This is a genomic window from Streptomyces platensis, assembly GCF_008704855.1.
In the GTDB taxonomy this organism is placed as follows: Bacteria; Actinomycetota; Actinomycetes; order Streptomycetales; family Streptomycetaceae; genus Streptomyces; species Streptomyces platensis.
In genome coordinates this window covers 3,723,599-3,836,341 of record NZ_CP023691.1, presented here as the reverse complement: position 1 = coordinate 3,836,341, position 112,743 = coordinate 3,723,599, and the positions used below count along the sequence as shown (strand labels likewise).

The following is a 112,743-nucleotide window of genomic DNA, read 5'->3' as shown; positions in this document are numbered from 1 at the left end:
TCGAGGTGATCCTGCGGCTGTCCGGCGGCCTTCCGGTGCTGGTCTCCACCCTCGCCGAGAACCGCCCGCGCGCCGTCGAGGCCGTCGACGACCCCAGTGACACCGCCGTCGAGCGCTTTTTGAAATGGGAGACGGACCCGGTGCGCAGGGAGGCCGCATTGGCGGCCGCCCTGCCGCGCCATGTGGACGAGGACATCTTCCGGGCCGTCGTGGATGCGGCCGCCGCCGAACAGTTCGGCTGGCTGTGCGGGCTGCCGTTCGTCGCCGACCGGGGCGGGCGCTGGCAGTACCACGAGGTGGTGCGGACGGCGATGCTGCGCCTCCAGCGCCGTAGATCACCGCAGACCTGGACGGCCCGGCACCGCCGTCTCGCCGAGGCCGCCCGGCGCCACCGCACGGACCACGCGCCCGACGAGAGCCCCGCGGACTCCTGGTCCGACGAACGCCAACTGGAGTACCGGCTGCGGGAGATCTACCACTCCCTCTGTGCGGACCCACAGCCGTCCCTCACCCCGGCGCTGTCCGACACCCTGGACGCCGCCGAACACGCGCCGACCGCCGTGCGCAGAGTCGCCGAGACCATCCGCCAGGCCGGTGAGGACGCCGGCGACCCGGAGGTCCGCGACTGGGGCGACCGTATGACCACCGCGCTCACCGAGGACGGCGGCGGCCTGATCGTGCTCCTCACCGCGCTGCTCGGCCACCCCGGCCTCGACGTGCACGGACAGGCCCGCATCCACCACGTCCGAGGTCGCGAACACCGCAAGGCCGAGGCCTGGCAACCGGCTTTCGCCGACTTCGACCGCTGCCTGGAACTCGATCCGCGCAACGCCTCCGCCCTGCTCGGCCGCGGTCTGACCCACCGCTATATGCGCTGCTTCGAGCGCGCCGCCGAGGACTACACCCGCGCCCTGGAGATCACCCCGGACTCCTTGGAAGCCGCCTCCCAACTCGGCGAGGCCTACCGCCTCCTGGGCCGCTACGAGCAGGCCATCACCGAGTTCGACCGGGCTCTTGCCCGGCAACCCCGTCACGCCTTCAGCATCGGCAGCCGCGCCGTCTGTCTGCGCCGCCTCGGCCGCCACGAGGAAGCACTGGCGGGCCTGGAGCGCGCCATCGAGATCAACGCGAACTACGCCTGGGCAATGGCCGAACGGGGCGCCACTTACCGCGACACGGGACAGTACGACCTGGCCCTGGCCGAGTTCGACCGCGCCCTCGCCGTCAACCCCACCTACGTCTGGGCCCACGCCCGCCGGGGGATCACCCTGCGAGTGATGGGCCGCCACGACGAAGCCCTCGACGCCCTCGGGCGCGCGGCCGAACTCCAGCCGAACGACCCCTGGGTATGGGCGGAGCGCTGCCACACCTGCCTGGAGAGCGGGCGGCATGAGCAAGCAATCCTGGAGGCCGACCGGGCCCTTGCCGCCGACCCCGGCTACGCCTGGGCCCACCGGGCCCGCGGCACCGCACTGCACGCCCTGGACCGCCACGACGAGGCACTGGCAGCACTTGACCGCTCCCTGGAACCTGACGCGGACGACGCCAGGGTGTGGGGATTGCGGGGCGCGGTGTGCGGCCACCTGGGCCGCTACGAACAGGCCCTCGCAGACCTCGACCGGTCGATCGCCCTGGACCCCGTGGACGGCCACGCCCATTGGCAGCGTGCCCTGGCGCTGACGGCTCTGGACCGCATCGAGGAAGCCCGCTCCGAACTCTCCACCGCCGTACGCCTCACCCCCGATTCGAGCCGGTTCACGGCCACCCGCGGAACGATCAACCTCCTCACCGGCCGACTGACCGAAGCCCTGGCGGACTTCGACCGAGCCCTCGAACTCGGCGACGCCCCCACCCACACCCTCGCCCGCCGCGGCAAAACCCACCTCCTACGAGGCGATACCCCCCAAGCCCTCACCGACTTCAACCAAGCCCTCGCCGACGCCGACGCCGACGCCGACCCGTCCGCCACCGCCACCCTCCTGTCCCTCACGGCGGGCTCCCTGCGCCGGACCGGTCACCTGGACGCGGCTCGGGAGGCGATCGAGGCTGCCCGGGACGCGATGAATTCCGGCTCGGGCGGTGATTCGGACGCGGGGCTGATTGTTCGCTACGAGGGGGCGCTGCTTGCCGCCATGCTCGGCGGAAGCGCGACTGAGCCAGGGGCCGGGGCCATGGCTGCGCCCGTGGACGGCACCGTGAATGCCGCCGCGTCCGCGTTCACGGCCGGAGGGCCCGGGGCGGCGCTGAGAGCCGACGAGCGCTTTGCCCGGGCCTTCGGCGACGGCCCCTCGGGCCATGACAGGAACAACAGCACCATCACCAACCTCGACCGTGCGTCCGCTCTGCACGGCAGCAACGCCCGTTCCGCCCCAACCCCTCTCCTGGAGACGGCTCTCATATCGATGGAGTCCGTCGCCGTCTTGGTTCGATGTGCCCTCGGCGACTGGTCGGGGGCCGAGGCCCTCATCGCGGAACTGCTGGATGGCGGCTTATGGGAAGCCGTTGCCGAGACCGAACTGGGGCTGCGGGATCTCGTGCGTCTGCCGGGCACGGATACCGAGCGGTTGGAGGCGATACGCAGCGGGCTGATACGCCACCTGCGGATGACGGCTGCCGTGCCGGAGTGACGCCGGCCCGGGGTGACCGCGGCCCGGGTGACGGTCGGTCCAGGGCGAGCAGGGGCCCGGGTGGGCGCTGCTACCCCCAGCGCCCACTGAGCCGGACCCATCCGGGGCCCTGCCACCGACCGGCCCCTGCCACCGACCGGCCCCTGCCACCGACCGGCCCCTGCCACCGACCGGCATCGTGCCACCAGCCGCGACCATGCCACCCGCCAGGACCGGCTCAGCGTCCGCGACCATGCCCCCGGCCAAGACGGCCTCAGCGACCGCGGCTGCGGCCCCCGGCACTCACTCCCCCACGCCGCCCTCGTACTCCGCCTCGTGCTGAAGGATGCACTGCTGCCACTGCGACAGGGCCTCCTCACGGTCCCCTCCGCTGTCCTGGGCGGCGACGATCAGGGCGTCGGCGGCCATGGCGGCGAGCCGTACGGCGATATGGCACACATCGCTCTGGGGGAGCGGCCGGAGGAGTTCCACCGCGCCGTCGCTGTCGCCGGAGAGGGCGGAGGCGACGACAGCCATGGTGGTGCGATCCCACTCGTACTCGGACATGGGGAGAGCATGCCCAACGGGCGCCGCCGCCATCATCGAACGGATGCGCGCGCAGGTGGGGGCGGTAGGGGAAGGCGGGACAGGGGTGGTGCCGGACGTCTCGTGGGACGAGGGCGCGGACGCGCACGGGGGCGGCTGCGCGTCCCGCCCGAGGGGTGGGCCGCCCGAGCAGCCGGGAGCGAGGGCGTCGGCCGAGGCCCGCAGGACCGTGCGGGGTGGCCACTTCCGCGCGACCGCGGGCGGCAGGTCAGGCCGGCCGGGACCGTCAGCCCGTGGGGGCGGGTCCCACGTCCGGATGACCGGCCCCCACCCAGCCCGGTTGACGGCTCGGCCTGCCCACCAGGAAGGCCGTGATGTCTTCGACCGCTTGCTGGAAACAGCCCTCACCCCGACCCGTACCCATCGGACGCCACCGACCAAAAGCCTCCTTACGAATGACTATTCGCAATACACTCCTGGCCAAAATTTGATCATTCTCGGTCGATTACAGTGCTGCGCCAGGGGCCCCGCAAGGCCCCGGGACGTAGTGAGCTTCAGGAGGGCGCAGTGAGCGAGCGCAGCGAGCGTGCCGTTCAGAGGTGCGCGCCGGGCGGATGCGAGGCCGAGTGGAGCGAGGTTTCGGCATGAGCGCAGCGGGCGGCGGCGCCATCTGGGGGCGCGCGGAGCAGCAGGATTTCCGCAGCCGGGTACGCGGCTGCCTGCTCGGCGGCGCCATCGGCGACGCGCTCGGCGCCGGTATCGAGTTCGACTCGCTCGACGCGATCCGCAAGGCGCACGGCCAAGAGGGCGTGACCGATCTGGTACCCGCCTACGGGCGGCGCGGCGCGGTCACCGATGACACCCAGATGACGCTGTTCACCGTGGACGGCCTGATCCGGGCCCAGGTACGCCGCGACACCGGCGCCTGGCATCCGCCCACCGACGTCCACCGCGCCTATCTGCGTTGGTCCGCCACCCAACGCGACTGGGGCCCGGACGAGCGCAGGAAGGACGACGGCTGGCTCGCCCGCGAGGAGTGGCTGTACTCCCGGCGGGCACCGGGCCGGGCCTGTCTGAGCGGTCTCGGCGACGAGGTGATGGGCACGCTCAGCAGCCCCAAGAACCCGGACTCGAAGGGCTGCGGCGCGGTGATGCGCTCCGCGCCGTTCGGTCTGCTGGTCGGCTGGGAGCCGCAGCTGGTCTTCCAGCTCGCCGTCGAGTGCGCGGCGCAGACGCACGGCCACCCCACCGGCTATCTGGCGGCCGGCGCGTTCGCAGTGATCAGCCATTCGCTGGCCCGTGGCGACGACCTCGACAGCGCCGTACAGAAGTCGCTGGCCCACCTGGCCACCCGCCCCGGCCACGAGGAGACCACCGACGCCCTCAAGCGTGCGCTCGGCGCCGTACGGCAGGGCATGCCGACGCCCGCCCGGGTGGAGTCCCTGGGCGAGGGCTGGACGGCCGAGGAGGCGCTGTCGATCGGCGTGTACTGCGCACTGGTCGCCGAGGACATCCGGCACGGCCTCCTGCTGGCCGTCAACCACGGCGGGGACAGCGATTCCACCGGCGCGATCTGCGGCAATCTGCTGGGCACCCTGTACGGCGAGACAGCACTGCCGCCGAACTGGCTGGTCGAGCTGGAGGGCCGGGACACGATCCTTCAGCTGGCCGATGACTTCTCGATGGAGATGACGCAGGGCGCCGCACTGCACGGCCCGGCCGGATCATCGCCGGGCTGGCTCGTCCGTTACCCGCGGGCGTAGGACGGCCGCAAAGGCAGCGGCTCAGGCGCCGCCCGGCGACGTGCACCTCATGCCACGACGGCCGGGAGGGGCACCGGGCCCGTCCGTCGTACGCCTGCCACCGGCCCACCGGCCGCCGGGGCACCCGCCACCCGCCCACACCGGCCTGCGGAACACCCTCCCCCCGCCTGACACCCCACCGGCCGACGGAACACCGGCCACCCGGCGCCCACGGCCCACCGCCCGCCGGACGCCAGACGCCCGCCCGAACAGGCCCCCCGCCCGAAGAGGCCCCGCCTGAAAAGCCCCCGCCCGACGAGGCCCCTACCGCATCACCTCCCCCGCATTGACCAACAGCGACTGCCCCGTGATGGCGCGCGCCCGGTCGGAGGCCAGAAAGACCACGGTCTCGGCCACATCCGCGTCCGTCGCCAGCTCGGGCAGTGCCATCCGTTCGGTGAGCCGGGCCAGCACCTCGGACTCCGGGACGCCCTCACTCCGCGCCTGGAACCGTACGTACGCCTCCACCGGCGGGCCCCACATCCAGCCGGGCTGCACGGTGTTGACCCGTATCCGGTCCGGCCCCAGCTCGCGCGCCAGTGAGTACATCGCCGAGACCAGCCCGCCCTTGGACGCCGCATACGCCGCCTGCTGCACCTGTGACGGCGCGGCGACCGACGACTGGGTGCCGATCAGCACCACCGAGCCGCCGCCGCGCGCCGTGAGCGACGGCAGACAGGCGCGGGTCATCCGCAGCGTGCCGAAGAGATTGACGTCCACGACACGGTGCCAGGAGTCGAAGTCGGCCTCCCGCAGGCCCCCGAACAGCGAGTCCAGGGCGGCGACATGGACCACCGCGTCGATCCCGCCGAACTGCTCCACGGCCAGCGCGGCCAGCGCCGCGCACTGCGCCTCGTCGCCGATATCGGTCACCCGCCAGGCCGTACGCGCGCCGGAAGGATCCAGCTGCGCAGCCGACTTGGCGAGATGCGCCTCCGTACGGGCCCCCAGCGCCACCGAGGCGCCTTCCCGCACACAGGCCGCCGCGACCTGATGGCCGAGCCCGGCGCCTACGCCTGAGATGACGACGGTCTTGTTCCGCAGCAGCATGTGTGCCTCCCGGCCGGGCCGCTCCGCGCACGCCTGATGGGGCGTCAGATTAGGCCCGGCGCCCCGGGAAGGCCAGAGCCGTTCGCCAAGACGGAGCCGCGCAGAGGCAGCCGCCCCCAGGGCACGTAACCATCGGCCATGCCGCCCCCGCGCGCTCAGCCGTGCCGCCACCGCGCCCCCGCCGGCGCCTCCCTCAGCCGTGCCGCCGCCCCGCCCCGTCCAGCGCCTTCCTCAGCCGGTCGAGCCCCTCGCGGATCTCCTCCGGGGAATGCGTCACGAACGACAGCCGGACGGCCGTGGGGTCCGGCGGCCCGGCGAAGAACGGCGCGCCGGGGACGTACGCGACGTCATGCCGCACCACCTCGGGCAGCAGCGCCGTCGCGTCATACCCCTCCGGCAGCGTCGCCCACACGAACATGCCGCCCGCCGGACGGTTCCACCGCGAGCCCTCGGGGAGTGCCGCGGCCAGTCCGTCGACCAGCGCGTTCCGCCGCTCACGGTAGGCGTCGCGCACCCGCCCCAGATGCGCGTCCAGATCCGAGACCGCCAAATACCGCGCCGCCGCGGCCTGATCGACGGTCGAGGTGTGCAGATCGGCGGCCTGCTTGGCGATGACACAGGCGCGCCGCAGCGCGGCCGGCGCACGCAGCGAACCCAGCCGCAGACCCGGCGCCATCACCTTGGAGAACGAGCCGAGCAGCGCCGTACGGTCCTCGGCCCCGGGGAACGACGCGACCCACGGCACCGGCTCACCCTCGAAGCGCAGCTCCCCGTACGGGTCGTCCTCGGCGATCCACAGCCCGCGCCGGGCGGCGACCTCGGCGACCGCGGCCCGGCGCTCGGCGGACAGCGTGCGGCCGGTCGGGTTCTGGAAGGTCGGCACGACATAGAGCAGCTTGGGCCGCTCCCGCGCGGTGATCTCGTCCAGCGCGACCGGGTCCAGCCCCTCGTCGTCGGTCGGCACCGGCACCACCCGGGCACCGGCGAAGGAGAAGATCTGGAGCGCCGCGAGGTAACAGGGGTCCTCGACCAGCACCACGTCCCCCGGCTCCAGCAGGGCCGTGGCCAGCAGCGTCAGCCCCTGCTGGGAGCCGGTGGTCACCAGCAGGTCGTCGGCGTCGGTGGCCAGCCCGCGCACGGTGGTGCGCGCCGCGACGGCCGCACGCAGCGCCGGACTGCCCTCGCTGGTGGAGTACTGAAGCGCCCGCAGCGGATCCTCCGCCAGCACATGCTGAAACGCGGCCGCCAGCCCCTCCGTATCGAACAGCTCGGGCGCAGGCAGCCCACCCGCGAACGAAATGACCTCCGGCCGCGCGGTAAGCGCCAGGATGTCCCGCACCGGCGAACTCCCGGTCCGCGCCGCCCGGGCAGCCAGCCCGGGGACGGGGGCGGTGGCACGGCCAACTATCGCGTCCGGCATGACGACTCCCCTCGCTCGTGTTCTGCGCCCGACCATCGCCGGCCACAGATGCCCAGCAGCTTAAGCGGCCGGGGGGTGGGGCGCAGGGGTGACCGGATGATGAGCCGGGGCGGACAAGGGCAAGGGCAAGGACGAGGATGCGGGGCGGGTGCGGACGGGGCTCCGGGGGCAGGGCCGGGAGCCGCGTAAGGGCCGGGGCGGCCCCGCGCGCTCGATGCCTGACGATTCGCGCACCGATCCGCGCTCCGCCCCTCCCCATCTGATGACACGTCAGCTACACCTGTCTGTCATGACCGCAGACAGCGAACGAACGCCAGAGGTCACCACCGCCGCAGCCGTCGGCACCGGGCCCGCCGCCTACGCCGAGCTGGCCGCCGTCGGCCCGTACGGCGTGCACCCCGGACATGCGCTGATCACCATGGTCGAACCGCATCCCGGCCATGAATACGCCTACAACCGCTGGTACGAGGACGACCACTACATCGCGGGCGCGATGGCGATGCCATGGATCTTCGCCGGCCGCCGCTGGGTCGCCACCCGCGAGCTGCAACTGCTGCGCCGCCCCGAGAAGTCCGCCGTCGCCCAGCCGGTCACGGCGGGCTGCTATCTCTCCACGTACTGGATCACCGCGGGCCGCTACGACGAGCACATGAAGTGGACCGTCGGCATCAACAAGCGCCTCAACCGGGACGGCCGGGTCTACCGGGACCGTACTCATGTCTTTACGGCCTTCCAGGACCACCTGGCGACGGTGTACCGGGACGGTGCGGCGGGCCCCCGCGACCTCCACGCACTGGACCACCCGTACGCCGGGCTGGTGTTGGAGGTGATCGACGCGGACGGTCCGGAGCGGCGGGACCAGCTGCTGGAGTGGCTCTGTGCCCGGCATCTGCCGCGGCGGCTGGCGGGCTCCCCGGCCGCGATGGTCACGGTCTTCCGCCCGACGCCGCTGCCGGGCGACCGGATGTCGTATGTGCGGCAGGTCGAGGGCGTCGACACCCGGCTGACCCTGCTGTGGTTCCTCCAGCAGGACCCGCGCGACGGCTGGCCGGAGCCGTTCGCCGGTCTGGAGGAGGAGGTCGCGGAGTCGGGGCTGGGGCGGGTGGAGCTGGTGGCACCGTTCCTGCCGACCGTACCCGGGACGGACCGCTATGTGTCCGAGCTGCGCTGACGGACGCCGGCGGCGGTCGTACGCGGACGGCCGCCGGCCCGCCGGAACGGGGGCCCGGGCATGGCCGAGCCCCCTCGGCCGGGACGGCGATCCAGTCGAGAGGGCTCACAACTGCGAACTGCGGAGGGCGATAGCTCAGGTCACGCCGCGTCGAACGCGCCACCGGCGACGTCCGACACAAAGTGGCGCCAGGAGGAGTTGTCGAAGGTGAGGCGGGGACCCTCGGGGTCCTTGGAGTCGCGCACAGCGATGGCTGCCGCGGTCGGCACGGCGATTTCCACGCAAGCGCCGTTGCCACCGGAGTACGAGGACTTGGTCCAGGAGAATGCGGAATTGGGCTGCACGGCCATGTTCACTCCAGCTCACTCTGAGTTACCGGGGATTCGGTACTGACGACGCTACGCGCCAACATCACGAGCCGCAGAGGCCGTTCACCCGTACGAAGGGCATATTTCTTGATCTCTTTTCATGGGGGCGACGGCAGGTGTACCGTGCGATCCCTTTCCCCGGAATCCTGGATTCCGCGCCATTGACTTCCTGGTGGATGTCATCCCATGGCGTCCGCATGGGATTTCGCCGCAGCGGCGATGAACTCCCGGCTGTGCTCCGCGCTCAACGCCTGCGCGCGCAAATGCTCATACATGATCGTGTATTTGTGCACATCGTTGGTCTTCTCCAGATAGAGGTCACTGGTGACGCCCTCGATGTACACCACGCTGGAATCGGCGGCATCGTCGAATTCCAGGATGGAGAACGTTCCAGACATTCCGGCATGCGCACCGGTGTTGTACGGCAGGACTTGCACCGTCACATGCGGCAATTGGCTCATCTCGACGAGATGGTCCAGCTGCTCGCGCATGATCAGATGGCTGCCGACCACCCGCCGCAGCGCGCTCTCGTCCAGCACCACCCACAGCCGCAGCGGGCGCTCGGTGTCGGTGACCCGCTCCTGGCGGCGCATCCGCACCTGGATGCGCTTCTCCAGATGGTCGGGCGCCAGTTCGGGGACCGTGCCGGGGATGACCGCCTCGGCGTAACCGGCGGTCTGGAGCAGACCGGGCACCAGCAGGGACTCGTAAATCCGCAGCGAGGCCGCCTCGGTCTCCAGGCCGATGTAGACGCTGTAGGGGATGTCGCCGAAGGCGTGCCACCAACCTTGCTGGCGCGAATCCTTGGCCATCTGCATCAGTGAATCCACAATGCGGTGGTCCTCGACCTCGTAGACCCCGCACAGATCGCGGACATCGCGCTGACTGATGCTGCGGCGGCCGTTTTCCAGTCTGCTGATCTTCGACTGGGAGACCAGCAGCCGCTCGGCCACCTCTTCCGCCGTCATGCCTTTGAGCTCACGGAGCCTTCGTAGCTCCTGGCCCAACCGGCGTCGCCTGACGGTGGGATTGACATTGGACGCCACGGGACGTGCACCTCCGGCTCCGTACTGCTGTCGTTTTCTTTTCAGCAGACTGCCACTCCGGGGTGACGCCGCGCAGTGAAACGCACACAGAAGGCGAGCGAGCAGAGGCGCGGGGTGGCGGGCCGGCCGTTGTCTGGAACGGTCGGTCCGCCACCCCGCGCTTGGTGCTGCGGCTCCCGTACGGGAATTTGGGGACGGTGGTGCGGGTGACGCGTGGTACGAGTGCTGCGCTGGGTGGTGCGAGAGGGCGTACGCGTTCTACGGCGTCAGCGGGCGCCTACCCGGGCCATCCGGCCGTGGCCGTGCCGCGACTGGACCGGTGCGCCGGCCGGGTCCGCCGTGGCCCGTGCCGCCGGTTGCCGGACCGGTCCCGCGACGGCCGCCTGCTGCCGCCGGGGCTGTGCCGCGACACCGTTCTGCACATCCATGACGGCGTGTGCGACCAGTCCGCCCATCGGGTCGTGCCGGATCAGATCCCGGAGACGGGAGCGCGATGACCGCCCTTCGTTCCCTGGATACAGATGCTTGCCGAGGCCGACCGCATGGGCCAGCGCGGCGAGCGCCGCGGTCCGCGGGTCCGGGGGTACGCCGGTGCGGATCGCGTTGTCCAGCCGGGCCCTGATTTCCCGGCTGATGGCCGTCTCCGTCGCTTGGTAGCGCGTCGTCGGCAGCACCCCGCACATCTGTCCCGCCACGGCATGCACCATGCCGCACCGTTCGAGATGCGTGAGGTAGGTCTGGCGCAGCCCGAGTCGGGGCCCGCCGATCCAGTGGACCGCGCGCACCGGACTGCCGCGTCGGCGCAGCAGTTCGAGCGCGGAGTCCAGAGTTGGATCTCCTGTCGGCCGTGCCATCACCACGGCGATACGATCCCCGTCTGGGGCTATCCGTCCTGCCAGAGCCAGCTCTACTAGCTGTGCCCCGGCCAGGCCGAGGTCGAGCGACTGCGGCTGCGCTGTGGTGCCCGTGGTCGGGTCCAAAGCGAGCAGCAGAAGCTCCTCCGGAATTGTTCTGCGGCTCCTGCCCATCCATGCCTCCCCGCGTGGATGAATGACAGGGTGACCCCTCTCACATTCATCTGTCGAGAGTGCGTGGGGGGTTCGGTATGGAACCGGTAGGTATGTCGTTCTCGTCTTGCACGTCGGCGACATCTTTCTGAGGGGTGCGGCGCCTACCGGTACGCGTGGCGGCGAGATGGGGCCACGTGGACACAGGACACTTGGGAACACTGGGCCAGGCAGCAGTGGGACGTATGAAGGAGACATCGGTGGCGGGCGAGTCCCCCGACAAGTCGGACAAGAAGCAGTCGTCGGGGAAGACGGCGCGGAACGAACGTGATCCGCGGCTGTCGGCCTTCCGCGGGGAGCCGGACGAATCGGCGCAGGCTTCGGATGCCGGGAAGCATCCGAAGCCTGCGGACGACGGGGCGGAGGCCGCGGCGGAGTCGAAGCCCGCGGCGAAGCCGGAACCGGTCGCCGCGGCGAAGTCCGCGTCGGCGGGGAAGTCCGCCACGGCGAGTGACGCGGAGCCCGGGGCCGGGACGGCGCCCGAGGGCGCGTCTGAGGAGCCTCAGGAGGCCGAGGAGGGCGGTGCGGGCGCCGAGGGCGGCGACGCCCGTCTGCGGGCCGCTGTGGCCGCCTGGGTCGCGGGCAGCGGCGATGAGGACGGTGCGGGCGGCGAGGGAGCCGAAGGCGCCGAGGCGGGTGACGATGGCGACGGTGATGCCGGCGCTGCCGCGGCGTCGGCGTCCGAGGTGAAGGCCGAGGCCGAGGCAGAGGCGGAGTCGGCCGCTGGGTCGGATGAAGCCACGGGGGCTGGTGCTGATGCTGCCGCAAAGCCGGAAGCGAAGTCTGGTGCGAAGGCCGATGCAAAGGCCGATACGAAGTCTGGTGCGAAGCGGTCGGTGAAGTCCGGGGCGAAGGCGGAGGAGGGCGCGGACGAGGGCGCTGAGGCCGGGGCGGCGGCGAAGGCCGGGTCCGAGGCCGGGGCGAAGCCTGCCGCGTCCGGGGCGAAGGCCGGCGTCGACGCCGATTCCCGAGCTGACGCCGACGCCGGGACGGACGCCGACAGCGAGACCGGCGCCGACGGGGATGCCGGTCGCGGTGGCTCCAAGGGCGGTGCGAAGTCGCAGTCCGAGGCGAAGTCCCAGCCCAAGGGCAAGAGCGAGGCCAAGGGCAAGAGCGAGCCCAAGGGCAAGAGCGAGCCCAAGGGGAAGGGCGACTCTGCGGGCAAGTCTGAGGCCGAGGGCAAGCCCGCGTCCGGGAGTAAGCCTGAGGCCCAGGGCGAGCCCGACTCCGAGGGCAAGCCCGCGTCGCCGTCCAAGGCCGAGGTTGTCGATCAGCCGACCGCCGTGTTCAAGACCGTCGGGCCGCAGAAGGGCAAGTCCGGCGGGGCGGCCGGTGCGGCGAGTGAAGGCAACGGGGACGGCGCGGGCGGCGGCGAAGCGGCTGAGGCCGAGGAGTCGGCGGTCGATGAGGCGACGCGCGTCTTTGCGTTTGCGAAGCCGAAGAAGGGTGCGGAGGCGGAGGCCGTCGATCAGGCGACCACCGCGTTCAAGATCTCCCCGCCCGCCAAGGACGGCGACGCGGCCAAGAGCAAGGCCAAGGACAAGCCCGAGAGCAAGGCCGACGCCGCGGCCGACGCCAAGGACAAGAACGCCGAGGACAAGAACGCCGACGGCAAGAACGAGGCCAAGGCGGCGAAGGTCGCCGAGCGGGACTCGGAGCGGACCAGCCAGTTCGTGGCGCTGAAGTCGGCGGACGACGGCACGGCGGGCAAGTCGCTGGGCAAGACGGCGCCGAAGACGCCCGCCCGTACGCCCGACAAGGCAGTCGACAAGCCCGCGGACAAGGCAGCCGACAAGCCCGAGGGCAAGGTCGCGGACAAGGCGGCCGACAAGGCCGACAAGGCCGGTGCCAAGCCGGCCGGCAAGGCCACCGGCGCGCTGCCGGCCGCCGAGCCCGCCAAGTCCGCCAAGCCGTCCGCGGCGCCCAAGCCTGCGGACCGGCCGGGCGCCATGCCGCCCGCCACCACGGGCGACAAGGCCGCCGCCCCCGCCGAGCTGCCCGAGGCCGAGCGCACCAAGCAGCAGCCGCTGCCGCCGCTCGACCTCCTGGCGCAGCTCACCAACACCCCGCCGCCGCCCGAGACCCCGCTGCGTTCGGTCGTCCGCCGGTTCAAGATCTGGACCCCGCTGGCGGTGCTGCTGGTGATCGTCTTTGTGGTCGCCCAGGCGGTGCGCCCGCTGCCCAACCCGACGCTCACTGTCGGCGACGCCAAGTCCTCGTTCACCTTCGAGGGCGGCAAGCTCGCCGTCCCGTGGCCCGCGAAGGGGCAGGCCGCGATCAAGGTGGTGGGCTCCGGGGACGTGGGGACGTTCGGCCCGCAGAAGCCGGTGCCCACCGCGAGCGTGGCCAAGATCATGACGGCCTACGTCATCCTCCGGGATCACCCGCTCAAGAAGGACGAGGGGGGCCCGCAGATCGAGGTCGACGCCAAGGCGGTGACCGAGGGCGGTTCCAGGCACGAGTCCCGGATCGAGGGGCTGAAGGCCGGGCAGAAGTTCAGCCAGCAGAACATGATCAAAATGCTGATGATCCCGTCCGGCAACAACATCGCCCGGCTGCTGGCCCGTTGGGACACCAAGTCCGACAACGAGGCGGCGTTCGTCAAGAAGATGAACGCCGCCGCCAAGGACCTGGGCATGAAGAACACCACCTACACCGACCCCAGCGGCCTGGACCCCAAGACCGTGAGCACCGCCGTCGACCAGCTCAAGCTGGCCGAGGCCGTCATGAAGTTCGACGCCTTCCGGCCGATCGTCGCCACGCCCAACACCGACATCCCGGGCCTGCCGAAGCGGATCAACAGCAACATCGACAACCTGCTGCTGGCCGGGCTGAGCATCAAGGGCATCAAGACCGGCTCCAGCACGGCGGCCGGCGGCACGCTGTCCTGGGCGGCCTACAAGACCGTGGACGGCAAGGACCAGCTGATACTGGGCACGATGATGGACCAGCACTTCAAGGGCCTGGACCCCGACGGCTCCAACAGCCTCACCCTGGTCAAGAACAACAGCCAGAAGGTCATCGAGGCCGTACGCAACGCGCTGACCTCGGCCACGGCGGTGAAGAAGGGCCAGGTCGTCGGCTATGTCGACGACGGTCTGAACGGGCGCACGCCGGTCGTCGCCACCAAGGACCTGAAGGCGGTCGGAGTCCCGGGCCAGAAGCTGACGTTGAGCGTCGGTGACGGGGGCAAGACCGTCCCGCACACCGCGAAGGCCGGTACCGAGGTCGGTGTGCTGACCGTCGGCAACAGCGAGAGCAGCCAGAAGGTCCCGGTCGCCCTGCAGAAGGACCTCGTCGAGCCGACCTTCGGCGCGAAGCTGGTCCGCATCACCTGAGCGGACCGGGGGGCTCCGGCGGTCGGCCCGGAGCCCCCCGGCCGTTGGTCATCAAAGGCCCCGGTGGCCTCAGAGGCTCTCGGCACCGGAGTCCGGGGCCTTCCGTCGGCCGCGCAGTAGGCATGTTCCTCCGTCCCGCGCGTGACCGGAGCCCGTCATCGACGTAGCGCAAGCGCAGAAGACGTACGTGTCCGCCGTGCCCGCCCGCGGTTCCCGGGTGGCGCAGTGCGCGGTGGTGCTGATGCCCGCGGGGCTGATGCTGTTCCTGGGGACGTGGGGGATCCGCCGCCAGGACGCCATATGGCGGGACGAGGCGGTCACCTACGACATGGCGCACCGCGGCCTGGCCGATCTGTGGCACACGCTTCAGCACGTCGATGTCGTGCACGGCCTGTACTACCTGCTGATGCACCTCTGGTTCGCCGGATACGACGCCACGCTCCGCGGTGCGTTCGGCGATGCGGTCGGTCTGCGGCTGCCGTCCGTAGTGGCGATGACGGTCGCTGCCGCCGGGGTCGCGCTGCTGGGGCAGCGTCTGGTCGGCCGCCGGGCGGGGCTGCTGGCGGGCCTCACCTTCGCGCTGATCCCGGTCGTCCAGCAGTACGCGCAGGAGGGCCGCTCGTACGCGACGGTCTGCGCGCTGGTCGTCTGGGCCACGTATGTGCTGGTGTCGGCCGCGTCCCGGCCGCGCAAAGGACTGTGGGCCGGCTATACGGCGCTGATGCTGGCCGCCTGCCTGCTGCACGAGTTCGCGTGTCTGGCGCTGCCCGCGCACGGCGCCGCGGTGGTCCTGGCGCGGCTGCCCCGCCGCGTACGGCGCGCCTGGCTGCTCGCCTCGGCCACCGTCCTCGCCGGTCTGGCGCCGCTCGCGGTGTTCAGCACCCGGCAGTCGGCCCAGATCAGCTGGCTCATGTGGCCGGACCCCCTCCAGCTGCTGACGTTCGCCGTGCTCGCCGCCCTCGGCATCGCCTGCGCTCGCGTCCGGATCCGCTCGCGCGGCCCCATCGGGCTGCGGACCCTCGGCATCCCGCTGCTGCTTCTGCCCACCCTCCTCCTGCTGCTGCTCTCCCATGTCGAGCCGGCGTATGTGGACCGCTATGTCCTCTACTACGTCGTCGGGTTCGCGCTGCTCGCGGGCGCCGCCCTGGCGCGGCTGCTGCGGCCGGCCGGCGAACGGGGCCAGACCCGTGGCCGGCGGCTGCGGCGGGCGACGGCGGTGGCGCTGCTGCCGGCGGCGCTGCTGCCGGTCAACGTCCATCTGCGCAGCCCGGACAGCCGGGTCGACGATGTCACCGCGGTCGCGCATGCCGTACGCGCGATGGCCGAGCCCGGCGACGGGCTGCTGTTCATGCCGTCCCGGCGGCGGATCTGGCGCGCGACCCTGCCGCACGAGTTCCGCGGGCTGCACGATCTCGCGCTGGCCAAGAGCCCGTTGGCCTCGCACACCCTCTACGGCACCGAGCGCTCCGGCGACGCGATCCGCGACCGGATGCTGACCGCCCGCCGGATCGTCGTCGCCGGAGACCCGGACGACCAGCCGGCCGACGACAGCGACCAGGAAATCGCCAAGCGGTCCACGTTGCGTGCCGCCTTCGAGATCTGCGGCAGCAGGGAGGTCCGGGGGGCCAGGGTCACGGTGTATGGGCGGGCGGGGGCGTGTGGTGGGAGTGGGGGGCGGTAGGCCGGGGGCTTCCCTGCCGGCCGCTCCCCGTCCGGTCATTCCCCGCCCGGCTTGGCCGCTCGGTCACTCCCTGCCGGCCGCTCCCTGCCTGGTCATTCCCCGTTCTCCGATGACTCCCCCTGCGCCGGCCGGAAGCTGCGGACCAGCTCGATGCGCCCGACGATGTGCCGGTTGAACTCCGCCAGCTCCTCGGCGGGGACCCACAGTTCGAGGATCGTCTCGCCGCCCGCCTGCCGTACCGGATAGCGCGCGGCGAAGTCTGCCTCGATCTCGAAGCGGGTGACATGGCCGACGCCGGAGGCCGGCACATTCCAGTCACGGGCGATCCGTATCGCGTAGTCCTCGTTGAGCACGGGGTAGAAGATCGGCTGGTCGGGCAGGCGCGGCGGCCAGGCACGCCAGCCGGAGGCCTCGACCAGGGCGAGCTCCTCGGGGCCGGTGGGACGCCAGAGGGTGAGGGTGGCGGGCGCGGTCTCGCTCCGGCGGGACGTCTGGATCATGCTCGTACGGTATGGCGCCGGGGTGGGCGGGCGCGCGGTGATTACGGGACGCGGGAGCCGCCGGGCGCGGTGGGGGAGCCGATGGGAGGGGCACGGGGTCGGGCGGCGGTGGGAGAGCCGAGGGCGCGGGCCGCGCCGGGCGGGGGTGAGGGAGCCGAGGGCGCGGGCCGGGCGGCGATGGAGGAGCCGAGGCCACGGGCCGGGCGGTGTGCCGCGGTGCCGGGGGCGGAGGGGCGGTGGCGCACGGTGGCTGTACGCCGGAGTGGTCATGACTCCAACGTCCGCCGCGAGTCTTCGCCCCCTACCGAAGGGACTCCGGCCTACGGTGCCCATATGAGCACCTCCCCGGAGTACGCCACCTTTCACTTCCACGCGCTGCACCACGCCGATCAGCCGCTGCTGCTGCCCAACGCCTGGGACGTCATCTCGGCGGTCGCACTCGCCGGGGCCGGGTACGCGGCAGTCGGCACCACGAGCCTGGGCGTCGCCGCGGCCCACGGCTATCAGGACGGGCGCGGGCTCGCCGAGGTCCGGGACGCCACGGTCGCGCTCGCGCTGCGGCTCAACGGTCGCCTGGCCTGCCCGTACACGGTCGACGTGGAGGGTGGATTCGGCGGCGACGCCGGCCAAGTGGGGGACCTGGCCGCCGAGTTGGCGGAGGCAGGGGCGGCCGGGCTGAACCTGGAGGACGGGCTGCCCGGCGGCGAGGGGCTGAAGGATCCGGTGCAGCAGGCCGAATTGATCAGCGCGGTGAAGGAACGGGCACCGGGCCTGTTCCTCAACGCCCGGATCGACACCCACTGGCTGGCGGACAGCCCGCCGCCCCTCTCGGTCACGCTCTCGCGCGCCGAGACGTATCTGGCCGCGGGCGCGGATGGCGTCTTCGTACCGGGCGTCGTCGCCGACGAGGACATCTCGACCCTGGTCGCCGGGATCCCCGCCCCGCTGAACATCCTCTTCGCTCCCGGCCGGCACACCGTCAGCCGTCTGGCGGAGCTCGGCGTACGCCGCATCAGCACCGGGTCCCTGCTCTTCCGGACCGCCCTCCAGGCCACTCTCACGGCGGCGGACGCCATCCGCACGGGCCGGCAGCCAACGGAAGCGGCCGGGACGGCCGGCGAGGTCCTGGGCTACGCGGAGGTGCAGCGGCTGGTGGGGGAGGAGGAATAGGGGCGCGAGGGCGCTGAAGCCGGGCTCGCGGTGGGGGCCGGGCTGATTGCCGGCCGGGCTCGTCCGTGGGAGCCGTGGGGGCGCCTCGTGTTCGGCCTCAGGCCCGGCGTACGGGTTCAGGCCTGCCGGCCGCGGCTTCCGTGGCGTCGACGGTGGACGGTGAGGGCCGTCGCGGCCACGCCCAGCGCACCGGCGCCGCCGATCAGGCCCGCCTTGGGCAGCTGGCCGGCCTTCTCCGCCAGTCCGGCCAGCCCGTCGTCGGGCAGCATGATCGAGGTCCGGCTCTCCGCGTGCGCGCTCGGCTCGGCCGCGAAGGCGGCGCCCATGGGGAGCAGCAGCACGGCCAGCGCACCGGTCGCGACGGTGGCGGTACGGATGACGGAGCGGCGCTGGGCCCGCATGGGTACTCCTCGTCGTGGGCGGCTCGGGCCGCCGTAGGGATGCGATAAAGAATGCGATGAGAGTCAGCACGCTACGGAGCGTCCTTAACGGAGACCCATCCGTTGTGTAACAGTCACCAAGATCTCTGGGCTCGGTCGTGTGAAGGAACGCCCGCGCAGGCCGGTCCAAATCCACCGAATTTCCCCTCCGGTCGCACTTCATGGACCGACCGTCACCAAGCTCAGCCGTCGCCGTTCACCAGTCAGCCACCTTCATCAGCTCACCGGGCCGAGCCGCCTGTCCTCACCGGGCCGAGCGGCCCACCGGCCCTGACCGGGCCGAGCCCAGCCGTCCGCCCACCCCGGCACGCCGGCCGCTCTCACCCCCGACCGCTACGACACTCTCCCTCCAGCTCACCAGTCGATGTCATCCGGCGGCTCCGGCAGCTCCTCGTCCTCGGGCTCCGGTGCGGCGTGATGCTCCTCGGCCGCCCCAGCCACCTTCGCGGCACCGGCACCGGCGGCTACGCGCACGTCCGCGCCCTCGCCCGCGCCCTCCGGAGTCTCCCGCCCGGCCAGCACATCCAGGATCGGCTGGCCGTACTTCGCGAGCTTGTTCTCGCCGACCCCGCTGACCGTGCCCAGTTCGGCCATCGTCGTCGGCCCGAGCGTGGCGATCTCCCGCAGCGTCGCATCGTGGAAGATCACGTACGCGGGCACGCCCTGCTCCTTGGCCGTGCGGCCTCGCCAGCCGCGCAGCGCCTCGAAGACCGGCAGCGCCGCCTCCGGCAGGTCCGCCGGTACCGCGCGCTTGCCCTTCGCCTTCGTCCGGGCCGCCCGCGCCGCCTTCTCCGGCTCCCGCCGCATCAGCACTTCGCGCCGGCCGCCCAGCACCTCGCCGCTCGCTTCCGTGAGCACCAGCGTGCCGTAATCACCCTCGACGGCGAGTAGCCCCTGCGCCAGCAACTGCCGTACGACGCCCCGCCATTCGGCCTCCCGGACGTCGGCGCCCACGCCGAAGACGCTCAGCCCGTCATGATCGAACTGGATGACCTTGGCGGTCTTCTTCCCCATCAGGATGTCGATGATCTGGCCCGCGCCGAACTTCTGCCCGCGCTCACGCTGGAGCCGTACGACCGTGGACAGCAGCTTCTGCGCGGGCACCGTGCCGTCCCAGGTCTGCGGCGGGGCCAGGCAGGTATCGCAGTTGCCGCAGGCGCTGCTCTCCTGCCCGAAGTAGGCCAGCAGCCGCACCCGCCGGCACTGCACCGTCTCGCACAGCGCCAGCATCGCGTCGAGATGGGCCGACAGCCGCCGCCGGTGCGCCTCGTCGCCCTCCGACCCGTCGATCATCTTCCGCTGCTGCACCACATCCTGGAGCCCGTACGCCAGCCAGGCCGTCGACGGCTGTCCGTCCCGCCCGGCGCGCCCCGTCTCCTGGTAGTAGCCCTCGACGGACTTCGGCAGATCCAGATGGGCCACGAACCGGACATCCGGCTTGTCGATGCCCATGCCGAACGCGATCGTGGCGACCACGATCAGCCCGTCCTCCCGCAGGAACCGGCCCTGGTGCTCGGCACGCGTCCGCGCATCGAGCCCCGCGTGATACGGCACCGCCGCGATGCCGTTGTCCACCAGGAACTGCGCGGTCTTCTCCACCGATGCCCGCGACAGGCAGTAGATGATCCCGGCGTCTCCGGCATGCTCGTTCCGCAGCAGCTCCAGCAACTGCTTCTTCGGCTCGCTCTTCGACGCGATCCGGTACTGAATGTTCGGCCGGTCGAAGCTCGCCACGAAGTGCCGGGCGTCCGCCATCCGCAGCCGCGAGGTGATCTCCGTATGCGTGGCTTCGGTCGCGGTGGCGGTCAGCGCGATCCGCGGCACCTCGGGCCACCGCTCGTGCAGCATCGACAGCGCCAGATAGTCCGGCCGGAAGTCGTGGCCCCACTGGGCGACACAGTGCGCCTCGTCGATCGCGAAGAGGGAGATCTTCCCGCGGTCGAGCAGATTCAGCGTCTGCTCGACCCGCAGCCGCTCGGGCGCCAGATACAGCAGGTCCAGTTCACCGGCGAGGAACTCGGCCTCGACGAGCCGGCGCTCCTCCAGGTCCTGCGTCGAATTCAGGAACCCGGCCCGCACACCGAGCGCCCGCAAGGCGTCGACCTGGTCCTGCATCAACGCGATCAGGGGCGAGATCACCACCCCCACACCGCTTCTGACCAGCGAGGGAATCTGATAACACAGCGACTTGCCGCCACCGGTCGGCATCAGGACGACCGCGTCCCCGCCCCCTATGACGTGCTCGATGATCTCCTGCTGGCTGCCGCGGAACGCGTCATACCCGAACACCCGGCGCAGCACCTGCACCGCCTCGCTTGCGTCCGAAGCGCCTTCCACATCCATGTCCACGACCACTTCCACGTCCGCCAGAGCCATTCCGAAAGCCTACGAGCTCCGCGGGGGTCCTCGTCGACCCTGTGGATAACTCACACCGTCCGGCATGGCCAGCCGGCCCGCGGCCCCGCGGGGTGACGGCGGCAGCACCCAGCGACGCCCAGGCCAGCTGAAACTCCGCAACCGCATCGAAATCGCCGCATGGGCCTGGCAAACAGGCCTCACCCCACCGGCTTCATAACCTCCCCGTCCCCTCCGGCGGGCATCTGCCGATCCCATCGCCCACCCCCAGGTAGCCTTGTCGCACGCGCGTTCGAAGCAAGGCGAGGGAGTCCCGTTGTTCATGGTTTGGTGTGGTGATCGCCGATGACATCGACCGATATCTGCTTCCTGGATGCCACCGATCTGGCCGCTCGGATCCGGACGCGGGAGCTGTCTCCGCTGGAGGTCGTCCAGGCGCACCTCGACCGGATCGAGGAGGTCAATCCGAAGCTCAACGCCGTCGTGACGGTGACCGCCGAACAGGCCCTCGACGCTGCGAAGGCCGCACAGGAGGCGGTCTTGCACGACAGGCCGCTGGGACCGCTGCACGGCGTCCCGTTCACCATCAAGGACTCACTCGATTCGGCCGGCGTCCGCACCATGCGTGGCTCGCACCTGTTTGCCGAACACGTCCCGGACCGGGACGCAACTACGGTGGCCCGCTTCCGGGCGGCAGGCGCGATCCCGATCGGGAAGACCAACCTGCCGGAGTTCTCCTACTGGACGGAGAGCGACAACCTCGTCTCCGGCCGCTCCCTCAACCCCTGGGACCCGGACCGCACCCCTGGTGGGTCGAGCGGCGGGGAGTCGGCGGCCATCGCAGCCGGGCTGTCGCCGATCGGCCTCGGCAGCGACGTCGCGATCTCGATGCGCGGACCGGCCCACTACACCGGCATCGTCGCGCTCAAGGCGACCCACGGCCGGATCCCCTTCACCGGCCACTGGCCGGACATCCTGCGCCGCTACTGGCACGTGGGCCCGATGGCCCGCAGCGTCCGGGACATCGAGGTGGCCTATGGGGTACTCGCCGGCCCCGATGGCCTGGACGGCTACGCCGTGGACGTCCCGGTCGCCGCCCGGCCCGCAGAGGCTCCGGCCGCGCGGGAGGGCCTGCGGGTCGGATGGCTGGTGCAGCCCGGCTTCGGCCCCGTGGACCCCGCGGTGGCGGCGACCGTGACCGCCGCCGCGGAAGCGCTCGCCGGCGCCGGCTGCGACGTGGAGGAAGTGCGCGTGCCGGAGCTGGAAGCCTGCGACTGCATGCAACTGAGCGCCACTCTCTTCCTGCCGGAGATCCTGCCGTACTTCAAGGAGCACACGGCGGGCCGGGAGGACGAGCTGCATGCGGTGCTCAGGCACACGCTGTCGCTGCCGGACGTCCCGCTCGGCGAGTACGTGACGGCGCAGCGCACCGTCGAAGCACTCAAGTCGGCGTTCTCGGCGTACTTCGAACGCTACGACGCACTGCTGTGCCCGGTCGTGACCATGCCCGCACCCCCGCACGGCCAGACCGAGTACGTCGTCGACGCGGAGACGGTGCCCGCCTGGAACGTCATGCGCGCCACCGTTCCTTTCAACCTGACCGGCCTGCCGGCACTCTCCGTCCCCTTCGGTGCAACCCCCGAGGGACTCCCGATCGGCGTACAGCTGGTGACGAAGTGGTACGCCGAGGACGCGCTGCTCCGCCTCGGCACCCTGCTGGAGTCCGCCAGCCCGGTCCGCGAACGGCACCCGGCGCTGTGAACACCGCGCCATCAGCCGGTCGGCTGGGCAAGGAGGGTTGACGGGACTTCAGGTCCACTTGTCCGGCCGCCGTCCGGCCGGCACTGCGTCGACGAGTTCGCCGTTGATGCCAGACCTGGATGCCGAAAGGGCACCTACGGAAAATCGGTAGGTGCCCTTTGCGCTGGTGCCCCCGGCAGGATTCGAACCTGCGACACCCGCTTTAGGAGTTCGATCAAGCAACCCGCCAGCCTTCGAGTCGCCCTGCTACTTCACCCCAAGGCGTGCAGGCCCGTGGTCTCACGTACGGCGGAGTCCGCAGGCGTTGCCGTCAGCTATTGCCGTCAGCGAGGGGTGAAGAGGCGATACCAACCCACGCAGCGGGTGAAGAGCCCATCAGGTCAACAGCACCGCACTTTCTGGCCGTTGTCCACATGCCTCACCTGATCACCGTCTAGCTGGGCAGACTGGCAGGCGGAAAGACGCTGCGTTGTACGTCATCTGGCCCTGAACTGGGGGAACTTGTGATTGTCCGTTTCCACCTGGACGAAGACGGTGAGCTAGCCCAGCACCTCACCAACGAACTGAACGCTCCACTCGACTGGCCAGAGGGCGGAGAGCTGGATACCGGACTCGTTGCGAAGATTGCTGCGGCAGCGGCCAGCGATGTCTCCTACGACCAGGCGGCGAACGGCCATCTGGTCGACCTCTTCGCTGAGCTGCCCCTACCCGGCACCACCAGAGGGCGTGAGTTCTGGTCATCGATGTACAGGGCGGCAGGTGATGCCGCCCTGTACATCGATCCGGGCAACGCTGGCGGGCCCTTCATTGACTACCTCATCAAGGGAAACGAGGCGGGTATTGCCGGGCGCGTGCTCAGCTTTCTTGCCGAGCTCGACGATGGTGAACGGGACGTCGTCGCCGAACTAATCGGGGGTGAGCTGGACGTCCTCGGTGACGCCAAGTACTACGGAAACTTGTGGCTGCGTGACGCCGAGACCACTGCCTGGCATGTCGAGCTCGCCAGCCGCCGAAGGCACAAAACGGCGGAAGATCGGGAGCGATTCCTTCAGGCATGGAGAGACGCCTAGTGGTCGTGCGCACGTAGCGCCCGAGCGCAAGGGCCCCGCCGGCGCACCGGCGGGGCCCTTGGCCTGCGCTCCTCTGATCCGTAGGCGGGTGCCGCAGACAGATCAGCGGATGGTGGCAGGCAATCGACAGCCGCAACATAGGCGCGCCAGGGCGCTCACGTCTGACGTTGTGCGCCCGTGTTGATGTCAGCTGTTGATGTCAGCCATGGCATTCGAGGCTCCCCTGCCGACCCCTCGCCCCTCCGCCGAGCGTCAGCGGTACTGCATCCACCACAGCACAGCGCTGATCACTGCCGATCCGAGGGCCGAGGCCGCCCCGCGTAGGGCGCTAAGCCCAATGAGGCGCCCGTACCTGCGCCTAGCTTTCCTCTGGTGACGCTTCTGGATAGGTGCCCTACAGTCGGGGGCGGTACTACTCATCGGTCTCCTTGTCAGACGTGTGGTGCCATCAGGGAACCGTCGACGGCAGCACTGGCGAGTTCGAGCCTTCGGCGGTCCCCTGAGCTCTTCTCCGAGCCTAGGAGCTGAGGCACCCCGGACATACAGCTTGAGGACGCAGGACCGATGTAATTTCGAGGCGTCGGCGATGTAATTTCCAGCCAGCAGTGGGGGATTCGACAGGCTCGATGATCTGATGACCAGCACGAAAGCCACTGGCCCAGAGGCCAACTTGACGCCAACTACGGCAAGTTGATCTAGGTATTTCACTACGCTCAGGTCATGGAGTTCACTGAGCCTGGCACCATCGACGATCTCGTTGAGGACGCAACAGCCGCTGGCTACCGTGCGACGTCTCGCCTCGTGCACGACTGGGTCTCTAAGGGGCTGCTCGGAAAGCCTCAACGACGCCGTACCGGGCCGAACGGCTCAGAGAAGGCTCTTCATTCGGCGAACCAACGCTTTCTGTTCATAGCCCTGCTGAGAGAACGCGTCAGCACTCCCCGCCTCTCCGATCTTGCCTCGGTTCCCCTGTCGCTCTGGCTCTACGGTGGCGACGAATGGGTATCGACCGATCAGGCGCTTCGCGCTTTTCAGACATGGGTCGGTGACCCTCGGCGCACAAAGGCTTGGGCGCGGAAGGTCGCGGCCTGGGTCATGTCTGATGTGGACGATCCGCGGCTAGGGACACGGCCCAGCCGGCGCGAACTCCTAGATGCTCTTGCAGAAGCCCTGTACACCGGTTACTTCGACAGAGATCTCATCGTCGCCAAGGCGCGGCCCCTATTCGAGACAGCCGATGCGCTGCTCCCATTGGCGAACCCGGAAGACCCTGACCAACCCCCCAGAACGCCGGAGGCGCTGGCGTTCCATCTTGAGATGATCATCGCCGGTGGACAGGCGATCAGCGCAGGCGAGCTGGAGCCATGGGAGCTGGACGCTATCCGCGAGCTGGAGAACGACTCTGAGGGCGCCACACCTACGCCAGAACAGTTCGCTAGCGCTCCTACCAATTTGTTTAGAGGCATCGGCGTATGGGTCATTATGCGGAGGTTCAAGCAGCCGCCTAATCGACCGGACGGGCCCTAGCGAGGACGCGTGGGCGTCCCCCCGATTTTCGGCTCACGACTCCGGGTGCTCGCGCGTACTCGCACGAGCACTGCATCTCCCGCGCCTCATAGCCACCCACAGAACTAGTTCAGCAACCGACGACCATCATGGGCACGCACCTGCGGCTCCCCAGCGTCAAGCGCATCAAGGACCCGCACGGCGTACGCCTCAACCATGTGGCTCTCGACCTCGTCGCGGGTAAACCAGCGCACGTCCACGGACTCGTCTGACGTATGTGCCTCGCCGCCGACCCGTCGGCAGCGGAAGACCAGGGCGACGACGCCTCGCTTCATGTTCTTGTAGACACCGGTCAGACGCTCCGTCTCGACCTTGATGCCGGTCTCTTCCAGAACCTCTCGGCAGGCGCCGTCCTCAGGACGTTCGTCCAGTTCAAGGACGCCGCCCGGGGCTTCCCAGGCGCCATTGTCCGCACGCTTGATCACGAGAACGCGGCCGTCTTCGCGGACCACCACTCCGGCCACCGAAACCGAGTGAAGCGACATTGACCGGCCCTCCCGGTTAGCGTTACTCATGTACAGGAGCATAGGAGGACTGAAGGACATGGGCACAGCAGCCTCTAGAGACTCAGGTCAGCCACGGTACCTACAGATCGCGGAAGACCTGGCTCAGCAGATCAGGTCTGGAGTCCTCGCCCCTGGAACCAAGGTTCCCAGTGAGTCAGAGCTCATGGCTCGCTACTCCGTATCCCAGGGCACGGCCCGTAAGGCCGTGGCGGAGCTCCGGCCTACCGGCTTGATCGACACCCACCACGGCAAGGGCTCGTTCGTGAAGAGTCAGCCGCCGGTACGCCGTAAGTCGTCCGACCGCTTTCGGCGGTCCCACCGCAAGGCCGGCAAGGCCGCCTACCTCGCGGAGTCCGAGCAGGCCGGGAAGACCGCGGGCGTGACCGTGCTCTACGTCGGCCCGACGGAAGCGCCGGCCGAGATCGCCGAGCGCCTGGGCGTCCCCGACGGCACGAAGGTGTTGGCCCGTCGCCGTCTGTACTTCAGCAACGGGACGCCGATGGAAGAGGCGACGTCGTACCTCCCCTGGGACATCGCCGAGGCCATCCCCGAGCTGCTTGCGGAGAACCCCGGAGGCGGCGGCATCTACGCGCGCCTGGAGGAGAACGGGTACACCCTGAAGGAGTTCACGGAGACCGTTCGCGCCCGGCTTGCCACGAAGCAGGAGACCAGCGCGCTCAGCCTGAGTCCTGGCTCGCCCGTGATCCATCTGATCAGGAACGCGGAAAGCGAGGAAGGCCGGGTGGTCGAGGTCTGCGACACCATCATGGCCGCCGACCAGTTCGTTCTCGACTACCGCATCCCCGCCGGAGACTGACGCAGCCTCACCTTCCCCAGCCCGTCGCGAAGAAAGCTCTCGCGGCGGGTTGACTCATGTACAGGAGTTGGGCATTCTCATGGGAGCAACTCCTGCACATAAGTACAGGAGTACAGGAGTCTTTGGGCTCCGTGCATCGCGTGCCCGGACGCCCCGGTGACAGGGGGCGAAAGGAAGCACTCGGGCCTTGAGAAGTGAACAGAGTGCCGTCCCAGCCACCTGCACGGGTGGTCGATGGGACCGCCTTCGGCCCAGCAGCACCGGGCCCGGGAGGCCACCTCCAGCCCTCGCAAGGCTCGGGAGGTAGCCCGGAGCGATCCGGGCAACAGGACACCGCCCCCTGCTATCGGGCGGCCCGGGGCCACTCACCTCCCCGGGGTGAAAAAAGGAGCGCCGCCCACTGACCTTCGGGAGTAGGCGGGAGCCGTCGATACCCCGGCCTTCCGGCCGGCGGAGCCCGACGGCCACAGATCACCCGAGACCCACACCGCCGAGAGGAGACCCGTCATGGGTCGCCGACATACGCAGGCACCGCCGTGATTGACCGGCACGGCGGCGCCGTTCAGCACACCGTTCGCGCACAGCACGACCAGCAGCGAACAACCGGTCACCCACTCCACCGCATCGCAGCGGCTAGCGCTGCGCCGGTTGCCTCCTCCGCCCGTCCGGACCACGTCGAGCACGAGTCCGTACGGGCGGGGCTGAGGGGAGCCGGAGGGTTCCACAACGGCGCGCGGCCCCGGAGGTGCAACTCCGGGGCCGCTTTCTGGGCCGTTCCACTGTGAGAGGAGCACGACCCAATGAAGTCCATCGCTGCACTTCAGGCGGTTGTTACCGCCAACCCGCCCGTTGGCGGCCCGACGGCTGCGGAGCTGGACGCGATCGAGGCCGAGATGCCGCTGATCCTGGCGGAGGTCGAGTTGCTCGATGCGCAGATTCCGCTGCTGGACCGCCCGGCCACCGCGCTGGACGAGCGGCGCATCCGCCGGGCCCGCAACCGGGTCCTGGCCGCCCGCCGCGACCTGACCAACCGCGCCACGACGGCGCTGCCGGGCGGTGCCGCATGAGCACACCGACACTGAGCGCCCTGAACGCCCCGCTGCTGCTCCTGCGGATGTTCAGCGCCGAGTACCCGCACCTTCCCGCGCCGTGCCTGGAAGTGTCCACGGTCTACCCCGACCTGCTGACGCTGTCCTTCCACGACGACCTCGCCGGTTTCGAGGCGTGGCGGGATGCCTTGGGCATCGCGGTCGAGAGCGTCAGCCATCACGTTCAGGGCGACGGCCGCACCCGGGTTCTGGAGGCCAGGGCCGACTACGCCGGCGCCCGGCTGCACCTGGTCGGCTACACCAAGATCCCCGCCCCCGGCGAGGTGCGTTCACGGGCGGAGGTCGACTCGTGAACGGTGTCCAAGTGCGTTCAGCCGAGCGCGCGTTGTCCGTCGGCACATGGCTGATCGTGGGCGGCGCGATGCTCTACTCGATCCTGACCGTGACGCCGCTCATGTCCGCCCACACCCCCAAGGCGTGGGCCTGGACGGCGCCGATCCTGCCGCTGGTGGTGGACGCCGCGGTGGTCATCGTGGTGCGCCTGGACTCGGTGCTGGCCCGTCTGGGCGGGCACGGCGGCCGGTGGCCCATCGCCCTGCGGTGGATGACCGGCGCCATGACCCTGGCCCTGAACATCGCCGACTCCGCCCTGAACAAAGACCCGGTGGGCGTCGCCGTCCATGCGGTGGCGCCACTGCTGCTGATCGTCACGGCAGAGACCGGACTCGCCTACCGCCGCGCCATCACCCACGCCGTGACCGCCCTGGAGGACAAGCGGCAGGCCGAACGCGAGCGCCGGGAACATGCCGTGCGCGAGCGGGAGGAAGCCGCCCGCCGGGAGCGGGCGGAGGAACGGGAGCATGCTGCGGCGCTGGCGCGTGAACAGCGCGAGCACGAAGCCCAACTCACCCGCGAACAGGCCGAGCGCGAAGAGCGCCAACGCCGCGAGGAGCGCGAGCAGACCGCCGCCCGGGAGCAAGCAGAGAGGGAGGCTGGTGAACGCCGTGAACGCGAGCGTGAACAGCAGCAGCGCGAGCGTGAACAGCGTGAACGCCAGGACACCGAACGGGCCGAGCGCGAGCGTCGCGAGCGCGCCCAGGCCCGCGAGCGTGAACAGCGCGAGCGCGAGGAGCGGGCCGAGCGTGAACGCACCGCGCTCCTGTCCCGCGGTCCGGCCGAGGAGAAGCTACCCGAGGACGAAGCCCGCGCGCTGATCGCCGCGGCATTCGCGGCCGGGTTGCCAGTGCGGGCCGCCGCTGAACTGTGCGGCTGGTCGGTCGGCTGGGTCTCCTCCCGCTACGCCGAGCAGCGCGAGCCCGAGACCGGCGCGCGGACCGAGCTGGCTCTTACTACCGGCTGATGGGCGCCGTGCCGGTCTACCGCTGGCGACTGGCGCCCGACGGACTGGCCACGCGCCGGCAGCTCCGCGCCATGGGGCTGCGGCCCGGTGGCCAGCCCGTTACCGCCCAGGTGGAGCGACCCCGCCGACGGCGTGGGCCGCTGGTCGCCTACCTCTACCGCACCGACCTGGCCAAGCCGGTCCGTGCCATGACGCCCGGCAAACAGGTCGCGCTCGCCAAGGCGAACGCCGCCCGGCGCCTCTGCCCCAGCTGCCGCGTTGATGCCGGGTACTGCATCCCGCGCTCCCTCGGCATGTGCGTGCCCTGCGCCTTTCCCGACGAGGAACAGCGCGCCGCCTGAACTCACCCCATCTACCTGGGAGTTTCGCTGTGTCCAGCCGTTCCCGAACCCGCACCGCGCAGGCAGCGGGTGTCACTACTGTCCGTCTCCCGCGCCAGCGTGGGCGCCGCGCCGCTGACCCGTTCGTGATCGTGGTGCCCGAACGCCCGTCCCTGACCCGCCAGGCACTGACCGGCCTGGCGCTGATCCTGTGGAACCACCGCCGCGCGCTCGCCCCGACCGGCGCCGCCCTCTTGGCATTCGTCGTCACCGCGCTGCTGCACGCGCTGGCGTGGTGGTCCGGCCTGGTGCTCGCGCCGCTGGCCGTCGCCCCGGCGCTGTGGCTCGGGTTCGTCCACTTCCGTCGTCCCTCGCAGGGGTCCGCGGCGCTCTGGCGCGTGGCTCTGGCTGTGCTCGCCACGGTCGCGTTGGCGTGGGTGGCGCTGGCTGCCTGGTTCGGCCCGCTCGCGGGTCCGCTGGAGCTGGTCTGGCTGCTGACCTGGATCGCCGCGCAGACCGCCTGGCTCATCGTCCGCCGCACGCACTGACCTGAGGAGATCGTCTGATGGCAACCCCGACGCGCAACCGCGGCACCAACGACAGCGGCGGTTCCGACAAGCCGAACAAGTTCACCAACGCGGGCGCCGCCGCAGGCGGGTTCGTCGGCGGACTGGGCAGCTCGATGGCCCCGCCGATCAACATCACGGTGAACCGCACCACCAACAACGGCAGCGGTGGGGGCGGTGCTCAAGGCAAGCGTCCCCACTCCGAGGCCCTGCTGCCTTCCCCGGAATTCTGCTCCCCGGCGCAGGTGCGGGAGTACTGCAACACCCTGCGGGCCGCCGCGGTGACGCTGTCCATCGAGGTGGCCATGGCCGCCGAGATCCTCAAGGGCGTCCTTGCGGCCGTGCCGGACCCGCAGGGCCGGGCGCTCGGATCACGGATCCGCGCGCAGAAGGTGGCCCGCAAGATGCAGCGCTCCGCCGACGCGCTGCGCGACGCCGCGAAGAACGCCGGGGCCTGCTACTCGGCCTTCCAGCAGGAGTTCGAGGAAGAGATCAACCGCGTCCGGCACCGGGCCCGGCGCCCCCAGGTCCCGCAGATGAACTGGTCCCAGCAGTAAGGAGGTTCGCATCATGGCTGAGCGTGATGCACAGCGGCAGCTCGCGGAGCTGCTGGAAGTCCAGTTGCAGGGCGGCTCGGATGCCGGAGGTGTGGGCAAGTACCTGCTGCACCGGGCCAAGCCGCACGTCCCGCCGTGGCTCGGGTGGGCCGGTACCGGCCTGGTCGGGGCGCTGGGGCACTGGCAGTGGGGCGAGAGCGCCGCGGCCGGCGTCGGCCTCACCCTGGCGTCGGTGGCTCTGACCGGCGCCACCTGGCTGATGGGCAAGTCGACCAGCCAACAGCGCCGCCTGCACTCCGCCGTCACCGTCGCCGCCGGGTCCGCCTGGGTGACCGCCGCGTGCCTGGCCGGTCCGATGACGGGGCCGGTCGATGACCTGTATCTGATGGCCGGGCCCGTCATGGCCCTGTCCTGGAACGTCCGCATGGTCCTGCGCCACAACCCCGAAGGATCCGCCGGCAACAGCAACCCGGACGGCAGCCTGCTGGAGAAGGTCGGTCTGGCCCGGGCGCAGATCGGTGAGGCGAAGGTGGAGCCGAATCGCGTCACCGCGCCGGTCGCGCTGGAGGCGGGGGAGCAAACCAACGACGACGTGACCAAGGCACTGGCCCGGATCGCCTCCGCGCTGGACCTTCCCACCTCCGCGGTCCGCTACCACGCCGACCCCGGCTCCGCCCGCCGCGGCGACCTGGTCATCGTCCCCGAGGACCAGTTGGCCACCGTCGCCGACTGGGAGGGCCCCTCGAACCTCGGGGGCTCGATTGCCGAGCCGCTGGTCATCGGGCGCTACGACGACGGTGCGCCGCTTCAGGTGTGGCTGCCGGGCGACCCGGAGACCAAGCGGAACTCCACCCACCTGCTCATCGCGGGCGGAACCGGTTCGGGCAAGGGGGAGACGGCGCTGAATCTGCTGTCGGAGATCCTTTCGCGGCGGGACGTGATCGTGTGGTTCTCCGACCCCAAGGCGTTCCAGGACTTCGCCCCGCTGCGGCCGGGCCTGGACTGGAGCGCGGAGGGCGGCACGGACACCGAAGTCATGGTGGAGTCGGTCAAGGCCGTCATCCCGGCCCGGACGCGCTGGCTCGGTGCCCACGGCTACCGCCAGTGGGTTCCCGCCGCGGCCGAGCAGCAGAACGATCCGGCGCACTCCTGCCGGTCGGATGGTCGGGCGTGTGGGTGTGAGGGGATGCCGTTCCTGGTGTCCTGGTTCGAGGAAGCCGCCAACACCCTCCGGAACCTGGGCGATGACGCGTTCACCGGCATCGCCCAGGAAGCCCGCAGCGCGGGCATCTCGCTGGTGGTCTCGTTGCAGCGGCCGTCCTACGACCAGATGTCCACCAGCACCCGCGCCTCCCTCCCCTCGGTCATCGCGCTCGGCTGCGACCCGCGCGACGAAGGGTTCTCCCTGCCGGAGGCGGTGCTGGACGCTGGAGCCCATCCGGGCGCGTGGGGAAACCGGCGTCCGGGCTACTGCTACCTGGTCTCGCCCGGCGTCGCGGAGGACCGCTACCCCTCCCCGGGCCGCACCCTCGCCTTCCCCGCCCGCGCGGTGAAAACGATGGAACAGCTCGCCGCGTGGGCGCAGCGCAACGGCGCCCCCGCCGGCCCGGTCACCGCCGGGGCAGTCTCTGGCGTGGCAGGCCGCGCCTACACCGGCCGCACAGCCCCCGACAGCGCCGAGCAGACGACGGCTCTGCGGGCCATCGAGGAGGAAGACGACATGAACCACGGCGGCCTGCTGCTCGACCCGGAAGACGCGCACATCGACCCCGAGGCGGAGCTTCCCGACCCGCAGGAGGGGGACGACGCCCCGATCTTCGGGCAGAACACCGGCCGCAAGCCTTCGCCCGAGGAGGCGCGTCGGCTGTTCGCGGACGCGCTTGTGGAGTTCGAGGCCGCCGGGCAGATGGTCGTGGGTCCGAAGGACTTCATGGACTGGTGCGACCGGCACCACCTCTCCCGCCCGTGGGTCTCCGAGCGACTCAAGGAGGCTGCCATGGACGGCCGGTTGGAGGCGACGAACACCACCGGCCGGTGGCGCATCGTCCCCCTCCTGGCGGCCGCCTGACACCTGACACCGTCACGGCCGCCTGACACCCAAAACCCTAGGCAAACCCGCTGTCAGAAACCCGTGACGCCCCAGGCGTGACACCCCTGACACCACTGCCTGACACCCACCCCGCGGGCCCGCGCCACATCGTGGCGCGGGCCCGCGGCCATCCAGGGAGGAACGCTTCATGCACCGTCCCAACCATCCCGCGGCCATCGAGGTCCACCACCCGCAGCCGCTCATCCACCCACCCGCCGCACCCTTCGTGCCCGTGCAGCCGGGCCCGCCGGCCGTGCAGAGCATCGTGCTCCCCGACGGCCGGACCGTCACCGGCTACCCCCTCACCCCCACGCCCGTCCCGATGCCGGTCGCTGCGCGGCCGGTCGTTTCACGCACGGCGGTGAACATCGCCCTGGGCGGGATCGGGTTCGGCGCGGTCTGCGGCGGACTGTTCTTGCTCACCACGTTCGTCGCCGCCCTGACCGCCTTCATCGCCCAGCTCATCATCCTGACCGCGGTCATCTTCGGCGGCTGGATCGCCGTCCAGATCTTCGGCGCCACCGGACACCGCGACGGCGGGACCACGGTCAACATCCGCAAGGCCGTCATCAAGCGCAACCACTTCCACAGCTAGCTACGCCAAGGGCGGCCCCTCCGTCTCGCCAAAGTCGCGGGGCCGCCCTTGTCCAACCGTCGTCAACAGACCTGTTGGAGGTCTCCAGCATGACCCAACCCACCGACATTCGGCGAGAATGCCGCCGGCCCTTACTGCTGGATCTGTTCTGCTGCGCCGGTGGCGCGGCCGCCGGCTACCACCGGGCCGGATTCGACGTGATCGGTATCGACATCGTCGAGCGCCCCAACTACCCGCACCAGTTCGTCCGGGCCGACGCGCTCGAATACCTCGACGGCCTGATCACGTCGGGGGAGATCGCCCGGTTCGCAGCGGTGCACACCTCCCCGCCGTGCCAGGCCGGATGCGCCCTCACCATCGGCACCAACAAGGCGCGCGGCTGGGGACGCAAGCACGTCCAGCTCATCCCCGCACTCCGCACCCTCCTCGACGCCACCGGCCTGCCCTACGTCATCGAACAGCCCACCGGCAAAGCCCCCGTCCGCCGCGACCTGTGGCTGTGCGGAGAGATGTTCCACCTCGGTGTCCTGCGGCACCGCAACTTCGAGTTGGGCGGCTGGACGATGCCGCAGCCGGCACACCCCAAGCACCGGGGGTACGTGCGCGGCTATCGGCACGGCGTCTACCGCGACGGGCCCTACGTCGCCCCCTACGGGTCCGGCGGGGGCAAGGCCACCGTTGCGGAGATGCAGCAGGCGATGGGCATCCCGTGGACCGACGTGCGCGAGGAGCTGACCGAGGCCATCCCGCCCGCCTTCGCCGAGTTCATCGGTCGCGCCTTCCTCGCCCAGGCCGCGCTGGAGGTGGCGGCATGAGCGAGCACCTGCGCACGGCTCTCCGTCTCGCGAACTACGGCCTGCCCGTGCTGCCGCTGCGCAAGGGCAAGGTTCCCTTCGGGAACTGCCCGGGATGCGCCAAGAACGCCTGTGGTGGCCGGCCGAACATGAAGAACCCCGGCCCCTGCACGTGCCCGGCACCCTGCCACGCCTGGGCCGCCGCAACCACCGACCTCACAACCCTCACCGGGCCCGGATGGGCGTCGGCCTGGGCGCAGGCTCAGGCGGTGGCCTACCACCCCGGCGGTGCAGGGCTGACCGTCGTCGACCTGGACGACGCAGAAGCCGTCGCCTGGGCCCGTCGGACGCTCCCCGCCACCCGCACCGTGGCGACCACGCGGGGCGAGCACTGGATCTACTGGGGCGCGATGCAGTCCGCGAACGCGGTCCGTGACGACGTCGACATCAAGTCCACGATGGCCTACGCCCGGTGGCTCGGTTCCGGCGCCGGCACGATGACCGCCCTGCCCGACGTCGTGCGCGCTCTGATCGTCAAGGTGCCGGCCCCTGTCCCGCGATCCGTCACGGTGCCCGTGCCGGTCGGGGGTGGGGAGTGTCGCCACCGCACGCCGACCTATCTGGCCCGTGGCATTGCGATGGCTGAGCAGTGCATCTCCGAGGCGAGCAGCGCGGTGCACACCACCGTCTACCGCACGTTCCTCGCCGTGCTGTCCACGCACGGCCGGTGCGGCTGCCTGACCGACGCCCATATGGCCCGGCTGTTCGCCGCCGCGCAGGCCAAGGGCGAGACCGTCCGGCACTGCAATGACGCGTGGACCAACGCCCGCACCGCACTGGGGATGTGAGCCATGTCCGAGGACGAGAAGAACCCGGCCCGCGAGGTCATCACCGACTACGCGCAAGCGCACTTCCGGTACTTCCGCACCACGGAAGGCACCGTCTACGCGCAGAAGAACGGCCACCCGGTCGCCCGCCCGATCCGCTCCCAGGGCACGACGGGCAGCCACCGCCAGGAACTCATGGTCGGTCTCTTCAACGACGGGGTCGGCGTGTTCAACGGCACGTCACTCAAGGAGGCGTTGGACTTGATCGAAGCGCTCGCGCTGAGCCAGGACGTCCAGCCCACTCACATCCGCGTCGCCCCCGGATACGACGGGGCGACGTGGCTGGACCTGGGCCGCGACGACGGGCAGTCCGTCCGCATCCACCCCACCGGCTGGGACATCCTCACCCCCGACCCGCGCGAGGTGTGCTGGCGGCGCACCCAGCTCACCGGGGAACTCCCCCTGCCGGCCACGGACACCGACGGCAAGGGCATCGACCTCCTGCTGAGGCTGACCAACTTCGCCACCGCCCAGACCGAATGCCTGGCCCTCGCCTGGCTCATCGGCTGCCTCGGTCCGTCCGTGCCCGTTCCCGCGCCCTTCCTCACCGGCCCGCAAGGCGCGGGCAAGTCCACGGCAGGCCGGATGCTGGTTCGGATCATCGAGGGCATGACCGGCGACCTGCGCCGCGCCCCGAAGGACGAAGAGAACCTGATCACCGCCGTCGCCGCCGGATGGGTCACCGCCCTGGACAACCTGAGCCACCTGGCCCCGGACCTGTCCGACCTCATGTGCTGCATCGTCACCGGAGCCGAGAGCATCAAGCGCGCCCTCTTCAGCGACGGCGACGTCGTCCGCTCCCGCTACCGCCGCCCCCTGCTCCTGACCGGCATCGACGTCGGCGTCATCCGCCCCGACCTCGCCGAACGCCTTCTACCGCTGCGCCTGGAGCGCCCCAGGGTCCGGCGGACCGAGGCGGAACTCTGGACCGAATTCGAAGCAGCCCTGCCCGTCATCCTCGGCTCCCTCCTCGACCTCACCGTCAAGGTCCGGGCGACCGAGGCCGACATCCCCACCGACCTGCGAATGGCCGACTTCGCGCACCTGTGTGCGCAGATCGACGCCGCGACCGGCTTCGGTACGCTCCCCGCCTACCGGAGCAGCCTGGACGACCTCAACGACGACGTCATCGAAGGCGACCTGCTCGCGCAAACCGTCCTCAAGCACGCCGCCACCCTCGACCCGGGCACGGAAACGCGGATGACGTCCTCGGAGTGGCTGCACTGCCTCACCGGCCTCTACAGCGGCGACGAACTCCGTCCTCTGCCCAAAGGGTGGCCCACCACCGGGAAAGTCCTCTCGGACCGCCTCAAGCGCCTTCAGCCCACCCTCGCCGCCCGAGGCGTCCTCATCGACTGGGGCCGCACCAAAGAAGGCCGCTACATCGAAATGACCCGACGCCCGGCCGTGCCGCCCCACGAGCAACAGTCGATGCCCTGACCGGCAGCCACGACCGGCGCGGACAAGCAAGAGGAGCACCCAGGCGACAAGGCCCCAGGTGCTCCTCTTGCTGTTCGGCGGAACGCCGCCCCAAGGACGCGCCGCGAAGCGGCTCCTTCTTCACGCCCTGAGCGGGCGCCGCACCACAACAGACACCCCCTCTTTTTTCCTAAGAAAGGGAAAGCTGCGTCACCCGCGTCACCAGAAGGCCCAGAACAGCCCCTGAGCTGCTGCAACAGGGATGACGCAGGACGGCTTCGGCTGCGTCATCCCGCGTCACCTGCGTCACCCCATGACGCACGCCTGCGTCACCGATGACGCACCCCCAAGCCTCTGCGTCACCACAAACCCGCAGGTCAGAAGCGCAAATGACGCTGATGACGCGATGACGCAGAAAGCCGCACCTCGGACAGACGCCACGTGGAAACGGGCGCGTTCGACCTACCAACTCAAAAGAGAGCCAGCCCGTGGAGGCAGCCGTGAGCACAGCTCCGCCCACCTCAATCGACGCGCTACGGGTGCCGGAGGTCATGACGGCACTGCGCCTCAGCCGCAGCAAGGTCTACGACCTCATCCGCTCCCGTCAGCTCGAAAGCTTCACCATCGGCCGGTCCCGCCGGATCGCTGCCGACTCCCTTCGAACCTTCATGTCCGAGCGAATCGAGGAGGCCGCCTGATGGCGCGCAAGAGGAATCCGAACGGCGCCGGCAGCATCTGGCAGCGCAAGGACGGCCGCTACGAAGCCCGCGTCTACGTCCCCCAGCCCGACGGGACCCGCAAGCGCAAGACTGTCTACGGCGCCACCTGGGAAGAATGCGACACCAAGCGCCAGGAACTGGTCCGCCGCGACCGGCAAGGAATCCCGACCCCCACCCGATCGGCCAAGCTCTCTGAGTGGCTGCCGTACTGGCTGGAGCAGTACGTCGAGCCGCGCCGAAAGCTCAGCACGTTCGACAAGTACGAGTCCCACGTGCGCCTGTACTTGGTTCCGTTGCTGGGCACCAAGCGGCTGGAGTCGCTGAGCGTCGCCGACGTACGCCGTTTCATCACCAGGGTGCAGAACGCCCAGACGGCAGCGACCGCGAAGGAAGCGCACCGAGTGCTGCGGACTGCGCTGACTGCTGCCGTGCGGGAGGAGCTGATCACGCGAAACGTCGCGTCGCTGGTGGAGCCACCGCGTGTCAAGCAACGGGAGATCCACCCCTGGACTTTGGACGAGACGCTGGCCTTCCTGGAGGCCGCGCGTCGGGACCCGCTCTATGCCGCGTTCGTACTGGCTGTGGCCATGGGCCTGCGCCGTGGAGAGCTGGTGGGTCTGCGGTGGTCGGATGTGGATCTGGACAACCGGGTGCTCCACGTCCGTCAGCAGACTCAGCGACGCAGGGGAACGCTGTACGACGACGACCCCAAGAGCCGTCGAAGCCGCGTGGTGCCGATGCCCGCGCTATGCATCGCGCCGCTGCGCTGGCACCGACTTCGGCAACGCGAGGCATTCGCACAGTCGGGGTTCGCATGGTCTGAGACCGGCTACGTCTTCGCCACGAGGAATGGCCGGCCGGTGGAACCGCGCAACGTCTACCGGTCCTTCACCCGAGTCGCTGCCGGTGCCGACCTGAGGGTGGTCCGGCTGCACGACGCGCGGCACGGCTGCGCGACGTTGCTCACCGCGGCCGGTGTGGCCCCGCGGGTCATCATGGAGATCCTCGGGCACAGCCAGATCAGCATCACGATGGACGTGTACACACACGTTGTGCACGACACCCAGCGGGAGGCGATCAGCCACATGGACCACCTGCTCAGGCGACGCCGACCGGCCGCCTGAGAGGCAACTGCCGTCAATTGCTGCCGTCAAAACGGCCCGGACCGTGATCGGTCCGGGCCGTTTGTGCTGGTGCCCCCGGCAGGATTCGAACCTGCGACACCCGCTTTAGGAGAGCGGTGCTCTATCCCCTGAGCTACGGAGGCGGGGCCTTGCGTGAAACGTGGATGAATACTCTGCGTGATGATTCATCCGGTTCCGGCGAGGGAGTGGACCGCCGCGTGCGGCAGTCCCAGACAGCGTAGCGGATGGGGCTGGGGCGCGGTGGGCACCTCGGATCAGTTCATGATCGTGAAGGCTCTCGTCGATCGCCGCTGAGGCCAGCTGTGACTGTGTCGGAGTAGTGGGGTCTTCTTGGTAGCGGGCTGCGCTGGTGGCGTTCTGGGCGAGGGGGAAGCCGAGGACGACGAGGCTTTGGGCTTCTGCGCCGAAGGCGAGCATGCGGCGGTTCACGGGGAGCGGTCGGGTTGGGGGAAGCCGGCTTCGGTGTCTTCGCGGCCGCCGTAGAGGGTTTGGCGGACGGCAGTGTGGTCGGGGATCTGTAGCAGGTGTTCGGCGCGGTGCAGGCTCGTCTCGGTGGCGCTGCGGCCTCCGTCTCGCACTCCGGTGGTGGTGACGCAGACGGATTCGCGGTGCTGGTGGGTCCGCGGGGCAGGGGACGGCGAGCACGTGGTACCAGTCGGCGGGCCGGCGCGGCGTTCGAGTTTGCGAGGGTGGCGCTTCGGGGGGCAATGCCGATATCAGGCTCGGTCCGCCACCGTTTCAGCTCGGCGCGCCCTGCGTCGGTAATGCCCGCTGCGCCAGGGAGCCGAGCACAGCGCTCAGTCCGCCAGTCCGGCGCGATAGGCGTAGCGGACGGCCTGTGCGCGATCACGTACGCCGGTCTTCGCGAAGATACGGTTGATATGCGTCTTGACCGTCGCGCGGCTAAGGAAGAGGCGTTCACTGATTTCGGCATTGGACAGCCCCTGCGCGATCAGTGCCAGGACCTCCGCCTCACGGGCAGTCAACCGCTCTGGCAGCGGGGCGAGGATGTCCCACCTCGGCTGAGCTGGTTCGGGTGCGGTGGTCGGGGAAGCCGGCGCGTCGCCGTTCGGAACCGCCTCGGACTGGGGCGGCAGGCCCGAGGTGACAGCCGTGACCAGACGTTCCTGCACCACCGGATCCATCCAGACCCGGCCGTTGTGGACGGCCCGGATCGCCTGTTCGATCTCATCCGCGCCCGCGTCCTTGGTGAGATATCCCTTCGCCCCCGCTCGCAGCACGGGGAAGACCGACGCGTCGTCCGCGTAGGTCGTCAGCACCAGCACCGCGATCGCCGGGGCTTCCTCGCGCAGCGTCCGGGTTGCGGCGAGACCGTCCGTGCCGGGCATCGCCAGGTCCATCAGCACGATATCCGGGTGGTGCTCGAGGGCCAGCGCCACCGCCTCCGCGCCGTCGGCCGCACCACCCACGACCTCCATGCCCGCATTCAGGCCGACCAGCAGCATCAGGCCCTCGCGGGTCACCCGCTGGTCATCGGCGACCAGCACCTTGATAGGGGCCACGGAATCGCTCATGCCGGAATCTCCATCTCCACGATCCAACCCTGTCCTGCGGGCCCGGCGTGGGTGACGCCGCCGACCTGTTCGATGCGCTCGCGCATGCCCCGCAGCCCGTTTCCACTGCCCGTCCACGCTTCGACGGGTGTCACGGCACCGTTGGTCCCGGCGCCGTCGTTGTCCGTGCGGGCAGCCCGGCCCTGGTCCGAGATGGTCAGTACGGTGGCCTGGGGGGTGTAGTGCAGCACCACGGCGGTGGGTGAACCGGCCGCGTATCGGGCGATGTTGGTGAGCGCTTCCTGGGCTCCCCGATAGAGCGCGAGGTTCGTCTCCGGCGCCAGCGTTCGGGGCTGCCCGGCCACTGACAGTGTGATCGGCAGCGCGAGGTCGCGGCGGCACCGGCCGACCAGGGTCGTGAGCTGGTCGGCCATGGGTATGTCGTCCCCGCGCAAGGCGGCGACGGCCCTTCGCGCGTCGGAGAGGCCCTCCCGGGTCAGTTCGCCGCTGCGTACGATCAACTGGTGCAGGGCCGAGGCGACCTGGTCGCGCTCGGCGAGCTTGCGGGCGCCCTCCAACTGCACGGCAAGCGCGGACAGGGACTGCGCCAGGATGTCGTGCAGTTCCCGGGCGATCCGCGTGCGTTCGGCGACGGCGGCGGCACGTGCCTGTGCCTCACGAGAGTCCTCGAGCTCGGCGAGCAGCAGCTCCGTGTGGTCGTGTCGCAGCCGGGCCTGACGGGCGAAGACGTAGACGGCGCCGAGCACCACGCAGAGCAGCGCGCAGGCCACCGCAACCTGGAACGCGTTGCGGGACGGACTGACGTATGCGGTGATGGCCGCGATCGCCACGGTCTGGGGTGCGGCCAGCAGGACGGCGAGGCGAGGCCGCAAGCGCGCGAAGACCAGCGCCACGGCAGTGGAGACGGGGACGACTGCCATGGAGGCCGACTGGAGGAACGCCAGCGTATTGCCGCTGACACCGAGGACCAACGACAGTGCGGCCGTGGCCGCCTCCGACTTCGCGGTGTCGCGGGCCAGGGCCGCGATGGTCAGTGACAGCACGCACCCGGCCAGCGCCAGGCTGATGACGAGGCGTTCGCCGGTCACTCCTGGGTGCGGCCGGCTCTGCAGGACTGAAGCGATGGTGAGGACCATGACCACCCACAGCATCAGGTGCATCCGCGCACCCTGACGCCTGGCACGCTCGGCCGCACGCGACCGGGCCTCCGCCACTCTTGGGCTGTCCTCTCTACGACCGCCGGGCGGCGTTGAGCTCATGACGTACAGCATAGGAGCAGCCGGTCCCGGAGAAACTGGGCCCGGCTGCTGACGTACGGTGTTCACACCGCAGCCGGGCGAGAGGTGGCTGCGGAAGAAGTCAACCGGTAGGCGCGGTACCGGATCGCCACCAGCCGGGCCACGACCTCGGCGAGCGCCATCAAGACGAAGGCCGCCACCCACGCCTGGGAACCTGAGATTCCGTGGGTACGGCTGAAGTCGGAGATCGCGTCACCGGCGCCGTGATCGTCGGCGAAGGCGAAGCCCATCCGGAGCGCCATGCCGAAGACCCACAAAGCTGCCGCGGTGAACCCCGCCTTGGCGAAGATGCCGTCGGCCTTGCGCTGAAGGTGGGTGGTGAGCCCGCAGAGCACCCCGAGAACTACTCCCGAGCCGGCCAGCACGAGTTCAAGGACGAGATCGTTGCCACCTGTCGGCACCGACCGTAGGTAGTACAGGGCGGTGGCGCTGACCAGCACGACGGGAAGTACCAGGTTGATCAGGTCCAGTCGGCTGCCCCGAACCTGGCGTACGACGAGCAGGATGAGGATCCCGTTGACGAAGTAATCGGTGATGTTCATGGCTGTAAGACTGCTCCGACCGTGTACGCCAATCGTCAGACCCTGGGTTGAGCAGCGGGTTGAGAAGCGCCTCCATCCGCGGGTTGATGGGGGTGACTCAGCTATGCGCCAAGGCACGACGAGTCCATCGCGAACTGAGGCGTGTTCAGGTGGGCGCCCTGCGGCGGCGGAAGCCCGCGGCGTGGGACGAGGTGTGCGGCGACTGCGCGGAGCGTCAGCTCACCATGACAAGCTCAGCGAGGCAGGCCTGATCGAGGTCACCGGCACCGGCGCGCGCAACCGCCGCGAGTACGGCATCACTGACGCGGGGCGCGCCGAGCAGCACATTTTGGCCGATCTTGGCCGCGCCGTCGCCGGCCACAGTGTCGACGCCCAGTGTCCCGCCGGGCATCGCCAACGGGTACGAGGCGCAGGCGCACACCAGAGACAGCGTCACCGACCGCAGTGCAGCGTCCTTGGGGGCCCGGGAGAGCTGGTACAGCTTCCACATCATGGCCATGACCGGTATGAGCAGCAGGACCGCCATCTACAACCACCCTCGGTAGTCGCCGAGGGCGGCCTGCACCTGGCGGACTGAGGGGTCTGCGGAAAGGGGCGCGGTCACGTTGTCGAGCACCAAGGCCCACTCCAGAATGATTGTCGCTACGAGTTCTGCATCGCATTCCTTCTGGTCGTCGTACGAACAACGCCGGAGTACCTTGTGTGCGCCCCCGGGTTCCACGCGCGGGACCATGGCGTCCGGATCGACACTGCCGCCCTCGTGGTGGGCCAGCATGTGGCCGATCTCGTGCAGGATGATGTGATCTTGGTGGAGACGGGTGGTCTCCTCCTGGTAGAGAATGACGTCGGCCTCGGGCGTCTCGACCAGAAGCCCCAGGGGGCCCGGCTGAGGCAGCGGCGCAGGCTGCAACTCGATGTCGCGCCCCCACTTCGTGCCCAGAGCCTTGCACAGCGCTGCGACGTCCAGCGGCGGCTGGATGCCCAGCTCCCGCAGCTCCTGCCGCAGGCGCCGCTCCATCTCACGCACGCCAGGCCGCGAACTCCCGGCACGCCGACGGTACTTCCTCAACGCCGCCGAACGCTTTGTGGCAGCGCCGCCCGCTCCGGCCTGCGAGGCGGAGTGGACGATACGCGTGGAGGGCAGAGTGCTCGCCGCCCTGCGATCCAGGGGTAACCGCTTCCACCACATGGGGCCCGTCCTCACTGCTGTAATCGGTCGCCTCGCGCACAGCTCACCATGGCGTGGAGGCAGTATCGGCCGAGGCGGCCCGTTCCTGCCTCTTTCTCTTGGCTTACCTGCGCCCACATTGGCGAGATATGGACAGCATCCAACTCGGGGTGAGCACCCTGACATAAGGATTCTGGCTCAAAACGTTCGATGATCACGCAGTGCGATAGAGCTGACAGGGTGGCAACCTCAGGGATCGCACCACCGCCTCCGTCTCCGGGCGTGAGGCGACCGCCCTTCCCCTGCGGAGATCGGGCGGTCCTCACGGCAGCCGCCTCAACAAGCGTTGTCCTGTTCACCGTGGACTACAGGGCCCCTGGGTGCTCCTGGCGACAGGCTGGTCGCGTTCGTGGGCTGGTCCCGCGTCGAGTTGTGCGACCGCACCCTCTGTCAGGTCGCCGCCGACGCCGCACTCAGCGCCCTGGCCGGGCGCTGTCTCCGTGATCCTGCGGCAGCGGCGACCTGCTCCGGCGATCGCGATCACGTGGGCTCCATGCTGATGGCTCCAGGGGGCGATCCCTGGAGCCATGACGCATATCTGGGCCACCAGCCAGAGTTGGGCTCCCGGCGGGCTCCCACGGATGCGGCACAGGCAGTGGCGTGGCCCGGGAGATGCGGGGATGGCGGTGGCTGGGGAGGGGGTGCTGCCGTCGGGGGGTCAGCCGCCGATGTGCCAGCTGACTGTGCCGTCCGTGGTGACGAGGAGGGCGAGGATGAGGAGGTCGGTGGCGCCGAGGGTGAGGCCGAGGAGGGCGCGGCCGCGGCGGGTGGTGCCGCGGGCCAGGGCCAGGGTGCCGAGGACCAGGGTGCAGGGGCCGAGGAGGAGGTTGAGGACCAGGGTGCCGAGCAGGCCGAGGATGAAGGAGGCCACGGCCATGCCGTCCGCGTGGCGGCGGAGGCGGGAGGCGGCCGGGGCTGCGGCCTGGGCCGGCTTGGTCGGCTTGGCCGGAGTTGTCGTTCGGATGGCTTCGCTGAGCGTGGTCATCGGGAAGTCACCTCGTTGTGGTGGCGGCGTTCGCGGAGGAAGAAGACGAGTAGCCAGCCGGCGATGGCGGCGGCCGCGACGAGGGTGACCGGGACGGGGAGGTGTGCCGCGGTGCCCAGCAGGACCCCCATCAGGAGGAGGGCTGCGACGAGGAAGAGCATGATCTTCCTTTCCGATTCCAGAGGACAGTTGTTCACTCAGTTCCTTCAGTCTACGACCGCCGCCGGGTGGAGTAGTTCGGAGAACGGTTGTTTACTGGATGACATGAGTCACAGTCTTGGAGTCCGGCAGGCCCAGAAACAGAAGACCCGTCAGGCGTTGCTCGATGCGGCGCTCGGGCTGCTGGAGGAGCAGAGCCTGAGCAGCCTGGGGTTGCGGGAGGTCACGCGGGTGGTGGGGGTCGCCCCGACCGCGTTCTACCGGCACTTCCGGGACATGGGGGAGCTGGGCGTCGCCCTGGTCGAGGAGGCGTTGGGGAGTCTGCATGTGATGGTGCGGGCGATCCTCGCCGAGCAGGACCGGGCCGAGGAGCGGATCGACCGTACGGTCGCGGTCGTACAGCAGCATGTGCGCCACCATCCGCTGCACATCCGGTTCGTGGCGCGCGAGCGGCATGGCGGGGTGCGGGATGTGCGGCTGGCCATCGCGGGGGAGCTGGACCGGTTCGCGGAGGAGGTCGCGGCGGCGCTCAAGTCCCAGCCGGTGTCGGAGGGCTGGCGCGATGACGATGTGCGGATGCTGGCCGAGCTGTATGTGGACCGGTTGGTGACGACGGCCGCGGCGCTGCTCGATGCCGAGGCGGACGGTGCGGAGGGGGCGGCCGAGCAGGTCGTACGGGTGGCGCGGCGTCAGCTGCGGCTGATCAGCGTCGGACGGCGGCACTGGCTGGCGGAGGGGAGGGGGAAGGGGGCGGAGGGTGCGGGGTAGGCGCTAGGCGCGTGCCGGGGTTACCCGTACGCGATAGGTGCCGTCCGGGTTTTCCGTCAGGACCGTGATGGCTGCGCCGGTGGTGCGGTCGGTGTAGGTGTCGCCGGGGCGGAAGGTGGCGTCGGTCAGTTCCGGGTCGACGTATTTGTTGTCGCGGTAGCAGCCGCCGCTGTGCGGGGTGGCGTCCACGATGCGGAGGGGGCCGCGGCCCGAGGGGACGTGGGTGGCGACGCGGTAGATGAGGATGCCGGGGCGGCAGACCGTCGGGTCCAGCAGGCCGCGGGTGCGGGCCTCGGCCACCAGGGCGGTGTGCGGGGAGGTCGGGATGACGACGATCTTTGTGCCGCCGCGGGCGGAGACCGGGGTGAGGGTGTGTTCGCCGGGTGTCCCGCGGTGCGGGACGCAGTGCACCTGATCGGCGGAGAGCCAGCCGAGTTTCCACTTGTGCCAGCCGACGAAGTCATTGCTCGGCCCCCAGTCCTCGTCCATCGGGTCCCAGTGCCCCGCGGGGGGCGGGGCGTCGCGGCCGTCCGTGAAGTAGAGGTCGGGCAGGCCGAAGCTGTGGGCGTTCTCGTGGTTGAGGACGCGGAAGGCGCTCAGCCCGGATTGCCGGCTCCAGATGAACGACGCGTTCCGGAACGGCACCCCGTCGGCGGTCCGCAGCCCCATGTCGCCACCGCTGAAGGTGACCGAAAGGACCGTACGGGTGGCGGGCGGCCCCGCGTTGGGGGTGGCGATGATGTTGATGACGTCGTAGTCGCGGAAGTCGACGAGGGGGTCGACGGCGCGTACGACTTCCCGGGAGAGGGCGTGGTAGCCGCCGTCCGAGGCCGGGTCGAAGCCGGCGCCGCGCTGGATGCCGTACGCCGCGAGCGGCCGGGACATACGGATCCATCGGAGCAGCGGCCTGGGGCGGTAGGTCAGCCTGCCGTACGAGCTGGTGCGGAAGTAGTCCGTCGCGGCCGGGAAGAACTCGGCGAAGCGGTCGCCGGGGGACATCGTGGCGTGGGCGTCCGGGAAGTCGATGAAGAGGGTGAGGGCCTCCACGGCGCCGGACGAGCGGGAGAAACCGGCGGGGGTCTCGGCGGATTCGGCGACGTCGTCGCTGATGCCGCGCAGCGCACACGGGCCGCGCGGCGGGGCGCCGGGCGCCGAGGGTATGGCCACGGCGCTGGGCGGTGAGCCCAGGGCTATCGCCGCGGCGGCGGTGGCCGCGCCGGCGGCCAGGACCGCGGATACCTTGTGCTTCATATCAATCACCTTGGGTCGGCGGGTGATCGCTCGCGCGCGGGATTACGTCAACTGGAGTCATGGCGGGGTGGGGTGGGTCGCGGCACGTGGTCGCGCCCGGGAGGGGCTCCGGAGCGGGCCTTGTGTGAGCGGAGCGCGGCGCAGGGAAGAGGCGGGCGCGACGCCTGGGGCGGACGCGGCAGGCAAGGGTGTGGTTCAGGTCACGTGCGGGCGTGAAATATCCGGGGAGGGTGTCCCCGTTTAACCAGGCGTCCGGGTGAAACGGGGAGCCTGTCCCCGGTTCGTGCGGGTCGTCGAGACCGCACCAGGGCCAGCCGCCGAAAGGCACCGCCAGATGAGGGGAGTGAGCTGCCGTGACCGCCGTCGCCGCATGCGTGAAGTCCGGGAAGCAGGAGCAGCAGCCCCGGCTGCGGGCCGATGCGCTGCGCAACCGGGAGCGGATCATCGCGGCCGCCCGCGAGACGATGGTCGAGTTCGGGGCCGAGGTCCCGCTCGATGAGATCGCCCGGCGCGCGGGTGTCGGTAATGCGACGCTCTATCGTCACTTCGCGGATCGCCTGGAGTTGATCCACCACGTCACGCTGTCCGTCATGTCCCGTACCGCGGACCGCGCGGAGAGCGCCCTCGCCGAGGAGGCCGATGCCTTCCAGGCGCTGAGGCGCTTTGTCCACGCCGCGGTGGAGGAGCGGATCGGGGCGTTGTGCCCGCTGCTCGCCGACGGTGTCGACCGCGACCACCCCGATCTGTGCGCCGCGCGGGATCGTCTGGAGGCGGCCGTCGAGGCCGTCATGGCCGCCGCCCGCGACAGCGGCCAGCTGCGCACCGACATCGCCGTCGGTGATCTGATGGTCGCGATCACCCAGCTCACCCGGCCGCTGCCGGGCAGCCGCTGTCCGAACTTCGACCAGTTCGTGCACCGGCATCTGCAACTGTTCCTGGACGGTCTCCAGGCACCCGCCCGCTCCGAACTCCCCGGCGCCGCCGCCACTTTGGATGACTTGAGGCGCCGCTCGTAAACCGGCGGGCCCTGCACCGCCGACCGTCACCCCCCCGTCCCGTCTTCGCTCCCTTTCGCTCACTGCACCAGTAGGTGGATCCCGTCATGCCTGAAACCGTCCCGTCCGTCGATCCCCGGCGCTGGAAAGCGCTGATATTCATCGCTCTCGCCCAGCTGATGGTCGTGCTCGACGCGACCATCGTGAACATCGCGCTGCCCTCCGCCCAGCAGGATCTCGGTATCACCGACGCCAACCGGCAGTGGGTGATCACCGCCTACGCACTGGCCTTCGGCGGTCTGCTGCTCTTCGGCGGGCGCGTCGCCGACCTGTGGGGACGGAAGCGGACCTTCATCATCGGGCTCGTCGGCTTCGCGGTCGCCTCCGCGCTCGGCGGGGCCGCGGCCAACCAGGAGATGCTGCTGGGCGCCCGCGCCCTCCAGGGTGTCTTCGGTGCGCTGCTGGCGCCGGCCGCGCTGTCGCTGCTGGCGGTGACCTTCACCGAGGCCAAGGAGCGGGCCAAGGCGTTCGGCATCTTCGGTGCGATCGCCGGTGGCGGTGGCGCCGTGGGGCTGATCCTCGGCGGGGTGCTGACCGAGTACATGAACTGGCGCTGGACCTTCTTCGTCAACATCCCGTTCGCCGTGGTCGCCGCAACGGGCGCCTACCTGGTCATCCGTGAGCCGGCCGGGAGCCGTAACCCGTCCCGGCTGGACATCCCCGGCGTCATCCTGGCCACCCTCGGCCTGGTCTCGCTGGTCTACGGGTTCACCCGCGCCGAGTCGGACGGCTGGCTGGCCGGGCCGACCCTCGGTCTGTTCGTCGCGGCGGCCGTGCTGCTGCTGGCGTTCGTGCTGGTCGAGGCCAGGGTGAAAGCCCCGCTGCTGCCGCTGCGGGTGCTCACCGACCGGAACCGCGCCGGTGTCTACGCCTCGCTGGGCCTGGCCGTGATCGGCATGTTCGGTCTCTTCCTCTTCCTGACCTACTACCTCCAGATCGTGAAGGGCTACACGCCGGTCACCACCGGTCTGGCCTTCCTCCCGATGATCGTCGGCATGGTCACCGGCTCCACGCAGATCGGCGCCCGGCTGATGACCCGCGTCCGCCCGCGGCTGCTGATGGCGCCCGGTTTCACGGTCGCCGCGCTCGGCATGCTGGTGCTGACCCAGATCGACCTGGACACCTCCTACCCGGCGCTGATCCTGCCCGGCTTCCTGCTGATGGGCCTGGGCATGGGTACGGCGTTCATGCCGGCCATGTCGCTGGCCACGCACGGTGTCCAGCCGCGCGACGCCGGCGTCGCCTCCGCGATGGTCAACACCTCGCAGCAGGTCGGCGGCGCGATCGGTACGGCCCTGCTGAACACCATCGCGGCCAGCGCCACCACCGCGTACGCCACCTCGCATGCGGCCGGTGCCCGCTCGGCCGACCTGCTCAAGCTCCAGTCGATGGTGCACGGCTACAGCACCGCCATCTGGTGGGCGGTCGGCATCCTGGCCCTGGCCGGCGTGATCGCCTTCACCTTCATCAACACCGGGCGGCCGGGTGCCGGTTCGCCGGCGGCCTCCTCGGCCGAGGGCGAGAGCACGGTCCTGGGTTCGTCGGAGGGCGAGGGCGAGATCCAGGTGCCGGTCATGGCGCACTGAGCGGGGCGGCTACGGGCCGGACCGTACGGGGGCGGGCGGGGCCGGGCCGGACCGTACGGCGTGGGGCTGGGGGGCCGGGCCGGACTCCTGTCCCGCCGCGGCCTGCCCCGGCCCTTCGCCCACCCGGGCGTCGGCCTCTCCCGGTTCCGCTGGTCCGTCAGCGCAGCCAGGGGAGGTCGGCGCCTTTCGGTTGCAGTCCTTCGGTCATCACTTGGCAGATCTCGGCGAGTTGGCCGACCTGCTCCGGGGAGAGACGGTCGAAGATCGCGGAGCGTACGGCGGCGACATGTCCGGGGGCGGCCTTCTCCAGGACCCGCATCCCCTCATCCGTGAGAAGGGCGTTCTGGCCCCGCTTGTCGGACGGGCAGTTCTCGCGCCGTACCCAGCCGTTCTTCTCCAGGCGCGCGACCGCATGCGAGAGCCGGGAGCGGGTGATCTTGGCGTTCTGAGCCAGCTCGGTCATCCGCATCCGGCGCCGCGGTGCCCGGGAGAGCTGGACGAGCAGGCCGTAATAGACGTGCGGCATCCCCGCGTCCCGTTGCAGCTGGCGGTCGAGGTGGTCCTCCAGGAGCGTGGTGGCGTGGAGGTAGCACTGCCAAGCGAATTGCTCCTCGTCGCTGAGCCAGCGCGGCTCGGCTGCGGGTTCGTTGCTCATACCATCCACTCTCTCACCACTCGGAGAGTTATTTAAGTTTTAACAACGTCGAATTATGCCCAAATCCTTACACTTGAATCTTCAAGTACATGGTCCTGTTGATGTTGCGGTCATCCGCACCACTACTGCCAAGTGTGACGCCGTGGAGCGGCGATGTCCGTAACGGGCAGCCCACGATCTGGTGGCACCTGTGCCGCGTCCGTCAGCCGGCCTTGTCGATCAGCGCCATGGCGTTCAGGGCGGCCGACAGGGCACGGGTGTCGCCGTCCTCGGAGGTGGCCGCGACGTCCAGAGCGGTGTCGGCGAACTTGATCGCATGCGCGTCGCCGTGGGTGACCGCCCGCGCGAAGACCTCCTCGGGTGTGAGCCCCTCGGCGCTCGGTGCCGGGCGCGGGGTGTCCGCGGCGTAGAGCGTGGTGAGAGCGGAGGCCGCCGTCCAGGCCACGGCGAACGAGCTGGTCCAGAGCTCCCGGGGGAGCGCGGGCAGGGTGCGCAGCACCGCGTTCGGTGCGGTGGCGGCGTGCACCAGCAGGATGGCGTCACCGTGGCCGTGGTCCGCGTAGTTGAGGGTGGCGGCCCGTACGAGCGCGGTCAGGCCCTCGCGTGCGGCTTCGGGGTCCTCGGGGAGGTGCAGCGATTCGGTGGCGCTCAACCAGCCGGAGAGGTGCGGGAGTTGCGCGTAACCGTCCAGGGGCGTCACGTCCCGCTCGGGGATACGGGGGAGGGTGGCCAGGGCCTCGGCCGGGGTGGCGCCGCCCCGGGGGTGCACCGTGGTGGGCAGGAGCAGATGGCGGGCGGCCCAGTAGCCGAGGGCGTGCGCGAGCTCCGCGATCCGCGCCTCGTCCTCCCCTTCCGTCAGCAGGCTGCGTACGGCATGGCCCACGCGGATCACGGGGTGGGTGGCGGCGCCGGCGATGCCGGGCAGCAGCCGGGGCCACCACACGGCGAGGAGCTCGCGCCAGGGGTGCTCGGCGATCTGCTCGGTGAAGTAGCCGGTCCAGTCGGTGGCCCGGCCCGGATCGCCCAGTGCCTGCTGCCAGTTGGCGTCGGTGATACGGGCACGGGGAGCCGGTACGTCCTCCAGCCGCTGTGCGTAGGTGTCGAGCCAGCGGTGGACGGTCCGGGCCTGGCCGTTGCGGACCATGGCTTCGACGGCCATCGGGCCGTGATTGCTCAGATAGCCACCGAACTCGGGGCCGGCGGTGTGCAGTCGTAACAGGGCTTCGTCGAGGGTGCCGTTCGTCGTCTCCATGGCCCGAGGCTAGGTCGGCGCGAAGGCGTCCCGTAACGGGCTTCCGGCCTACACCGGTGGTCTTCGCGGCCTATGCCGCCGGTCTCGACGGCCTACTGCGCCGGCCGTAAGGCCGCTGCTGAGGGCGGTCGCGGGGGGGGGGCGTGCGCCTGCGGCGCGGTGCGGTGGTTCCCGGGGCCGGTGTCCCGAGCCCCCCGCGTGTCCCGGGCCCCCGTGCCCCGAGTCCGGTGTCCCGAGCCCGTGTTCCGGCTCCGGTGTCCCGCGGCCATACCGGACAGGAGGTGTCGGGTATTGGGGGGAGGGTGCTGCCATGACGCGTGAGGGCAGAGGCGGGGAAGGCATCGGGAGCGGCGCGGGCGGCGAGGGTCGTGCGGTCGGCTGGTCGGTGGTGGAGGCAGCGGTTCCGGAACTCGCCCGGTGGGTGCGGGAGCGCTTCGGGGCGTACCGGCACCACGTCCTGGCGACCGTACGGAAGGACGGCGCACCGCGGCTCACCGGTCTGGAGGCGGACTTCCGCCACGGGGAACTGTGGCTGGGCATGATGACCGGCTCGCGGAAGGTGGCCGATCTGCGGCGCGACCCGCGGTTCTCGCTGCATGCCAATCCGGGGCCGGGCACCGATCTGGCGGGCGGGGATGTACGGGTGTCCGGGCGGGCGGTGGAGGTGGCCGACCCCGGTCAGGTCGCGCGCTATGCGGCGGCGGTGCGGCCGCCGGAGCCGTTCCATCTCTTCCGGGCGGAGCTGACAGAAGTGGTGCGGACGTCCACCGAGCCCCCGTATGTGGTGGTGGAGACCTGGGTGCCGGGCCGCGCGCCGCGCACCATCCGGCGGACCTCCAACGACCCGGCGCGGCAGGGGGAGTGCGGGGGCGGGCGGCCGGGCTCAGCGGACGTCGCGGGCCCCGGACCGGATGTCGTCCGGTTCGAGGTGCCAGCTGATGACGCGGCGCGGATGGACGCGGATCACGTCGTTGCTGAAGAAGTCGGGCGCCATCGGCGGCGCGTCGAGGGTCAGTAGTTCGGCGCGGCCGCGGATCTCCACACCGCGGCCCCAGCCGGGCGCGACCGGGTCGTCGGCCGGGGCCATGTCGTCGATGAGCAGGGAGACTTCGGGGCGGGCCTGGGCGTTGCGGTACTTCTGGCTGCGCCGCAGTGCGGGCCCGCCGATGTCGAGGGTGTCGTCGTCGTTCAGCACGAAGCCGACCGGGCGTACCTGGGGCCCGCCGGCCGGCCCGACGGTCGCCAGACGGGCCAGCGGCTGGCCGGCGAGGTAGGCGCGCTCCGTGGGAGTGAAGACCTTCCCGGTGGTGCCGGGGGCGGACGCCGTCGCGGCGGGCGGGGCGGCGGCGTCCGGTGCCGGGGTGTCCGGGGTGTGCGGCGTCGAGCCGTGGGAGGGCGTGGTCATATCGCTGACGCTAGGACCTCAAGTGCAATTGAGGTCAAGGGGCGGCTTCAGTGAGTGGCCACCGGCAGTCGGTGGGCCCGGTCGCCCCGGTGACGGTGGTGCTCGTGCGGCCGGTGGAGGCCGTGGGGCTCGCGGACGCGATGGGTGCGGAAGATGTAGAGGGAGGCTACGAACATCACGGCGCCCATGGTGAGGCCGAAGGCGCACGACTTGAGGATGGCTTCGCCGCCGAGGCTGTAGGCCCAGCCCATCGAGCAGCCGAAGAGCGCACCGTAGGCGGCCGCCCGGGTCTCGGTGATCATGGTCGACTGGAAGTGGGCCACCAGCAGGCCCAGTACGCCTGACACCACCGCCCCGGCCAGCCCGTACAGCATGGCCGGGCCGCCCTTGATGCCGGCGGTGTGCGTGCGGAAGATGATGAAGCAGCCGAAGGCGAGCGCCGTGATGATCGGCAGCGTCACCGTCGCCGGGAGGTGCCTGGCCCGCTCCTTCATGCCGGCCATCCCCGAAGCCCGCGGCAGGGCAGGGGCGTCGGTGGTCGCGCCGTGTTCGGGTTCGACGGTGCCGTGGGAGCGGGCGGCCCTCGCGCCGTGCCGCTGGGCGTGCTGGTCCATGGCGGGCTCCTCTCGGTTTCCCCCGCTGGCCCTCCTGTCCAGGCGACACCCGGGCGCCGCCCGCGGCAACCGGAACGGCGGGCGGTCGGGTGTCGGGCGGCGCGGGGAGCCGGTGACCGGCGGGTTCAGCCGAGGTCCTTCTGGTACCAGGCCACGTCCCAGTAGCGGTCGAACTTGCGGCCCACCTCCGTGAACGTACCGATGTGCCGGAAGCCGAAGCGGGTGTGAAGGCGGTGGGAGGCCTCGTTCGGCTGGGCTATCCCGGCGTAGGCGCGGTGCACGTCCTCGTCGGCCAGCGCCTCGAACAGGGCCTTGTACAGGAGCGTGCCGATGCCGCGGCCGGCGGCGTGCGGGGCGCAGTAGACGGTGACCTCGACGGACGGGGCGTAGGCCGCCTTGGGGCGGAACGCGCTGCTGGTGGCGTAACCGAGCAGCGCACCGGCCGGGTGTCCGGGACCGGAGGGCGCCGAGCCTGCGGGGGGATCGTGTGCCGGACCGTTGTGCGGGTTTTTCGTCCGTTCTGTCGCCTCTTGGGCAACCAGAAGACGGTGCGGGCCGTCTTGGGGGTGGGAGAGCAACCACGGGCGGCGCTGATCCGGAGTGAAGGGCTCCAGGTCGAACGTGATGGAGGTCTCACGGATGTAGTGGTTGTAAAGATCGGTAAGGGCCGGCAGGTCCGCCTCGACGCCCGCTCTGACCTGCACTTCCCCGTGTCGTTGCAGCATCTGGCCTCCTAAATGGAGCCGCAGGGTACTGCATGATCAGAAAAATAGCGGGGCCTCCTGGGAATTCTGTCCGGATTCCAGCCGTTGTTTCCTTCGGACGGGCCACGCGGCGAGCATCGGTTTCGATGCCACCACCCGGCCCGCCCACCGTCCCGCGACCGACTCATCGCAAAGGGAGCACACGCATGGCAACCCGTGCCGTCGCCCGCCGTCAGGAAAGCAGCAGCGGTTCTGACGGGGCCAACAAGGTTCGCGCCGTAGGCGGGGAGATCGCCGACCGCGACCTGGTCGGCATGTACCTCGACGAGATCGCGCGTACGCCACTGCTCGACGCGGCCAAGGAGGTGGAGCTGTCCCAGACCATCGAGGCGGGTGTCTACGCCCAGCAGATCCTGGACGGCGAAGTCACCGACGGCAATGCCGCAGGCGCCGGCCGCGAGGAGCTGGCCGCGCTGGTCGAGGAGAGTGCCCGGGCCAAGGACGTCTTCATCCGTTCCAACCTCCGCCTGGTGGTGGCCGTCGCCCGCCGCTATCCGCGCGCCGGGCTTCCCCTGCTGGACCTGATCCAGGAGGGCAACGCCGGTCTGGTGCGTGCCGTGGAGAAGTTCGACTACACCAAGGGCTTCAAGTTCTCGACGTATGCGACGTGGTGGATCCGCCAGGCCATCACCCGCTCCATCGCCGACCAGTCGCGCACGATCCGGCTGCCCGTGCACCTCGTCGAGGAGCTGGGCCGGATACGCAGGGTGCAGCGCGAGTTCAACCGCGAGAACGGCCGGGACCCGGAGCCTGCGGAGGTCGCCGGCGAGCTGGGCTCCACGCCCGCCCGCGTCACCGACGTTCTCGACTGGGCGCGCGACCCGGTCAGCCTCAACATGTCGGTGGACGACGACGGCGACACCCAGTTCGGGGATCTGCTGGAGGACACCTCCGCGGCCTCGCCCGAGCAGTCCGTGCTCACGCTGCTGCGCAGCGAGGAGCTGGAGGACCTGATCGACCGCCTCGACCACCGCACCGCCTCGATCATCAAGGCGCGCTATGGCATCGAGGACGGCCGCGAGCGCACGCTGACCGAGGTCGGCAAGCAGCACGGCCTGACCCGCGAGCGGATCCGCCAGATCGAGAAGCATGCGCTGCTGGAGCTGAAGCGGATGGCGCATGACACGGGATTCGACGCGGCAGCGTAGCGAGCGCGCGGGTGCGCGCGCCGCGACCCGAGGCACGGTCTGTGACGGACGAGCCCCGGCGCCCTTCGAGGCGCCGGGGCTCCGTTGCGTCCGGAGCCGGGGGCAGCGCCGACACACCTCCGACCGGATGTCCGTTTGAGTCTGCCTGACGCCCGGGTCTGTTTACTTTGCAGGAATCCGGGCGTAGTGTCGCGCTGGAACCACAGGCTCGGGCATGAACGGACACACGCTGATGTACGCACCGGAGCGCCAGCAGGAAATTCTGCGGCTCGCCCGTGAGGGCGGCCGGGTCGATGTGCTCTCCCTCGCGGAGGAGTTCCAGGTCACCGCCGAGACCGTGCGGCGCGATCTGAAGGCCCTGGACCGGGCCGGACTGGTGCGCAGGGTGCACGGCGGAGCCATCCCGGCCGGCCGGCTGGACTTCGAGCCCGACCTCGCCGAACGGGACGCCGTCGCCGCCGACGAGAAGCAGCGCATCGCCCGGGCCGCGCTCGCCGAGCTCCCCGGAGGCGAGGGCGGCGCCGGCAGCTCCGGGAGCGTGATCCTGGACGCCGGCACCACCGCCGCCCGGCTCGCCGCCGAGATCCCGCTGGAGGCCGAGCTGACCGTCGTCACCCACGGTCTGCCGGTCGCCGCGCGGCTGGCCGACCACCCCGGGCTCACCCTGCACCTCGTGGGCGGCCGCATCCGGCGCCGTACCCGGGCCGCGGTCGACGACTGGGCGCTGCGTGCCTACCGCGAGATCAACGCCGACGTGCTGTTCCTCGCGACCAACGGCTTCTCCCCCGACGGCGGCCTGACCACCCCCGACCTCGCGGAGGCCGCCGTCAAGCGGACACTGATCGCCGCCGCCCGCCGGGTCGTCCTCCTCGCCGACTCCGCCAAGTTCGGGCAGCAGCACTTCGCCCGCTTCGGCGAGCTGTCGGACGTGGACCTGCTCATCACCGACACCGGTCTGAGTCCCGACGACGCCCTCGCCATCGAGCGTGCGGGCACGGAAGTAGTACGCGCATGATCCTCACCGTCACCCCCAACCCCAGCCTGGACCGTACGTACGAGATCCCGGCGCTGGACCGCGGGGCCGTGCTCCGGGCCACCGGCGACCGGATCGACCCCGGCGGCAAGGGCGTCAATGTCTCGCGCGCGGTCGCCGCCGCCGGGCACCGCACCCTGGCCGTACTCCCGGTCGGCGGACCCGCCGGCGGGGCGCTGGCCGGGCTGCTGAGCGCCGAGGGTATCGAGGTGGCAGGGGTGCCGGTGGCCGGCCAGACCCGCTCCAACATCTCCGTCGCCGAACCCGACGGCACCCTCACCAAGATCAACGCGCCCGGCCCCGAGCTGTCCGCAGAGGAGTCGCAGGAGCTGCTCGCCACGGTCGGTGAGCGGGCCGTGGGCGCCGACTGGATCGCCTGCTGCGGCAGCCTCCCGCGCGGTCTGGCCCCCGAGTGGTACGCGGAGCTGGTCGCCCGCACCCACCGGGTCGGCGCCCGGATCGCCCTGGACACCTCGGGCCCCTCGCTGACCGCGGCGCTGCGCGAACGCCCCGACGTCGTCAAGCCGAACGCCGAGGAGCTCGCCCAGGCCGTCGGCTGCCCGCTCACCACCCTCGGCGACGCGGTCAAGGCCGCCGAGGAACTGCGCGCCTGGGGCGCCCGCGCCGTACTGGCCTCCCTGGGAGCCGACGGCCAGCTCCTGGTCGACGAGGAAGGCGCCTACTACGGCAGCGCCCCGGTCGCCGCCGTCCGCAGCAATGTCGGCGCGGGCGACGCCTCACTGGCGGGCTTCCTCACCGCGGGCGGTACGGGCCCGAGGGCGCTGGCCGTCGCCCTGGCCCACGGCGCGGCCGCCGTCCAACTCCCCGGCAGCCAGATGCCGACCCCCGCCGACCTGGACACCGCCGCGGTCCGCATCACCGACGCGATGCCGTTCGACCGCCTGCTGACGGAGCCGGTGCAGTGAGGAGCGCGCAGCCACCCCGCCGCTCCCCGGCCCGCACCGGGCGGCGCCTCAGCCACCCCCCGTCCCGTCCCCACCGCCCCCGCGGCGGTACCGCGCGCAAGGGAGCCCGCGATGAGTGAGCTGATCACCGCGGAACTGGTCGACCTCGACCTGTCCGCAGAAACGAAGGAAGCCGCCGCACGGTCCCTGGCCGAGCGGATGGCCGCCTCCGGTCGCGTCACCGATCTGGAGGGCTTCCTCGCGGATGTCGCCGCACGCGAGGCCCAGATGCCGACCGGCCTGGACGGCGGGATCGGCATTCCGCACTGCCGCAGCGAACACGTCACGGAACCGACGCTGGCCTTCGGACGCAGCGCCGCCGGTATCGACTTCGGCGCACCGGACGGCCCCGCCGACCTGATCTTCCTCATCGCGGCCCCGGCGGGCGGCGACGCCGACCATCTGTCGATCCTCTCGACCCTCGCCCGGCATCTGATGGACGAGACCTTCACCGGCGCACTGCGGTCCGCCACGGCCCCGGAGCGTACGGCGGCACTGATCAGGGGGGACGGGCCGGGGGCGGACGAGGCGCAGGCGGGGCCAGGGGAGAAGCCCTCGGACCGGGCGGCGGAATCCGCTGCCCAGGTGCGGGGAGCGGCCGAGCCCGACCAGGACGCACAGTCGGCGGCAGAACCCGCCCCCTCCACTCCCACCCCCAACTCCACTCCCACCCCCTTCCGCATCATCGCCATCACCTCCTGCCCCACCGGCATCGCGCACACCTACATGGCCGCCGAGTCGCTGGAGAAGGCCGGGCAGGCCGCCGGTGTCGAGGTGTTCGTCGAGACGCAGGGCTCGGCCGGGTTCCAGCGGCTCGACCCGCAGATCGTCGCGGACGCGGACGGCGTGATCTTCGCCCATGACGTCGAGGTCCGGGAGAAGGAACGCTTCGCCGGGAAGCCGACCGTCGACGTCGGGGTGAAGGCAGGCATCAACCGCCCCGCCGAACTCATCGCCGAAGTACGGCAGAAGGCCGCACTCGGCGAGACCAGCGCCCAGGCACCCGCCACCGCCCCCATGGACAAGGGCGCCGACACGGGCGACAACTTCGCCACCCGGCTGCGCAAGTGGCTGATGACCGGCGTCAGTTACATGGTGCCGTTCGTCGCCGCGGGCGGCCTGCTCATCGCGCTCGCCTTCGCCATCGGCGGCTACACGGTCAACAAGGCGCCGTCCGTCGCCGAGCACTTCCTCTGGACCGAGTCCGCCAGCTGGGCGGCACTGCTCTTCCAGATAGGCAGCGTCGCGTTCGGCTTCCTGGTCCCGGTCCTGGCCGGCTTCATCGCGTACGGCATGGCGGACCGGCCTGGCCTGGTTCCGGGCTTCGTCGGCGGCGCCATCGCGCTCACCATCAACGCGGGCTTCCTCGGCGGCCTGATCGCCGGCCTGCTCGCGGGCGCCGTGGTGATGGCGATCCAGCGGGTCCGCATCCCACCGGTGCTGCGCGGCATCATGCCGGTCGTGGTCATCCCGCTGATCTCGTCGGCGATCGTCGGCTTCCTGATGTTCCTCGTGGTCGGCAAGCCGATCGCCGCACTGCAAAAGGGGCTGACGGACTGGCTGTCCGGTCTCACCGGCGCCAACGCGATCATCCTGGGCGCGCTCCTCGGCCTGATGATGTGCTTCGACCTCGGCGGCCCGCTCAACAAGGTGGCGTACGCCTTCGCGGTCGGCGGCCTCGCCAACCCCAACGAGGGCAGCCTCAAGGTCATGGCCGCGGTGATGGCGGCCGGGATGGTCCCGCCGCTGGCGATGGCGCTGGCCACGACCGTCCGGGGCCGGCTCTTCACCAAGGCCGAACGGGAGAACGGCAAGGCGGCCTGGGTGCTCGGCGCCTCCTTCATCACCGAGGGCGCGATCCCCTTCGCCGCCGCCGACCCGCTGCGCGTCATCCCGTCCGCGATGGCCGGCGGTGCGGTCACCGGCGCCCTGTCGATGGCCTTCGGCTGCACCCTCCGCGCCCCGCACGGCGGCATCTTCGTCGTCCCCCTGATCGGCCAGCCCTTCCTCTACCTGCTCGCCATCGCCGCGGGCACGGGCGTCAGCACAGCCCTGGTCATCCTTCTCAAGGGCCTGCGCAAGCCGTCCCCCACCCACCCGGCGCCCACCCCCGCCGACACCACGAACGAGGTACCGGCGGCCGCCTGATCCCTGCCGCTTCTGTGCCGTTTCCCTGCCCGAGTCCTCGGCGGACCACTACCGTGCGTATTCCGGCCCTTACGTAAATGGGCCCGGAATTGGGCGCGAATGCCGCTTGTAGGCGGTACTTCTGCGCCACGCACCGTTAGTTCCACACCTTCCACGGAGGAGGTCGCCATGCCGCCCAGGCGAGCGGTCACCGGTCGGAGCCAGGAGCCGCGCCAGCGCTTCGTAGAGGAGCTGCGATTACTACGCGCCGAGAAAGGCGACAGCCTCCGGCAGCTCGGCGAGGCCCTGGGCTGGGACTGGTCGCTGTTCGGCAAGATGGAGAGCGGCCAGACGCTCGGCGGCCCGGAGGTCGCCCAGGCACTGGACCAGTATTACGGGACGGATCGACTGCTGCTGACGCTGTGGGAGTTGGCGGCGGGTGACCCCACGCAATTCAAGGAGCGGTACCGGCGCTTCATGGCGCTGGAGGCCAAGGCGGCGGGCATCCAGCAGTACTCTCCCGCCGTGGTGCCTGGTCTGCTCCAGACGGAAACGTACGCCTACCGACTGCTGTTGCGTGGCGGACTGGTCCCCGGCGCCGAACTCGATCAGCAAGTGGAAGCACGGATGTACCGCCGCAGGGTGCTGTCGAGTCCGGAGGCGCCGGAATTCCGGGCGATCCTCGACGAGGCCGTGCTGCGCCGGGGGCTGTTGGACCGCGCCGAATGGCAGGAGCAGCTGAAGCACCTCGCCGATGTCGCCGCACAGCCCAACGTGACGCTTCAGATCCTTCCGTTCACCGCGGGGCTGTGCGAGTTGCCCAACACGGACACGGCCCTTCTGCGCATGCCCGAGGGTCGGACCACGGGCTGGGTGGAAACGGGATACGACGGTCAACTGGTCGAGGAAAACGCCCGAGTTGAGCGATTGCAGTTCAGTTACGATCGGTTGCGCGACCATGCTCTGTCCCCGCGCGAGTCCGCGGAGTTCCTACGGCGTCTACTGGAGGAAGTCCCATGTCCGTCCGCCACCCCGAGCTGAGCACCGTCACCTGGCGCAAGTCCAGCTACAGCAACCAGGACGGGGGGAACTGCATCGAGGTCTCCGACGACCTCCTGGCCAATGCCACCTGGCGCAAGTCCAGCCACAGCAACCCGGACGGGGGCAACTGCATCGAGGTCTCCGACGACTTCCCCGCCCTCGTCCCCGTCCGCGACAGCAAGGACCCCCAGGGTCCCGCCCTGCTCTTCGAGGTGCCCGCCTGGGCGTCCTTCGTCTCCGCCGTGAAGCACGGGGCACTCCCCGGCGCCTGACGTCCGGCCCCGGTACCTGAAGACCGGTCCGAAGCCCCCGGCCCCCGTCGCTCGCCCGCGACGGGGGCCGTGGCACAGTGGCGGCGGCCGGTGAACTGACCTCGGCCCTTGGACAAGTTCGGAGCGTTCGGATGACGAGCGGGCAGCCGTCTGAGGCGACCCTTTCCAAGCCCGGCGGGCCCGGCGGCCAAGGGCAGCCGGCTCCGGCCGGGGCGGCCGGTGTGCGCAGTGGTCGGTGGGTGACCGTGGCCGCGCCGCTCGGGCTGGTGACGCTCACCGCGGCAGGGCTGTTTCTCGGGGCCGGGCCGGTGCGGACGGCCGCGGTCTGGCTTGCCTTCGGGGTGCTGGTGTTGTGCCTGGGGGCCGTCGGAAGCAGTGTGGTCCGGGCCGGTGGGCCCCGGCGACGTACCTACGCACGGGCGGTGCGGGCCGCCTCATCGGCATCGGGAGGCGACCGCTCCGCCGCCCTCCCGGCGCGGCTGCACGGCACACCATGGCCGTCGCTCCGTGCCGTCGGCCTGCTCATCGGGCTGCCGACGCTGGTGTGCCTGTGGATCGTGCTCGCGGTGGCGGAACCGGACTCCGGGAGCCGGGCGGTGGCACTGCGCGAAGCCGGCGCCGTCACCGGCACCTTCCGTATCGCCGCCATCGAGCACGAGGTGACCGAGGGGCGCGGTCGGCGGGCGCACGCCACGGCCGGCTACACCGTTCTCCTTCCGCCGGCGAACGGGCAGCAGGGCGGCCGCGGGGTTCCGGCCACCTTCACGGCGGCCACCGAACGGCGCCACGAGGTCGGCGGGACGCTCTACGTCGGCCACGTGCCAGGGCACCCCGAGCTGGGTGCCGTGGGTGATGACCAACGGGCCGAAGTCGAACGGAAGTTGTCCGGGCGGGCAGTGGAAGCCTCGACGTCCTGGGTGGCCGCCGGTATCTGGATCCTGGTGACGTTGGCACTCTGCGCAGGCTGGTGGCGGGAGGGTGTCACGCGCCGGGGTGCGCGCAGCACCGGTGAGGGCTGGGTCGCCCTGCGGGTCCGCGTCACGGGCGGCGGAAAGCACACCGACGCCCCGCCGGCCGAGGGCACGGATCAGATGACCGCGCGCGAACGCCGGGACCACACCCGGCAGCTGAAGTGTCTGCTGCTCGCCGTCGACGGCACGGACCGGACCGTTCCCTTCCACGGCGAGTTGTCCAGCACCGTCGCGGGGACCGTCCTTGCAGGAACATCAGGGCTGCTGGTGTGGCACCCGCAGCGGCGTCGGAGCAAGGACGTGCTCGCCGAGCTGATCGGTGACGACGGTTGGCAGTTGCCGGGTGCGGTGCCTGCGCGTGTGGCTCAGGACGTGGCGCAGGACATGGCAGCGGCTGCGCCGGCCCCGGAAAGCGGGCCGGTCACCGAGGGTGGGGCAGGGCGACAAGTCCGGCTGTTGGACCTCGGCGCCGCCTGGTCCGCCACCGTGCCGAAGCCGCTGCTGGCCGGACTGGTCTGCTCGGTGGCGATCATGGGGGCCCTGCTGGCCGTGCCGGACAACGGCGCGTGGCGGCTGTGGGCCGGTGCGGTAGGTCTGCTGGCGCCGCTCGCCGCCCTCCTGGTGCAGGTGTCCCTGGCCGACGAGGGCCGCGCCTGACGGGGCCGCCCCCGGGCGGCGGCTGACCGAGGCCGGACGGACACGCCGTCCCGCCCACTGGAGGGACGGACGCGCCGTCCCTTCGACTGGGGGCGGATGGCCCCCGTACACACACAAGGCGGTGGCCGCCCCTACCAGGGACCGGCCACCGCCTTCAGCTGTGCTCCGCGGGTGCGTCGTCGTGCGTCAGACCGCGCTGCCCTGCTGCCACTCGGACCAGGACATGTTCCAGCCGTTGAGGCCGTTGTCCGGCTTGACGGTCTCGTCCTTCGAGTTCTTCACGATGACGACATCGCCGATCAGCGACTCGTTGAAGAACCACTTGCCCGGGGTGTCGCCGCCGCCGCCCTTGTTGTCCCGCAGGCCGACGCAGCCGTGGCTGGTACCGGCCTGGCCGAAGATGGACGGGGAGCCCCAGTAGTTGCCGTGGAGGAAGGTGCCGGAGGCCGAGAGCCGCATGGCGTGCGGGACGTCAGGGATGTCGTACTCGCCCTTGCCGTCCTTGTTCTTGAAGCCGACCGTGGAGCCGTCCATACGGGTCTGCTCGAACTTCTCCGAGATCACCATCTGGCCGTTGTAGGTGGGGTTCTCGGGGCTGCCGCCGGAGATCGGGACGTTCTTGAGGGTCTTGCCGTCGCGCTTGACCGTCATGGTCTGGGTGTTCATGTCGACGGTGGAGACCTGCGAGCGCCCGATGGTGAAGGACACCGTCTTGGACTGGACACCGGTGATGCCCTGGCCGCCCTTGACCCCGTCCAGGTCGATCTTCATGGTGATCTTGGAGCCGGCCTTCCAGTAGTCCTCGGGCCGGAAGTCCAGGCGCTGGGCGCCGAACCAGTGGCCGACGACCTTCTGGCCGCTGCTGGAGGTCACCGTGATGTGGGACTGGACGTCCTTCTTGTTGCTGATCACCTTGTCGAAGTTGAACGACACCGGCATGCCCACGCCGACGGTCTTGCCGTCGTCGGGGGTGTAGCTGCCGATGAAGCTGTTGGCGGAGGAGACCGTCGTGAAGGAGGCGTTCTCGGTGGCGGCCCGGCCCTTGGCGTCCTTGGCCTTCGCCACGATCCGGTACTTCGTCCCGCGCTCCAGCTGGACGCCCGGCTTCCAGGACGTGCCGTCGGACGATATGGCGCCGGCGACGTCCTTGCCGTTCGCGTCGGTGAGCTTCACCTCGGTCAACTTGCCGTCGGTGACCTTCACCCCGGTGTCGTTGATGCTGGCGTTGGTGGCGCCGTCGTCCGACGAGACCTTGATCTTGACGTCGGAGGCGTTCTTGGCGGCCGCGGCGTCCGCGCCGGCCTGGCCGTTCTTGCCGTCGTCGTTGCCACCGGCCGAGGCGTCCCCGCCACAGGCGGACAGGGTCAGCGCGCCGGCGGCGAACAGGGCCGTCACGGCGAGGGTGCGGCGCATCCGCCGATTGCGGCGCGGCGTGCCCGGCGCCGGCTGCTCGACAGACGGGAGCAGCTGGTGCGGGGTGCGGGACCGAGCGGGCGCGGGGTTGTCCGGCGTTGTCACGAGCTGCTCCATAACAGGGGTGTTGTGATTCCGTGCTGCTAAACAGCACGAGCGGACGGATTTGGTTGCGGGTACGGCTCTCTTGTGATGAAGGTCACATGCGTGGCGGCAAGGGGTCGTCGGACGGCCCCGACAGCCAGGTTCGCAGTGCCGTGCCGTGTTCGTCCAGGCGGGGTGGAGCGAAGGGTTGGGCGACCGGCGTGCCCGAAAGGCGGAGTGGGCTGGTGACTTGGGGGACGCGCCCCTCGCCGACCGGTGTCACCGGATCGAGACCGAGGCGCGCCGCCAACTCCAGGGCCTCGGAGACGGTGTTGACCGGGCCGCACGGCACGGACACGGCGGTCAGCCGCTCGGTCCAGCCGTGCGGGGTGTCGGAGGCCAGCCGACCCTCCAGCGCTTTGATGAGATCTGTGCGGTTTTGCACCCGGTCCTCGTTGCGGGCGAACCGGAGGTCCTCGGCGAGTTCCGGGGCGCCCAGCGCCCACGCCAGCTCCCGGAACTGACGGTCGTTGCCCACCGCCACCGCCAGCAGCTGCCCGTCACGGCAGGCCAGCGTCTCGTACGGGGCGATGCTCGGGTGGCGATTGCCCATCGGGCCCGGATCGCGGCCGGTGGCCAGATGGCCGGACGCCTGATTGACCAGCGAGCCCAGCAGCGACGAGAGCAGATTGACCTCGACCAGCTGGCCCTGACCGGTGCGGTCGCGGTGGCGCAGCGCCGCCAGGATGCCCGTGGTGGCGTCCTTCGCGGTCAGCACGTCCACCAGCGCGACGCCCGCCTTCAGCGGGGTGCCGCCGGGCTCGCCGGTGATGCTCATCAGCCCGCCGACGGCCTGCACGACGAAGTCGTAGCCGGGCAGCTGAGCGCCCGCGCCGGAGCCGAAGCCGGTGATCGTGCAGTGCACCAGGGCCGGGTTGGCGGCGCGGGTGGCGGTGTGGTCCAGGCCGATGGGGGTCCCCCCTGGACGGAGCTTGTCGAGTCCTTGGGGGAGGGCGAGCGAGCCGGGGCGGAAGTTCTCGATCAGTACGTCGGCCCGGCGCGCCAACTCGCGGGCCGCGGCCGCGTCGTCCGGGTCACCGAGATCCAGTGCCAGGCCGCGCTTGGAGCGGTTCGCGGCGTCGAAGTACGCGGCCGTTCCGCGCCGCGGTGCGCCGCCCTGGTGCGGGGGCGGCTCCGCGCCGGAGGGGGAGTTCGCGCCGCACGGGGGGTCCGCGACGAACGGCGGGCCCCAGGAGCGGGTGTCATCACCGGTGCCCGGCCGTTCGACCTTGATCACCTCGGCGCCGAGGTCGGCGAGCGTCGCGGCGGCCAGCGGTCCGGCCAGCACCCGGCTGAAGTCCGCGACGAGGATGCCGTCCAGGGCGCGGGCGGGCGGCGCACCGGGCGGGGTGGCGTCGGTGGGCCCGGGGGCGGCGTCGGCGGGCGGCCGGGGCTGCGGCCGGTGCGGCTGCGGCACGTGCGTACTCCTCACGTCGCGGACGGGTGACGTCATCGTCCGGGACGATCTTCGCCGGGCGGAAGCTTCCGGGGTGTCCAACGGGGCAGGGGCAATCCTGCCGGGGCGGCCTCATGGGGTGGCGCCTTCATGGGTTGTGCCGGGAATGTGGCGATATGTCATAGGAGATGTGCCACTTCGGGACGTACGGCGCAAGATCTCCTGTCGGAAGTCCCGAAGCGTGGTGTCTACTGGCCTCCGGGCTGTTTCTTTCCGATCGGCCCGGATCAGTCCGCGGCGTCCACCGACAAGTCTTGGCCCCAGCGCCTCACCCCTCCGGGAGGACCACATGCTTCCCTCCGCTCCGATTCTCCAGCAGATCGGCCTCGGCGTCCTTGTCGCCGTGGGCGTCGTCTGGGCCATCGGGATCACCAGACTGCTGCGACGGGGCCGGTACGAGGCCGCCCTGCGGCGGGACCAGCGGGAGATGCGGGCGCGGTACGCGTCGCGGGGACGCTTCGCACCGGGTGGCTCGTTCGCCGCACCCGGGCCGGAGGGGCTGCCCGGGACGGGGCTGCCCGCACAGCCGGAGCTGCTCGGATCGGTGCCGCGGCAGACCGGGCCGGGCGGGCCGCCGTCGGAGTGCGTGGAGCTGAGCGCCGCCGAGCGGGCGGCCTTCGAGGGGCTCGTACGGCAGCTCAGCAGCCGTAGTTGAGCCGGTTGCAGGGCGTCGGCTGTAGTGGCGCCCGGTCGTGGTCGCGACGGCGGTAGTTGAGCCGGTCGTCTTCGAGCCGGTCGTAGCTCTTGCGCCCGCCGTGGGCGACCGGGTGGAGGGGCCGGCCGCGTGGGCCGGCCCCGGGTTCAGCGGACCGGGCCCAGCCGCAGCAGGGCCAGGGCGGCCAGCATCTGTACGGAGACCGCGGCCGCCGACTTCCACGTCGACAGATGGTGCTGGCCCCGTATGAGCAATATCGCGAGGACATAGCCGAAGCCCCAGGTCGTCCAGGTCGCGGCCTGGACGAAGGTGGCGTCGGTCGGCAGCCAGGCGGCGATCGCCAGCCGCGGCAGATCCGTCACCCAGAAGAGCACGATGAACAGGCTCGCGGTCGGCGCGAAGCGGCCTATGCCGCCCAGCGTGCGGGCGATCGCATGGGCGACCGCGCCCAGCACGAAGCTGGCGGCCAGCACCCCCGCCTCGGCCAGCCCGATGAGCTGGAGGCCCGCGGTGTGGTCGACGGCCCACTGGGTGTGGAACGCGTCCACCGACAGCACCCCGATGGCGCCGCTGATCAGCGACAGCAGCACCGCCGCACCCCAGGCGCTGCGGTCCCGCGCCTCGTCCAGCACCTCCACCGGGCGGTACCAGAGCCCGAATATCAGCCGGTGCCACCACAGTCGGCGACGAGGCGCCGGCTTGCGGGGGGCCGGCTGGACGAGCGTGGGCGGTGGCGGCGGGGGAGGCGGTGAGGGGGGCGGTGAGGGGGGCGGTGCGGACATAAGCCGTTTCTACCACCGGCCATTCCGGGGCGGCGCGGGGGCGTCGAGCGGGGCTCGGCCGGTACGGGTGAGACGCTCGGCCGATGACCTTGCAGACACCGGACCACGACGAGGCGCACGGCGGCGGACTCGGCAGCCGGCTCAACTGGCTGCGGGCGGCGGTCCTCGGGGCCAACGACGGCATCGTCTCCACCGCCGGGCTCGTCGTCGGGGTCGCCGGAGCCACCGACGAACGGGGTGCGTTGCTGACGGCGGGGCTGGCGGGGCTGCTGGCCGGTTCCCTGTCGATGGCGGCCGGTGAGTATGTCTCGGTCTCCACTCAGCGCGATTCGGAGAAGGCCGCGCTGGCGCAGGAGAAGCGGGAGCTGGCGACCGAGCCGCAGGCGGAACTCATCGAGCTGACGCAGATGTTGGAGGGCAAGGGGCTGGATGCGCAGCTCGCCCGGGAGGTGGCCGAGCAGCTCACCGAGCACGATGCGCTGCGGGCCCATGCCGAGGTGGAGTTGGGCATCGATCCCGACGCACTCACCAATCCGTGGCATGCGGCGGGGGCGAGCTTTCTCGCCTTCACGGTGGGGGCGTTGCTGCCGTTGCTGGCGATTGTGCTGCCGCCGGCCGCGTACCGGTTGTGGATCACGGTGGTTGCCGTGGTTGCGGCGCTGGGGTTGTGCGGGTGGAGCAGTGCGCGGATGGGGTTTGCGCCGGTGGGGCGGGCGGTGTTGCGGAATGTGGGGGGCGGGGTGGTGGCGATGGGGGTGACGTATGCGGCGGGGTCGGTGTTGGGGGCGGTCGGGGTTTGAGGTTTTCCGGGAGGCGTGGGGTGGGCCGTGTGTGTGGGGGTGCTGACGGATGGGGCTCGTCCATCGTGTCCGTTGTTGTCGCGGCCCGGCCCGGCCCGGTTGTTGTCACGCCTGGGCGGGGTGGGCGGCTGTCCCGCCGTGCGGTTGTCGTTACGGCGTGCGGGTGGGGGTTCTTGTGGCCGGTCGGCCGTCGGTGCCCGTCAGGCCGTTCCGTACAGGTCGCGGTAGGACGGGAAGATGCCGCCGGGGCCGCGCACCGTTTCTGCTGCCAGGGCGGCGTTGACCACGGCGCGGGTCAGGACGTCCGCGCCGGTGGCGAGGATCTCGTTCAGGGCGCCGGCTTCGGTGTGGATGCCGAAGGCGGGGTCGGTGCGGGGGTCTTCGGGGGTGAGGGGGCGGGTGGCGGTGGACAGGGCGAAGACCGTGTCGCCGTCGGAGAGGAGATGGACGGGGCGGAGGGCGCGGGCCAGGCCGTCGTGGGCGGTGCCGGCGAGTTTGTGGGCCTGGGCGCGGGTGAGGGTGGCGTCGGTGGCGACCACGGCGAGGGTGGTGTTGAGCGGGGGGCCGACGGATGCCGCCGAACGGGTCAGGGAGGTTTCCCGGGCCTCGGCCAGGCGGCGCAGGGCGGCGGCGTGCACCTCGGGGGGCGGCAGGGCGGTGGGGTCCTCGTACAGATGGCCGTAGAGGGCGCCGGTGCGTGGGTCGGTGACGGAGCCCGCGGCGTTGACGGCGGCCAGGGCGGCGACGGTGGCGCCCGAGGGGAGGACGGCGCTCGCGGTGCCGGTGCCGCCCTTGAGGCCGCCCGCTACCGCGCCCGTGCCGGCGCCCGTGTTGCCCCGGGCGACCGGGGCGCCGGGCTCGGTGGCCGCTGCGGCGGCGGCCGCTTCCCGGCCCAGGGCGGCGTCGGGGCGGGCCCGCCAGTTGCCGCCGCGGCCCAGGTCGAAGAGGGCCGCTGCCGGGACGACCGGGACGACCTGGGCGGGGTCCGGGCCGACGCGGAAGCCCCGGCCCTGGTCCTCCAGCCACGCGGCGACACCGGACGCGGCGTCAAGACCGAAGGCGCTGCCGCCGGTCAGCACCAGTGCCTCGACGCGCTGGACGAGGTTGCGCGGGTCCAGCGCGTCGGTCTCCCGGGTGCCGGGGCCGCCACCGCGTACGTCGACGGCCGCGACGGCGCCGCCCTCGGGGGCCAGGACGACGGTGGTGCCGGTCAGGTAGCCGTCACCGATGCGCTGGGCGTGGCCGACCCGGAGGCCGAGGACGTCGGTGAGTGCGTCCTGCGGCCCCGTGGGGTGCGGCCGGCCCGTCGGCTGCTCAGTAATCGGCCGGTCCCATCACGATGACCGGGTGCAGGTCGGGGTCGAGGGTGCGCAGCAGTTCCCGCATCACCTTCGGCTTGAGGCTGATGCAGCCCTGGGTGGGGCCGTCGTGGTCGACGTGCAGCCAGACGCCGCCGCCCTTGGCGGCGCCCCACGGGCGCTGCTGGTCCAGGGGAGAGGTCCCCGACTCGCGGTTGTAGTTGATGGCGATGACGTAGTCGAAGGCGCCGGCCAGCGGCTCGCCCTCGACGCCGGTGCCGTCGGCGACGAAGCTGCCGTTGCGGTCGTAGGGGAGCTTGGTGCCCTCGGGCGGGGCCAGCAGGCCGCCCGCGTCGGTGAGGGAGTAGACCCCGATGGGCGAGCGCAGATCGCCGTAGCGGTGGTCGGCGGTCCAGCCGTGGGCGGCGTTGTGCGCGGACCAGGTGGGGCCCGGCTCCCAGTCGTCCGAGCCCTCCTCGCGGGTGTAGAGGACGACACGGGACTGGAAGGAGTCCATGTCCTTGCCCGTGACGACCAGTACCTGGCGGGAGTCGGCCGGTATGCGCTTCCTGGCCGCGTCACTGAGGCCCGGGATCGGCCGTCCGGCCGGGGCGTTCGGTGCGGCGTTCGGGGCGGTTTTCGGCGCGGACACGGGCGTACGTGGCGTGTCCGGGCCGGAAGCCGTCGTCGACATGGTGCTCTTGGCGTCGGTCCCGTTGTTGTGGTCGTCGCCCGAGGCCGGCCACGCCCACAGGGCGGTGCCGACCAGGGTCGAGAGGGCGAGACCGCTCACGGCCTTGCTGCGCCGGGACAGTCTTGTCCGCGGGGCGCGGGACTGAGCGTGGCGGGCCATGGCTGGCGTCTCCTCAGGTACGGACGGCGGTCGGTCCCGGGGCTTCCTGCGGGTCTCCCACAAGGACACCCCCTGTCATAAAAAGGGCAATCTGCACCCTACCGCTTCCGCGTCCATGCGCCTCCGCTGGCCTGTGTGAACAGCGGGGAACAAGAGCCCGAAGTGGCGGGAAGTGGGGTCCATTGGTGGGTAATTGACGGGCAATGGGGTGGGTTGGAGGCCGTGCCCGTGCTGATGACGGACCCTCGGTCGGCGGAGGGCGAAGATGGCCGAATCTGATGCGGGATCAGGGTAGGAACGGGGCCCGGACGGGGCGTCAGGTCTGCTGGCGGGGGAGTGGCCCGGCGGCTCCGGAGGCCCCGCGGACGCGGACGGCCGCGCCTTCGGCGAGATCCGTGCCGGGGGGATCGTCGAGATGGGTGACGCCGGGCCGTTCACTCCACCAGGGCGGTGCCCTGACGGGAGGCGAGGGTGACGCCGACCGCCACGGTGGCGGAGGCCACCAGTCCGGCCGCCAGGACCGCCCCGTGCCCGGCGAAGGTGCACGCCAGGACCAGCAGCGCCGACACCGGCAGCACCAGCTGCTGGGCCGGGCCGCGCTTCTGGTGCCGCGAGTGGATCAGCCACACCGTGAGCATGAACAGCGCCGCCGGCACCGTGACACAGGCGGCCGCCGCGAACGCCGACAGATGCGCCCGGCCGAAGGACTCCGCCACCGCGACCTCGATGCCCGCGCCGACCGCGGCCACCGAGCCGAACACCAGGTAGTGCCCATAGCCCCACAGGAACGCCTGACGGTTCGAGCGGAGGTGCAGGTGGATGGGCACCGCGAAGTAGATCCAGTACGCGGCGAAGACCAGCAGCAGGCCGCCGCCCGCGATCGGCAGCAGCGTGTCGAGCGCGTCGTTCCTGTCCAGCGCCGACTGCACGGCCAAAGTGGCGGCCGCGATCGTCTCGCCCAGCACGATGATGGTGAACAGGCCGTAGCGCTCGGCGATGTGATGCGGATGCCAGGTCGTCTGCCGCTCCCGTTCGGCCAGCGCGGGGACCGCCAGCTCCAGGAGGCCCACGACCACGAACACCCAGGGGATGTCGTGCTCGGGCAGCGCCAGCAGACCCAGCCAGCCGATCTGGCACACCGTCACCCCCAGGGCGTAGCGCAGTGCGGTGCGCCGCTCGGCGCCCCGGCTGCCGTGGGCGGCCCGCAGCCACTGGGTGACCATCGCCAGCCGCATCACCAGGTACCCGAACCAGATGACGGTGAAGTCGCTGTGCGCGAAGGCCCGCGGCACGCCCGCGGCCAGGATCAGCACCCCCGCCATCTGGACGAGCGTCACCACGCGATAGAGCACGTCATCGGTGTCGTACGCCGAGGCGAACCAGCTGAAGTTCATCCAGGCCCACCAGACGGCGAAGAAGAGCATCAGGTAGCCGGAGATGCCGTGGCCCGGATGCCCCTCGGCGAGCCCGTGCGCCAGCTGGCGGCCGGCCTGGGCGACCGCCACCACGAAGCACAGGTCGAAGAAGAGCTCCAGCGGCGTGGCGGCGCGGTGCCGCTCGTCGCGGCGGCGCGCCTGCATGAGGACCGGCACGTCAGCTCCTCTCGTCGGCCGATGCGGCCGCCCTCAGTAGAGCGCGGGTCGGCGGTACCGCCAACGAGGGGAGCGGGGCGCGGCGTGTCGGGGCCGGCGGCTACTCGGCGACCGCCTCCACGATCGAGGGAAAGGCCGAGGTCGGCAGCACCCGCGTCAGCCGGAATCCGCCGGCCGACAGCAGCGTCGCGAACTCCTCCGCGGTGCGCTCCCGCCCGTCGAGCAACGCCATCATCGCGACGTCCATGGTCTTGCCGAAGTGCGGGGCGTTGCCCGGCGGCAGCACGGATTCGATGACCAGCAGCCGGCTGCCGGCCGCCATCGCCCGGTGGCAGCTGCGCAGGATGCGCCGGCACGGTTCGTCCGCCCAGTTGTGCAGCACGTGCTTGAGCACATAGAGGTCACCGCCCTCCGGTACGGACGCGAAGAAGTCGCCCTCCTGGGTGCGCCAGCGGCCCTTCAACTCGTCGCCCTCCAAGAGGTGGTGGGCCAGCGGCGGCGCCTGGTCGAAGAGCACACCGGTCAGCCGCGGGTGGCGGCACAGCGCGGCGCGCAGCAGCCCGCCGCGGCCGCCGCCGATGTCCACGACCGTGCCGGTCGCGGGGAAGGGGTAGGCGGCGGCCACCGCCTCGTCCACCGGGGCGGACAACGACGACATCCCGTCGTCGAGGAGCCGGCGAGCGGCCGGATCCGACACCAGATGCGCGAAGAGCGGCGCCCCGAAGATCCGCTCGAAGGACGCGCCGCCGTGCTCCACGGCCTCCGGCATGGCGGCCGACGTGCGCAGGAACAGCTGGTCGGTCGTCATCAGCACGGCGGCGTGCAGCGAGTCGGGGACATCCGTACGCAGCGGCTGGGCGGCCGGCGTCAGTTGGTAGGCGCCCGCGGCGTCCTCCCGGAAGATGCCGCGGGTGGCGAGGTAGCGCAGTACGCGGCGCAGATGCGGGGCGTGGGTGCCGGTCTTCGCGGCCAGCTGCTCGGCGGTGCGCGGCCCCTCGGCGAGATGGTCGGCGAGGCGGTGGTGCGCCGCCGTGCGCAGGGCGGCGGAGAAGAGATGGCCCAGCGCCAGGTCCATCAGAGGAGCCGTGAGGTCGCGGGGCTCGCCGGTCGGTCGGTTGGGGGAAGTGGCCAACGTCAGCCTCCAGTCATCGGCTCGGTCCCGCTGATCCCGGTCGCAGGCGGTGATCCACGGTTGCAGCCCCGGGCTCCGGTGTCACGAACGGAGGGAACGGCAACCGCGAAGTCCGGCCAGGGCGGGCCCGGTGCCCTTAGGGGCCGGCTCCGGGGAATGCCGGGGCCATCGCCCGGTGCCGGCGGGCGGTTTCATGGTCGAATGCGTGTATGAGCGACAGCGACACGACAGGTACGACCGCTAACGCCGACCCCCGCGGCAGCTCCGCCCCCGCTGCCGTCCTGGCCCCGCTCGACGACCGTCTCGCGGACCTCGTGGCCCTCTACAAAGACCTGCACCGCCACCCCGAACTCGGCTTCCAGGAAACCCGTACGGCCGCCGAGGCCGCCCGCCGGCTGACCGCCTCCGGCTATGACGTCACCACGGGCATCGCCGAAACCGGCGTCGTCGGGGTACTGCGCAACGGCCCCGGGCCCGTGGTCCTGCTGCGCGCCGACATGGACGCACTGCCCGTCACCGAGAACTCCGGCCTGGACTACGCCTCCACGGTCCCCGGCCGGATGCACGCCTGTGGGCACGACGTCCATGTCACCTGCCTGCTGGGCGCCGCCGACCTGCTCGCGGCGGGCCGTGACCACTGGTCCGGCACTCTGATCGCGCTCTTCCAGCCCGCCGAGGAGGTCGGCAGCGGCGCCCGCGCCATGCTCGACGCCGGCCTCTACCGCGACGGCCTGGTCCCCACCCCCGATGTCGTGCTGGCCCAGCATGTCGTCCCTCTCGGCGCCGGGCTGATCGCCTACTGCCCCGGCCCCTGCATGGCGGCCGCCGACAGCCTGGAGATCACCTTCCACGGCACCGGCGGCCATGGCTCACGCCCCGAGACCACCACCGACCCGATCCTGATGGCGGCGTCCTTCGTCCAGCGGGTGCAGTCCGTAGTGGCCCGTGAGGTCGCCCCGAAGGACCAGGCGGTGGTCACGGTCGGCTCCTTCCACGCCGGGGACTCCGCCAATGTGATCCCCGACCGCGCCGTCGTACGGCTCAGCGTCCGCACCTTCGACGAAACGGTCCGCACCGCCGTGCTCGCCGCCATCGACCGCATCGCGCGCGCCGAGGCCGCCGCCTCCGGGGCCGACCGCGCACCCGACACCGAGCTCCTGGACTCCTTCCCCGTCACCGTCAACGACGCCACGACCCTGCGGGAGGTCAACGAGCAGTTCACCGAACTCTTCGGCGCACAGCGCCTGTTCGCCTACGAACAGGCCACCGGCAGCGAGGACGCCGGCCTGCTGGCGACCGCCGCCGGGGCCCCGCTCTACTACTGGTGGCTGGGCGGCTGGGACCCGGAGGAGTTCCGGACGGCACTGGCGGCCGGGCGGCTCGCCCAGGACATCCCGTCGAACCATTCGCCGCATTTCGTTCCTGTGGTGCAGCCGACGCTCGGCATGGGCGTGGAGGCGTTGACGGCGGCGGCGCTCAGTCGGTTGGGGGTGGGGGGAAGGGGTGACCGGGTGACGGGGGCGGTGATGCGGCGGGCGTGAAGGGGGTGGCCGGTCCGGGCGGGGCGATGGCCGTGTTTGACCTTGCCCTTGGGGCAAGCCCCAGCATCGGGCGTGCCGGGCGAGGCGCCCGGTACGAGGAGGACGGACGGGTGGACGGAGACGGGCGCACGGCGCCGTACGACGACGGTGCGCTGCTGACCATCGGGGCGTTCGCACGGGCCTCCCGGCTCTCGCCGAAGGCGCTGCGCCTTTACGACGAGCTCGGCCTGCTGCCCCCGGCCCATGTGGACCCGCACAGCGGCTACCGCCACTACGCCCCCGCCCAGTTGGAACGGGCCCGGCTGGTGGCCTGGCTGCGCCGGCTCGGTATGCCGCTGGCCCGTATACGCGAGGTGTGCGAGCTGGCACCGGACGCGGCGGCGCTGGCGGTCGCCGCGTACTGGGCGCAGGTCGAGGCCGACACCGCGGCCCGCCGTGACCTCGCCGCCTTCCTCGTCGACCAGTTGGAGAGGAAGAACACCGCCATGACCACACCGCACACGCCCCTGACGATGCGCTGCGCCGCCCTGACCGACCAGGGGCTGGTGCGCCCGGCGCACCAGGACGCCGCGTACGCCGGTCCACAGCTGCTGGCCGTGGCCGACGGCTACGGCCCGGACGGCGGCCGGGCCGCGAAGGCCGCCATCGAGGCACTCAAGGGCCTGGAAGACCAGGACCTGACCTCGGCGGACCTGCTGGGCGCCCTGGAGGAGGCGGCCCACCGAGCCCACCGAGCCCCTCGTGCCCACCGAGCCGGCGGCGACCATCGCGCGGCCCCGGCGGCGGAGGGAACGACCGGCTGCACCCTCACCGCACTGCTCCGCTCCGGCACCCAACTGGCGCTGCTGCACGTCGGGGACTCCCGCGCCTATGTCCTGCGCGACTCCGGCCTCCTCCAGATCACCCACGACCACAGCCTGGTCCAGTCGCTGATCGACGAGGGCCGGCTCACCCCCGAGGAAGCCGCCTCGCATCCGCAGCGCGCCCAACTGCTGCGGTCGCTCGACGGGGCCACCGAGTTCGCCCCCGATCTGCAACTCCTGGAGGCCCGGCCGGGGGAGCGCTATCTGCTGTGCACCGACGGCCTGACCGGGGTGGTGCCGGCCGAGACCATCCAGCAGGTGCTGACCGCGGCCGACGGCCCCGACCAGGCCGTACGCGAACTGATCCGGCTGGCCCGCGAGGCGGGGGCGCCGGACAACGTGGCGTGCGTAGTGGCGGAGATGACGGGGGCTTAGGGCGGGGTAGGGGGCGGTCCCCTAGGGGGGAGGTGTGCCCCTTGCATGAGCCCTGCCCGGTGGGGGGTGTGGTTACGCCAAGCCCTTGAGCATCCCCTTGAAGTAGAGCTGCGGCAGCCCGTAGCGCTTGAGGAACCACATGTCGGTGCGTTCCCGGGTGGTGTCGAGGAAGGGGATCGAAGGCGTGGGCTGAAGGTCGTAGTCGAACTCGGCGAGCAGCATCTTGTGCCGGGCGGTGACCAGCGGACAGGAGGTGTAGCCGTCGTAGCGGGCGGCGGCGGGACGGCCGCGCAGCCCGGCGAGGAGATTGGCGACCGCGACCGGCGCCTGCTTGCGGATCGCGGCGCCCGTCTTGGACGTCGGCAGATTGGCGACATCGCCGAGCACGAACACATTCGGGAAATCCGGGTGCTGAAGTGTTTCCCGGTCGGCCTTGACGTACCCGTACGGGGAGGCGGGGTCGGCGAGTGGGCCGTCCGCCAGCCACTGGGGGGCGCGCTGCGGCGGTACGGCGTGCAGCAGGTCGTAGTGCACGGTCTCGGCCTTGCCGGTGGTGTGATCGGTGATCACCGCCTCGCGCGCCGCACCGTCGAGGCGGGTCATCTCCGAACTCAGCCGCACCTCGATGCCGTACCGCCGGGCCGTCTCCGTCAGCGCACGGGAGAACACCGGCACCTTGAACATCGCGGGCTCCGGGAGCACCAGAATCGTGCGGATCGCCCCCAGCACCCCCCGCTTACGCCAGTGATCCGCCGCCAGATACGCGATCTTCTGCGGGGCGCCGCCGCACTTCACCGGCCCGGACGGCATGGTGAACACCGCCGTGCCGCTCCGCATCCGGCGGATCAAATCCCAGGTCAGCGGCGCGAGATCGGGCCGGTAATTGCTGCTCACCCCGCCGTGGCCGAGGGCCTCGGCGAGACCGGGCACCCCGTCCCAGTCGAGCTGGAGACCGGGCGCGAGCACCAGCCGCCCGTAGGAGAGGACCCGGCCCGAGGCGGTGGTCACTGTCCGTGCGGTCGGGTCCACGGCGGTGGCCCGCTCCCGCAGCCAGCGCACCCCCGGCGGTATGACGTCCGCCTCGGTGCGCAGCGAGGCACGCAGCGGCGCCTGCCCGCCGCCGACCAGCGTCCACAACGGCTGGTACCAGTGCGTCTCGGACGGCTCCAGCAGCGCGATGTCCCGCACACCGGCACGGCGTAACCGGGCGGCGACGGTGATGCCTGCGGTGCCGCCGCCGACGATGAGGACCTGGTGATGGGACGGGGCGGCGGGTGCGGGGGCCATGTGCTTCCTCCTGGAGGTGGTGGGAATCGGGTGGTCGGTGTACGGGGGACGGGGCGTGTGGTTACCAGAGACGGGGCAGTGCGGTGGCCGCCATGATGACGGCGAGGACGGTGACCAGGCAGGCGAAGGCCGTGGCCAGCACCTGGGGGCGCAGCCGGGTGGTGAGGCGGTTGCCGAGATGGCTCCCGAGTGCCGCACAGGCCGCGAAGCCGGCCAGCAGCGGCCAGTCCAGGGCCCCGGTGCCGGCCCGGGTGGCCAGCGCCGTAAGGGAGTTGATGAGGATGACGAGAAGCGAGGTGCCGATCGCGACCGGCATCTCCAGCCCCAGCACCAGAGTGAGGGCCGGCACGACGACGAAACCGCCGCCGACCCCGAAGAACCCGGTGAGCAGCCCGACGGCGGAGGCGGTCACGGCAAAGCGGACGGGCCGCGGGGGCGCGGGGCGGGCGGAGTCGTTCACCGTGTCGGAGGGTGTCGAAGCCACGGTGTCCTGTAAGGGCGCGGTCTCCGTGGCTTTCTGTAAGGGGAGCGTCTCCGCGGCCTCTTGTGTGGAGAGCGTCTCGTGGGGCGCGGATGAGGAGGCTGCTGCTGCGGGCTCCGGTGAGGCCGGCGCTTTCCCGGGCTCCCCCGAGGAATCCCTCTCCCCGGGCTCCGCCGAGGAATCCCGCTCCCCCGACCCCCGTAAGGGCACCGCCTCCGGCGCGTCCCGTAACGGCGTGCCCTGCTTCGGTTCCCCTAAGGGACGGGCCTCGGCCGCCGTCCGCCGCTCGCCCCGCCCCCGTAACACCAGCATCGCCGCCACCACGAGCAGCAGCCCCGAGAACGCCGCCATCAACACCGTGGGGTCCAGGGCCGCGCTCCACCGGGAGCCGAGGTAGCTGCCCGCCGTCCCCAGGGCACCGAAGGCCGCACCGGCCGCCCACCGGACCCGCCCGGCCCGGCCGTGACACAGCAGCCCGGTCACCGCGCCGACAGTGACGACGACCAGCGCCCCCGCGGTCGCCTCGTGCGGCGACTGCCCCAGCAGATAGACCAGTGCCGGTACCGCCAGCACCGAACCGCCGCCCCCGAGCGCACCCAGCAGCAGCCCGATCAGTAACCCGCACGGCAGCGCCGCCAGGGCTACGAGGACGGACACGAGGCCCGCGGCGCAAGGGCGACGGCCCGGCTGTCGCCGGACCACTCCGCGACGAACGTGAACCGGTCGCCGCGCACCACCGTCTCCCGCCACTCCACCGGCCGCTCCCCGGCCTGCCCGAGCCGCTCGATGGCGAACGCCGCCTCCCGGTCGGCCAGCCCCAGCAGCCACGCCTGCCGAATGTCCGGCAGGAACGGCTGGATCCGCTCCTGGCCACCGGTGACCTTCACCTCGCAGCGCCGCGTCAGCTCGCCGTAGAGCGAGGTGTGCCCGAAATCAGCCTCCAGCAGCGGCTCGGCAACCTCGGCGGGCAGATACGCGGTGTCGTGCGCGAGCGGCTCACCGTCCGCGAGCCGCAGCCGCTCCAGTACGACCAGCGGCGCCTCGGGGACCAGCCCCAGATGCCCGGCGACCGTCCCGTCCACGGTCCGTTCCAGCCGCAGCACCTCGCTGCGCTGCTCCACCCCCTGGCCCTCCAGCTCACGGAAGAGGCTGTAGAGCGAGCCCAGCGGCTGCTGGATGCGACGGGTGTCCAGCCGGCTCGCCCGACCGCGTTCGGCGATCACCAGGCCCTCGGCGCGCAGTTTGCGCAGCGCCTCCCGGACGGTGTGCCGACTGACCTCGTACTCGCCGGTGAGCCGGTGCTCGGCCGGGAACTCCGCACGGAACGCGCCGGCTTCCATCCGGCGGCGCAGATCGGCGGAGAGCTGCGCCCACAGGGGCAGCGGCGAGCGCCGGTCCAGGGGACGCGGCCCGTGCGCGCCGTGCGGCGGCTCGGTCGTCATGTGGATTCCTCCGCGGGCGTACGGGGGGTGCAGGGTGATGCCGGGGCACTGGACGCCGATCGCAAGCCTCGCGATCGGCCAGTTGATGCCCGATCAAGTGATGTCGGCTCCATACGGGATGACGGGGCGTCCAGGCCTGCGCGGCTTGTCGCCCGCCGTCCGGCTACCTAATGTACGTACATCCGTGCATCCGCACAACGCACCCCGCCCGAACGGGCCCCGGCCGCCGCGCACGGGCCCCGCGCACCCCTGGAGGCCGACCGTGCACTTCGCGCAGTACTACCTCGACTGTCTCTCCCAGGCGTCGTATCTGATCGGCGACAAGACCACCGGACGCGCCGTCCTCGTCGACCCGCGCCGCGACATCGACGACTACCTGCACGACGCGGAAGCCGCCGGCCTGCGGATCGAACTCGTCATCGAGACCCACATTCACGCCGACTTCCTCTCCGGCCACCTCGAACTCGCGCGGGCCACCGGCGCCACCATCGCCTTCGGTGAGGCCGCCGAAACCGGCTTCCCCGTACGGCGGTTACGGGACGGCGAGCGCATCTCACTGGGCGCGGACGACGGCCAGGGGGTCACCCTCACCGTTCTCGCCACCCCCGGCCACACCCTCGAATCCATCTGCCTGGTCCTGCGTGAACACCCCGATGACGACGTGCCGTTCGGCGTGCTCACGGGCGACACCCTCTTCGTTGGCGACGTCGGCCGCCCCGACCTGCTCTCCGCCGCCGGGCACACCCCGCAGGACATGGCCGCCCGTCTGCACCGCTCCCTGCACACCAAACTCCTCACCCTCCCGGACGCGACCCGGGTCTTCCCCGCACACGGCGCCGGCTCCGCCTGCGGCCGCAGCCTCTCCAGCGAAACCAGCTCCACCATCGGCGACCAGCGCCGGTACAACTACGCCCTCCAGCCCATGCCGGTGGACGACTTCATCCGCCTGGTCACCGCGGGACAGCCCGCCACCCCCGGCTACTTCGCCCACGACGCGGCCCTCAACCGCGACGGCCACCCCCTCCTGGAGCCCGGCCCGCCGCCCGCCCTCACCCTGGACGAGGCCCTCGCGGCCCGCGACCGGCAAGGCGCCGTCCTCCTCGACTGCCGCCCACTGGCCGCCTACACCCGCGCACATCTGACCGGCTCACTCCACACGAGCCTCGACACCCGCTTCGCCGAGTACGCCGGCAGCGTGGTCCCCCCGGGCACCCCCATCGTGCTGCTCGCCGACCCCGGCACCGAACAGGAAGCCCGCCTCCGCCTCGCCCGCATCGGCTACGACCACGTCCTCGGCCACCTCCCCGACCCCGCCGCCGTACTGGACCGCATGCCGGAGCTCAGCAGCAGTAGCCGCCGCATCCGCCATGAGGAACTGGGTTTGGGGGAGGCCCGGTCGGCGGGGGTGGCGGAGGCCGAGGGGGGCCGGACGGGCGGCGCGGAGTCGGGCGACGCCCTACCGACGGGCTCCTCGCCCACCGACTCCGGACCCGCCGACATCCAGCTGATCGACGTCCGTAACCCGGCCGAGTACGAGGCAGGTGCCCTCCCCGGCGCCCGCAACCTCCCCCTGGCCAACCTGGCCCACCGCATCGCCGAACTGGACCCCTCCCGCCCGGTGGTCCTGTACTGCCGCAGCGGCAACCGGTCGGTGATCGCGGCAGCACTGCTGGAGGCGCACGGGTTCGCCGAAGTCTGCGATGTCATCGGGGGGTACGACGCGGTGGGTACGGGCACGCAGTAAGCGCCTGTGCCGGCACGCCCGTCCCCCCGCGCCTTACCGCCTTACTGCCTCACCGCACTACGGCGTTGTCCGCAGCACCGCCCCGTACGAGCCCCTCCCCGTACGACATCCGCCCCGTACGACTTCCTCCCCCGCATCGGCCCGACGGGCGCTCGCTTGACTGGCGCTCGTCTGACCGGCGCGCCCCTGTCCCGCACCGACCACCCCGCGGCCTGCTGAAGCGTCCACGGGACCACGTACCACAGCGCCACGGGCGCCGAGTTGGCGACGGCACCGGCCACTGTCAATGCCACATACGGGCGGTTGCGGAACAGGACGAGGTCCCCCAACGGGGCGGGCGAACGCCGGTCGGCCCCCACGAACAGCGCGCCCAGCAGTCCCGCGCCGACCGCCCGTCCCCAGGCCGCGCACACGCTCCAACCAGCGGGCCAGACAGGCCGGCACGTCGGTGGCGGGGCGCCCCGGTACGCCGCCCACAGGGCCGCCTCTCACGGGTCCGCCGCGCGCTTGCGGAGGAAAACGAGAAAGGGGAGGGGAGAGGGGGATGAAGTGCACCGGAAAGGGGCAGGAACCGGGGGCGGATTGCGCGCACGGCCGGGGAAACCGGAGAGGTGAGCCGGGACGGCCGGTGCGGCGACCGAAAGAGGCCAGGCCCGCAGCGCTCTGCTGCCGCGTGGTGCGGGAAGGGGTGGCGTCGACCCCGTACAACGGACGTTCAGCGATCGTTGATCGGTGATCTCCATGCTGAACCGCATGTTGAGCCGTGTGACTTCAGAGCATGCAGATGACGCCCGGGAAGCGCAAGAGCCGGAGGCGTCGCGGATCGCCCTCACCTGGAGTGGGGAGCCCGGGCGCCAGGAGGAGCTGACGCACGGCATGCTCCTCGACCAGGCCGAACGCGCCGCCGCCGTCCTCAGGCGGCTCGGCGTACGGGCCGGTGACCGGGTCGCGGTGCATCTGCCGCTGGTGCCCGAGTCGGTGATCGCCACGCTCGCCTGCGGGCGGCTGGACGCGATACGCGCCACGCTGCCGGTCTCCCTGACGGTGCCCGAGTTGGTCGCGCGGACCCGCGAGTCCTCGGCCCGGGTACTGATCACGGCCGACGCAGCGTTCTGGGACGGCGCCGTACGGCCGGTGAAGCCCCTGCTCGACCACGCCCTGGCCCGCAGCGCGGCCGCGGACGGTGCCATGGACCGAACCGTCCTGGTGGTGAACCGCTGCTCCCGCCCGGTCTCCTGGAAGCCGGGCCGCGACATGTGGTGGCACGAGGCACTGGGCGTCCCGTCCGCCGCCCACTGACCGCGCCATCGCGGCAAGCGGGCGGCGGCCTGCTTCCTCCGCACAACGCGGCCTGACGTCAAGGGGGACCGTCAGGAGTGGGCGACGCCTGTCAGGGGTTCGCGGGGGCGTGACCTTCTCGGGGGAGTCGGTTCACGGGGGCGGGGGCCCTCAGCGGAACTCGTCGGGGGCGCGTGGTCTGGGGTGCGCGGGCCTTTCGGGGAGTACGGCTCTTGGGGGAGGGCCGGCGTGGGGGATCTGGTGGGCTGGGGGCGTGGCGCGTCGGGGGAGCGTGGCGCGGGGGCGCTGCGCGGTGGCGCGGCGCGGTGGCGGTGGGGAAGCGGGGCGGGTGGGGGCGTGCCCTCGGGGGGCGGCGCTTGGGGAGCGTGGCGTGGGGGAGCCCGGGGCCTTGGGCACGCGGTGGTCGGGGGCTCCGTGGGGCAGGGCAGGCGCTCCGGGGCGCGGCGCGGGGGCGGGGCTCCGGGGAAGCGCGGCCTCACCCAGTCAGGTCACCAAACGGGCCATTCGCCTCATCCGCGCCTAGCGTGGAGCACGTGTGAAGCGCCGGCCCAAGCATCCGGCCGGGCGCCCCTTCCGCCACCCTCCACCCCCGCCCCACCCCCACCGGAAAGGTCGCTGACCCATGGCTCGTCATGAGTACGCGCACCCCCGCCACCCCCTGCCCGGCAGCGATAGCCGGTGGCCCCTCAGGCGTAGCGGCGCGTCCCAGGGACCGCCGACCCGGCCCCATGACGGGCATCGCCCGCACCCCCGACCCACCCACGACAAGGGCCGCTGAGACAGGGGTCGTTCGCTCAGCTCGATCCCGGGGCGTGCGATGCGTGAGACGGCGTCGCGCGGTGCAGCCGACGCCGCAACCCGGTCGGCGAACCCCTGCGCACATCGGTGGTGGCCCGCGGACTGCCGGTGCACTGAGCCGAGTTCAGCGACGATGCTCCCATCCGAGGGTGATCAGGAGCTTCGCCAGACGACACCGCGCTGCTCGTACTCCATGACGGACTCGACGCCGGTGGCGAGGGAGGCTCCGCACTCGCGGGTGATCATCCAGAGCGCCGGATCGATTCCGCTGGTGACACCGCCCGCGGTCACCAGATTCCCGTCGTCAACGACTCGTGCGTCGATCACCTTGCCTCCCCGGGCGGCCGGCTCTGCCTTCGGCTGGAAGCCCGTGCCGTCCGCCTCGGGAGGGGAGAGGCGGACGGTGGGCTTGTGTGTCCGGCAGCCTCAGGAGGGGCTGGCGTTGCCGCAGCGGGAGGTCTTCTCCTCTTCGGTCATCGGGCGGGACTGCTTCCGGTAGGCGGTGTACGTCACGTCGGCCTCGACATCCGTGAACTCGCGCGCCGGGATGGCCTTCACGGAGTCCCCTTCGTACGACCAAGTGCCCTTCAGGGTCTGGGTCATCGGAACCTTGTCCAGCCAGTAGATGGTGTAGGTCTGGTCTTGATTGACCGTGTCGGTGACGCCCGTGGTCTTGGTGTGGATCTGGGAGTAGTCGATCTTCGGCAGGACTTCGACGCCCTTGACGGCGGGAACCTTCAGCCCCATGCTCACGACGAGGCCGTTGCCGTTGGTCTCCTCCTCCTTGTAGGCGAAGGAGCCGGTGGCGGCGCAGGTGTCGTGGAACTCCCCTACCCGCTCCGGCGTACCCTCGACCGGGTCGCTGACGAACTCGCCGCCGGTGACGGTGCACTTCTCGCCACAGGTCGAGAGGAACTCGGCGCGCTGCTGCGGGTCGGCCAGCGGGTCGGGGCCGGGGGCCAGGCTGGGTATCGGCGCCGACCCTACGAGCCCTCCGCCGGTGGTGCCGCCTCCGCCTCCGTCCGCCTGCGCCGGCGTGATGGTCAGGCACAGCGACGCCGCGAGGGCCATTGCCCCCACCGTGGCCGCCTTCGCCCGTCGGCCCCTGCTGGACGACGGGAGAACGTTGCGTACTCGTCCGTTCATTTCTGCTTCCCTTGCCTCAACCTGAAGTGCGGATTGTGTTCTGCGATTCCGTTCACGGCTCCGGATGAGGCCGTCCTGGGAAGGCGGCACCCGTCGGTGTGCTTGAGTTCCGAACCGGCCGGAACGGAAGGGCTGCCGGTTACGCAGCACACACGGATTGCCGCTGCGATCGGCACACCACGAGAATTGGCCACCTGGCTCATGTTCGGCTCACCATCCGCTCATGAGGCGTCGTTCGCCCGTCGAGCCGATCTTTCGGCGCTGCTCAGTTGAAGTCGGCCGAACTCTTCATGTGCGACCTCCTCTTGGAGGTCGTTTCGTTTGGTAGCCGTACTGATGGGGCGCCCCCGGCCGGGCCCGTGTCCGCCGTGGACACCGATGCCCCCGTCCCGCCGGAATGTTTGGCGGGCGGCAATGACACGATGGGGGAATGGTGACAAAGCCCGAAGAATCCTCGGAGTGCCGGCCGGTAGTTCCCGAGCCCTGGCCGGAGGGGGAATCCCTGCATGCTGAGCTCCTCGCGGCGAAGAAGCGGGTTTACGACCCCTGCGGATTCACCTGCTCACGGCCGGTTCCCGAAGCGGAGAGTGCTGAGTACGCGGCACATGAATTCACTCTCGACGGCTCCGCCGTCCGGTTCCGGGTCGCCAAGACCACCCCGACGAAGGTCGGTCAGTTCGTCACGGTGTGGAAGCGGAGCCCCGGCGGGCCGATTCAGCCGTTCGACTCCGCGGATCCGGTGGATCTTTTCGTCATCAGCACCCGCGAGGGCGACCACTTCGGGCACTTCGTCTTTCCGCGCGAGGTGCTGTGTGAGCGCGGCATCGTTTCCCGGAACGGCTCCGGCGGAAAGCGGGCGTTTCGCGTCTACCCGCCGTGGGTGGAGACCACCAATCGGCAGGCCCGCACCACCCAGGCGTGGCAGGTGAACCACTACCTCCGGATCCCTGAGGACGGGCCCCTCGACGCGGCCCGCGCCCAGGCGCTCCACCACCCCTGACCGGCTCCCGCCCCGCCCGTACCCTGGACACGTGAGCCCCACCCCCGAACCCGAGCCGATGCCCGCGCCCCACGACGGCTCCGACGCCGAGCAGGCGCGTTCCGACGGCGAGCAGACCCCCTCCGACGCCGAGCAGGCGCCCTCCGCCACCGAGCAGACGTCTCCCGACGCCGAGCAGCCCCCCGCGCCCGCGTCCTCGCCCTCCGCCCGCCCGGCGACCCCCCGGCCCGCAGCCAAGCTGATCTTCGACGACCCGCTGAGCCAGCAGTCCTCGGACGACACCGACCGTGGTTGGGGCGAGCGCCCGGCCGGGGGCGACAGCGCTGCCGATCTGGCCCGTTTCCTCGATGAGAAGCCGCCCCACCACCTCTGAGCGAGGTGAGCGGGCGGCGTGGGTCGCCGGCTGCGGGCGGCGTCTGCTACTCGCGGGTCTTCTGGATGCCGATCGTGCCCGAGGTGGATGCGGGCGCGGACGGTGCGGCGGTGCGCTGTGCGAGCAGTGCATCGCGGATTTCGGTGAGCAGCTCGATCTCGGTGGGGTCGGCGGGGGCCGCCTCCAGTGCCTGCCGGGCCGTCTGGCGTTCCTTCCACTTGTTGATCGGAAGGATCATGAGGAAGTAGACGACCGCGGCGGTGATCAGGAACGTCAGGGCGGCGCTGAGCACCGAGCCCCAGAGGATGTAGATCCCGTCGGTGAAGGCACCCGTCTTCGGGTCCTTGGCGCAGGTGGCGGTCAGGCAGGCCTGGTAGTGATCGAGGTTCTGCGAGCCGAGCGCACCCACGATGGGGTTGATGATGCCCTTCACCACCGCGTTGACGATGTTGGTGAAGGCCGCACCGACGACGACCGCGACCGCGAGTTCGATGACGTTGCCGCGCATCAGGAATTCCTTGAATCCCTGAAGGACGCCCTTGCTCTCGCTCACCTGACAGCCTCTTTCCATGCTCACTACGGACGGTGCACCAACAATCAGCACCGCAACTTACGGCAGGGCAGGGCAGAGGTGTCCAGTCGTGTGACATGAACCATCCAGCGGCCGGTGCGTCGGCACGGAATCGGTGGTTCCGGGGGAGGGGGCCGAGCGTGCGGGCCGTCGGGACGGAAACCGCGGTACCGGTGCGGTGGGCGCGCCCCCATTGGCGCGCGGCGGGTGCCCCGCCATGCGCAGCAGTCTCGCGTGGGGTGGGCGCGGAGGCCACTTGATCTTGAAGCATGGTCACCGCCCGCCCGGGGCCGCCACCGACGGGCAGCCGGGGCCCGGAGCGTCTCGTACGGCACCGTACGACGCCCCGCCGGCCAGTGCTGCGGCGGTCAGCGCCAGGCCGGCGGCCAGTAAGCGCTGCCGCGCGGGCCGTCCCCACCGGTGCCTGCCGCCGCCCGCCCGGACCGGTGCGAAGTGCGGCACGTCACACGGCGGGGGAGCGGGCAGCGGCGGGGAGAGGGGATCAGGGAGGGCCGGGGAAGGAGCAGCGGGAGTGGTCCGGAGCATGGTGGGCACCGCCAGGGGGTGAGGGGTCGGGTGAACCGCTGATCACCACCGTGCCGGAAGACTCCGCCCGCCCGCTCCGGGCTGTGGACGGCCCCGCTCCTGTGGACAACTCGGCCACCCGGGAGGGGGAGGCCGAGCGCGTCCGGGGGCGTTACGGCAGCTCGATGCCCAGGTCCCAGCCGGCGTGGGCGCCGGTGCACAGGCAGTCGCGGGCCGCGTTGTCGGGCAGCGCGGCGACCGCGTCGAAGAGGACCTCGCGCAGTCGGCCGACGTTCTCGGCGAAGACCCGGAAGACCTCGTCGTGGGAGACGCCCTCACCGGTCTCGGTGCCCGCGTCCAGGTCGGTGACCAGGGTCAACGAGGTGTAGCAGAGGCCTAGTTCGCGGGCCAGGACGGCTTCGGGGTGACCGGTCATGCCGACCACCGACCAGCCCTGTGCGGCATGCCAGCGCGATTCGGCGCGGGTCGAGAAGCGGGGGCCCTCGACGACGACGAGGGTGCCGCCGTCGACCGGTTCCCAGTCCCGGCCGCGGGCCGCCGAGAGGGCAGCCTGTCGCCCTGTGGGGCAGTACGGGTCGGCGAAGGTCAGATGGACGACGTTGGGGACGCTCCCGTCGGGGAGCGGCTCGCCGTCGAAGTAGGTCTGGGTGCGGGCCTTGGTGCGGTCGACGAGCTGGTCGGGGACCAGCAGCGTGCCGGGGCCGTACTCGGGGCGCAGTCCGCCGACCGCGCACGGGCCGAGGACCTGGCGTACGCCGACCGAGCGCAGGGCCCACAGATTGGCGCGGTAGTTGATGCGGTGCGGCGGGAGGTGGTGGCCGCGGCCGTGCCGGGGCAGGAACGCGACCTGGCGGCCGGCGACCTCTCCCAGGCACAGCGAATCGCTCGGGCGCCCGTACGGGGTGTCCACTGTGATCTCGGTCACGTCATCGAGGAAGGAGTAGAAACCCGATCCGCCGATAACGCCAATCTCCGCGTCAGCCATGCCGATCACACTATCGGGGCGCGGCGGCGGGGGAAGGCGGGTCGCGGGAACGAAAGAAACCCGTAAGACGACGGACCCCGCCGTCGGTGACGGCGGGGTCCGGGCGCGTGCGGGGTCAGGCGGCGGAGCTGGTGCCCGAGCTGCTGCCGGTGGACGAAGCGGCGGCCGGGGCGGAGGACTTGCTGTCGGAGCTGCCGGACGAGGAGCTCGACGAGTCCGAGGAGGACGTCGTGCCCGACGTGGAGGCGCTCTTGGCGGGGCTGCTGCTGGACGACGAGCCGCGGCTGTCGTTGCGGTAGAAGCCGGAGCCCTTGAAGACGATGCCGACCGCGGAGAACACCTTCTTGAGGCGTCCGTTGCAGGCGGGGCACTCCGTGAGCGCGTCGTCGGTGAACTTCTGCACCGCCTCGAGGCCCTCGCCGCACTCGGTGCACTGGTACTGGTAGGTCGGCACTTGTCTTCCTCCTGGCACTCTCACTCGATGAGTGCTAACGACGCTCCATATTGCAGTATTCCCGCCCGCCAGTCCACCGTGACCGGCGGACGGTGACCGACCCCACGCCGGGTCAGGCGCGCGCCAGCTCCCGCTCGCGGTCCTCGGAAACGGCCGGGACCGGGGCCTCGGGGCCCTCCGCCGGGGCGCCGGCGGCCACGGTCGAGGAGCGCGGCAGCAGGTGGGCGCGGAGCGCCAGCAGCACCGTCAGGGCCAGCGCCGTACCTGCCAGCGGCACCAGGAAGCCCATACTCGGCCCGAAGCGGTCCGCCAGCTGGCCGGACGAGGTGGCCGCGGCCGCCTGGCCCAGCGCGACCGCGCCGGTCAGCCAGGTGAAGGCCTCGGTGCGGGCGGCGGCCGGCACCAGCGACTCCACGAGGGTGTAGCCGGTGATCAGGGCCGGGGCGATGCACAGGCCGACGACCAGGCCGACGGCGCCCAGCAGCGGCACCGCGGTGACCGCCCACAGCGGGGTGGTGGCCAGCGCCAGCAGCCCGTAGGCGACCAGCAGCCGGCGCCGGGGGCCGACCTTCCAGGCGAGGGCGCCGCAGGCGATACCGGCGAGCATGTTGCCGCCCGCGAAGATCCCGTAGAGCACGCCGTTGATGCCGGGCTGCCCGATGTGCTGGGTGAACGCCGTCAGCGAGACCTGCATCCCGCCGAAGACGGCGCCGATGCCGAGGAACGCCACGATCAGAACGCGTACGCCGGGCACCGACAGCGCCGAGACCCGCGGCCGGTCACCGGCCTGCGACCGGTGCACCGCCGGCTGGCTGCGCCGCTGCGCGGCGAACAGCAGCCCGCCGGCCAGGGTCAGTACGGCCTCGGCGACCAGCCCGGCCGCCGGGTGGACGCCGGTGCACAGCGCGGTCGCCAGCACCGGGCCGACCACGAAGGTGAACTCGTCGGTCACCGACTCGAAGGCGGCGGCCGTCGGCATCAGCGGACTGCCACCGAGCCGGGCGGCCCAGCGGGCCCGCACCATCGGGCCTACCTGCGGCGTCGAGGCGCCCGTGGGGACCGCCACCGCGAGCAGCGCCCACAGGGGGGCGTGGGCCAGGGCGAGGATGATCAGCGCCACGACGCCGGCGACATGCGCCAGGACGCCGGGGATCAGCACCGCGCGCTGCCCGAAGCGGTCGGCGAGCTTGCCGCTCTGCGGGGCGAACAGGGCCATCGCGACACCGGTCGTGGCGGACACCGCGCCCGCGGTGCCGTACGAGCCGGTGGTGGACTGGACGAGCAGCACGATGCCGATCGTCAGCATGGCGAAGGGCTGCCGGGCCAGAAAGCCGGGCAGCAGGAATGTCCATGCACCAGGGGTGCGGAGCAGTGGTCCGTATCCGGAACGGGAGTCCTTGACCGCGGATGCCACGGCCGGGCCTTTCTGCCGCCTGGTAGCGCGCCACCCGCGAGGTCGTCACGGGAACGCGCCGAGAGCTGTCCTCTCGCGCAGGACCGAGTGATACCGCGTGGTCCGCACCGGAGAGGTGGCTGCGTAAGGCAGGGGGACCGCGGCCGCCGAGCGGTCGCGCCAGCTCTGCATCAGGCAGAGTTGGTTCGTCGATGTGCCTCTTCATACTACAGGTCGCGGGGCGTGAAGCCCTGGGATAAGTCAGGGCTTCACGCGGAATCCCTTGGGATCCGTGGAGAGATGCAGCACATTCCCGTCCAGGGGGCGGACGGACCTCAGCGGTGGCGGTGGCGTGACCGTCCCGTGGGGCCGCCGGTGCCCAGCCAGCCGGCCAGCTTGCCGCCCTGGGAGACCGCCTGGAGCCGCCGCTCGGCCGCGTCCCGGACCGGATCGGTGGCGACCACCAGCAGCTCGTCGCCGCGCCGCAGCACCGTGGCGGGCGACGGCACGAAGCTGGAGCCGTCCCGGACGATGAGGGTGACCGCGGCGCCCGCGGGCATCCGGAGCTCGCCGACCTCGACGCCGTGCATACGGGACGCCGGGCCGATGGACGTGGACAGCAGATGGCCGCGCAGCCGCTCCAGGGGCGCGGACTCGATGCCCAGATCGGCGGCCTCCTCGCCGTCGCCCAGCCGCAGCCGTCTGGCCAGCCAGGGCAGTGTCGGCCCCTGGATGAGGGTGTAGACCACGACCAGCACGAAGACGATGTTGAAGACCCGTTCGCTGCCGGGCACATCGCTCACCATCGGGATGGTGGCCAGCACGATCGGCACCGCACCGCGCAGCCCGGCCCACGACAGCAGGGTTTTCTCCGCCCACGGCACCCGGAACGGCATCAGCGCCACGAACACCGAGGTCGGCCGCGCCACCAGCGTCAGGATCATGCCGATCACCAGCGCCGGGACGATGTCGTCGATGAGGTTGTGCGGGGTCACCAGCAGGCCCAGCAGGACGAACATGCCGATCTGGCCGAGCCAGCCGAGGCCCTCGGCGAAACCGCGGGTGGCCGGGGCGTGCGGCAGTTTGGCGTTGCCGAGGATCACCGCGGCCAGGTAGACGGCGAGGAAGCCGGAGCCGTGCGCCAGGGCGCCGGCCGCGTAGGCGGAGACCGCGATGGCCATGACGGCGATCGGGTACAGACCGGACGCGGGCAGCGCCACATGCCGCATGGCGTACGCGCCGAGCCAGCCGATGGCCAGACCGATGGCGGCGCCGATCGCCAGCTCCAGGGCGATCTCGCCGAGCAGGGTGTACCAGTGCTCGACCGGTCCCGCGGTGGAGAAGGCGACGACGAGGATGACCACGGGGGCGTCGTTGAAGCCGGATTCGGCTTCCAGTACGCCGGTCAGGCGGGCCGGCAGCGGCACACTGCGCAGCACGGAGAAGACGGCCGCGGCGTCCGTGGAGGAGACCACGGCGCCGATCAGCAGCGCCTGGCGCCAGTCGAGTCCGGCCAGGGAGTGTGCTCCGGCCGCGGTGACCCCCACGCTCACCGCGACGCCGACCGTCGAGAGCGCCGCGGCCCGGGGGAGCGCCGGCCTGATCTCTTTCCACTTGGTGCCCAGGCCGCCCTCGGCGAGGATCACGACCAGTGCGGTATAGCCCAGGAGTTGGGTCAGCTCGGCGTTGTCGAAGATGACGCCGCCGGGCCCGTCCTGCCCTATGGCGACGCCTATCCCCAGGTAGATGAGCAGGCTGGGGAGCCCGCTGCGCGAGGAGAGCCGTACCGCGGCGACCGCGATGAGCAGTACGAGCGAGCAGATCAGCAGGAGTTCATTGAGGTGATCGACAGACAGGAGCTGATCCTTCCTCGCACGGGTTCCGGGGTGGCTTTCCTTACCGTATCTAGTTACTGAGGCTAACAATTTACCATTACTTGAATGTTGGCTGTGCTGGCGGTGACTCCGCGTAGGGGTCTTTGAACCCGTGCGCCTATGGTTGCTCCAGCACTCCCACCCTGCCCCTCGAAGGACAGAGATGCCCGCCAACAAGTCCGGCCCAGTCCCCAGGAAGAAGAAGGGGCGGCGCGGCCGCCTCGTCGCGATTACGGTCGTGCTGCTGCTCGTGGCGGGCATCGGCTTCGGCGCGTTCTGGGGCGTCAGTACCGTCCGTGCGTCGTTCCCGCAGACCACGGGCTCACTCAAACTCCCGGGGCTGACCAACCCGGTGGACGTCACCCGCGATGCCCACGGCATTCCGCAGATCTACGCCGACACCGACGAAGACCTCTTCCGCGCCCAGGGGTACGTCCAGGCCCAGGACCGCTTCTGGGAGATGGACGTACGGCGGCACATGACCGCCGGCCGGCTCTCGGAGATGTTCGGCAAGAGCCAGGTCAAGACCGACTCGTTCCTGCGCACCCTCGGCTGGCGCGAGGTGGCGCAGAAGGAGTACGACACCAAGCTGTCGCCCAGCACCAAGAAGTACCTCCAGTCCTACTCCGCGGGCGTCAACGCCTACCTCAAGGACCACGAGGGCTCGGCGGTCTCCCTGGAGTACGCGGCGCTGGACTTCGAGAACGACTACAAGCCCGAGAAGTGGACCCCGGTCGACTCGGTGGCCTGGCTCAAGGCGATGGCCTGGGACCTGCGCGGCAACATGAAGGAGGAGATCGACCGGTCCCTGATGACCAGCCGCTTCACCCCCGCGCAGATCGCCCAGCTCTACCCGGCATACCCCTACAAGCGGAACAAGCCGATCGTCGAGGGCGGCGCGGTCGACCCCGCCTCCAAGCGGTTCACGCCCGGCGGTTCGGCGAACGCCGCCCCGGCCGGCCCCGGCGGGGTCACCGCCGGCCTCCAGTCGCAGCTGTCCTCGCTGTCCAAGACGATGGACGAGGTCCCGGCGCTGCTCGGCCCCAACGGCAACGGCATCGGCTCCAACTCCTGGGTCGTATCCGGCGCCCACACCACCACCGGCAAACCGCTGCTCGCCAACGACCCGCACCTGGCCCCCCAGATGCCGTCGCTCTGGTACCAGATGGGCCTGCACTGCCGCACCACGAGCGCCAAGTGCAACTACGACGCCTCCGGCTTCACCTTCTCCGGTATGCCCGGCGTCGTCATCGGCCACAACCAGGACATCTCCTGGGGCATGACCAACCTCGGCGCCGACGTCACCGACCTGTATCTGGAGAAGGTCAACGCCGACGGGTACTTCTACGACAACAAGCAGCAGCCCTTCATAACCCGCAAGGAGACCATCAAGGTCGCCGGCGGCGAGAGCCGCGAGATCACCGTCCGGTCCACCAGGAACGGGCCGCTCGTCTCCGACCGCGACGGCGAACTGGCCAACGTCGGCAAGGACGCCCCCGTCGGCAACGCCGCCCCGGACCGCGGTGACGGCTACGCCGTATCGCTGCGCTGGACCGCGCTGGCCCCCGGCAAGTCCATGGACGCCGTCTTCGAGATGAACCGCGCCAAGGACTGGAACGACTTCCGCAAGGCCGCAGCCCACTTCGAGGTCCCGTCCCAGAACCTGGTCTACGCCGACACCAAGGGCAACATCGGCTACCAGGCCCCGGGCCGGATCCCGGTCCGCGGCAAGGGGGAGGGCCAGTTCGACGGCACCTACCCGGCGCCCGGCTGGGACCCGAAGTACCAGTGGACCGGCTACATCCCGCAGAAGTCCCTGCCGTACGAGTACAACCCCAGGCGCGGCTACATCGTCACCGCCAACCAGGCCGTCACCGACGAGAAGTACCCCTACCTCCTCACCAAGGACTGGGGCTACGGCTCCCGCAGCCAGCGGATCAACGACCTGATCCAGTCGAAGATCAAGGACGGCGGCAAGGTCTCCACCGACGACATGCAGGCCTTCCAGAAGGACAACAGCAGCGAGATCGCCCGGCTGCTGACGCCCTACCTGACGAAGATCGACATCAAGGACAAGTACGTCCGCGACGCCCAGCAGCTGCTGGAGGGCTGGGACTTCACCCAGGAGCCCGACTCCGCCGCGGCCGCCTACTTCAACGCCGTCTGGCGCAACACCCTCAAGCTCGCCTTCGGCAACAAGATGCCCAAGGAGGTGCGCCCCGACGGGCAGTGCCTCACCGTCCGCCCGGCCGACGAGACCGGCCCCGCCGACGAGAACGACAAGTACATCCGCGAATGCGGCGAACGGGCCGGGGACACCGCCCAGCCCGACGGCGGCGACCGCTGGTACGAGGTCGTCCGCGGCATCCTCGACGACCCGGACAACGCCTGGTGGAAGACCGAGGACCGGCCCAACCGCCCCGGTGACAAGAACCGCGACCAGCTCCTGGCACACGCCATGAAGGACGCGCGCTACGAGCTCACCTCCAAGCTGGGCAAGAACATCGACAACTGGAGCTGGGGACGGCTGCACCAGATGTTCCTGACGAACCAGACCCTGGGCACCGACGGACCCGGCATGCTCCAGGGCCTGTTCAACCGCGGCCCCTGGAACCTCGGCGGCGGTGAGGCCGCGGTCGACGCCACCGGCTGGAACGCCGCCGGCGGCTACCAGGTCACCTGGGTCCCGTCGATGCGGATGGTCGTCAACCTCGCCGACCTCGACAAGTCCCGCTGGATCAACCTCACCGGCGCCTCCGGGCACGCCTACGACGCGCACTACTACGACCAGACCGACAAGTGGGCCAAGGGCGACCTGCTCCCCTGGGCGTACAGCGAGAAGGCCGTGAAGAACGCGGGCAAGGACACGCTGACGCTGTCGCCGTAGGGGCGGGCGGCGGGCACGCCGCCGCCAGCCGATCGCCGAGCCGTCGGGCGGGCCGGAGGAATCCGGTCCGCCCGACGGCTTTCCGGTTCCTGCCCCGGGCCGCGCGGCCCGGCCGGCCCGCCCGTATGCGGCGGCTGCCCTGCCGCGCTGCCCGCCCGTAGACGGCCCGCCTCAGTCCTCCGCAGACTCTCCCGGCTCCGTGAACCGGTGCACCCCCGACGGGGTCACCGCGGCATGCACATGCCGGTCGTGCGGCTCGCCCGGCACCTCCGCCAGCACCTCCGCGTCGTACAGCAGCACCACCAGCGACGCCCGCGCCCCGGCCCGCTCCAGCCGCGCCAGCACCCGGTCGTAGGAGCCGCCGCCGCGCCCCAGCCGCAGCCCGCTGCGGTCCACCGCGAGCCCCGGCAGCAGCACCACGTCCGCCTCCGTGACGGCCTCCGGGCCCAGCCGCTGCCCGTCCGGCTCCAGCAGCCCGCGGCCCGCCCGTACGAGCCCCTCGGCGCCCTCGTAGAGCGCCCAGTCCAAGTCGTTGTCCGGCAGCAGCACGGGCAGCAGCACCTGCACCCCGGCTGCCCGCAGCAGGTCGAGCAGCGGGCGGGTGGAGGGCTCGCCGCCCATCGAGACATACGCGGCGACGGTCGGCAGCGCCTCGGGCCGCGGCGTGACCGGCCGGACCAGCTCGTCCAGCTCCAGGGCACGCGTGGCCAGCGCCTCGCCCGTCGCCGCGACGACATCCGGCGGCAACGCTCTCCTCACCTCCAGGAGATCCCGCCGCAACCCGCGCTTCCTATCGTGATCCATGCTCACTGTGCGCCCTTGCTCCCGCTCTCATGCTCTATTCACCAGACCCTCATCATCGTGCCGATAGGGCCGGTTATGGTGTCGCGCATGACTCCATCGCACACACGGATCAGCAAGGCTGTCATCCCCGCAGCCGGCCTCGGCACCAGGTTTCTCCCCGCCACAAAGGCCACACCCAAGGAGATGCTCCCGGTAGTCGACAAGCCCGCCATCCAGTACGTGGTGGAGGAGGCCGCCGCCGCCGGGCTCTCCGACGTCCTGATGGTGACCGGCCGCAACAAGCGCCCGCTCGAAGACCACTTCGACCGCAATTACGAGCTCGAAGAGGCGCTGCACCGCAAGGGCGACGAGTCCCGCCTCGCCAAGGTGCAGGAGTCCAGCGACCTGGCGACCATGCACTACGTACGCCAGGGCGACCCCCGGGGCCTGGGCCACGCGGTGCTGTGTGCCGCACCCCACGTGGGCGACCAGCCGTTCGCCGTCCTCCTGGGCGACGACCTGATCGACCCCCGCGACCCGCTGCTCCAGCGCATGGTCGAGATACAGGAGCAGTACGGCGGCTCCGTCATCGCCCTCATGGAGGTGGACCCGGCGCAGATCCACCTCTACGGCTGCGCGGCCGCCGCCCCCACCGGCGACGACGATGTCGTGGTCGTCTCCGACCTGGTCGAGAAGCCCGACCCGGCCGATGCCCCCAGCAACCTCGCCATCATCGGCCGCTACGTCCTCGACCCGGCCGTCTTCGAGGTGCTGCGCAAGACCGCCCCGGGCCGCGGCGGCGAGATCCAGCTCACCGACGCCCTCCAGGCGCTGGCCGCCGACCCCGCCCTCGGCGGCCCGGTGCACGGCGTGATCTTCAAGGGCCGCCGCTATGACACCGGCGACCGCGGCGACTATCTGCGTGCCATTGTCCGACTGGCATGCGAACGTGAAGACCTGGGCCCGGACTTCCGGACCTGGCTTCGCAGTTACGTCACCGAGGAGATGTAAGACGTTGAACAACGCCACCGGCCGGACCAGCCACCAGGACCGCGTCTGGTCGGTGGCCGAGCATCTCGACGACGTGCTGTCGAAGATCGCTCCGCTCGACCCGATCGAGCTGCAACTCCTCGACGCCCAGGGCTGCGTACTGGTCGAGGACATCACGGTCCCCGTCGCCCTGCCGCCCTTCGACAACAGCTCGATGGACGGCTACGCGGTCCGGGCCGCCGATGTCGCGGACGCCACGGAGAGCGCCCCGGCCGCCCTCACCGTCATCGGCGATGTCGCGGCGGGCAGCGGCGAACTGCCCTCGATCGGGCCCGGCCAGGCCGCCCGCATCATGACCGGCGCCCCGGTACCGCCCGGCGCCGAGGCCGTCGTCCCGGTCGAATGGACCGACGGCGGCACGGGCCAGGGGCCGGCCGCCACGATGCGCGCCCACAGCGCCGCCCCCGAGGACGCCGGCGGCGAGGTCCGCGTCCACCGCCCGGCCGCCGCCGGCGCCCATATCCGGGCCCGCGGCAGCGATGTCACCGAAGGCGAGTTGGCCCTGTCGGCGGGCACGGTCCTCGGCCCCTCCCAGATCGGCCTGCTCGCCGCCATCGGCCGCGGCACGGTCCGGGTCCGCCCCCGTCCCCGCGTCGTGGTGCTGTCGACCGGCAGTGAACTGGTCCAGCCCGGCGAGGCGTTGGGCCCCGGCCAGATCCACGACTCCAACAGCTTCCAGCTCACCGCCGCCGCCCGCGCCGCCGGCGCCCTCGCCTACCGCGTCGGCGCCGTCGCCGACGATGCCGAGACCCTCCGGTCCACCCTGGAGGACCAGCTCATCCGGGCCGACATCCTTGTCACCAGCGGGGGTGTCAGCGTCGGCGCGTATGACGTCGTCAAGGAGACCCTGGTCGCCCTGTCCTCCACGGAGGCCGACGGCTCGTCCCTCGCGGGCGGCACGGTCGAGTTCCGCAGGCTCGCCATGCAGCCCGGCAAGCCCCAGGGCTTCGGCCTCATCGGCCCCGACCGCATCCCGCTGCTCGCCCTGCCCGGCAACCCCGTCAGCTCGTATGTCTCCTTCGAGCTGTTCGTCCGCCCGGCCATCCGCGCCCTCATGGGCCTGCCCGAGGTCCACCGCCCCACCACTCCCGCCCGGTGCACCGAGGCCGTCGCCTCCTCGCCCAAGGGGAAGCGCCAGTTCCTGCGCGGCTCCTACGACGCCGAGGCCGGCACGGTCACCCCCGTCGGCGGCGCCGGCTCCCACCTGATCAAAGCCATGGCGCACGCCAACGCGCTGATCATCGTCCCCGAGGACACCACCGAGGTCCCCGCGGGCGCGGACGTGGAGGTCGTCCTGCTCGGATAGCCCGCTGCCGCCGGGGGTACGGTGTCGTCCCACAGGCGGCAGTTTGGTACCGGGAGAACGATGAGCAGCGGCCAGCAACACCTCACCCATCTCGACGCGGCGGGAGCGGCGCGGATGGTCGACGTCTCCGGGAAGGACGTCACCGCCCGCACCGCCCGCGCCCGCGGCCGCGTCCTGGTGTCATCGCAGGTCATCGAGCTGCTGCGGGGCGAGGGCATGCCCAAGGGCGATGCCCTCGCGACCGCCCGGATCGCCGGCATCATGGGCGCCAAGCGCACCCCCGACCTGATCCCGCTCTGCCACCCGCTGGCCGTCTCCGGCGTCAAGGTCGACCTCTCCGTCACCGACGACGCCGTCGAGATCACCGCCACGGTCAAGACCACCGACCGCACCGGCGTCGAAATGGAAGCGCTGACCGCGGTCTCCGTCGCCGCCCTCACCGTCGTCGACATGGTCAAGGCCGTCGACAAGGCCGCGGTGATCTCCGACATCCGCGTGGAGGAGAAGACCGGCGGCAAGTCCGGCGACTGGAGCCGGTCATGACCCCCGCCCGCGCCCTCGTCGTCACCGCCTCCAACCGCGCCGCGGCCGGCCGCTACGCCGACAAGAGCGGCCCGCTGCTCGCCGAGGGCCTGGCGGCCATGGGCTTCGAGGTCGACGGCCCGCAGGTGGTGCCCGACGGCGAGCCGGTGGAGGCCGCCCTGCGCGGCGCCGTCTCCGCCGCCTGCTATGCCGTCATCCTCACCACCGGCGGCACGGGCCTGTCACCCACCGACCGCACCCCCGAGGCCACCCGCCGGGTCCTGGACTACGAGGTCCCCGGCATCCCCGAGGCGATCCGTGCCGCCGGCCGCACGAAGGTCCCCACCGCGGCGCTCTCCCGCGGCCTGGCGGGCGTCGCCGGGACGACCCTGATCGTCAACCTCCCCGGCTCCTCCGGCGGCGTCCGCGACGGCCTCGCCGTCCTCACCGACCTGCTGCCGCACGCCGTCGACCAGATCCGCGGCGGCGACCACCCCAGACCCTCCGGGAGCCCGAGCTGAACGCGCCCTGGCCGGTGGTCCTGACGGACGGTGAGGTCACCCTCCGCCCGATAAGGGTGCGCGACCAACGGGAATGGCGCGAGGTCAACCGCCGTAACCGCGACTGGCTGCGCCCCTGGGAAGCCACCATCCCGCCGCCCCCGCCGGGCCTCGCGCCGCCGCACCGCCCCACGTTCCGTCAGATGGTCCGCCATCTCCGCGGCGAGGCGCACGCCGGCCGGATGCTGCCGTTCGTCGTCGAATACCGCGGCCGGCTGGTCGGCCAGCTGACGGTCGCGGGTATCACCTGGGGCTCCATGTGCTCCGCCCATATCGGCTATTGGGTCGATCAGGAAGTCGCCGGCCGTGGTGTCATCCCGACGGCTGTGGCGCTCGCCGTCGACCACTGCTTCCGGGCCGTGGGCCTGCACCGCATCGAGATCTGCATTCGCCCGGAGAACATCCCCAGCCGCCGGGTGGTCGAAAAGCTCGGTTTCCGTGAAGAAGGCATCCGCCCGCGCTACCTGCACATCGACGGCGCCTGGCGCGACCACGCGGTCTTCGTTCTCACCGCGGAAGAGGTGCCCGAAGGCCTGCTCAACCGCTGGCGGCGGGGGAAACCCCGGACGCCCGGCGCACCCCACAAATAAAATAAATGTTCGAATGTATTCGCCGATTGACCGGATCGGCGGAGGAGCTGATCTCTACGATCACAAAAAAGTTCGAGATATCAGCCAGATCGTGCGACACACCGGCCCAATTGGCGGATGGCCCCATGCAAACCCCTCTACCGTGTGAGTTGTGAGAAGCAGCGGCCTCATCTACGCAGTCATCGTCGGGGCCTGGGCTGCCTATTTGGTGCCGATGTGGCTCCGTAGGCAGGACGAGCTCAACGAGGCCCGTCCGACCGAGCGCTTCAGCACCGCCATCCGGCTGCTGTCCGGACGTGCGGCGATGCAGCGCCGCTACGACAAGCGGCAAGGGGAGCACCCCGCCGACGATGCGGGCGACGAAGCGGCCCCGGACGCTCCGGCCGACGAGGCCGCCGCCCGGGCCTTTGGCGACCCCGCTGCGGACCCGGACGGAGCCGGCCACACCCGGGTGCAGGCCGCCCCTCCGCGCCCCTCCGCCGCCGAGCGGACCAAGCGCGCCAAGGTCCTCGCCCGCCGCCGCCGCACCATCACCATCCTGTTCCTCGCCTTCACCGTCGGCGCCATCGTCGCCGCGGTCGGCGGCCTCCCCTTCCTCTGGGCCCCCGCCCTCCCCGCCCTCCTCCTGACCGCGTACATCATTTACCTGCGCGCCCAGGAGCGGCGGCGCTTCACCTTCACCATGGACCGGCGCAAGGCGGAGGCCGCGGCCCAGCGGCTGCGGGAGGGCCGGCGCCGCCCTCCGCAGGCGGCCGACCAGCCGCCCGCCGACGAGCACCCGGCCGAGACCGGCCCTGACATCCCGGCCGAGGGCGCCCCGGAACCGCCGCGCGCCGCGACCCCCGCCCACACCGCGGGCCGCCGCGCCCTGGTGGAGGAGACCGACCACGCCGAGTGGGTCGACCAGCAGCGCGAACGCGAGCGCCCCGCCCCCGGCAGCTGGGAGCCGGTCCCGGTCCCCCTGCCCACCTACGTCACCGCCCCGGTCGCCCCGCGCGCCACCAGCCATGTCGACCTGGACGCCGACGACGCCTGGAGCTCCGCCCGCTCCAGCGCCGCCGCCGACCGCCCCCACCACGACCCCCAGGCGGACCGCCCCACCCATCCCGGCCGCCGCGCCCGCGGCCGCACCCCCCTCTTCGACCAGTACGAGGACGAGGACCGCCCGCGCGCGGCGAACGAGTGACGGCCCTCCGCTGACCAGCACCGGAAGCGATTTCCGAGCACCGCGACCGAGATGCTAGAGTTTCACTCGTCGCAAGGGCCTGTGGCGCAGCTGGTAGCGCACCTCGTTCGCAACGAGGGGGTCAGGGGTTCGAATCCCCTCAGGTCCACAGCAGGGCCGTTCGCGGGTTAGCCCACGAACTGTTCACGAGATCCCGGTCAGACGGTCACCGTCTGACCGGGATCTCGGCGTTTGAGCTCCTGATTGTGTGAAAGTCAGCCTGCCGGGCCGCCGGGAAGCGCGGCGGCCCGCGTCGGAACGGACCGGGGGTCGGGATGCGGACATGCCGCGGGGACCGCAGGCGTGGAGGCAGGCTCCTGCGGTCTCGCGACGTGTCGATCTTCAATTGCCCGGAACGTGCCCGCTCAGGGGCTACGGCTCAGCGCCTGGGAGCGGTGAGGGACCGTCAAGCTGATCGTCGGGTAGGGCAAAAGGGCATGGTTCGGCTCGAGGTCGAGGCCGGTGATCGCGCTCTGCTTGCTCGCGGCCAGGTGCTCCGTGTAGGCGGAGGCGGGATCTTCGCTACGCGCGCTGGTGGGTGGCGTCTGGGATGGTCATGCCGACGGAGTAGGACAGCTGGCGGCCCCACTGGGCGAGCCGAGCCGGTCGTCGTGTGCTCGCCTTCGGTGATTCGGGCCTCGCGCCGACTCCGCCGGCGGCACGCACGCGCGGGCCCCGGGTCACCATACGGATCCTGCGGCCCAGCAAGATCGCAGTGACCATGGAGATCCACACGCACCTGCCGTCGGAATCGACGCCGAGGCTCTGCAGAAGCTGGGCAAGCGTCCCGGCCCCCCGGCCGACCGGACGACGTTGCGGCACTTCGCTGCGATACGGCGCGAAAAAGCCCCCACCGGATATCCCCGGTGGGGGCTTTGACGTGCGGTGCTGTCCGGCCTGTTCGCGGGGCGGAGCTCGCCGTGGGCGCGCTCCGCCAGCAGAATGAGTCCGATGTGTTCGCTCCTGTGTGGTGGCTGACGGGATGGATGGTGACTGACGGGATGGTGGGCGTGCTGTTTCTCAGGGATGCGGGCGGGCGCGTGTCTCGGCGGTCGCCTTTGTCGCGCTCTCGTCGCCCGGCGCGGGTGGTGAGGGTTCTGGGCTGGTGCGCCTGTGCTGTGCTGCTGGTACGTGGCATTTCCGTGGAGGTGCTGCTACTGAGCGGCGCTGCGGGCCGGGGAATGGGCGTGAGCCCGGAACAGCGGTTGTGGAGGCTGCTGTTGTGGAATCCCTGGCTTTTGGTCGGTGGGCTCATCTTCGGTTTGGCCGCACGTGGGTCCGGAAAGTGGCGGGGCCGATTTGCGGTGCCGCCTGACGGTGCCTCGGGGTGTGTGAAGTGACGCTCCGAGATCACTGTGCGCGAAGTGACTCTCCAAGAGCAGTTTGTGACGACTGCGCAGCGGTGAAGCACCGCAACCACAGGTACCGGTAATGCTTGCTGCCCCCGCAGCCCCGCTGCCCCGTCGTGCCGGTGGCGCTCGCTTCGCGGCGCCGGTGCTGTTCCGCAGGTTCGTTGAACCGCGCACGGTCCGGTTTCGCGGACGACATGGTGGGACTGCTTTCCTCACGGGAAAGAACCTGGTATTTTCCTGAGAGGAAAGTACGTGTGCCAAATGAGGACAGGGGGCCACATGACATCCCACGACGCGCAGGCCGCATTGGATGACGTCCGACGCCGGCGCGGGCAGTCCCGCGCCGAGTACGTGCGTTACGGGCTCTCCCGGCCTTACCTCCTCGCCGGAGCGGTGATCGTGTTCGTGGCGTTCGCCTCCTTCGACCTGCCGAATCCGTGGGGCGGGGCGGTGCTGTTCCCGTCGCTGGTGATGCTGGCGGGCACGATCGCCGTCTACGTGCGCCAGGCCTCCGTCCGTATGCCGCTCACCGGCAAGGAGGCATACCTTGCAGTGGCGGTCGGGCTTGCCCTGGTGGCGTTGTTCCGGTTGTTGTCGGGCGTCGCGGATGCCGGTGGCGTACCGGCCCCGCACGCGGTGGTGGCCGCGGTGTTGTGCACGGTGGGCGTGTTGGCCGCGGGCAGGTGGCGGGCCGTCGTCGTGGCGCGTGCGCACGGCGAGAGCGAAGAGGCCGGGCCGCGCTGATGGACGACGGCTTCAACGAGTTCCTGCACGTTCCCGCGCGGCTGGCGATCGTTGCACTGCTGGCCCCGGCGAGCTGGACAGAGTTCGGTTTCATGCGGGACGCGATCGACACCAGCGACTCCGCGCTGTCCAAGCAACTCTCCGCACTCGCCTCCAAGGGCTACGTCGAAGTCCGCAAGCACAAGAGCATCGGCGGTCGCCGTACCCTCGTACGGCTCACGCCGCAGGGGCGGGAGGAATTCCGGTGCCATGCCGAGGCGTTGGAGCGGATCGCGGCGACGGCCCGCGCCCCGCAGGTCGCCGGGCTGGACGGCTGACCGCGGCGTTCGGCCGAGGCTTCCGGCTGGCGGGGGGGGGAGGGCGAGCGCGCCCGGCTCCTCAGGCGCCCGCTTCGCCCCCCCGGTCGCGCCCACGGCTGTGCGCGGCACGGAGTGCGCCGGACGTGGCCTCTCGGATTTCCCGAACAGCTTCTGAGCCGTTTGCAGGCCGCTACCCGCTACCCGCTACCCGCTACCCGCTACCCGGGCGTGTGCCGGGCGCGCACCTCGCGGCGGGCACGCGATCCGCGGAAGGTGACCACACAAGGGCGGTCGAGCGCCTCGCTCGACCGCCATCTGTCGCACTGAACAGCCGTTCCGGGTGATCGGCCGGCAGGCCCGTCTCCCGCCGGGGCGGGGGAGACGGGCCCGAGCGTCACGACGTCATCCCAGCCCGGCCGAGCCGGCCGTGGCTGTCGTCGTGTGCCTCATACACGCGAGATCATCAGAAGATCCCGGAGATCATGACGGAGACCTTCTCCGAGTCGGACCACTGGTCGGACTTCCGCTTAGGGCGCTTGTCCTTGGACGTGGCGCCCTGCTGTGCACGGCCCGCTTCAGTCTTTTCGCGGTCGTGGCCCTTGCTCTTCTTCCCGAACATGACTCTCTCACTTTCGCTGCGGACCGGTGCCGGTCGACCTGGAAACCCTCATGCACCCCGCCCGGGTGCACGTCGGCCCACGGCCGGAAGCGGAGGGCAACGCCTACGACGTCATCGCCCGCTCGCTGTACGGGATCGGCATCCTTCCGCTGGTCATGGCCGGCAAGGACGAAGACTCCGGCCACGTCGACCTGGGCTTCCTCGGCGGGGAGAACAAGGGGACGTCCCCCTTCAAGGGACTGGTCTTCGAGAACCCCTTCACCGACAAGATCAAGGTGGTGCTGCGGGCCGAGGAGGCCGGGCAGCGCAGCACCGTGGTGCAGACGGCCGGCGAAGAGGACATCCAGCACCTCGCCGAGGAGATGGCCGACGGATTCGCCACCACCGCACGTGCGTTGGCCCGCGGCCGGGATGCCTGGACCGAGATGCTGACCCGGGTGGCGCGCGGTATGCGCGTGCGGTACGTGCACAACCCGACGGCGCTGTACGCGCAGAGCCTGCGGATGGCCGCCTCCGCCGCCGCCATGGCCGCCCCTGCCACCAGCCTCGGCCTGCTCAAGCGGATCGCGATCACCTCCAAGACCTCGGACCGCGGCATCATCGCCGCCGAGCTCCGGCAGATGGCCGAACGCGATGTGCCCTACTTCGCCGCCGAGGCCACGGGCACGGTGCTGTACGACGCCGACGGCAACGACACCGGAGCACGGCTGCCCCAGACCCCGCTCGCACGGGCCCTGGAGAAGGCGGCCGAGCTGGACGAGAGCACCATCGGCCAGCAGCTCACGCTGCTGCACTCCGCCTTCTGCTCCCGGTTCCCCGACAACCACCTCACCGGCACCACAACCTGGCAGGCCGAGCCGGCCACCTCGCACGGGGGCAGCCTGCACGACGTCGCCCGGCACATCGCCGACAACCTGGTGGCGAGCGGACTCCCGGACAAGTTCGCGCACCTTCCCCGTACGTGGATCGGGCCGCTGGCCTCCGCCCAGGCGGAGCGGGTCTGGCCGTGCGGGGTCCTCGGCTACGACCTGTACACCGGCCGTACCGGCCCGGCTCTGGCGCTGGCTGCTGCCGGGCGCGTACTCGGCGACGAGACGTACCGCGGTGCCGCCCGGCAGATCTTCGCCACCAGTGCCGAGATCCTCGCCGGACAGCGCTATGAGCAGCGCAGTGTGCAGCAGACCGGACCGGGTGCCTACACCGGTCTGACCGGTCTGCTGTTCGCCCTGGACACGGCGGGCCGGCTGCTGGAGGAGCCGGGCTGGCGGCAGGCGGCGCAGGATGCCGTCCCGTTGGCCGTGGAAGGGATCGAGGGGGAGCGGGCCGGTGCCGATGTCATCGGTGGCATCGCCGGCACCGCGACCATGCTCGCCGCCGTCGGCGGGCCGCACGCGGCCCAGGCACTGCCCGGCCTGACGAAGATGCTCTGCACGATGGTCGAGGGCGGGCACGGTTCGTGGTTCGACCAGTCCGGATTCGCCCACGGGGTCGCCGGACTCCTGCACGCGCTCAGCGTCCTGCGCCCGCACACCGGCGACCAGGACCTGCGGCGACAGGTCGATACGGCCATCGGTCTGCTGCTGGACCGGCTGGCGGTGTTCTACGACACCGTGGAGGACAACTGGTTCTCCAACATCGGTGCACCGGACCGGTTCTCCACCGGCTGGTGTCACGGTGCCGCCGGCATCTCCCTCGCTCTTCTGGCCTGCGTCGAGCACACCGGCAACGAGCGCGCCCGCACCTGGCTGGGGCAGGCCCTCACCAACACCGTGGAGCAGGGCTTCGGCCGCAACCTGACCTGGTGTCACGGGGACCTGGGCAACCACGACGTGTTGTCCGACGCCGCCGCGCGACTGGGCGACGGCCAGCTGGCCGGACAGGTGTCCGCCATCGAGGACACCCTGTTGCGGCCGGACGTGTTCCTGCGCAAGGGCGCGGACAGCCGCAGCCGGTATGCGCACACCAACAGCATCATGGTCGGCACCTCAGGCGTCCTGTTGCACCTGCTCAACCGGATCTCACCCGGCATGCGGCTCTCGCCGCTGTCGCTGACCGGCGGAGCCCGGGGATGAGCCGGCGCGTACCAACGGTCACACAGGTGACACAGACCGAGTGCGGTCTGTGCTGCTGCATCGCGGTCATGCGGTACTGGGGGCGTAGTGAGGACTTCTTCACCGTCCGCCAGGACCTGGAAGCCGGACGCGACGGCCTGGGCGCCAAGCAGCTGTCCGACTTCCTGCGCTCGCGCGGCATGCAGACCAAGGCGTTCCGCGTCAAGAGCCTGGATGCGCTGGCGCAGTTCACCGCCCCCGTCATCCTGTACTGGGAGGACTACCACTTCCTCGTACTGGAGAAGTTCGACGGCCGCACCGCGACGGTCATGGACCCGGCCGTCGGACGGCGCCGTCTCACCCGCGAGGAGCTGGCAGCCGGGTTCAGTGACATCGTCATCGCCGCCGAACCCGGCCCCGGATTCGCCAGGCAGCACCAGGCCGCGACGAAGGACTGGCGGACGGTTCCGCTGTTCGCCGAGCGCTCCGTCGCGCGCATCGCCCTGGTCGCCGTGCTGTCGCTCAGCGGCTATCTCGCCGTCCTGGGCATCCCGGCGCTGACGAAATGGGCCGTGGACCGGCAGACCCAGTGGCAGGATCTGAGCGACATCTCGCTGGTCGCCGGGGCGGTCGGGGTGGCGGCCCTGGGCTACCTGCTGCTGTGGCTGATGCGGGTGGCGGTGCTCTCCTCGCTGATTGCGGTGATGGGGCGTCACCTGATGTCCCACACGTTCCGCAAACTGCTGTCGCTGCCGTACAAGTTCTTCAACACCCGGCAGCCCGGTGAGCTGCTGTTCCGCCTGAACACCGTCAACGCGGTACGCGATCTGCTGTCGTCGCGGATCGCCCAGGGCATCCTCGACATCGGCACCCTGGTGTGCATCAGCGTCTACCTGTTCATCGCCGAGTGGCGGATCGGGCTGATGGCGACGGTGCTGTTCGCACTCAACGCCGTGTACCTGTGGGCCACCCGCACCCGGGTCAAGGAAGTCACCGACGCGGAGATGAGCCAGCTGGGCAGGAGCCAGTCGACCCAGCTCGACGCCATCGTGTCGATCCCGACCATCAAAATGGGCGGCTACGCACAGCAGTTCGCCGACGAGTGGGCCACGGTCTACACGTCGTCGCTGGACGCCATGAAGAAGCGCATGCGGCTGCAACAGGGCTGGATCGCCGGTGTCGCCACGACGACACAGATGTTCGGCCCTATGGTGCTGCTGCTGGCCAGCCTGTACTTCGTCTCGCACGGCATCGTGTCGCTGGGGTCGGCCATCGCCATTCAGTCGGTGTCCGCCACCTACTTCTCCATGACGACCTCGGTCTTCCAGATGTTCACCGAGTTCACGGAGGCGTCCCGCTACATGGCGCGGCTCAGTGACATCACCGCGCACGAGAGCGAGGACTCCGGCGGCCGGATCCGGAAGCTGGACGACGCGTCGATCACCCTGCGCGAGGTGCAGTTCCGGTACACCCGGCATGCCGCTCCGGTGATCGACGGGGTGTCCTTGCACATCCCGGCCGGATCGCGGGTGGCGCTGGTGGGAGCCTCGGGGTCGGGCAAGTCCACGCTCGGCCGCCTGGTCTGCGGCCTGCACGACCCGGCCGGCGGCGCCATCGAGCTCGGCGGCCGCGCGATGCCGGAGTACGACAAGGACTTCCTCCGCCGCCAGATCGGCTACATCCCGCAGGAAGTGCACCTGCACAACCGCACCATCCTGGAGAACCTCACCCTCGGCCAGGACATCTCGCCCGAGACGGTCCGCGCGTACTGCTCCGAGGTGGGCATCCTCGACTTCGTCGACGCCCTCCCCATGGGCCTGAAGACGCTGGTGTCCGAGCTGGGAGCCAACTTCTCCGGCGGCCAGCGGCAGCGCCTCGCGATCGTCAGGACCCTGCTGCAGAAGCCGGAGATCATCGTGATGGACGAGGCCACCGCGTCCCTGGACACGATCAACGAACGCCGCGTCACCAAGCTCATCGAAGAGTCCGGAGCCACCCAGGTGATCATCGCTCACCGGCTGGCCACCATCCGGAACGCGGACTGCATCTACGTGCTCGACGACGGGCGCGTGACCGAGTACGGCACCCATCAGCAGCTGCTGGACAACCAGGCGACCTACGCGGCCCTCTATGCGGAAGCGGACGCCCCCACCTTCCTAGGCGAGACAGCATGAACCACACCGAACCGTCCGTATCCGTAACCGCCTTCCTCCCCTTCTACCTGCGCATCGCCCCCAGGGACAGCTTCGCGCAGTCCCTCGCCCCCCTCCTCGACGAGGTGGTGGCGCCGGAGAGCCGCGACACCGTGGTGCACCGGATGTGGGACGTCCTGGTGTGCACCGTGGAGGGGCACAGCTACCGCACGCTGATCGGTGAATTCCACCAGCACCGTGAGGCCATGGGGCTGGAGCCCGACGCCGGCAGCAGCGCCGCACTGGAGTCGTTCACCGCCCTGCTGCAGGACCCGGCGCAGCACGATGCGCTGCTGGACCGCTACCCCATGCTCCGCCAGCGGCTGGCGACGGTCACGGAGAACATCCTTGCGGCCTGCCGGGAGGTGCTCGACGCCTACCGCGAGGACACCCGGGCGCTGTCCGGGGCGTTCGGGCTCGATCCGTCGGGTGAGGCCATCACCGAACTCGAACCGTCCAGCTCGGACCCGCACAACGGCAACCGGCGCGTTGTCTTCCTGACCACCAGCGGCGGACACCGCCTGGTGTACAAGCCCCGCGCGCTCACGGGAGACGCCTTCCTGCGCGACCTCTACCGCGCGGCCGAGGGCCACCTGACCCACTCGCTCGACGCCTGCGTACCGGAATCGGTCACGGTCGCCGAGCACGGCTGGCAGCGCTTCACCGATCCCTCGCCGATGCACGAGGCCGGGCAGGTACCGAATTACTTCTACCGGTTCGGTGCTCTGACTTGCCTGCTGAGCGCGATCGGAGCGACCGATCTGCACGACGAGAACCTGCTGGCGTACGGCGAGTACCCCTGCGTGATCGATACCGAGACCCTGCTGAGGGGAGACGGCGGCGTGGCGAACGACTCGCTGCCGCACATCCTGATCAACCAGATGAAGAACTCGGTGTCGTCCACGATGCTGTTGCCGGTGGAGAACCCGGACTCCGTCATCGACGTCATCATGTCGGGTGCGGGCCTCATCGGGGAACAGCAGTCGGAGATGCGGGCGCCGGTCGTCACCGACAAGCACAGCGACGCGATCCGGGTGGACTGGGACCCCATCTCCTACTCCCACACCATGAACGTGCCGACGCTCGGCGAGGAGCAGCAGTCGATCGCCGACCACTTCCCGCACGTGATGGCCGGGTACCGCGACGCCCTGGCGTTCCTGCGCACCGGGGACGTGGAGAAGACGCTGGCGGCCTATCCGGACATCCCGGTACGGTCCGTCCTGCGCTCCACAGAGGTCTACAGCCGCTACCTGGATGCCTCGACGCACCCCAAGTACCTCGTCTCCCAGGCGGAGGCCGACCGGCTGCACGGGCTCCTGAGCCGCAAGACCCGTCAGCTGGAGCCCCACCAGATCGCCTACCTGCGGGAGAGCGAGACGGCGGCACTGAACGCGGGCGACATCCCCTACTTCTTCACGCACGGCTCGTCGACGGCGCTCGCCAGCGGTACCAGCAGCCTGCCGGACTTCTTCAAGGTCTCGGCCCTGGACAACGCAGCACGTGGGGTGCGCGCCGCCGCCGGTCAGCATGAGCGCTACCACCAGTTCCTCATCGAGGAGTGCCTCGGCGGCATCGCGACCGACCCGCAGGGCCTGTCGGCCCACGGCGTCTTCGGCGGCGACACGCTGGCCCAGGCCGTCCCGGGCACATGGGGCTTCGGCATCGCGGAGGTGCTCCGTGATCTCGCCGTCACCGCCGAGGGCCCCGAAGGCGTACAGGCCGGCTGGCTCGGCAGCATCGGCCCGGACCGGAACGCCTCCACGATCACGCCGGGCAACTACATCGCCTTCCACGACATGGGTGGCATCTCCCGCCTCATGCGTCGTGCGGCCGCGCTGAATCCGCGCTACGCGGATCTGGGGCAGGCTGCGGACGCAGGGTTCGCCGCGCTGTCTGCGGATTACGACGAGCTGCTGAACAAGATGCCGGAGTCGGTGTTCTCCGGGATGGCCTCGATGCTGCTCTCCCGCCCGCACGGCGTCGACGACGGCTGGACGGGCGAGCTGATCGGCCTCATGGAGCAGCGGGGCGAGGAGCTGGAGGCGGACGTCTCCAACGGCCCGGCGGGCGCCCTATCGTTGCAGGACGACGTGGAACCGCGGGGACCGTAGGTTCCGCGGGACCGCTCGTGGACTTCGGCGATCTTCTCGGTCAGCTCGGCATCGCGGACCGCCCGCGGACCGGGCCAGCCACTGCAGCGGTAATAGAAGGCGGCTTGGGGACCTGCAGCAGTTCACACGCGCGCTTGACATTGTGACCGTCTCGCTTCTCCGCCTCGATGAACGGATGCACCTTCACCGGGTCTCCTTCGCGAAGGAAGCCGCGACCCGATTGAGGATCTCCACGTCTCCCGCAGTCGGCGGTTCTCCCGCCGCAATGCGGCCAGCTCCTCGCGCTCGTTGCTGGTCAGCCCGTCGCGCTCGCCCGAATCGACCTCGGCCTGACCGACCCACAGTCGCACCGCGATCTCGGTCAGGTAGAAGTCCTTGGCGATCTGACCGACCGAGCGGTCACCGCGCCGGCACAGCTCGACGATCTCGGCCTTGAACTCTGGCGTGAACGAACGGTGAGGCCGAGGCTTCCTTTCCCATGCTCTACATGATGGACATCCTTCCGGGGCAGAACCCCTGATCTCAGATGTCCGTCAAAGCGGATCAAGCCCAGTTTTACGGATGTCGACGTCCCCTACCCAACTTTCGTCGCTCACCAGCGTGGTCGCCGCGATGCTCGCCGCCGCCTACCTGATCCCTCGGCTGCTGATGCCTCATGGGTATCGCACACTGAGTTTCGGGTGGTGTAGTTGTCCGCTGCATCCATGTGGGAAATTGGGCCCCGGACGTTGGGAAGTCCCCGTTGAACCTCTCCGTAACTGCAGGTCAGACCCACTCGCGAACGGCCCACAGCACGTCAAAGCCCCCGCCGGGGATATCCGGTGGGGGCTTTTTCGTCTGTCATGCCGGTCCGTGCCGGCGGGGGCGGGGTGCCAACCGCCGCTCCCCGAACTGCCGCTGCGCACCCTGCGGGAATCAGAGGGTGAAGAGCCAGACCAGGGCGCCGACGGGGGTGAGGGCCGCGGCCAGGGCGACGGTCAGGCAGACGCCGGCCAGGAGCTTGAACGCCGTGTGGCGCTGGGCGCGGCATGCGGCGAAGCACGTGAAGCCGGCGATGGCGACGCACGGCAGCATGACGAAGATGAAGCCGAACGCTGCCACGGGTCCCCCAGCCTGCTCATCCCACCCCTGTGTACAGCAGGAAAGTACAGCAACCACTGGGGCGGGAGACGGCCGCCGTCATCGGGCGGCGGTTGAGGCACCGGTCGGCCCCCGCTTGGCCTCGGTGACCGGCCGGGGGTGGGCTGAGGGGCAGTCAAGGGGAGTGGGGTGGGGGCCTGTAGGCGGTGGGGGCTAGGCCGTTTCTTTCAGATCATCTGATCGTTGGTCTGGTGTGTCGTTGACTGACGCCCAGTGGGCCCGCATTGAGCCGTTGCTGCCGGACCGGACTCCGAAACGGGGAGGGCGGTGGCGGGATCACCGGCAGGTGATCGACGCGATCGCGTTCAAGTACCGCACCGGGACACCGTGGATGGACCTGCCCGAGCACTTCGGCTCCTGGAAGGGCGCCCACAACCGGCTGCGGAAGTGGGCCGCTGACGGCACCTGGGAGAAGGTCTTCACCGCCCTCCTGGCTCAGGCCGACGCCGAAGGCGATCTGGACTGGGTCGTCGCGGTCGACTCCACCATCGTCCGTGCCCACCAGCACGCCGCCGGGGCCCGTCAAAAGGGGCCCCGGCCGGTGAGCCCGTCGACCATGCCCTCGGACGCTCCCGCGGCGGACTGACCACCAAGATCCACCTCGCCGCCGACGGCCACTGCCGTCCGCTGGCCTTCGTCATCACTCCCGGTCAGGCCGGTGACGCACCCGCGTTCACCGAAGTCATGACCCGTTTACGGGTCCCGCGCAGGACCGGCCGCCCCAAAATCACGCCGACGGTAATCCTGGCCGACAAGGCGTACTCGTCCCGCGCGATCCGAACCCATCTCCGCCGGCGCGGGATCCGGGCCGTGATCCCACAGCCCGCCGACCAGGCCGCCCACCGCAAACGCCTCGGCAGCCGCGGCGGCAGGCCACCGGCCTTCGACCGCGACGCCTACAAGCAACGCAACACGGTCGAGCGCTGCATCAACAAACTCAAGCAGTGGCGAGGCCTGGCCACCCGCTACGACAAGACCGCCACCATCTACCTCGCCGGACTCCACCTCGCCGCCATCTTCATCTGGTCAGCCAGATGATCCGAAGGAAACGACCTAGCGGTGGTGGCGGTGAGGGTGGGGGTGATGATGGCTGTGGCTGTGGCCGTGGCCGTGGCCGTGGCTGTGGCGGGGGTGGTGGCGCTGTTTGTGGTGTGTGTGGTGGCGCTTGGGGTGTGACGTGGGGGTGGGGTGGGTGAGGTGGATGCCGCGCTTGGCCAGGTAGGGGAGGGGGTTGATGTCCGAGCCGTAGTGGCGGCTGGTGCGGACCTCGAAGTGGAGGTGGGGGCCGGTGGCGCGGCCGGTGGCGCCGCTGTAGCCGAGGTGGGTGCGGGCGCGGACCCTCTGGCCGAGGCGGACCGTGATGCGGGAGAGGTGGCCGAAGAGGGTGTAGTGGCCGTCGTTCATCCGGATCGTCACGGCCTTCCCGTAGGCGCCCGACCGTTTGGCGAGGACTACGGTGCCGGAGCCCACGGACCTGACCCTGGTCCCGGTGCGGACGGCGAGGTCTATGCCCGTGTGGTGACCGGCCTGCCAGCTGCCGCGGACGCCGTAGGGCGAGCTGATCAGGCGGTGGCGGGCCTTCGTGGGGTGGCCGCCCGAGGCGCCGGCCGGGGCGGCGAGGGCCACCTGGGAGGCCGCCAGGGCGAGGACGCAGCTCGTGGCCGTCGGGGCTATGGCGAGCAGCAGCATTCTGCGCAGCGAGGTGCTTTTGCGGAACGTGGTCATAGTTGCGAGCCCACGCCTGGTGGCGGGCGCGCGCATCCCGGGGCGGGGCACCGGGCCGCCGAACGGGTGGAGGAGCGTCCGCCGGGCGGGTCTTGTTCGGGCGGTTGGTGGGGGTGAGCTCGGGAGAACGGTGGGGACGAGCTCGGGCGGTCGGTGAGGGCGAGACCGGGTGGGTGATGGGGACGAGCTCGGGCGGTCGGTGAGGGCGAGACCAGGTGGGTGATGGGGACGAGCTCGGGCGGTCGGTGAGGGCGAGACCAGGTGGGTGATGGGGACGAGCTCGGACGGTCGGTGAGGGCGAGACCGGGTGGGCGACGGGTACGAGTTTGGGAGGGCGGCGGGCGGCCGGCGTTGGTGGTGGCTCAGGTCGCTGGGTGTTCGGTTTCTGTCAGGTGGGCGACTGCCCTGAGGACCTCGGCGGCGCCGTCTTCGGTGGCGAGACGGTGGGCGGCGGTGCGGGCGTGGTCGCGGCGGGCCGGGGCGGCGGTGGCCTGGGTGAGGGCCTGGGACAGGCGGGCGACGGCGCGGTCCCCGGACAGCTCCTTGAAGGGGATCGGGGCGGTGGCGACGCCGAGGGAGGCCAGGCGGGCGGCCCAGAAGGGCTGGTCGGCGGTGACCGGGACCGGGACGGTGGGGACTCCGGCGCGTACGCCCGCGGCGGCGGTGCCGGCGCCGCAGTGGTGCACCACGGCGGCCATCCGGGGGAAGAGGAGGGCGTGCGGGACCTCGCCGATGGTGAGGAGGTCGGCGTCCGCGGAGGTGTGCCCGGCGGACAGGCCGGCCCAGCCGGACTGGAGGATGCCGCGGACCTTGGCGCGGCGCAGCGCGGCGGCCACAAGGGTGCTCAGGCGCTCGCCCTCGCCGCCCGCCATGCTGCCGAAGCCGATGAAGACCGGGGGCGGGCCGGCGGCCAGGAAGTCCTCGACGACGGGCGGGAGTTGGGCGTCCGGCGCGTGCCAGGGCCACCAGTTCCCCACGACGTCGAGGCCGGGGCGCCAGTCGGTGGGGCGGGGTACCAGGACCTCGCTGAAGCCGTGCAGGACCGGCCGGCCGGCGGCTTCGGCGCGGCGGCGGACCGTACGGGGCGTGGCGGGCGGCAGTCCGAGGCGGGCGCGCAGCTCGCGGGCCGCGTCGGCGTAGAGGCGGTCGATGATGCGGAGGGAGAGCCGGCCGGCGGCGCGGTTGCCCCAGCGGCCCAGTGAGCGGCCGCCGCTCACCACCGGGGCGAAGTCGCCGGTGGGGGCGCCGGGCACGAGGGGCAGGTCCAGGAACGGGATGCCCCGCGCCTCCGCGAGGTGATGGCCGAGCGGTGCGGTGGTGGCGGAGAGCAGGAGCAGGCCGGTGTCCTCGCGGGCGGCGTCGGCGAGGACACCGGCCAGCTCCTTGATGAAGGCGGCGGCCTGGCGCATGAGGTCGCGGTTGCCGCCGGGGCCCGAGGGGCGGTCCGGCTGGGCGGTATCCCTGGTGTTCCCGGTGCCCCCGGTGTCCCCGGTGCCCCCGGTGTCCCCGGTGCCCCCGGTGTCCGCGGTGGCGGCGTGGCGGGTGCGGGGGTCGGCCGGCAGTCGGCGGAACTCCAGGCCGGCGGCCCGTACGAGCGCGGCGTAGCTGTCGTGGGTGGCGAGGGCGACCTCATGGCCGGCCGTGCGGAGGCGGGCGCCCAGGCCGGTGTAGGGGGCGACGTCGCCGTACGATCCGGCGGCCGTGATCAGGATCTTTGGCATGGGCGGTCAGCCTTCTTCGGGTCGGGTCGGGTCGGATCGGGGTGGGTCGGGTATCGGGGTGGGTCGGGTCTGGTCGGGTGGGCGGGCGCATGCGCCTGAGGGGCGGGCATGGCGGGCATGGCGGGGATGCCGTGCTTGGCGGGCGGCGTAGGCGTGGCGGGAATGCCGCGCATGGTGGGCACGGCGGCATGGCGATGTGGTGGAGGCGATGAGCGTGGGGCCGCGGCGGAGGGGTGGCTGTGGCGGGTGGGTGCCGCTGTCTTTGCGCGGGGGCGGTGTGCGGAGCCGGTGGGGGCGAGATGCGGTTGCCGGGTATCCGGGCGTGCAGGTGAGGGGCCGGGCAGGGCGCGGCGCTCAGCCTCGTCCCGTGCTCAGCCTGGTGCTCGGCCTCGTGAGCCCCTCAGCCCTCCCGACCGGCAGCCGCCCGGCCCTTGCCCCCCGGCGGGCAGCTGCCTGGTACCCCCGTGACCGGCAGCCG

Annotated in this window: 101 protein-coding genes, 2 tRNA genes and 1 pseudogene (1 of these 104 running past the window's edge); 56 read left to right on the top strand and 48 right to left on the bottom strand. The window is 71.1% G+C overall.

Annotation, left to right across the window (positions count from 1 at the left end; translation table 11 throughout):
- Positions 1–2,627 carry the 3' portion of a tetratricopeptide repeat protein gene (locus CP981_RS16750; RefSeq protein ID WP_085925786.1) on the top strand. It extends 622 nt beyond the left edge of the window, so only the last 2,627 of its 3,249 coding nucleotides appear in the window; its start codon lies off the left edge, out of view; its stop codon occupies positions 2,625–2,627.
- Between the two features lie 282 nt (positions 2,628–2,909).
- Here CP981_RS16750 and CP981_RS16745 read toward each other — a convergent pair whose 3' ends face one another.
- Positions 2,910–3,173 (bottom strand): hypothetical protein, encoded by a 264-nt coding sequence (locus CP981_RS16745; RefSeq protein WP_085925785.1) that lies wholly within the window; start codon positions 3,171–3,173, stop codon positions 2,910–2,912.
- A 623-nt stretch (positions 3,174–3,796) separates the two neighbouring features.
- On the opposite strand from CP981_RS16745, the gene CP981_RS16740 reads away from it, so the two are divergent.
- Positions 3,797–4,915 carry an ADP-ribosylglycohydrolase family protein gene (locus CP981_RS16740; protein WP_085925784.1) on the top strand — a complete coding sequence of 373 codons (1,119 nt, stop codon included), beginning with the start codon at positions 3,797–3,799 and terminating at the stop codon, positions 4,913–4,915.
- A 303-nt stretch (positions 4,916–5,218) separates the two neighbouring features.
- Here the strand turns inward: CP981_RS16740 and CP981_RS16735 are convergent, their stop codons facing one another.
- A complete protein-coding gene (locus tag CP981_RS16735; protein ID WP_085925783.1) occupies positions 5,219–6,004 on the bottom strand; it encodes an SDR family oxidoreductase in 786 nt (261 codons plus the stop codon).
- Between the two features lie 193 nt (positions 6,005–6,197).
- Complete coding sequence (locus CP981_RS16730) at positions 6,198–7,424, bottom strand: aminotransferase-like domain-containing protein (RefSeq protein ID WP_085925782.1); 1,227 nt, start codon at positions 7,422–7,424, stop codon at positions 6,198–6,200.
- 289 nt (positions 7,425–7,713) lie between these two features.
- Between CP981_RS16730 and CP981_RS16720 the strand changes: the two genes are divergently transcribed.
- On the top strand, positions 7,714–8,595 hold the full coding sequence (locus CP981_RS16720) for a hypothetical protein (RefSeq protein WP_244329678.1): 882 nt from the start codon (positions 7,714–7,716) through the stop codon (positions 8,593–8,595).
- 140 nt (positions 8,596–8,735) lie between these two features.
- Here the strand turns inward: CP981_RS16720 and CP981_RS16715 are convergent, their stop codons facing one another.
- The 3 genes from CP981_RS16715 to CP981_RS16705 form a co-directional block, all read right to left on the bottom strand.
- Positions 8,736–8,945: a DUF397 domain-containing protein gene (locus CP981_RS16715; RefSeq protein ID WP_085925816.1), complete on the bottom strand. Its 210-nt coding sequence runs from the start codon at positions 8,943–8,945 to the stop codon at positions 8,736–8,738.
- A gap of 197 nt (positions 8,946–9,142) precedes the next feature.
- Entirely contained in the window at positions 9,143–10,009 is an 867-nt protein-coding gene (locus tag CP981_RS16710; RefSeq protein ID WP_085925781.1) for a helix-turn-helix domain-containing protein, read from the bottom strand.
- Between the two features lie 266 nt (positions 10,010–10,275).
- The gene (locus CP981_RS16705) at positions 10,276–11,037 is read right to left on the bottom strand and encodes a GOLPH3/VPS74 family protein (RefSeq protein ID WP_085925780.1); all 762 of its coding nucleotides are present in this window, start codon (positions 11,035–11,037) and stop codon (positions 10,276–10,278) included.
- 224 nt (positions 11,038–11,261) lie between these two features.
- Here CP981_RS16705 and CP981_RS16700 point away from each other — a divergent pair, with 224 nt between their 5' ends.
- Together CP981_RS16700 and CP981_RS16695 are read left to right on the top strand one after the other, a co-directional pair.
- Positions 11,262–14,414: a D-alanyl-D-alanine carboxypeptidase family protein gene (locus tag CP981_RS16700; RefSeq protein WP_244329677.1), complete on the top strand. Its 3,153-nt coding sequence runs from the start codon at positions 11,262–11,264 to the stop codon at positions 14,412–14,414.
- Positions 14,415–14,655: 241 nt separating this feature from the next.
- The gene (locus CP981_RS16695) at positions 14,656–16,095 is read left to right on the top strand and encodes a glycosyltransferase family 39 protein (RefSeq protein WP_085925815.1); all 1,440 of its coding nucleotides are present in this window, start codon (positions 14,656–14,658) and stop codon (positions 16,093–16,095) included.
- Between the two features lie 92 nt (positions 16,096–16,187).
- Here the strand turns inward: CP981_RS16695 and CP981_RS16690 are convergent, their stop codons facing one another.
- Positions 16,188–16,595 carry an ADP-ribosylation/crystallin J1 gene (locus CP981_RS16690; RefSeq protein ID WP_085925778.1) on the bottom strand — a complete coding sequence of 136 codons (408 nt, stop codon included), beginning with the start codon at positions 16,593–16,595 and terminating at the stop codon, positions 16,188–16,190.
- 333 nt (positions 16,596–16,928) lie between these two features.
- On the opposite strand from CP981_RS16690, the gene CP981_RS16685 reads away from it, so the two are divergent.
- Entirely contained in the window at positions 16,929–17,765 is an 837-nt protein-coding gene (locus tag CP981_RS16685; protein ID WP_085925777.1) for an isocitrate lyase/PEP mutase family protein, read from the top strand.
- 116 nt (positions 17,766–17,881) lie between these two features.
- On the opposite strand, the gene CP981_RS16680 is transcribed toward CP981_RS16685, so the two are convergent.
- Both CP981_RS16680 and recQ read right to left on the bottom strand, forming a co-directional pair.
- Positions 17,882–18,166 (bottom strand): hypothetical protein, encoded by a 285-nt coding sequence (locus tag CP981_RS16680; protein WP_085925776.1) that lies wholly within the window; start codon positions 18,164–18,166, stop codon positions 17,882–17,884.
- 393 nt (positions 18,167–18,559) lie between these two features.
- The gene (recQ, locus tag CP981_RS16675; RefSeq protein ID WP_085925775.1) at positions 18,560–20,581 is read right to left on the bottom strand and encodes a DNA helicase RecQ; all 2,022 of its coding nucleotides are present in this window, start codon (positions 20,579–20,581) and stop codon (positions 18,560–18,562) included.
- Positions 20,582–20,905: 324 nt separating this feature from the next.
- On the opposite strand from recQ, the gene CP981_RS16670 reads away from it, so the two are divergent.
- From CP981_RS16670 to CP981_RS16660, 3 genes are all read left to right on the top strand, one after another.
- Positions 20,906–22,321, top strand: coding sequence for an amidase (locus CP981_RS16670; protein WP_085925774.1), 1,416 nt, complete (start codon positions 20,906–20,908; stop codon positions 22,319–22,321).
- 503 nt (positions 22,322–22,824) lie between these two features.
- The gene (locus CP981_RS16665; protein ID WP_085925773.1) at positions 22,825–23,391 is read left to right on the top strand and encodes a hypothetical protein; all 567 of its coding nucleotides are present in this window, start codon (positions 22,825–22,827) and stop codon (positions 23,389–23,391) included.
- 720 nt (positions 23,392–24,111) lie between these two features.
- Positions 24,112–24,918, top strand: a complete 807-nt coding sequence (locus CP981_RS16660; protein ID WP_143658917.1) for a hypothetical protein — start codon at positions 24,112–24,114, stop codon at positions 24,916–24,918.
- A 104-nt stretch (positions 24,919–25,022) separates the two neighbouring features.
- Here the strand turns inward: CP981_RS16660 and CP981_RS16655 are convergent, their stop codons facing one another.
- Positions 25,023–25,484 carry an NUDIX hydrolase gene (locus CP981_RS16655; RefSeq protein WP_085925814.1) on the bottom strand — a complete coding sequence of 154 codons (462 nt, stop codon included), beginning with the start codon at positions 25,482–25,484 and terminating at the stop codon, positions 25,023–25,025.
- 16 nt (positions 25,485–25,500) lie between these two features.
- Between CP981_RS16655 and CP981_RS16650 the strand changes: the two genes are divergently transcribed.
- The 14 genes from CP981_RS16650 (at position 25,501) to CP981_RS16585 (ending at position 37,759) form a co-directional block, all read left to right on the top strand.
- Positions 25,501–26,280, top strand: a complete 780-nt coding sequence (locus CP981_RS16650) for a GntR family transcriptional regulator (protein WP_085925772.1) — start codon at positions 25,501–25,503, stop codon at positions 26,278–26,280.
- A gap of 800 nt (positions 26,281–27,080) precedes the next feature.
- Complete coding sequence (locus CP981_RS16645; protein WP_085925771.1) at positions 27,081–27,347, top strand: DUF6284 family protein; 267 nt, start codon at positions 27,081–27,083, stop codon at positions 27,345–27,347.
- Positions 27,344–27,682, top strand: a complete 339-nt coding sequence (locus tag CP981_RS16640; protein WP_085925770.1) for a hypothetical protein — start codon at positions 27,344–27,346, stop codon at positions 27,680–27,682. The genes CP981_RS16645 and CP981_RS16640 overlap by 4 nt, the downstream gene beginning before the upstream one ends.
- Complete coding sequence (locus CP981_RS16635; RefSeq protein WP_085925769.1) at positions 27,679–28,689, top strand: DUF2637 domain-containing protein; 1,011 nt, start codon at positions 27,679–27,681, stop codon at positions 28,687–28,689. The genes CP981_RS16640 and CP981_RS16635 overlap by 4 nt, the downstream gene beginning before the upstream one ends.
- Positions 28,689–29,030: an RRQRL motif-containing zinc-binding protein gene (locus CP981_RS16630; RefSeq protein ID WP_085925768.1), complete on the top strand. Its 342-nt coding sequence runs from the start codon at positions 28,689–28,691 to the stop codon at positions 29,028–29,030. The genes CP981_RS16635 and CP981_RS16630 overlap by 1 nt, the downstream gene beginning before the upstream one ends.
- Positions 29,031–29,059: 29 nt before the next feature.
- Positions 29,060–29,557, top strand: coding sequence for a hypothetical protein (locus CP981_RS16625; protein WP_085925767.1), 498 nt, complete (start codon positions 29,060–29,062; stop codon positions 29,555–29,557).
- 17 nt (positions 29,558–29,574) lie between these two features.
- The gene (traA, locus tag CP981_RS16620; RefSeq protein ID WP_085925766.1) at positions 29,575–30,132 is read left to right on the top strand and encodes a plasmid transfer protein TraA; all 558 of its coding nucleotides are present in this window, start codon (positions 29,575–29,577) and stop codon (positions 30,130–30,132) included.
- Positions 30,133–30,145: 13 nt separating this feature from the next.
- A complete protein-coding gene (traB, locus tag CP981_RS16615) occupies positions 30,146–32,200 on the top strand; it encodes a plasmid transfer protein TraB (protein WP_167536107.1) in 2,055 nt (684 codons plus the stop codon).
- A gap of 169 nt (positions 32,201–32,369) precedes the next feature.
- A complete protein-coding gene (locus CP981_RS16610; RefSeq protein ID WP_085925765.1) occupies positions 32,370–32,816 on the top strand; it encodes a hypothetical protein in 447 nt (148 codons plus the stop codon).
- An 89-nt stretch (positions 32,817–32,905) separates the two neighbouring features.
- On the top strand, positions 32,906–33,631 hold the full coding sequence (locus tag CP981_RS16605) for a DNA cytosine methyltransferase (protein ID WP_085925764.1): 726 nt from the start codon (positions 32,906–32,908) through the stop codon (positions 33,629–33,631).
- Positions 33,628–34,458: a bifunctional DNA primase/polymerase gene (locus CP981_RS16600; RefSeq protein ID WP_085925763.1), complete on the top strand. Its 831-nt coding sequence runs from the start codon at positions 33,628–33,630 to the stop codon at positions 34,456–34,458. Before CP981_RS16605 ends, CP981_RS16600 begins: the two co-directional genes overlap by 4 nt.
- Positions 34,459–34,461: 3 nt before the next feature.
- On the top strand, positions 34,462–35,937 hold the full coding sequence (locus tag CP981_RS16595; RefSeq protein WP_085925762.1) for an ABC transporter ATP-binding protein: 1,476 nt from the start codon (positions 34,462–34,464) through the stop codon (positions 35,935–35,937).
- Positions 35,938–36,416: 479 nt separating this feature from the next.
- Positions 36,417–36,614: a helix-turn-helix domain-containing protein gene (locus tag CP981_RS16590; RefSeq protein WP_085925812.1), complete on the top strand. Its 198-nt coding sequence runs from the start codon at positions 36,417–36,419 to the stop codon at positions 36,612–36,614.
- A complete protein-coding gene (locus CP981_RS16585; protein ID WP_085925761.1) occupies positions 36,614–37,759 on the top strand; it encodes a tyrosine-type recombinase/integrase in 1,146 nt (381 codons plus the stop codon). Before CP981_RS16590 ends, CP981_RS16585 begins: the two co-directional genes overlap by 1 nt.
- A 67-nt stretch (positions 37,760–37,826) precedes the next feature.
- Here CP981_RS16585 and CP981_RS16580 read toward each other — a convergent pair.
- From CP981_RS16580 to CP981_RS16545, 9 genes are all read right to left on the bottom strand, one after another.
- A tRNA-Arg gene (locus CP981_RS16580) sits at positions 37,827–37,902 on the bottom strand.
- A 303-nt stretch (positions 37,903–38,205) separates the two neighbouring features.
- On the bottom strand, positions 38,206–38,358 hold the full coding sequence (locus CP981_RS37740) for a hypothetical protein (protein ID WP_158092661.1): 153 nt from the start codon (positions 38,356–38,358) through the stop codon (positions 38,206–38,208).
- Positions 38,359–38,577: 219 nt separating this feature from the next.
- The gene (locus CP981_RS16575; RefSeq protein WP_085925760.1) at positions 38,578–39,315 is read right to left on the bottom strand and encodes a response regulator transcription factor; all 738 of its coding nucleotides are present in this window, start codon (positions 39,313–39,315) and stop codon (positions 38,578–38,580) included.
- Positions 39,312–40,475 carry a sensor histidine kinase gene (locus CP981_RS16570; protein WP_158092660.1) on the bottom strand — a complete coding sequence of 388 codons (1,164 nt, stop codon included), beginning with the start codon at positions 40,473–40,475 and terminating at the stop codon, positions 39,312–39,314. The genes CP981_RS16575 and CP981_RS16570 overlap by 4 nt, the downstream gene beginning before the upstream one ends.
- A 161-nt stretch (positions 40,476–40,636) precedes the next feature.
- A complete protein-coding gene (locus CP981_RS16565) occupies positions 40,637–41,155 on the bottom strand; it encodes a hypothetical protein (RefSeq protein ID WP_085925758.1) in 519 nt (172 codons plus the stop codon).
- Positions 41,156–41,369: 214 nt separating this feature from the next.
- Positions 41,370–41,681 (bottom strand): hypothetical protein, encoded by a 312-nt coding sequence (locus CP981_RS16560; RefSeq protein WP_085925757.1) that lies wholly within the window; start codon positions 41,679–41,681, stop codon positions 41,370–41,372.
- Positions 41,682–42,173: an ImmA/IrrE family metallo-endopeptidase gene (locus CP981_RS16555; RefSeq protein ID WP_085925811.1), complete on the bottom strand. Its 492-nt coding sequence runs from the start codon at positions 42,171–42,173 to the stop codon at positions 41,682–41,684. It abuts the gene before it with no gap.
- Between the two features lie 868 nt (positions 42,174–43,041).
- The gene (locus CP981_RS16550) at positions 43,042–43,368 is read right to left on the bottom strand and encodes a hypothetical protein (protein ID WP_085925756.1); all 327 of its coding nucleotides are present in this window, start codon (positions 43,366–43,368) and stop codon (positions 43,042–43,044) included.
- The gene (locus CP981_RS16545; protein ID WP_167536106.1) at positions 43,365–43,529 is read right to left on the bottom strand and encodes a hypothetical protein; all 165 of its coding nucleotides are present in this window, start codon (positions 43,527–43,529) and stop codon (positions 43,365–43,367) included. Before CP981_RS16545 ends, CP981_RS16550 begins: the two co-directional genes overlap by 4 nt.
- Before the next feature lie 103 nt (positions 43,530–43,632).
- Between CP981_RS16545 and CP981_RS16540 the strand changes: the two genes are divergently transcribed.
- The gene (locus CP981_RS16540) at positions 43,633–44,295 is read left to right on the top strand and encodes a TetR family transcriptional regulator (RefSeq protein WP_085925810.1); all 663 of its coding nucleotides are present in this window, start codon (positions 43,633–43,635) and stop codon (positions 44,293–44,295) included.
- Positions 44,296–44,298: 3 nt separating this feature from the next.
- On the opposite strand, the gene CP981_RS16535 is transcribed toward CP981_RS16540, so the two are convergent.
- Positions 44,299–45,546: a M6 family metalloprotease domain-containing protein gene (locus CP981_RS16535; protein WP_085925755.1), complete on the bottom strand. Its 1,248-nt coding sequence runs from the start codon at positions 45,544–45,546 to the stop codon at positions 44,299–44,301.
- Between the two features lie 353 nt (positions 45,547–45,899).
- Between CP981_RS16535 and CP981_RS16530 the strand changes: the two genes are divergently transcribed.
- Entirely contained in the window at positions 45,900–46,562 is a 663-nt protein-coding gene (locus CP981_RS16530; protein ID WP_085925754.1) for a TetR/AcrR family transcriptional regulator, read from the top strand.
- Between the two features lie 86 nt (positions 46,563–46,648).
- Positions 46,649–48,187 carry an MFS transporter gene (locus tag CP981_RS16525; protein WP_085925753.1) on the top strand — a complete coding sequence of 513 codons (1,539 nt, stop codon included), beginning with the start codon at positions 46,649–46,651 and terminating at the stop codon, positions 48,185–48,187.
- 157 nt (positions 48,188–48,344) lie between these two features.
- Here CP981_RS16525 and CP981_RS16520 read toward each other — a convergent pair whose 3' ends face one another.
- Together CP981_RS16520 and CP981_RS16515 are read right to left on the bottom strand one after the other, a co-directional pair.
- Complete coding sequence (locus tag CP981_RS16520; RefSeq protein ID WP_042156153.1) at positions 48,345–48,842, bottom strand: MarR family winged helix-turn-helix transcriptional regulator; 498 nt, start codon at positions 48,840–48,842, stop codon at positions 48,345–48,347.
- Positions 48,843–49,044: 202 nt separating this feature from the next.
- The gene (locus tag CP981_RS16515; protein ID WP_085925752.1) at positions 49,045–50,094 is read right to left on the bottom strand and encodes a questin oxidase family protein; all 1,050 of its coding nucleotides are present in this window, start codon (positions 50,092–50,094) and stop codon (positions 49,045–49,047) included.
- 388 nt (positions 50,095–50,482) lie between these two features.
- Here CP981_RS16515 and CP981_RS16510 point away from each other — a divergent pair.
- A pseudogene (locus CP981_RS16510) lies at positions 50,483–50,941 on the top strand (pyridoxamine 5'-phosphate oxidase family protein); the annotation flags it as partial.
- 36 nt (positions 50,942–50,977) lie between these two features.
- Here CP981_RS16510 and CP981_RS16505 read toward each other — a convergent pair.
- The 3 genes from CP981_RS16505 to CP981_RS16495 form a co-directional block, all read right to left on the bottom strand.
- Positions 50,978–51,499 (bottom strand): PPOX class F420-dependent oxidoreductase, encoded by a 522-nt coding sequence (locus CP981_RS16505; RefSeq protein ID WP_085925751.1) that lies wholly within the window; start codon positions 51,497–51,499, stop codon positions 50,978–50,980.
- Between the two features lie 47 nt (positions 51,500–51,546).
- Positions 51,547–52,113, bottom strand: a complete 567-nt coding sequence (locus tag CP981_RS16500) for a hypothetical protein (RefSeq protein WP_085925750.1) — start codon at positions 52,111–52,113, stop codon at positions 51,547–51,549.
- A 125-nt stretch (positions 52,114–52,238) separates the two neighbouring features.
- Positions 52,239–52,838 (bottom strand): GNAT family N-acetyltransferase, encoded by a 600-nt coding sequence (locus CP981_RS16495; RefSeq protein ID WP_085925749.1) that lies wholly within the window; start codon positions 52,836–52,838, stop codon positions 52,239–52,241.
- A 185-nt stretch (positions 52,839–53,023) separates the two neighbouring features.
- Here CP981_RS16495 and CP981_RS16490 point away from each other — a divergent pair, with 185 nt between their 5' ends.
- The 7 genes from CP981_RS16490 to CP981_RS16460 all read left to right on the top strand — a co-directional run bounded on the left by CP981_RS16490 (position 53,024) and on the right by CP981_RS16460 (position 61,091).
- Positions 53,024–54,025, top strand: coding sequence for a sigma-70 family RNA polymerase sigma factor (locus tag CP981_RS16490; RefSeq protein WP_085925748.1), 1,002 nt, complete (start codon positions 53,024–53,026; stop codon positions 54,023–54,025).
- A gap of 232 nt (positions 54,026–54,257) precedes the next feature.
- Positions 54,258–55,040 (top strand): DeoR/GlpR family DNA-binding transcription regulator, encoded by a 783-nt coding sequence (locus tag CP981_RS16485; protein WP_085925809.1) that lies wholly within the window; start codon positions 54,258–54,260, stop codon positions 55,038–55,040.
- Positions 55,037–55,984 (top strand): 1-phosphofructokinase, encoded by a 948-nt coding sequence (gene pfkB / locus CP981_RS16480; protein WP_085925747.1) that lies wholly within the window; start codon positions 55,037–55,039, stop codon positions 55,982–55,984. The genes CP981_RS16485 and pfkB overlap by 4 nt, the downstream gene beginning before the upstream one ends.
- A 111-nt stretch (positions 55,985–56,095) precedes the next feature.
- Positions 56,096–58,171 carry a PTS fructose transporter subunit IIABC gene (locus CP981_RS16475; RefSeq protein WP_085925746.1) on the top strand — a complete coding sequence of 692 codons (2,076 nt, stop codon included), beginning with the start codon at positions 56,096–56,098 and terminating at the stop codon, positions 58,169–58,171.
- 168 nt (positions 58,172–58,339) lie between these two features.
- Entirely contained in the window at positions 58,340–59,191 is an 852-nt protein-coding gene (locus CP981_RS16470; protein WP_085925745.1) for a helix-turn-helix domain-containing protein, read from the top strand.
- Positions 59,167–59,463 carry a DUF397 domain-containing protein gene (locus CP981_RS16465; protein WP_085925744.1) on the top strand — a complete coding sequence of 99 codons (297 nt, stop codon included), beginning with the start codon at positions 59,167–59,169 and terminating at the stop codon, positions 59,461–59,463. The genes CP981_RS16470 and CP981_RS16465 overlap by 25 nt, the downstream gene beginning before the upstream one ends.
- Positions 59,464–59,594: 131 nt before the next feature.
- Positions 59,595–61,091, top strand: a complete 1,497-nt coding sequence (locus tag CP981_RS16460; RefSeq protein WP_143658915.1) for a hypothetical protein — start codon at positions 59,595–59,597, stop codon at positions 61,089–61,091.
- A gap of 186 nt (positions 61,092–61,277) precedes the next feature.
- Here CP981_RS16460 and CP981_RS16455 read toward each other — a convergent pair whose 3' ends face one another.
- Positions 61,278–62,621: a L,D-transpeptidase gene (locus CP981_RS16455; RefSeq protein ID WP_085925742.1), complete on the bottom strand. Its 1,344-nt coding sequence runs from the start codon at positions 62,619–62,621 to the stop codon at positions 61,278–61,280.
- 82 nt (positions 62,622–62,703) lie between these two features.
- Positions 62,704–64,065, bottom strand: coding sequence for a CaiB/BaiF CoA transferase family protein (locus CP981_RS16450; RefSeq protein ID WP_085925741.1), 1,362 nt, complete (start codon positions 64,063–64,065; stop codon positions 62,704–62,706).
- Between the two features lie 328 nt (positions 64,066–64,393).
- On the opposite strand from CP981_RS16450, the gene CP981_RS16445 reads away from it, so the two are divergent.
- Entirely contained in the window at positions 64,394–64,759 is a 366-nt protein-coding gene (locus tag CP981_RS16445) for a hypothetical protein (RefSeq protein WP_085925740.1), read from the top strand.
- Between the two features lie 146 nt (positions 64,760–64,905).
- On the opposite strand, the gene CP981_RS16440 is transcribed toward CP981_RS16445, so the two are convergent.
- Complete coding sequence (locus CP981_RS16440) at positions 64,906–65,541, bottom strand: YIP1 family protein (RefSeq protein ID WP_244329675.1); 636 nt, start codon at positions 65,539–65,541, stop codon at positions 64,906–64,908.
- Positions 65,542–65,624: 83 nt separating this feature from the next.
- Between CP981_RS16440 and CP981_RS16435 the strand changes: the two genes are divergently transcribed.
- Complete coding sequence (locus tag CP981_RS16435; RefSeq protein ID WP_085925738.1) at positions 65,625–66,341, top strand: VIT1/CCC1 transporter family protein; 717 nt, start codon at positions 65,625–65,627, stop codon at positions 66,339–66,341.
- Positions 66,342–66,541: 200 nt separating this feature from the next.
- Here the strand turns inward: CP981_RS16435 and CP981_RS16430 are convergent, their stop codons facing one another.
- The 4 genes from CP981_RS16430 to CP981_RS16415 form a co-directional block, all read right to left on the bottom strand.
- Positions 66,542–67,663: a P1 family peptidase gene (locus tag CP981_RS16430; RefSeq protein ID WP_150522345.1), complete on the bottom strand. Its 1,122-nt coding sequence runs from the start codon at positions 67,661–67,663 to the stop codon at positions 66,542–66,544.
- Positions 67,656–68,492, bottom strand: coding sequence for a L,D-transpeptidase family protein (locus tag CP981_RS16425; protein ID WP_085928631.1), 837 nt, complete (start codon positions 68,490–68,492; stop codon positions 67,656–67,658). The genes CP981_RS16430 and CP981_RS16425 overlap by 8 nt, the downstream gene beginning before the upstream one ends.
- A 434-nt stretch (positions 68,493–68,926) precedes the next feature.
- Entirely contained in the window at positions 68,927–70,084 is a 1,158-nt protein-coding gene (locus CP981_RS16420; RefSeq protein ID WP_085928630.1) for a low temperature requirement protein A, read from the bottom strand.
- 100 nt (positions 70,085–70,184) lie between these two features.
- Entirely contained in the window at positions 70,185–71,216 is a 1,032-nt protein-coding gene (locus tag CP981_RS16415; protein ID WP_085928629.1) for a methyltransferase, read from the bottom strand.
- Positions 71,217–71,425: 209 nt separating this feature from the next.
- Here CP981_RS16415 and CP981_RS16410 point away from each other — a divergent pair, with 209 nt between their 5' ends.
- Positions 71,426–72,757 (top strand): amidohydrolase, encoded by a 1,332-nt coding sequence (locus CP981_RS16410; RefSeq protein WP_150522344.1) that lies wholly within the window; start codon positions 71,426–71,428, stop codon positions 72,755–72,757.
- A gap of 110 nt (positions 72,758–72,867) precedes the next feature.
- Positions 72,868–73,995: a MerR family transcriptional regulator gene (locus CP981_RS16405; protein WP_085928627.1), complete on the top strand. Its 1,128-nt coding sequence runs from the start codon at positions 72,868–72,870 to the stop codon at positions 73,993–73,995.
- Positions 73,996–74,067: 72 nt separating this feature from the next.
- Here CP981_RS16405 and CP981_RS16400 read toward each other — a convergent pair whose 3' ends face one another.
- From CP981_RS16400 to CP981_RS16390, 3 genes are all read right to left on the bottom strand, one after another.
- Positions 74,068–75,282, bottom strand: coding sequence for an NAD(P)/FAD-dependent oxidoreductase (locus tag CP981_RS16400; protein ID WP_085928626.1), 1,215 nt, complete (start codon positions 75,280–75,282; stop codon positions 74,068–74,070).
- 61 nt (positions 75,283–75,343) lie between these two features.
- Positions 75,344–76,420, bottom strand: coding sequence for a sulfite exporter TauE/SafE family protein (locus CP981_RS16395; RefSeq protein ID WP_085928625.1), 1,077 nt, complete (start codon positions 76,418–76,420; stop codon positions 75,344–75,346).
- Positions 76,405–77,205, bottom strand: a complete 801-nt coding sequence (locus tag CP981_RS16390) for a GntR family transcriptional regulator (protein WP_085928624.1) — start codon at positions 77,203–77,205, stop codon at positions 76,405–76,407. Before CP981_RS16390 ends, CP981_RS16395 begins: the two co-directional genes overlap by 16 nt.
- A gap of 262 nt (positions 77,206–77,467) precedes the next feature.
- On the opposite strand from CP981_RS16390, the gene CP981_RS16385 reads away from it, so the two are divergent.
- Positions 77,468–78,949 (top strand): rhodanese-like domain-containing protein, encoded by a 1,482-nt coding sequence (locus tag CP981_RS16385; RefSeq protein ID WP_085928623.1) that lies wholly within the window; start codon positions 77,468–77,470, stop codon positions 78,947–78,949.
- 765 nt (positions 78,950–79,714) lie between these two features.
- Positions 79,715–80,248 (top strand): AMP-binding protein, encoded by a 534-nt coding sequence (locus tag CP981_RS16375; RefSeq protein WP_244329674.1) that lies wholly within the window; start codon positions 79,715–79,717, stop codon positions 80,246–80,248.
- Positions 80,249–81,199: 951 nt separating this feature from the next.
- Here the strand turns inward: CP981_RS16375 and CP981_RS37735 are convergent.
- Complete coding sequence (locus CP981_RS37735) at positions 81,200–81,373, bottom strand: type 1 glutamine amidotransferase family protein (RefSeq protein ID WP_158092704.1); 174 nt, start codon at positions 81,371–81,373, stop codon at positions 81,200–81,202.
- Positions 81,374–81,472: 99 nt separating this feature from the next.
- Positions 81,473–82,117: a hypothetical protein gene (locus CP981_RS16370; protein ID WP_085928309.1), complete on the bottom strand. Its 645-nt coding sequence runs from the start codon at positions 82,115–82,117 to the stop codon at positions 81,473–81,475.
- Between the two features lie 505 nt (positions 82,118–82,622).
- Between CP981_RS16370 and CP981_RS16365 the strand changes: the two genes are divergently transcribed.
- The gene (locus CP981_RS16365) at positions 82,623–83,192 is read left to right on the top strand and encodes a MepB family protein (protein WP_085928310.1); all 570 of its coding nucleotides are present in this window, start codon (positions 82,623–82,625) and stop codon (positions 83,190–83,192) included.
- A 31-nt stretch (positions 83,193–83,223) separates the two neighbouring features.
- A complete protein-coding gene (locus tag CP981_RS39380) occupies positions 83,224–83,565 on the top strand; it encodes a hypothetical protein (protein WP_341873678.1) in 342 nt (113 codons plus the stop codon).
- 46 nt (positions 83,566–83,611) lie between these two features.
- Here the strand turns inward: CP981_RS39380 and mscL are convergent, their stop codons facing one another.
- The 5 genes from mscL to CP981_RS16335 form a co-directional block, all read right to left on the bottom strand.
- Positions 83,612–84,118, bottom strand: a complete 507-nt coding sequence (gene mscL / locus CP981_RS16355) for a large conductance mechanosensitive channel protein MscL (RefSeq protein ID WP_190143284.1) — start codon at positions 84,116–84,118, stop codon at positions 83,612–83,614.
- Positions 84,119–84,833: 715 nt separating this feature from the next.
- A complete protein-coding gene (locus tag CP981_RS16350; protein ID WP_085928330.1) occupies positions 84,834–85,667 on the bottom strand; it encodes an S-methyl-5'-thioadenosine phosphorylase in 834 nt (277 codons plus the stop codon).
- Between the two features lie 115 nt (positions 85,668–85,782).
- Positions 85,783–86,121, bottom strand: a complete 339-nt coding sequence (locus CP981_RS16345) for an FmdB family zinc ribbon protein (protein WP_042156218.1) — start codon at positions 86,119–86,121, stop codon at positions 85,783–85,785.
- A gap of 112 nt (positions 86,122–86,233) precedes the next feature.
- Positions 86,234–87,535, bottom strand: coding sequence for an MFS transporter (locus tag CP981_RS16340; protein WP_085928313.1), 1,302 nt, complete (start codon positions 87,533–87,535; stop codon positions 86,234–86,236).
- A gap of 314 nt (positions 87,536–87,849) precedes the next feature.
- Positions 87,850–89,370 (bottom strand): potassium/proton antiporter, encoded by a 1,521-nt coding sequence (locus CP981_RS16335; protein ID WP_244330047.1) that lies wholly within the window; start codon positions 89,368–89,370, stop codon positions 87,850–87,852.
- A gap of 181 nt (positions 89,371–89,551) precedes the next feature.
- Between CP981_RS16335 and CP981_RS16330 the strand changes: the two genes are divergently transcribed.
- Positions 89,552–92,275, top strand: coding sequence for a penicillin acylase family protein (locus CP981_RS16330; RefSeq protein ID WP_085928315.1), 2,724 nt, complete (start codon positions 89,552–89,554; stop codon positions 92,273–92,275).
- Positions 92,276–92,446: 171 nt separating this feature from the next.
- Here the strand turns inward: CP981_RS16330 and CP981_RS16325 are convergent, their stop codons facing one another.
- A complete protein-coding gene (locus CP981_RS16325; RefSeq protein WP_085928316.1) occupies positions 92,447–93,079 on the bottom strand; it encodes a 5-formyltetrahydrofolate cyclo-ligase in 633 nt (210 codons plus the stop codon).
- Positions 93,080–93,166: 87 nt separating this feature from the next.
- Between CP981_RS16325 and galU the strand changes: the two genes are divergently transcribed.
- The 9 genes from galU (at position 93,167) to CP981_RS16275 (ending at position 100,724) form a co-directional block, all read left to right on the top strand.
- Positions 93,167–94,069, top strand: a complete 903-nt coding sequence (gene galU / locus CP981_RS16320; RefSeq protein ID WP_085928317.1) for a UTP--glucose-1-phosphate uridylyltransferase GalU — start codon at positions 93,167–93,169, stop codon at positions 94,067–94,069.
- A 4-nt stretch (positions 94,070–94,073) separates the two neighbouring features.
- On the top strand, positions 94,074–95,414 hold the full coding sequence (glp, locus tag CP981_RS16315; protein WP_085928318.1) for a molybdotransferase-like divisome protein Glp: 1,341 nt from the start codon (positions 94,074–94,076) through the stop codon (positions 95,412–95,414).
- A 60-nt stretch (positions 95,415–95,474) separates the two neighbouring features.
- Positions 95,475–95,957, top strand: coding sequence for a cyclic pyranopterin monophosphate synthase MoaC (gene moaC / locus CP981_RS16310; RefSeq protein ID WP_085928319.1), 483 nt, complete (start codon positions 95,475–95,477; stop codon positions 95,955–95,957).
- On the top strand, positions 95,954–96,457 hold the full coding sequence (locus tag CP981_RS16305) for a MogA/MoaB family molybdenum cofactor biosynthesis protein (protein WP_085928320.1): 504 nt from the start codon (positions 95,954–95,956) through the stop codon (positions 96,455–96,457). The genes moaC and CP981_RS16305 overlap by 4 nt, the downstream gene beginning before the upstream one ends.
- 14 nt (positions 96,458–96,471) lie before the next feature.
- Positions 96,472–97,086 (top strand): GNAT family N-acetyltransferase, encoded by a 615-nt coding sequence (locus CP981_RS16300; protein WP_085928321.1) that lies wholly within the window; start codon positions 96,472–96,474, stop codon positions 97,084–97,086.
- Between the two features lie 151 nt (positions 97,087–97,237).
- On the top strand, positions 97,238–98,272 hold the full coding sequence (gene sepX / locus CP981_RS16295) for a divisome protein SepX/GlpR (RefSeq protein WP_085928322.1): 1,035 nt from the start codon (positions 97,238–97,240) through the stop codon (positions 98,270–98,272).
- Between the two features lie 75 nt (positions 98,273–98,347).
- Positions 98,348–98,420 (top strand) — tRNA-Ala (locus CP981_RS16290).
- 1,522 nt (positions 98,421–99,942) lie between these two features.
- Positions 99,943–100,407, top strand: a complete 465-nt coding sequence (locus CP981_RS16280) for a hypothetical protein (protein WP_085928331.1) — start codon at positions 99,943–99,945, stop codon at positions 100,405–100,407.
- Positions 100,407–100,724: a transcriptional regulator gene (locus tag CP981_RS16275; RefSeq protein ID WP_085928324.1), complete on the top strand. Its 318-nt coding sequence runs from the start codon at positions 100,407–100,409 to the stop codon at positions 100,722–100,724. Before CP981_RS16280 ends, CP981_RS16275 begins: the two co-directional genes overlap by 1 nt.
- 445 nt (positions 100,725–101,169) lie before the next feature.
- Here CP981_RS16275 and CP981_RS37730 read toward each other — a convergent pair whose 3' ends face one another.
- Positions 101,170–101,325 carry a hypothetical protein gene (locus tag CP981_RS37730; protein WP_158092705.1) on the bottom strand — a complete coding sequence of 52 codons (156 nt, stop codon included), beginning with the start codon at positions 101,323–101,325 and terminating at the stop codon, positions 101,170–101,172.
- A gap of 26 nt (positions 101,326–101,351) precedes the next feature.
- Here CP981_RS37730 and lanM (CP981_RS16265) point away from each other — a divergent pair, with 26 nt between their 5' ends.
- From lanM (CP981_RS16265) to lanM (CP981_RS16255), 3 genes are read left to right on the top strand one after another with little or no spacing between them, the layout of a single operon-like run.
- Complete coding sequence (gene lanM, locus CP981_RS16265) at positions 101,352–103,397, top strand: type 2 lanthipeptide synthetase LanM (protein ID WP_085928325.1); 2,046 nt, start codon at positions 101,352–101,354, stop codon at positions 103,395–103,397.
- Positions 103,394–105,550, top strand: coding sequence for a peptidase domain-containing ABC transporter (locus CP981_RS16260; RefSeq protein WP_085928326.1), 2,157 nt, complete (start codon positions 103,394–103,396; stop codon positions 105,548–105,550). Before lanM (CP981_RS16265) ends, CP981_RS16260 begins: the two co-directional genes overlap by 4 nt.
- Positions 105,547–107,679, top strand: a complete 2,133-nt coding sequence (gene lanM, locus CP981_RS16255; protein ID WP_085928327.1) for a type 2 lanthipeptide synthetase LanM — start codon at positions 105,547–105,549, stop codon at positions 107,677–107,679. The genes CP981_RS16260 and lanM (CP981_RS16255) overlap by 4 nt, the downstream gene beginning before the upstream one ends.
- A gap of 122 nt (positions 107,680–107,801) precedes the next feature.
- Here lanM (CP981_RS16255) and CP981_RS39530 read toward each other — a convergent pair whose 3' ends face one another.
- Both CP981_RS39530 and CP981_RS16245 read right to left on the bottom strand, forming a co-directional pair.
- Positions 107,802–108,200 carry a transposase gene (locus tag CP981_RS39530; protein WP_085928328.1) on the bottom strand — a complete coding sequence of 133 codons (399 nt, stop codon included), beginning with the start codon at positions 108,198–108,200 and terminating at the stop codon, positions 107,802–107,804.
- A gap of 394 nt (positions 108,201–108,594) precedes the next feature.
- Entirely contained in the window at positions 108,595–108,780 is a 186-nt protein-coding gene (locus CP981_RS16245) for a hypothetical protein (RefSeq protein ID WP_085928329.1), read from the bottom strand.
- A gap of 232 nt (positions 108,781–109,012) precedes the next feature.
- Between CP981_RS16245 and CP981_RS16240 the strand changes: the two genes are divergently transcribed.
- Positions 109,013–109,857 (top strand): IS5 family transposase gene (locus CP981_RS16240; RefSeq protein ID WP_244329672.1). Its coding sequence is split into 2 segments (ribosomal slippage): positions 109,013–109,343 and positions 109,343–109,857, totalling 846 coding nucleotides; the frame shifts between segments, so codons are not numbered across the junction.
- Between the two features lie 15 nt (positions 109,858–109,872).
- Here CP981_RS16240 and CP981_RS16235 read toward each other — a convergent pair.
- Both CP981_RS16235 and CP981_RS16230 read right to left on the bottom strand, forming a co-directional pair.
- Positions 109,873–110,544, bottom strand: coding sequence for a M23 family metallopeptidase (locus CP981_RS16235; protein WP_150522343.1), 672 nt, complete (start codon positions 110,542–110,544; stop codon positions 109,873–109,875).
- Between the two features lie 362 nt (positions 110,545–110,906).
- Entirely contained in the window at positions 110,907–112,265 is a 1,359-nt protein-coding gene (locus CP981_RS16230) for a glycosyltransferase (RefSeq protein WP_085926491.1), read from the bottom strand.
- Positions 112,266–112,743: the final 478 nt, after the last annotated feature.

What these genes read in the sequence shown, in the direction of transcription:
- CP981_RS16650 (WP_085925772.1), top strand. Translation starts at nt 25,501, where the DNA reads ATGGGCACAGCAGCCTCTAGAGACTCAGGTCAGCCACGGTACCTACAG.
- CP981_RS16305 (WP_085928320.1), top strand. Translation starts at nt 95,954, where the DNA reads ATGACCCCCGCCCGCGCCCTCGTCGTCACCGCCTCCAACCGCGCCGCG.
- CP981_RS16660 (WP_143658917.1), top strand. Translation starts at nt 24,112, where the DNA reads ATGGAGTTCACTGAGCCTGGCACCATCGACGATCTCGTTGAGGACGCA.
- CP981_RS16505 (WP_085925751.1), bottom strand. Translation starts at nt 51,499, where the DNA reads ATGACCACGCCCTCCCACGGCTCGACGCCGCACACCCCGGACACCCCG.
- CP981_RS16670 (WP_085925774.1), top strand. Translation starts at nt 20,906, where the DNA reads ATGACATCGACCGATATCTGCTTCCTGGATGCCACCGATCTGGCCGCT.
- CP981_RS16720 (WP_244329678.1), top strand. Translation starts at nt 7,714, where the DNA reads ATGACCGCAGACAGCGAACGAACGCCAGAGGTCACCACCGCCGCAGCC.
- CP981_RS16545 (WP_167536106.1), bottom strand. Translation starts at nt 43,529, where the DNA reads ATGCTCTTCCTCGTCGCAGCCCTCCTCCTGATGGGGGTCCTGCTGGGC.
- CP981_RS16540 (WP_085925810.1), top strand. Translation starts at nt 43,633, where the DNA reads ATGAGTCACAGTCTTGGAGTCCGGCAGGCCCAGAAACAGAAGACCCGT.
- CP981_RS16680 (WP_085925776.1), bottom strand. Translation starts at nt 18,166, where the DNA reads ATGCGGGCCCAGCGCCGCTCCGTCATCCGTACCGCCACCGTCGCGACC.
- CP981_RS16515 (WP_085925752.1), bottom strand. Translation starts at nt 50,094, where the DNA reads ATGGAGACGACGAACGGCACCCTCGACGAAGCCCTGTTACGACTGCAC.
- CP981_RS16560 (WP_085925757.1), bottom strand. Translation starts at nt 41,681, where the DNA reads ATGGCGGTCCTGCTGCTCATACCGGTCATGGCCATGATGTGGAAGCTG.
- CP981_RS16695 (WP_085925815.1), top strand. Translation starts at nt 14,656, where the DNA reads ATGCCCGCGGGGCTGATGCTGTTCCTGGGGACGTGGGGGATCCGCCGC.
- moaC (WP_085928319.1), top strand. Translation starts at nt 95,475, where the DNA reads ATGAGCAGCGGCCAGCAACACCTCACCCATCTCGACGCGGCGGGAGCG.
- CP981_RS16475 (WP_085925746.1), top strand. Translation starts at nt 56,096, where the DNA reads ATGAGTGAGCTGATCACCGCGGAACTGGTCGACCTCGACCTGTCCGCA.
- CP981_RS16655 (WP_085925814.1), bottom strand. Translation starts at nt 25,484, where the DNA reads ATGCTCCTGTACATGAGTAACGCTAACCGGGAGGGCCGGTCAATGTCG.
- CP981_RS16445 (WP_085925740.1), top strand. Translation starts at nt 64,394, where the DNA reads ATGCTTCCCTCCGCTCCGATTCTCCAGCAGATCGGCCTCGGCGTCCTT.
- CP981_RS16525 (WP_085925753.1), top strand. Translation starts at nt 46,649, where the DNA reads ATGCCTGAAACCGTCCCGTCCGTCGATCCCCGGCGCTGGAAAGCGCTG.
- CP981_RS16745 (WP_085925785.1), bottom strand. Translation starts at nt 3,173, where the DNA reads ATGTCCGAGTACGAGTGGGATCGCACCACCATGGCTGTCGTCGCCTCC.
- CP981_RS16585 (WP_085925761.1), top strand. Translation starts at nt 36,614, where the DNA reads ATGGCGCGCAAGAGGAATCCGAACGGCGCCGGCAGCATCTGGCAGCGC.
- CP981_RS16435 (WP_085925738.1), top strand. Translation starts at nt 65,625, where the DNA reads ATGACCTTGCAGACACCGGACCACGACGAGGCGCACGGCGGCGGACTC.
- CP981_RS16610 (WP_085925765.1), top strand. Translation starts at nt 32,370, where the DNA reads ATGCACCGTCCCAACCATCCCGCGGCCATCGAGGTCCACCACCCGCAG.
- CP981_RS16400 (WP_085928626.1), bottom strand. Translation starts at nt 75,282, where the DNA reads ATGGCCCCCGCACCCGCCGCCCCGTCCCATCACCAGGTCCTCATCGTC.
- CP981_RS16730 (WP_085925782.1), bottom strand. Translation starts at nt 7,424, where the DNA reads ATGCCGGACGCGATAGTTGGCCGTGCCACCGCCCCCGTCCCCGGGCTG.
- CP981_RS16275 (WP_085928324.1), top strand. Translation starts at nt 100,407, where the DNA reads ATGGACGACGGCTTCAACGAGTTCCTGCACGTTCCCGCGCGGCTGGCG.
- CP981_RS16705 (WP_085925780.1), bottom strand. Translation starts at nt 11,037, where the DNA reads ATGGGCAGGAGCCGCAGAACAATTCCGGAGGAGCTTCTGCTGCTCGCT.
- CP981_RS16605 (WP_085925764.1), top strand. Translation starts at nt 32,906, where the DNA reads ATGACCCAACCCACCGACATTCGGCGAGAATGCCGCCGGCCCTTACTG.
- CP981_RS16555 (WP_085925811.1), bottom strand. Translation starts at nt 42,173, where the DNA reads ATGGAGCGGCGCCTGCGGCAGGAGCTGCGGGAGCTGGGCATCCAGCCG.
- CP981_RS16565 (WP_085925758.1), bottom strand. Translation starts at nt 41,155, where the DNA reads ATGAACATCACCGATTACTTCGTCAACGGGATCCTCATCCTGCTCGTC.
- CP981_RS16280 (WP_085928331.1), top strand. Translation starts at nt 99,943, where the DNA reads ATGACATCCCACGACGCGCAGGCCGCATTGGATGACGTCCGACGCCGG.
- CP981_RS16350 (WP_085928330.1), bottom strand. Translation starts at nt 85,667, where the DNA reads ATGGCTGACGCGGAGATTGGCGTTATCGGCGGATCGGGTTTCTACTCC.
- CP981_RS16365 (WP_085928310.1), top strand. Translation starts at nt 82,623, where the DNA reads ATGGTGACAAAGCCCGAAGAATCCTCGGAGTGCCGGCCGGTAGTTCCC.
- CP981_RS37730 (WP_158092705.1), bottom strand. Translation starts at nt 101,325, where the DNA reads ATGTTCGGGAAGAAGAGCAAGGGCCACGACCGCGAAAAGACTGAAGCG.
- CP981_RS16260 (WP_085928326.1), top strand. Translation starts at nt 103,394, where the DNA reads ATGAGCCGGCGCGTACCAACGGTCACACAGGTGACACAGACCGAGTGC.
- CP981_RS16325 (WP_085928316.1), bottom strand. Translation starts at nt 93,079, where the DNA reads ATGGATCACGATAGGAAGCGCGGGTTGCGGCGGGATCTCCTGGAGGTG.
- CP981_RS16600 (WP_085925763.1), top strand. Translation starts at nt 33,628, where the DNA reads ATGAGCGAGCACCTGCGCACGGCTCTCCGTCTCGCGAACTACGGCCTG.
- CP981_RS16520 (WP_042156153.1), bottom strand. Translation starts at nt 48,842, where the DNA reads ATGAGCAACGAACCCGCAGCCGAGCCGCGCTGGCTCAGCGACGAGGAG.
- CP981_RS16230 (WP_085926491.1), bottom strand. Translation starts at nt 112,265, where the DNA reads ATGCCAAAGATCCTGATCACGGCCGCCGGATCGTACGGCGACGTCGCC.
- CP981_RS16455 (WP_085925742.1), bottom strand. Translation starts at nt 62,621, where the DNA reads ATGGAGCAGCTCGTGACAACGCCGGACAACCCCGCGCCCGCTCGGTCC.
- CP981_RS16425 (WP_085928631.1), bottom strand. Translation starts at nt 68,492, where the DNA reads ATGGCCCGCCACGCTCAGTCCCGCGCCCCGCGGACAAGACTGTCCCGG.
- CP981_RS16390 (WP_085928624.1), bottom strand. Translation starts at nt 77,205, where the DNA reads ATGACGACCGAGCCGCCGCACGGCGCGCACGGGCCGCGTCCCCTGGAC.
- CP981_RS16690 (WP_085925778.1), bottom strand. Translation starts at nt 16,595, where the DNA reads ATGATCCAGACGTCCCGCCGGAGCGAGACCGCGCCCGCCACCCTCACC.
- CP981_RS16645 (WP_085925771.1), top strand. Translation starts at nt 27,081, where the DNA reads ATGAAGTCCATCGCTGCACTTCAGGCGGTTGTTACCGCCAACCCGCCC.
- CP981_RS16440 (WP_244329675.1), bottom strand. Translation starts at nt 65,541, where the DNA reads ATGTCCGCACCGCCCCCCTCACCGCCCCCCTCACCGCCTCCCCCGCCG.
- CP981_RS16235 (WP_150522343.1), bottom strand. Translation starts at nt 110,544, where the DNA reads ATGACCACGTTCCGCAAAAGCACCTCGCTGCGCAGAATGCTGCTGCTC.
- galU (WP_085928317.1), top strand. Translation starts at nt 93,167, where the DNA reads ATGACTCCATCGCACACACGGATCAGCAAGGCTGTCATCCCCGCAGCC.
- CP981_RS16465 (WP_085925744.1), top strand. Translation starts at nt 59,167, where the DNA reads ATGTCCGTCCGCCACCCCGAGCTGAGCACCGTCACCTGGCGCAAGTCC.
- CP981_RS16575 (WP_085925760.1), bottom strand. Translation starts at nt 39,315, where the DNA reads ATGAGCGATTCCGTGGCCCCTATCAAGGTGCTGGTCGCCGATGACCAG.
- CP981_RS16410 (WP_150522344.1), top strand. Translation starts at nt 71,426, where the DNA reads ATGAGCGACAGCGACACGACAGGTACGACCGCTAACGCCGACCCCCGC.
- CP981_RS16495 (WP_085925749.1), bottom strand. Translation starts at nt 52,838, where the DNA reads ATGCTGCAACGACACGGGGAAGTGCAGGTCAGAGCGGGCGTCGAGGCG.
- CP981_RS16685 (WP_085925777.1), top strand. Translation starts at nt 16,929, where the DNA reads ATGAGCACCTCCCCGGAGTACGCCACCTTTCACTTCCACGCGCTGCAC.
- recQ (WP_085925775.1), bottom strand. Translation starts at nt 20,581, where the DNA reads ATGGCTCTGGCGGACGTGGAAGTGGTCGTGGACATGGATGTGGAAGGC.
- CP981_RS16330 (WP_085928315.1), top strand. Translation starts at nt 89,552, where the DNA reads ATGCCCGCCAACAAGTCCGGCCCAGTCCCCAGGAAGAAGAAGGGGCGG.
- CP981_RS16490 (WP_085925748.1), top strand. Translation starts at nt 53,024, where the DNA reads ATGGCAACCCGTGCCGTCGCCCGCCGTCAGGAAAGCAGCAGCGGTTCT.
- CP981_RS16500 (WP_085925750.1), bottom strand. Translation starts at nt 52,113, where the DNA reads ATGGACCAGCACGCCCAGCGGCACGGCGCGAGGGCCGCCCGCTCCCAC.
- CP981_RS16595 (WP_085925762.1), top strand. Translation starts at nt 34,462, where the DNA reads ATGTCCGAGGACGAGAAGAACCCGGCCCGCGAGGTCATCACCGACTAC.
- CP981_RS16740 (WP_085925784.1), top strand. Translation starts at nt 3,797, where the DNA reads ATGAGCGCAGCGGGCGGCGGCGCCATCTGGGGGCGCGCGGAGCAGCAG.
- CP981_RS16630 (WP_085925768.1), top strand. Translation starts at nt 28,689, where the DNA reads ATGGGCGCCGTGCCGGTCTACCGCTGGCGACTGGCGCCCGACGGACTG.
- traB (WP_167536107.1), top strand. Translation starts at nt 30,146, where the DNA reads ATGGCTGAGCGTGATGCACAGCGGCAGCTCGCGGAGCTGCTGGAAGTC.
- CP981_RS16485 (WP_085925809.1), top strand. Translation starts at nt 54,258, where the DNA reads ATGTACGCACCGGAGCGCCAGCAGGAAATTCTGCGGCTCGCCCGTGAG.
- CP981_RS16470 (WP_085925745.1), top strand. Translation starts at nt 58,340, where the DNA reads ATGCCGCCCAGGCGAGCGGTCACCGGTCGGAGCCAGGAGCCGCGCCAG.
- CP981_RS16570 (WP_158092660.1), bottom strand. Translation starts at nt 40,475, where the DNA reads ATGCACCTGATGCTGTGGGTGGTCATGGTCCTCACCATCGCTTCAGTC.
- lanM (WP_085928327.1), top strand. Translation starts at nt 105,547, where the DNA reads ATGAACCACACCGAACCGTCCGTATCCGTAACCGCCTTCCTCCCCTTC.
- CP981_RS16535 (WP_085925755.1), bottom strand. Translation starts at nt 45,546, where the DNA reads ATGAAGCACAAGGTATCCGCGGTCCTGGCCGCCGGCGCGGCCACCGCC.
- CP981_RS16735 (WP_085925783.1), bottom strand. Translation starts at nt 6,004, where the DNA reads ATGCTGCTGCGGAACAAGACCGTCGTCATCTCAGGCGTAGGCGCCGGG.
- CP981_RS16700 (WP_244329677.1), top strand. Translation starts at nt 11,262, where the DNA reads ATGAAGGAGACATCGGTGGCGGGCGAGTCCCCCGACAAGTCGGACAAG.
- pfkB (WP_085925747.1), top strand. Translation starts at nt 55,037, where the DNA reads ATGATCCTCACCGTCACCCCCAACCCCAGCCTGGACCGTACGTACGAG.
- CP981_RS16370 (WP_085928309.1), bottom strand. Translation starts at nt 82,117, where the DNA reads ATGGCCCTCGCGGCGTCGCTGTGCCTGACCATCACGCCGGCGCAGGCG.
- CP981_RS16550 (WP_085925756.1), bottom strand. Translation starts at nt 43,368, where the DNA reads ATGACCACGCTCAGCGAAGCCATCCGAACGACAACTCCGGCCAAGCCG.
- CP981_RS16640 (WP_085925770.1), top strand. Translation starts at nt 27,344, where the DNA reads ATGAGCACACCGACACTGAGCGCCCTGAACGCCCCGCTGCTGCTCCTG.
- traA (WP_085925766.1), top strand. Translation starts at nt 29,575, where the DNA reads ATGGCAACCCCGACGCGCAACCGCGGCACCAACGACAGCGGCGGTTCC.
- CP981_RS16460 (WP_143658915.1), top strand. Translation starts at nt 59,595, where the DNA reads ATGACGAGCGGGCAGCCGTCTGAGGCGACCCTTTCCAAGCCCGGCGGG.
- CP981_RS16715 (WP_085925816.1), bottom strand. Translation starts at nt 8,945, where the DNA reads ATGGCCGTGCAGCCCAATTCCGCATTCTCCTGGACCAAGTCCTCGTAC.